This window comes from Microcoleus vaginatus HSN003, from assembly GCF_022701255.1.
In the GTDB taxonomy this organism is placed as follows: Bacteria; Cyanobacteriota; Cyanobacteriia; order Cyanobacteriales; family Microcoleaceae; genus Microcoleus; species Microcoleus vaginatus_B.
The window spans coordinates 57672-173014 of sequence record NZ_CP031705.1; the positions used below are offsets into that span (position 1 = coordinate 57672).

111 protein-coding genes and 3 pseudogenes (2 of these 114 cut by a window edge) are annotated in these 115343 nt (G+C 45.9%); 52 read left to right on the top strand and 62 right to left on the bottom strand.

Features of this window, described 5'->3' with window-relative positions; all coding sequences use genetic code 11:
* The 4 genes from D0A37_RS00240 to D0A37_RS00255 form a co-directional block, all read left to right on the top strand.
* Positions 1–267, top strand: the 3' portion of a protein-coding gene (locus D0A37_RS00240; protein WP_242719918.1) for a type II toxin-antitoxin system HigB family toxin. 51 nt of this gene lie to the left of the window's left edge; 267 of the gene's 318 nt are visible here — the last part of the coding sequence; its start codon lies off the left edge, out of view; it ends in the stop codon at positions 265–267.
* A gap of 152 nt (positions 268–419) precedes the next feature.
* A complete protein-coding gene (locus D0A37_RS00245; RefSeq protein ID WP_242719920.1) occupies positions 420–818 on the top strand; it encodes a helix-turn-helix domain-containing protein in 399 nt (132 codons plus the stop codon).
* 210 nt (positions 819–1028) lie between these two features.
* Entirely contained in the window at positions 1029–3077 is a 2049-nt protein-coding gene (locus D0A37_RS00250) for a S8 family serine peptidase (RefSeq protein ID WP_242719922.1), read from the top strand.
* Positions 3032–3355 carry an S-layer homology domain-containing protein gene (locus tag D0A37_RS00255; RefSeq protein WP_242719924.1) on the top strand — a complete coding sequence of 108 codons (324 nt, stop codon included), beginning with the start codon at positions 3032–3034 and terminating at the stop codon, positions 3353–3355. Before D0A37_RS00250 ends, D0A37_RS00255 begins: the two co-directional genes overlap by 46 nt.
* A gap of 434 nt (positions 3356–3789) precedes the next feature.
* On the opposite strand, the gene D0A37_RS00260 is transcribed toward D0A37_RS00255, so the two are convergent.
* Both D0A37_RS00260 and D0A37_RS00265 read right to left on the bottom strand, forming a co-directional pair.
* Entirely contained in the window at positions 3790–4521 is a 732-nt protein-coding gene (locus D0A37_RS00260) for a WecB/TagA/CpsF family glycosyltransferase (RefSeq protein WP_242719926.1), read from the bottom strand.
* A 201-nt stretch (positions 4522–4722) separates the two neighbouring features.
* On the bottom strand, positions 4723–4860 hold the full coding sequence (locus D0A37_RS00265; RefSeq protein ID WP_242719928.1) for a hypothetical protein: 138 nt from the start codon (positions 4858–4860) through the stop codon (positions 4723–4725).
* A gap of 111 nt (positions 4861–4971) precedes the next feature.
* On the opposite strand from D0A37_RS00265, the gene D0A37_RS00270 reads away from it, so the two are divergent.
* The 4 genes from D0A37_RS00270 to D0A37_RS00285 all read left to right on the top strand — a co-directional run bounded on the left by D0A37_RS00270 (position 4972) and on the right by D0A37_RS00285 (position 11388).
* Positions 4972–8181, top strand: coding sequence for a glycoside hydrolase family 15 protein (locus D0A37_RS00270; RefSeq protein ID WP_242719930.1), 3210 nt, complete (start codon positions 4972–4974; stop codon positions 8179–8181).
* 157 nt (positions 8182–8338) lie between these two features.
* Positions 8339–9178, top strand: a complete 840-nt coding sequence (locus D0A37_RS00275) for a TdeIII family type II restriction endonuclease (RefSeq protein WP_242719932.1) — start codon at positions 8339–8341, stop codon at positions 9176–9178.
* A 49-nt stretch (positions 9179–9227) separates the two neighbouring features.
* Positions 9228–10403, top strand: coding sequence for a DNA cytosine methyltransferase (locus D0A37_RS00280; RefSeq protein ID WP_242719934.1), 1176 nt, complete (start codon positions 9228–9230; stop codon positions 10401–10403).
* 34 nt (positions 10404–10437) lie between these two features.
* Positions 10438–11388, top strand: a complete 951-nt coding sequence (locus D0A37_RS00285; protein WP_242719936.1) for a PmeII family type II restriction endonuclease — start codon at positions 10438–10440, stop codon at positions 11386–11388.
* A gap of 45 nt (positions 11389–11433) precedes the next feature.
* Here D0A37_RS00285 and hisB read toward each other — a convergent pair whose 3' ends face one another.
* Together hisB and fabI are read right to left on the bottom strand one after the other, a co-directional pair.
* On the bottom strand, positions 11434–12072 hold the full coding sequence (hisB, locus tag D0A37_RS00290) for an imidazoleglycerol-phosphate dehydratase HisB (protein WP_242725824.1): 639 nt from the start codon (positions 12070–12072) through the stop codon (positions 11434–11436).
* Positions 12073–12381: 309 nt separating this feature from the next.
* Positions 12382–13158, bottom strand: a complete 777-nt coding sequence (gene fabI / locus D0A37_RS00295; RefSeq protein WP_006634022.1) for an enoyl-ACP reductase FabI — start codon at positions 13156–13158, stop codon at positions 12382–12384.
* Between the two features lie 319 nt (positions 13159–13477).
* On the opposite strand from fabI, the gene ntcA reads away from it, so the two are divergent.
* The 3 genes from ntcA to D0A37_RS00310 all read left to right on the top strand — a co-directional run bounded on the left by ntcA (position 13478) and on the right by D0A37_RS00310 (position 16334).
* Positions 13478–14143: a global nitrogen regulator NtcA gene (ntcA, locus tag D0A37_RS00300; protein ID WP_006634020.1), complete on the top strand. Its 666-nt coding sequence runs from the start codon at positions 13478–13480 to the stop codon at positions 14141–14143.
* An 84-nt stretch (positions 14144–14227) separates the two neighbouring features.
* A complete protein-coding gene (locus D0A37_RS00305; RefSeq protein ID WP_242719938.1) occupies positions 14228–15922 on the top strand; it encodes a DUF3084 family protein in 1695 nt (564 codons plus the stop codon).
* Positions 15923–15938: 16 nt separating this feature from the next.
* On the top strand, positions 15939–16334 hold the full coding sequence (locus tag D0A37_RS00310) for a pre-16S rRNA-processing nuclease YqgF (protein ID WP_242719940.1): 396 nt from the start codon (positions 15939–15941) through the stop codon (positions 16332–16334).
* 234 nt (positions 16335–16568) lie between these two features.
* On the opposite strand, the gene D0A37_RS00315 is transcribed toward D0A37_RS00310, so the two are convergent.
* Together D0A37_RS00315 and D0A37_RS00320 are read right to left on the bottom strand one after the other, a co-directional pair.
* The gene (locus tag D0A37_RS00315; RefSeq protein ID WP_242719942.1) at positions 16569–17039 is read right to left on the bottom strand and encodes a hypothetical protein; all 471 of its coding nucleotides are present in this window, start codon (positions 17037–17039) and stop codon (positions 16569–16571) included.
* A 459-nt stretch (positions 17040–17498) separates the two neighbouring features.
* Positions 17499–19079 carry a photosystem II high light acclimation radical SAM protein gene (locus tag D0A37_RS00320; protein ID WP_242719944.1) on the bottom strand — a complete coding sequence of 527 codons (1581 nt, stop codon included), beginning with the start codon at positions 19077–19079 and terminating at the stop codon, positions 17499–17501.
* Between the two features lie 375 nt (positions 19080–19454).
* Between D0A37_RS00320 and D0A37_RS00325 the strand changes: the two genes are divergently transcribed.
* Positions 19455–19844 (top strand): DUF1830 domain-containing protein, encoded by a 390-nt coding sequence (locus tag D0A37_RS00325; RefSeq protein WP_242719945.1) that lies wholly within the window; start codon positions 19455–19457, stop codon positions 19842–19844.
* Positions 19845–20070: 226 nt separating this feature from the next.
* On the top strand, positions 20071–20661 hold the full coding sequence (locus tag D0A37_RS00330) for a hypothetical protein (RefSeq protein ID WP_242719948.1): 591 nt from the start codon (positions 20071–20073) through the stop codon (positions 20659–20661).
* A gap of 409 nt (positions 20662–21070) precedes the next feature.
* On the opposite strand, the gene D0A37_RS00335 is transcribed toward D0A37_RS00330, so the two are convergent.
* The 9 genes from D0A37_RS00335 to purL all read right to left on the bottom strand — a co-directional run bounded on the left by D0A37_RS00335 (position 21071) and on the right by purL (position 31083).
* On the bottom strand, positions 21071–22156 hold the full coding sequence (locus D0A37_RS00335) for a DUF3474 domain-containing protein (RefSeq protein ID WP_242719950.1): 1086 nt from the start codon (positions 22154–22156) through the stop codon (positions 21071–21073).
* Between the two features lie 230 nt (positions 22157–22386).
* Positions 22387–22665 (bottom strand): hypothetical protein, encoded by a 279-nt coding sequence (locus tag D0A37_RS00340; RefSeq protein ID WP_242719952.1) that lies wholly within the window; start codon positions 22663–22665, stop codon positions 22387–22389.
* Between the two features lie 222 nt (positions 22666–22887).
* Positions 22888–24354, bottom strand: coding sequence for an amidophosphoribosyltransferase (gene purF / locus D0A37_RS00345; protein WP_242719954.1), 1467 nt, complete (start codon positions 24352–24354; stop codon positions 22888–22890).
* A gap of 512 nt (positions 24355–24866) precedes the next feature.
* Complete coding sequence (locus D0A37_RS00350) at positions 24867–25193, bottom strand: type II toxin-antitoxin system RelE/ParE family toxin (RefSeq protein ID WP_242719956.1); 327 nt, start codon at positions 25191–25193, stop codon at positions 24867–24869.
* The gene (locus tag D0A37_RS00355; protein WP_242719958.1) at positions 25190–25438 is read right to left on the bottom strand and encodes a ribbon-helix-helix domain-containing protein; all 249 of its coding nucleotides are present in this window, start codon (positions 25436–25438) and stop codon (positions 25190–25192) included. Before D0A37_RS00355 ends, D0A37_RS00350 begins: the two co-directional genes overlap by 4 nt.
* A 109-nt stretch (positions 25439–25547) precedes the next feature.
* Positions 25548–25856 (bottom strand): DUF5615 family PIN-like protein, encoded by a 309-nt coding sequence (locus D0A37_RS00360; protein WP_242719960.1) that lies wholly within the window; start codon positions 25854–25856, stop codon positions 25548–25550.
* 4 nt (positions 25857–25860) lie between these two features.
* The gene (locus tag D0A37_RS00365) at positions 25861–26220 is read right to left on the bottom strand and encodes a DUF433 domain-containing protein (protein ID WP_242719962.1); all 360 of its coding nucleotides are present in this window, start codon (positions 26218–26220) and stop codon (positions 25861–25863) included.
* A gap of 328 nt (positions 26221–26548) precedes the next feature.
* Entirely contained in the window at positions 26549–28303 is a 1755-nt protein-coding gene (locus D0A37_RS00370) for a bifunctional serine/threonine-protein kinase/formylglycine-generating enzyme family protein (RefSeq protein ID WP_242719964.1), read from the bottom strand.
* A 218-nt stretch (positions 28304–28521) separates the two neighbouring features.
* Positions 28522–31083, bottom strand: a complete 2562-nt coding sequence (gene purL / locus D0A37_RS00375; RefSeq protein ID WP_242719966.1) for a phosphoribosylformylglycinamidine synthase subunit PurL — start codon at positions 31081–31083, stop codon at positions 28522–28524.
* A gap of 135 nt (positions 31084–31218) precedes the next feature.
* Here purL and D0A37_RS00380 point away from each other — a divergent pair, with 135 nt between their 5' ends.
* Positions 31219–31824 (top strand): pentapeptide repeat-containing protein, encoded by a 606-nt coding sequence (locus D0A37_RS00380; RefSeq protein WP_242719968.1) that lies wholly within the window; start codon positions 31219–31221, stop codon positions 31822–31824.
* A 20-nt stretch (positions 31825–31844) separates the two neighbouring features.
* On the opposite strand, the gene D0A37_RS00385 is transcribed toward D0A37_RS00380, so the two are convergent.
* Together D0A37_RS00385 and D0A37_RS00390 are read right to left on the bottom strand one after the other, a co-directional pair.
* A complete protein-coding gene (locus D0A37_RS00385) occupies positions 31845–32012 on the bottom strand; it encodes a hypothetical protein (protein ID WP_242719970.1) in 168 nt (55 codons plus the stop codon).
* 73 nt (positions 32013–32085) lie between these two features.
* Positions 32086–32277: a hypothetical protein gene (locus D0A37_RS00390; RefSeq protein ID WP_242719972.1), complete on the bottom strand. Its 192-nt coding sequence runs from the start codon at positions 32275–32277 to the stop codon at positions 32086–32088.
* 136 nt (positions 32278–32413) lie between these two features.
* Here D0A37_RS00390 and D0A37_RS00395 point away from each other — a divergent pair, with 136 nt between their 5' ends.
* Positions 32414–34147 (top strand): DUF3352 domain-containing protein, encoded by a 1734-nt coding sequence (locus tag D0A37_RS00395; protein WP_242719974.1) that lies wholly within the window; start codon positions 32414–32416, stop codon positions 34145–34147.
* Between the two features lie 139 nt (positions 34148–34286).
* On the opposite strand, the gene mrdA is transcribed toward D0A37_RS00395, so the two are convergent.
* Together mrdA and D0A37_RS00405 are read right to left on the bottom strand one after the other, a co-directional pair.
* Positions 34287–36113 (bottom strand): penicillin-binding protein 2, encoded by a 1827-nt coding sequence (gene mrdA, locus D0A37_RS00400; protein ID WP_242719976.1) that lies wholly within the window; start codon positions 36111–36113, stop codon positions 34287–34289.
* Between the two features lie 212 nt (positions 36114–36325).
* A complete protein-coding gene (locus D0A37_RS00405; protein WP_242719977.1) occupies positions 36326–36547 on the bottom strand; it encodes a hypothetical protein in 222 nt (73 codons plus the stop codon).
* Positions 36548–36661: 114 nt separating this feature from the next.
* Between D0A37_RS00405 and D0A37_RS00410 the strand changes: the two genes are divergently transcribed.
* Both D0A37_RS00410 and cysE read left to right on the top strand, forming a co-directional pair.
* Positions 36662–37144, top strand: a complete 483-nt coding sequence (locus D0A37_RS00410; protein ID WP_242719979.1) for a hypothetical protein — start codon at positions 36662–36664, stop codon at positions 37142–37144.
* A 147-nt stretch (positions 37145–37291) separates the two neighbouring features.
* Positions 37292–38089: a serine O-acetyltransferase gene (gene cysE / locus D0A37_RS00415; protein ID WP_242719981.1), complete on the top strand. Its 798-nt coding sequence runs from the start codon at positions 37292–37294 to the stop codon at positions 38087–38089.
* 62 nt (positions 38090–38151) lie between these two features.
* On the opposite strand, the gene D0A37_RS00420 is transcribed toward cysE, so the two are convergent.
* Positions 38152–38733: an Npun_F5749 family FMN-dependent PPOX-type flavoprotein gene (locus D0A37_RS00420; protein ID WP_242719983.1), complete on the bottom strand. Its 582-nt coding sequence runs from the start codon at positions 38731–38733 to the stop codon at positions 38152–38154.
* Between the two features lie 177 nt (positions 38734–38910).
* On the opposite strand from D0A37_RS00420, the gene D0A37_RS00425 reads away from it, so the two are divergent.
* Both D0A37_RS00425 and D0A37_RS00430 read left to right on the top strand, forming a co-directional pair.
* Positions 38911–40029 (top strand): tocopherol cyclase family protein, encoded by a 1119-nt coding sequence (locus D0A37_RS00425; protein WP_242719985.1) that lies wholly within the window; start codon positions 38911–38913, stop codon positions 40027–40029.
* A gap of 130 nt (positions 40030–40159) precedes the next feature.
* Positions 40160–40591 (top strand): cupredoxin domain-containing protein, encoded by a 432-nt coding sequence (locus D0A37_RS00430; protein WP_445242459.1) that lies wholly within the window; start codon positions 40160–40162, stop codon positions 40589–40591.
* A 92-nt stretch (positions 40592–40683) separates the two neighbouring features.
* Here D0A37_RS00430 and clpS read toward each other — a convergent pair whose 3' ends face one another.
* Together clpS and D0A37_RS00440 are read right to left on the bottom strand one after the other, a co-directional pair.
* A complete protein-coding gene (clpS, locus tag D0A37_RS00435) occupies positions 40684–40977 on the bottom strand; it encodes an ATP-dependent Clp protease adapter ClpS (protein WP_006633998.1) in 294 nt (97 codons plus the stop codon).
* 253 nt (positions 40978–41230) lie between these two features.
* The gene (locus D0A37_RS00440) at positions 41231–41833 is read right to left on the bottom strand and encodes a superoxide dismutase (RefSeq protein ID WP_242719987.1); all 603 of its coding nucleotides are present in this window, start codon (positions 41831–41833) and stop codon (positions 41231–41233) included.
* 375 nt (positions 41834–42208) lie between these two features.
* Here D0A37_RS00440 and D0A37_RS00445 point away from each other — a divergent pair, with 375 nt between their 5' ends.
* The gene (locus tag D0A37_RS00445; RefSeq protein ID WP_242719989.1) at positions 42209–42754 is read left to right on the top strand and encodes a phosphate-starvation-inducible PsiE family protein; all 546 of its coding nucleotides are present in this window, start codon (positions 42209–42211) and stop codon (positions 42752–42754) included.
* 333 nt (positions 42755–43087) lie between these two features.
* Here D0A37_RS00445 and D0A37_RS00450 read toward each other — a convergent pair whose 3' ends face one another.
* Complete coding sequence (locus D0A37_RS00450; protein WP_445242569.1) at positions 43088–43636, bottom strand: peroxiredoxin; 549 nt, start codon at positions 43634–43636, stop codon at positions 43088–43090.
* 122 nt (positions 43637–43758) lie between these two features.
* Between D0A37_RS00450 and D0A37_RS00455 the strand changes: the two genes are divergently transcribed.
* Positions 43759–45096, top strand: coding sequence for a peptidylprolyl isomerase (locus tag D0A37_RS00455; protein ID WP_242719993.1), 1338 nt, complete (start codon positions 43759–43761; stop codon positions 45094–45096).
* A 102-nt stretch (positions 45097–45198) separates the two neighbouring features.
* On the opposite strand, the gene D0A37_RS00460 is transcribed toward D0A37_RS00455, so the two are convergent.
* Positions 45199–45909 carry a tetratricopeptide repeat protein gene (locus tag D0A37_RS00460; RefSeq protein ID WP_242719995.1) on the bottom strand — a complete coding sequence of 237 codons (711 nt, stop codon included), beginning with the start codon at positions 45907–45909 and terminating at the stop codon, positions 45199–45201.
* A gap of 593 nt (positions 45910–46502) precedes the next feature.
* Between D0A37_RS00460 and D0A37_RS00465 the strand changes: the two genes are divergently transcribed.
* The 3 genes from D0A37_RS00465 to D0A37_RS00475 all read left to right on the top strand — a co-directional run bounded on the left by D0A37_RS00465 (position 46503) and on the right by D0A37_RS00475 (position 50355).
* On the top strand, positions 46503–47219 hold the full coding sequence (locus D0A37_RS00465) for a pentapeptide repeat-containing protein (protein ID WP_242719997.1): 717 nt from the start codon (positions 46503–46505) through the stop codon (positions 47217–47219).
* A gap of 674 nt (positions 47220–47893) precedes the next feature.
* Positions 47894–48625, top strand: coding sequence for a cytochrome c biogenesis protein CcdA (locus tag D0A37_RS00470; protein WP_445242460.1), 732 nt, complete (start codon positions 47894–47896; stop codon positions 48623–48625).
* Between the two features lie 317 nt (positions 48626–48942).
* Entirely contained in the window at positions 48943–50355 is a 1413-nt protein-coding gene (locus tag D0A37_RS00475) for a cytochrome c biogenesis protein (RefSeq protein WP_242719999.1), read from the top strand.
* A gap of 449 nt (positions 50356–50804) precedes the next feature.
* On the opposite strand, the gene queF is transcribed toward D0A37_RS00475, so the two are convergent.
* A complete protein-coding gene (gene queF, locus D0A37_RS00480; protein ID WP_242720001.1) occupies positions 50805–51224 on the bottom strand; it encodes a preQ(1) synthase in 420 nt (139 codons plus the stop codon).
* Positions 51225–51369: 145 nt separating this feature from the next.
* Here queF and D0A37_RS00485 point away from each other — a divergent pair, with 145 nt between their 5' ends.
* Complete coding sequence (locus D0A37_RS00485) at positions 51370–51966, top strand: hypothetical protein (RefSeq protein WP_242720003.1); 597 nt, start codon at positions 51370–51372, stop codon at positions 51964–51966.
* A gap of 84 nt (positions 51967–52050) precedes the next feature.
* On the opposite strand, the gene speD is transcribed toward D0A37_RS00485, so the two are convergent.
* The 5 genes from speD to D0A37_RS00510 form a co-directional block, all read right to left on the bottom strand.
* Positions 52051–52473 carry an adenosylmethionine decarboxylase gene (gene speD / locus D0A37_RS00490; RefSeq protein WP_006633984.1) on the bottom strand — a complete coding sequence of 141 codons (423 nt, stop codon included), beginning with the start codon at positions 52471–52473 and terminating at the stop codon, positions 52051–52053.
* A 385-nt stretch (positions 52474–52858) separates the two neighbouring features.
* Positions 52859–53920: a pentapeptide repeat-containing protein gene (locus tag D0A37_RS00495; protein ID WP_242720004.1), complete on the bottom strand. Its 1062-nt coding sequence runs from the start codon at positions 53918–53920 to the stop codon at positions 52859–52861.
* A gap of 1480 nt (positions 53921–55400) precedes the next feature.
* Positions 55401–56612, bottom strand: coding sequence for a general stress protein (locus D0A37_RS00500; protein WP_242720006.1), 1212 nt, complete (start codon positions 56610–56612; stop codon positions 55401–55403).
* Between the two features lie 391 nt (positions 56613–57003).
* Complete coding sequence (locus D0A37_RS00505) at positions 57004–57486, bottom strand: BON domain-containing protein (RefSeq protein WP_242720008.1); 483 nt, start codon at positions 57484–57486, stop codon at positions 57004–57006.
* 580 nt (positions 57487–58066) lie between these two features.
* Positions 58067–58621, bottom strand: a complete 555-nt coding sequence (locus D0A37_RS00510) for a hypothetical protein (protein WP_242720010.1) — start codon at positions 58619–58621, stop codon at positions 58067–58069.
* Between the two features lie 69 nt (positions 58622–58690).
* Here D0A37_RS00510 and D0A37_RS00515 point away from each other — a divergent pair, with 69 nt between their 5' ends.
* From D0A37_RS00515 to D0A37_RS00530, 4 genes are all read left to right on the top strand, one after another.
* The gene (locus tag D0A37_RS00515) at positions 58691–60091 is read left to right on the top strand and encodes an S-layer homology domain-containing protein (protein WP_242720012.1); all 1401 of its coding nucleotides are present in this window, start codon (positions 58691–58693) and stop codon (positions 60089–60091) included.
* A 539-nt stretch (positions 60092–60630) separates the two neighbouring features.
* Positions 60631–61542, top strand: coding sequence for a histidine kinase (locus tag D0A37_RS00520; RefSeq protein ID WP_242720014.1), 912 nt, complete (start codon positions 60631–60633; stop codon positions 61540–61542).
* Between the two features lie 158 nt (positions 61543–61700).
* The gene (locus tag D0A37_RS00525; RefSeq protein WP_445242461.1) at positions 61701–61958 is read left to right on the top strand and encodes a DnaJ C-terminal domain-containing protein; all 258 of its coding nucleotides are present in this window, start codon (positions 61701–61703) and stop codon (positions 61956–61958) included.
* A gap of 74 nt (positions 61959–62032) precedes the next feature.
* Positions 62033–62317 (top strand): chaperone modulator CbpM, encoded by a 285-nt coding sequence (locus tag D0A37_RS00530; RefSeq protein WP_242720016.1) that lies wholly within the window; start codon positions 62033–62035, stop codon positions 62315–62317.
* A gap of 217 nt (positions 62318–62534) precedes the next feature.
* Here the strand turns inward: D0A37_RS00530 and D0A37_RS00535 are convergent, their stop codons facing one another.
* Positions 62535–62786, bottom strand: coding sequence for a hypothetical protein (locus D0A37_RS00535; RefSeq protein ID WP_242720018.1), 252 nt, complete (start codon positions 62784–62786; stop codon positions 62535–62537).
* 14 nt (positions 62787–62800) lie between these two features.
* The gene (locus D0A37_RS00540) at positions 62801–63337 is read right to left on the bottom strand and encodes an HAD-IIIA family hydrolase (protein WP_242720020.1); all 537 of its coding nucleotides are present in this window, start codon (positions 63335–63337) and stop codon (positions 62801–62803) included.
* A gap of 834 nt (positions 63338–64171) precedes the next feature.
* Here D0A37_RS00540 and D0A37_RS00545 point away from each other — a divergent pair.
* Together D0A37_RS00545 and D0A37_RS00550 are read left to right on the top strand one after the other, a co-directional pair.
* Positions 64172–65704: an MFS transporter gene (locus D0A37_RS00545; RefSeq protein ID WP_242720022.1), complete on the top strand. Its 1533-nt coding sequence runs from the start codon at positions 64172–64174 to the stop codon at positions 65702–65704.
* A gap of 254 nt (positions 65705–65958) precedes the next feature.
* The gene (locus D0A37_RS00550) at positions 65959–67443 is read left to right on the top strand and encodes an MFS transporter (protein WP_242720024.1); all 1485 of its coding nucleotides are present in this window, start codon (positions 65959–65961) and stop codon (positions 67441–67443) included.
* Positions 67444–67589: 146 nt separating this feature from the next.
* On the opposite strand, the gene D0A37_RS00555 is transcribed toward D0A37_RS00550, so the two are convergent.
* The 9 genes and pseudogenes from D0A37_RS00555 to D0A37_RS00595 all read right to left on the bottom strand — a co-directional run.
* Positions 67590–69761, bottom strand: a complete 2172-nt coding sequence (locus D0A37_RS00555) for a KAP family NTPase (RefSeq protein WP_242720026.1) — start codon at positions 69759–69761, stop codon at positions 67590–67592.
* 311 nt (positions 69762–70072) lie between these two features.
* Positions 70073–71125: a class III poly(R)-hydroxyalkanoic acid synthase subunit PhaC gene (gene phaC, locus D0A37_RS00560; RefSeq protein WP_242720028.1), complete on the bottom strand. Its 1053-nt coding sequence runs from the start codon at positions 71123–71125 to the stop codon at positions 70073–70075.
* 28 nt (positions 71126–71153) lie between these two features.
* On the bottom strand, positions 71154–71546 hold the full coding sequence (locus D0A37_RS00565; RefSeq protein WP_242720030.1) for a hypothetical protein: 393 nt from the start codon (positions 71544–71546) through the stop codon (positions 71154–71156).
* Positions 71547–71556: 10 nt separating this feature from the next.
* The gene (locus D0A37_RS00570) at positions 71557–72324 is read right to left on the bottom strand and encodes a poly(R)-hydroxyalkanoic acid synthase subunit PhaE (protein ID WP_242720032.1); all 768 of its coding nucleotides are present in this window, start codon (positions 72322–72324) and stop codon (positions 71557–71559) included.
* Between the two features lie 159 nt (positions 72325–72483).
* Positions 72484–72696, bottom strand: coding sequence for a zinc ribbon domain-containing protein (locus D0A37_RS00575; protein WP_242720034.1), 213 nt, complete (start codon positions 72694–72696; stop codon positions 72484–72486).
* A gap of 206 nt (positions 72697–72902) precedes the next feature.
* Positions 72903–73913, bottom strand: a complete 1011-nt coding sequence (locus tag D0A37_RS00580) for an SDR family oxidoreductase (protein WP_242720036.1) — start codon at positions 73911–73913, stop codon at positions 72903–72905.
* An 84-nt stretch (positions 73914–73997) separates the two neighbouring features.
* On the bottom strand, positions 73998–74318 hold the full coding sequence (locus tag D0A37_RS00585; protein ID WP_242720038.1) for a hypothetical protein: 321 nt from the start codon (positions 74316–74318) through the stop codon (positions 73998–74000).
* 185 nt (positions 74319–74503) lie between these two features.
* Positions 74504–75517 carry an SDR family oxidoreductase gene (locus D0A37_RS00590; RefSeq protein WP_242720040.1) on the bottom strand — a complete coding sequence of 338 codons (1014 nt, stop codon included), beginning with the start codon at positions 75515–75517 and terminating at the stop codon, positions 74504–74506.
* A 671-nt stretch (positions 75518–76188) separates the two neighbouring features.
* A pseudogene (locus D0A37_RS00595) lies at positions 76189–76479 on the bottom strand (transposase); the annotation flags it as partial.
* A gap of 137 nt (positions 76480–76616) precedes the next feature.
* Between D0A37_RS00595 and D0A37_RS00600 the strand changes: the two are divergent.
* A complete protein-coding gene (locus tag D0A37_RS00600; RefSeq protein ID WP_242720042.1) occupies positions 76617–76844 on the top strand; it encodes a hypothetical protein in 228 nt (75 codons plus the stop codon).
* 808 nt (positions 76845–77652) lie between these two features.
* On the opposite strand, the gene D0A37_RS00605 is transcribed toward D0A37_RS00600, so the two are convergent.
* The 7 genes from D0A37_RS00605 to phaA all read right to left on the bottom strand — a co-directional run bounded on the left by D0A37_RS00605 (position 77653) and on the right by phaA (position 84136).
* Positions 77653–77805, bottom strand: coding sequence for a hypothetical protein (locus tag D0A37_RS00605; RefSeq protein ID WP_242720044.1), 153 nt, complete (start codon positions 77803–77805; stop codon positions 77653–77655).
* Positions 77806–78080: 275 nt separating this feature from the next.
* On the bottom strand, positions 78081–78476 hold the full coding sequence (locus D0A37_RS00610) for a hypothetical protein (RefSeq protein WP_006634073.1): 396 nt from the start codon (positions 78474–78476) through the stop codon (positions 78081–78083).
* Positions 78477–78581: 105 nt separating this feature from the next.
* Entirely contained in the window at positions 78582–79625 is a 1044-nt protein-coding gene (locus D0A37_RS00615; protein ID WP_242720047.1) for a hemerythrin domain-containing protein, read from the bottom strand.
* A 290-nt stretch (positions 79626–79915) separates the two neighbouring features.
* Complete coding sequence (locus tag D0A37_RS00620; protein WP_242720049.1) at positions 79916–80770, bottom strand: alpha/beta fold hydrolase; 855 nt, start codon at positions 80768–80770, stop codon at positions 79916–79918.
* A 29-nt stretch (positions 80771–80799) separates the two neighbouring features.
* A complete protein-coding gene (locus D0A37_RS00625) occupies positions 80800–81819 on the bottom strand; it encodes an RRXRR domain-containing protein (RefSeq protein WP_242720051.1) in 1020 nt (339 codons plus the stop codon).
* Between the two features lie 300 nt (positions 81820–82119).
* Positions 82120–82989 carry an acetoacetyl-CoA reductase PhaB gene (gene phaB / locus D0A37_RS00630; RefSeq protein ID WP_242720053.1) on the bottom strand — a complete coding sequence of 290 codons (870 nt, stop codon included), beginning with the start codon at positions 82987–82989 and terminating at the stop codon, positions 82120–82122.
* Positions 82946–84136, bottom strand: coding sequence for an acetyl-CoA acetyltransferase PhaA (gene phaA / locus D0A37_RS00635; RefSeq protein WP_242720055.1), 1191 nt, complete (start codon positions 84134–84136; stop codon positions 82946–82948). The genes phaB and phaA overlap by 44 nt, the downstream gene beginning before the upstream one ends.
* A 561-nt stretch (positions 84137–84697) precedes the next feature.
* Between phaA and D0A37_RS00640 the strand changes: the two genes are divergently transcribed.
* The 8 genes from D0A37_RS00640 (at position 84698) to D0A37_RS00675 (ending at position 92562) form a co-directional block, all read left to right on the top strand.
* On the top strand, positions 84698–84964 hold the full coding sequence (locus tag D0A37_RS00640) for a hypothetical protein (RefSeq protein ID WP_242720057.1): 267 nt from the start codon (positions 84698–84700) through the stop codon (positions 84962–84964).
* A 553-nt stretch (positions 84965–85517) separates the two neighbouring features.
* A complete protein-coding gene (locus D0A37_RS00645) occupies positions 85518–86057 on the top strand; it encodes a vitamin K epoxide reductase family protein (protein WP_006634080.1) in 540 nt (179 codons plus the stop codon).
* A 217-nt stretch (positions 86058–86274) separates the two neighbouring features.
* On the top strand, positions 86275–86514 hold the full coding sequence (locus tag D0A37_RS00650) for a hypothetical protein (RefSeq protein ID WP_242720060.1): 240 nt from the start codon (positions 86275–86277) through the stop codon (positions 86512–86514).
* A 183-nt stretch (positions 86515–86697) separates the two neighbouring features.
* Positions 86698–87735, top strand: coding sequence for a hemerythrin domain-containing protein (locus D0A37_RS00655; RefSeq protein WP_242720062.1), 1038 nt, complete (start codon positions 86698–86700; stop codon positions 87733–87735).
* A gap of 567 nt (positions 87736–88302) precedes the next feature.
* Entirely contained in the window at positions 88303–89418 is a 1116-nt protein-coding gene (locus D0A37_RS00660; RefSeq protein WP_242720064.1) for an SDR family NAD(P)-dependent oxidoreductase, read from the top strand.
* Positions 89327–90481 carry an aldo/keto reductase gene (locus D0A37_RS00665; protein WP_242720065.1) on the top strand — a complete coding sequence of 385 codons (1155 nt, stop codon included), beginning with the start codon at positions 89327–89329 and terminating at the stop codon, positions 90479–90481. The genes D0A37_RS00660 and D0A37_RS00665 overlap by 92 nt, the downstream gene beginning before the upstream one ends.
* A gap of 30 nt (positions 90482–90511) precedes the next feature.
* Positions 90512–90700 (top strand): hypothetical protein, encoded by a 189-nt coding sequence (locus D0A37_RS00670; RefSeq protein ID WP_242720067.1) that lies wholly within the window; start codon positions 90512–90514, stop codon positions 90698–90700.
* A 119-nt stretch (positions 90701–90819) separates the two neighbouring features.
* Positions 90820–92562 (top strand): DUF262 domain-containing protein, encoded by a 1743-nt coding sequence (locus tag D0A37_RS00675; RefSeq protein WP_242720069.1) that lies wholly within the window; start codon positions 90820–90822, stop codon positions 92560–92562.
* Positions 92563–92796: 234 nt separating this feature from the next.
* Here D0A37_RS00675 and D0A37_RS00680 read toward each other — a convergent pair whose 3' ends face one another.
* From D0A37_RS00680 to D0A37_RS29260, 3 genes are all read right to left on the bottom strand, one after another.
* Entirely contained in the window at positions 92797–93477 is a 681-nt protein-coding gene (locus tag D0A37_RS00680; RefSeq protein WP_242720071.1) for a haloacid dehalogenase type II, read from the bottom strand.
* A 38-nt stretch (positions 93478–93515) separates the two neighbouring features.
* On the bottom strand, positions 93516–94214 hold the full coding sequence (locus D0A37_RS00685) for an alpha/beta hydrolase (protein WP_242720073.1): 699 nt from the start codon (positions 94212–94214) through the stop codon (positions 93516–93518).
* Between the two features lie 377 nt (positions 94215–94591).
* Positions 94592–94801 (bottom strand): PIN-like domain-containing protein, encoded by a 210-nt coding sequence (locus tag D0A37_RS29260; RefSeq protein ID WP_445242462.1) that lies wholly within the window; start codon positions 94799–94801, stop codon positions 94592–94594.
* A gap of 488 nt (positions 94802–95289) precedes the next feature.
* On the opposite strand from D0A37_RS29260, the gene D0A37_RS00690 reads away from it, so the two are divergent.
* The 3 genes from D0A37_RS00690 (at position 95290) to D0A37_RS00700 (ending at position 96647) form a co-directional block, all read left to right on the top strand.
* Complete coding sequence (locus D0A37_RS00690; protein WP_242720075.1) at positions 95290–95439, top strand: hypothetical protein; 150 nt, start codon at positions 95290–95292, stop codon at positions 95437–95439.
* Positions 95440–95874: 435 nt separating this feature from the next.
* Positions 95875–96093 (top strand): chlorophyll a/b-binding protein, encoded by a 219-nt coding sequence (locus D0A37_RS00695; RefSeq protein ID WP_006634090.1) that lies wholly within the window; start codon positions 95875–95877, stop codon positions 96091–96093.
* A gap of 98 nt (positions 96094–96191) precedes the next feature.
* Entirely contained in the window at positions 96192–96647 is a 456-nt protein-coding gene (locus tag D0A37_RS00700; protein ID WP_242720077.1) for a DUF4383 domain-containing protein, read from the top strand.
* A gap of 232 nt (positions 96648–96879) precedes the next feature.
* Here the strand turns inward: D0A37_RS00700 and D0A37_RS00705 are convergent, their stop codons facing one another.
* Complete coding sequence (locus D0A37_RS00705; RefSeq protein WP_242720079.1) at positions 96880–97017, bottom strand: hypothetical protein; 138 nt, start codon at positions 97015–97017, stop codon at positions 96880–96882.
* A gap of 62 nt (positions 97018–97079) precedes the next feature.
* On the opposite strand from D0A37_RS00705, the pseudogene D0A37_RS00710 reads away from it, so the two are divergent.
* The 3 genes and pseudogenes from D0A37_RS00710 to D0A37_RS00720 all read left to right on the top strand — a co-directional run bounded on the left by D0A37_RS00710 (position 97080) and on the right by D0A37_RS00720 (position 100166).
* Positions 97080–97819 (top strand): annotated as a pseudogene (locus tag D0A37_RS00710) (IS1 family transposase).
* Positions 97820–97997: 178 nt separating this feature from the next.
* Positions 97998–98953: pseudogene (locus D0A37_RS00715) on the top strand (IS630 family transposase).
* A 338-nt stretch (positions 98954–99291) separates the two neighbouring features.
* Positions 99292–100166, top strand: a protein-coding gene (locus D0A37_RS00720; protein WP_242717584.1) for an IS630 family transposase whose coding sequence is annotated in 2 segments (ribosomal slippage) — positions 99292–99621 and positions 99624–100166 — 873 coding nt in all. Because the reading frame shifts where the segments join, the coding sequence is not laid out codon by codon here.
* A 158-nt stretch (positions 100167–100324) separates the two neighbouring features.
* Here D0A37_RS00720 and D0A37_RS00725 read toward each other — a convergent pair.
* Both D0A37_RS00725 and holA read right to left on the bottom strand, forming a co-directional pair.
* Positions 100325–101314 (bottom strand): hypothetical protein, encoded by a 990-nt coding sequence (locus D0A37_RS00725; protein ID WP_242720081.1) that lies wholly within the window; start codon positions 101312–101314, stop codon positions 100325–100327.
* A gap of 230 nt (positions 101315–101544) precedes the next feature.
* The gene (gene holA, locus D0A37_RS00730; RefSeq protein WP_242720083.1) at positions 101545–102525 is read right to left on the bottom strand and encodes a DNA polymerase III subunit delta; all 981 of its coding nucleotides are present in this window, start codon (positions 102523–102525) and stop codon (positions 101545–101547) included.
* Between the two features lie 176 nt (positions 102526–102701).
* Here holA and D0A37_RS00735 point away from each other — a divergent pair, with 176 nt between their 5' ends.
* The 3 genes from D0A37_RS00735 to cbiE all read left to right on the top strand — a co-directional run bounded on the left by D0A37_RS00735 (position 102702) and on the right by cbiE (position 105019).
* On the top strand, positions 102702–103442 hold the full coding sequence (locus tag D0A37_RS00735; RefSeq protein WP_242725829.1) for a DUF1868 domain-containing protein: 741 nt from the start codon (positions 102702–102704) through the stop codon (positions 103440–103442).
* A complete protein-coding gene (locus tag D0A37_RS00740) occupies positions 103432–103590 on the top strand; it encodes a hypothetical protein (protein ID WP_242720085.1) in 159 nt (52 codons plus the stop codon). The genes D0A37_RS00735 and D0A37_RS00740 overlap by 11 nt, the downstream gene beginning before the upstream one ends.
* 124 nt (positions 103591–103714) lie before the next feature.
* Positions 103715–105019, top strand: a complete 1305-nt coding sequence (cbiE, locus tag D0A37_RS00745) for a precorrin-6y C5,15-methyltransferase (decarboxylating) subunit CbiE (protein ID WP_242720087.1) — start codon at positions 103715–103717, stop codon at positions 105017–105019.
* Positions 105020–105202: 183 nt separating this feature from the next.
* Here the strand turns inward: cbiE and D0A37_RS00750 are convergent, their stop codons facing one another.
* From D0A37_RS00750 to D0A37_RS00765, 4 genes are all read right to left on the bottom strand, one after another.
* Complete coding sequence (locus D0A37_RS00750) at positions 105203–106072, bottom strand: CPBP family glutamic-type intramembrane protease (protein ID WP_242720089.1); 870 nt, start codon at positions 106070–106072, stop codon at positions 105203–105205.
* Positions 106073–106164: 92 nt separating this feature from the next.
* Positions 106165–107205, bottom strand: coding sequence for a UDP-3-O-(3-hydroxymyristoyl)glucosamine N-acyltransferase (gene lpxD, locus D0A37_RS00755; RefSeq protein WP_242720091.1), 1041 nt, complete (start codon positions 107203–107205; stop codon positions 106165–106167).
* Between the two features lie 143 nt (positions 107206–107348).
* Positions 107349–107666 carry a YkvA family protein gene (locus D0A37_RS00760; protein ID WP_242720093.1) on the bottom strand — a complete coding sequence of 106 codons (318 nt, stop codon included), beginning with the start codon at positions 107664–107666 and terminating at the stop codon, positions 107349–107351.
* Positions 107667–108080: 414 nt separating this feature from the next.
* A complete protein-coding gene (locus D0A37_RS00765) occupies positions 108081–109196 on the bottom strand; it encodes an SPFH domain-containing protein (RefSeq protein WP_242720095.1) in 1116 nt (371 codons plus the stop codon).
* A 319-nt stretch (positions 109197–109515) separates the two neighbouring features.
* Here D0A37_RS00765 and D0A37_RS00770 point away from each other — a divergent pair, with 319 nt between their 5' ends.
* From D0A37_RS00770 to D0A37_RS29265, 3 genes are read left to right on the top strand one after another with little or no spacing between them, the layout of a single operon-like run.
* Positions 109516–110004 (top strand): hypothetical protein, encoded by a 489-nt coding sequence (locus tag D0A37_RS00770; RefSeq protein ID WP_242720097.1) that lies wholly within the window; start codon positions 109516–109518, stop codon positions 110002–110004.
* Between the two features lie 31 nt (positions 110005–110035).
* A complete protein-coding gene (locus D0A37_RS00775) occupies positions 110036–110248 on the top strand; it encodes a DUF7689 domain-containing protein (protein WP_242720100.1) in 213 nt (70 codons plus the stop codon).
* Positions 110249–110271: 23 nt separating this feature from the next.
* Positions 110272–110439 (top strand): DUF7689 domain-containing protein, encoded by a 168-nt coding sequence (locus D0A37_RS29265; RefSeq protein WP_445242570.1) that lies wholly within the window; start codon positions 110272–110274, stop codon positions 110437–110439.
* 76 nt (positions 110440–110515) lie between these two features.
* Here the strand turns inward: D0A37_RS29265 and D0A37_RS00780 are convergent, their stop codons facing one another.
* The 4 genes from D0A37_RS00780 to D0A37_RS00795 form a co-directional block, all read right to left on the bottom strand.
* Entirely contained in the window at positions 110516–112912 is a 2397-nt protein-coding gene (locus tag D0A37_RS00780) for a hypothetical protein (RefSeq protein ID WP_242720102.1), read from the bottom strand.
* A protein-coding gene (locus D0A37_RS00785; RefSeq protein WP_242715677.1) for an IS630 family transposase occupies positions 112873–113828 on the bottom strand; the annotation gives its coding sequence in 2 pieces (ribosomal slippage) (positions 112873–113495 and positions 113495–113828; 957 coding nt in all). The genes D0A37_RS00780 and D0A37_RS00785 overlap by 40 nt, the downstream gene beginning before the upstream one ends.
* A 181-nt stretch (positions 113829–114009) precedes the next feature.
* Positions 114010–115242, bottom strand: a complete 1233-nt coding sequence (locus D0A37_RS00790; protein ID WP_242720104.1) for an nSTAND3 domain-containing NTPase — start codon at positions 115240–115242, stop codon at positions 114010–114012.
* A 30-nt stretch (positions 115243–115272) separates the two neighbouring features.
* A protein-coding gene (locus tag D0A37_RS00795) for a hypothetical protein (RefSeq protein ID WP_242720107.1) crosses the window boundary here: on the bottom strand, positions 115273–115343 show its 3' portion. It continues 325 nt past the right edge of the window; the window shows 71 of its 396 coding nt (coding positions 326–396); the start codon falls outside the window, past its right edge — the gene reads right to left on this strand; it ends in the stop codon at positions 115273–115275.

The window sequence follows — 115343 nt, forward strand, 5'->3', positions numbered from 1 at the left end:
GATGCCCAGAGTGCGATCGAATCCTGGTACCAGCTAATCCAAGACAACGATTGGCAATCCCTAGAAGATGTGCGAAACGGATATTCGCGATCGGTCGATCAAGTCTGTGGATATACAATCTTTAATATTAAAGGCAATCAGTATCGATTAATTGTACAAGTTAAATACAAAAGCAAAATTATATATTTTAAGCAGTTCTTAACTCATGCCGAATATAGCAAAATCAACTGGGACAATGAAGATGAAGTCAAAATGAAAATAAGTTAAATTCTACATAAGCATATCGGGAATCAATACAGATTACCGGATTGATTTAACAAATCAAAAACATTTACACCAATCGTCAAAAGCAGGAGATCGAGAAACAAACACCCACCTTCTAGTTTAGAACCATGTCTAATTAAACAATGGAATGAACCATGAATATAACAATTGAGAAAACAGCTTACGGTCAACTACTGGCGAAATCGCAGCCTAAGCCCATCCTGAACGAAGAAGATTACGATATTGCCCTCGCAGAAGTAGAAGCTCTGATGTCTCAGGAAGAATTAACATTAGAAGAAGAAACTTTACTGAGCCTCTGGGCTCTGTTGATCGAAGAATACGAAGCCAAGTATTACCCAATTCCAGAAGCGACTCCCCAGGATGTTCTATTGCATCTCATGGAAGTTCGCGAACTCAAACAAGCCGATTTAGTGGGCGTGATTGGTTCCAAAGGAGTAGTTTCTGAGGTGGTTAATGGGAAACGGGCGATTAGCAAGGCGCAAGCTAAGGCGCTGGGAGAATTTTTTAATGTTAATCCTAGCGTGTTTATTTGAGCGTGTTTATCTGAAAAACTCGCTGATATCGAAAAAGACTCGGCGGTTGAAACCGCTAGCAACGCGATCGCACAAACTAAGTCCGACGCGGACTGATGGAAAAACTACCGCTGTTAGTTACAGTTTCAAACCCCTCATGGTAAAAACATCCCTGACGGCTTATAAATATGTTTGATAAATAGACATCAAAGTCACACAGGAACATTTCTGATGGTACAACCAAGCAAACCGACCTCCGAGACTCTCCAAAATTATCAAGGAATTGGAGTCCCCGATGAAAGTCTGGCAGTAATTTTACAACGCGGCGGCGATGAATTGCTGCTGTCAAAAGCTGACGATCGCTTTACAGTCCGCCCCTCATCAACAGCATCAGCCTCAAACGATTGGGCTGCCACAACTGGGGCAAAACTCAACCGTAGCGTCGGCCAAAGCAATCTCGATGAATATCTCGTTGCGCCCTCTAGCCTAGAAGCAGCAATGCAAGCAGCCCGCGCCAGCGATGCCGTAGCTTTTGCCAGCCACGTCTATTGCCCCGCGAACAATCCGAGTACATTCTTTTATTTAACCGACCAAATTACGATTCAATTTGGCGAACAAGTAGACGAACAATCGCGAAAGGCGATCGCCAATGCAGCAGCTTTAAAAATAGTCCGGCCAGTAGAAGGAATCCCCAACACTTTCGTCTGCGAAGTCACAAAACAAGCAACAGAAAACCCTGTCAAAATTGCCAACCGCTTGACAAGATATCCAGAAGTTCTCGTAGCGGAACCCAACATTTTAGTAGAGACGCAGCAGCATTACACGCCCCGCGATCCGCTTTATCCCAAACAGTGGTATCTCAATAACAAAGGCGGCAACCAACTTGTCGGCGGTGCTCAAATTTATGCCGAACCAGCTTGGGACATGACTCGTGGAGTTCGATCGATCGTAATTGCAATCGCCGACGATTCAGTTGATCTCACCCACCCAGATTTTCAAGGCCAAGGCAAAATTGTCTCACCCATCGATTTCAAAGAGGGCGATACCTCCCCGATGCCAGTCGCCGACTCAGACAACCACGGCACAAGTTGTGCCGGCGTCGCCATTGCTGAAGAAAACGGCAAAGGCATTGTCGGCGTCGCCCCCGGATGCGCCCTGATGCCGATCCGCGCCAGTGGTTTTCTTGATGACAATTCTGTCGAAAAAATATTTAATTGGGCGATAGAAAAAGGTGCCGCCGTCATTTCTTGCAGTTGGGGGCCTGCTGCAGTTTACTATCCCCTTTCCCTGCGGCAGAGTGCCGTTATCACCAAAGCAGCAACCCAAGGGCGGGGCGGCAGAGGCTGCGTTATTCTGTTCGCTGCGGGGAATGCCAACCGCCCAGTCAACGGTACTGTTAACGAGAAAGGCTGGCCCAACAACGTCGTGGAGGGTCAAACTAGATGGCTAAACGGATTTGCCGTTCACCCCGACGTAATTGCCGTCAGCGCTTCCACTTCCCTCAACAAAAAAGCAGCCTACAGCAATTGGGGCAGCAGCATCTCGGTTTGCGCCCCCAGCAACAACGCACCGCCGGGAACTTGGTTGCCCGAAACCGGATTTATCAGCACGCCGCCGGAGGTGACGCAGTATTTGCCCGGTTTGGGGGTGTTTACTGCCGATCGAGTGGGCGATCGGGGCTACGACTGGGGGGACTATACTGATACTTTTGGCGGTACTTCCAGCGCCACTCCAGTAGTCGCTGGGGTTGCAGGGTTGGTACTTTCGGCTAACCCCCGTTTGACGGCGCGGGAAGTGCGGGGAATTCTCGAACAAACTGCTGAGAAAATTGTCGATCTCGATCCCGATCCCCAGTTGGGCAATCGCCTGGGAAATTACGATCCTAACAACGGCCGCAGCGATTGGTTTGGTTACGGGAAAGTGAATGCTTTGAAAGCTGTGCAAGCTGCGGTAAGAAAGGGCGGCGGCAATCCGAATATCGGGGGTGCGGTGTTCAGCGATATTTCTGGACATTGGGCACAGAAATTTATTGAAGCTTTGGCTGCGGCGAATATAGTTAGCGGTTTTCCTGACGGTTCTTTTAGGCCTGATGAGAGTTTAAATCGTGCTCAATATGCGGCGCTGTTGGTGAGTGCGTTTAGTCCGATTCCGAGGGTGCCGGCTACAAATTTTATTGATGTTTCTGCTACTTTTTGGGCGAGAAGTGCGATCGAACGGGCAAATCGGGGGGGTTTTTGGCGGGGTTTCCGGGGTTTAAGTTCGGCCCGAATCAGAATTTGACTAAGGCTGACGCGATCGTGTCTTTGGTTAACGGTTTGCAACTGAAGGGTGGCAATCCTGATTCTTTGAAAGTTTACAACGATCGTTCTCAAATTCCTAATTATGCTTTAAGTGCGATCGCCACAGCAACTGCTTTGAAGATTGTGGTTAATTATCCTTCCCGCGATTGGCTTTCGCCGCAGCGGGATATTACCCGCGCTGAGATTTCGGCTTTGATTTACCAGACTTTGGTGGCGATTAATCGGGCAAAGGCGATCGATTCTCCTTACATTGTGTAGCTAGGGTCGAAAAAAGTTCGGCTGAGATATTGCACCATTCTGGATTAACCTGTAGGGGGGGTTCACCAATAATATCTAACAAGTACCAACCATTTGAATAAACCCGCCCCCACCCAACTCTGCCCTAAAAAAGAAAGGATTACTTATTGACTTTGGTGGATTTTTTGTGGTATATTTTAGATAATGGGAGTGGTGGCAAAAATATTATTTTTACCACCACTCCCATTATTAAATAATACATAATTGACTGCTCAAAGTCAAGCATTTAATCCGAAAAAAAAGGGCGATTTTTTTATTACAATCAATTTTTTTTGTACAATGCCTAATATAAATAAATAAATGGTAAGATTAAATGAACCGCGAAGGCGCTAAGCACGCGAAGGAGGAGAAAGAAGAAGATGCAGTTCTTCCTTCGCGCTTTGAAAATAATTAATTTAAGCTCGAAAATCCCCCAAAGCTTTCAAGGCAAATTGTGGCAAAGCTAACATCCTCCGCCACCGCCAAGGTTCTTGATAAAGCCGATACAGCCATTCTAAATGATTGTCGCAAAACCAAGCCGGCGCGCGGGTTTTTGTTCCCGCCCAAATATCGAAACTGCCGCCTACTCCCACCCAAATTGACTGAGGGCAAAGGTGTCGGTGTTCGGCAATCCAAAATTCTTGGCGTGGCACTCCCAAGCCTACAAAAATCAGTTTGGGCTGCATTTTTTTGAGGCTTTCACGGAAGTCTTTCTCTTCATCTGCGGAAAGATAACCGTGTTGAGAAGCAATCGACAATCCGTTAACCTTTTGCTGCCAAGTTTGGGCCGCAGCAGCGGCTACTCCGGGGGAACCTCCATAGAAAAATAGTGGTTCCGAATCCGGCAATTTTCCGGCTTGTTGCAGCAGTGATTCTGCTAATTCAATCCCCGGATAGCGCTGCGCCGGTTTGCCACGCATCCGCAAGTACAGCACCACTCCCGAACCGTCGGGTATCACCAGTTCCGCTTTGCGGATTACATCTGCTAAAGCCTGATTTTGCTCGGCTTGCATCGCCATTTCAGCATTCAGCGTCACGACGTGACTTCCTAACCCTTGATGCAGGCGCTGCATCAGCCAACCTGCATAATCATCTAATATGTGAACTGGTAGTCCCAGCACTGAAAATTGCGGCTGCGATCGATCCATATTTTTTTCTTTGAGATTCCTACACACCTAGTTATTTAAATTAGCTTAGATTGGCGATCGATGCTAGACCACTTTTGGACGCAAAAAACCCGGTTGGTGCCACAAAGATTCTGTTAAGTCATCATTCCGTGACCCAGAAACCGGGTTTTTGTACGCGACGCGCCAGTCCATTAGAGTTAAGCTGCAAAGTGCGATCGAGCATTAGTGTTCGATTTTTTTGACAGAACCGTCTGCGTACCATTCCATCGGTACCAGGTCAATTTTACCATTAATTTTGACTGTAGAGTAGACAATTTTTACGAAAGGAACGCTGTTGTTATTGTTGTTACGGGTAGACATGGCAATTACCTTTTTGTGTTTGGATAACTTGAGAAATAATCTAAACTCTGATATATTTAAAAGTCTATTCACCGCAATTCGGCTCCCATCAGGAAAAACAAGGAAAACGAAATGGCGATCGCAACAACTCAGCGGCAAACCCGGTTAGATTATTACTACCAGCAAATCAAAACCGTCATCCTCAAGCGCCAGAACCCAATTACCGGTTTGCTGCCGGCGAGTACCGCCGTTAACGCCCACGGCGACTACACTGATGCCTGGGTGCGCGACAACGTGTACAGCATTCTCGCAGTTTGGGGTTTGGGTTTAGCTTACCGCAAAATTGATGGCGATCAGGGCAGGACATTTGAACTCGAACACAGCACAGTCAAACTGATGCGCGGATTGCTGTTTGCGATGATGCAGCAATCGAGCAAAGTAGAACATTTTAAAAATACTCAGTCGCCCCTAGATGCCCTGCACGCTAAATACAATACTCAAACTGGAAGTATTGTTGTCGGTGATGACGAGTGGGGCCATTTACAGTTAGACGCTACATCTATATTCTTATTAATTCTTGCTCAAATGACGGCTTCCGGGCTGCACGTAATTTTTACAATTGATGAAGTCAATTTCGTGCAAAATTTAGTTTACTACATCGGTAGAGCCTACCGCACGCCGGATTACGGAATTTGGGAAAGAGGTCATAAAATCAATCGCGGCAATGCAGAATTGAACGCCAGTTCAGTTGGCATGGCAAAAGCAGCGCTGGAAGCAATAAATGGGTTGGATTTGTTCGGGATTAAAGGCTCTCAAGCATCGGTGATTCACGTTTTGCCAGACGAAATTGCCAGAAGTCGCGTAACTTTGGAATCGCTTTTGCCTCGCGAATCTAGTTCAAAAGAAGTAGATGCCGCTTTATTGAGCGTGATTAGTTTTCCGGCTTTTGCTGTTGAAGACCGAGAATTAATAGAACGGACTCGGAATAAGATTATTGACAAATTGCAAGGAAATTACGGCTGCAAGCGGTTTCTGCGGGACGGACACCAAACAGTTTTGGAAGATGCCGATCGCCTGCACTACGAACCCACAGAATTAAGGCAGTTCGAGCACATTGAATGCGAGTGGCCGCTATTTTTCACTTATTTATTCTTGGACGGCATATTTCAGGGAAATCAAGCCCAAGTGCAAGAGTACCAACAGCGTTTGGAATTTCTAGCAGTCGATCGATCGGGTTTGCCGCTGCTACCCGAATTGTATTACGTACCCGCCGAAAATATAGAAGCAGAAAAGCTAAATCCCAGCAGCCAGCAGCGCTTACCGAATGAAAATATTCCCCTAGTTTGGGCGCAAAGTTTGTATTTTCTCGGTCAATTGCTAAATGAAGGATTAATCGCAGTTGGCGACATCGACCCGCTGGGAAGGCACCTGTCAGTCGGCCAGCACAGAGAACCCTTAGTGCAAATTGCACTGTTAGCTGAAGACGAAGATTTGCAAGCAGAATTAGCCGCTAACGGCATTGCCGCGCAAACCCCAAAACAGGTCGAACCTATTCAAGTCCGCAAGACTAAAGAATTATCAGCTATTTACACCCAAATTGGACGCAACGACCCATTAGGTTTAACCGGCCGCCCCGTGCGCCGTCTGCGGAGTTTAACAACTTCTCGGGTGTTTAAAATTCGCGAAGAGGCGATCGTATTTCTCCCCTCCTTTTTGAACAGACAAGAGTTTTACTTAACTTTAGATTACCATTTTTTAGTAGCTCAAATCAAGAGCGAAATAGCTCACATTCACCGCCACTGGTATCAGTTGGGACGCCCTACGGTAACGCTGATGCTGACTCACACGATGCTGGAAACCGGTCGGGAAGCATTGTTAGAATTAATGAAGGAATTCCGAGATGGACACTGTAACAACACGCCCGTTAAGCTCGGAAATCTTAAGCAGTTAATGCTGACTGCTGGGACGGAGAGAATTGATTTGATGCACGATTTTGAATTTACCGAATCTCCGGTGACAGGTGCAGTAGAAACGCGCAGCTATCTGGCTTACAATCCTGAAAAAACTTGGTCTTTGGGTCACACGCAAGAATTTAAATTAGAGCTGGAAACTAATAGTCATTTATTGCTGACCAGCCTGCGCGATTCCGAAAATTTGTACGAACAAATTGAGTTGCTACACACGCTAGTTCGCCTCAAAGGACTAAATTTTGATACAGGATTTGGGGGTGCAGAAGCCACTGTACAAGTTGTGGATTTGCTCAACGAAGTTTATACAAAAGCTGGAGAAAGTTCGCAATCAAAAATCCAATGGGCAGTCATCCGCCATGCCGCCGGTTTGCTGGACAAGGTTGATATTAGCTTGTCAGATGCGGTGACAGACATTTTGGTGCGACAAAAGCAGATTGCTGTGGGGAAAGCCTACAGCGAAGATTCGGTGATTTCGCGCCCCGGTTCCTACACCGAAGTGATGGACAAAATTCGCCAATTCTGCGGAGAAGACGTTCGCGATCGAGTTCTCACCCAAGAAATTCTCATTTATCTCAGCGTCCTAATTAAAGCAGAACCGCAGTTATTTAAAGGCTTACTGACACTGAGAGTAAGCTATTTTATTCTGCTGCTGACTAGCGAATTAGCCCATGAATTGGGAGTGACGCAGAATGAAGCTTACGAACAGTTAATGCAGCTAAGTCCCTTTGAAATCAAAAATCGCCTGCGCCAAGTTTTGACAGAATACGAGGAAATGAATCAAATCCTCAAACAGCAAGAATCCTTGCGCGTCAAACAGGCGGAAAAAGATATTGAATGGGTAGTAGCGCCAGTTTCCGAAGAACCAACAATGCCTGCGGGAGGATGGCGCCGGAAGCGGCAGATGGAAGGGGGAGTTAATCGCGTACCGAAGGATTTTTATCCGAATGTTTGGGGACTGCTGCGGCACTGCAAAGGCTTGATAATTGGCGACAAATTAGAGCGCAGAAATCGGTTAGATAGCCATATCATTTTATCGGAAATGACGCCCGGGGAAAAGAATTTCGCGCTACAAATTGAGCATTTACTGAATAAAATTGTGGCGCCCGAATACCGACAAGTCAATATTGAGGCGCTGATGGAGTTGGCTGCGATCGCCCAGCGCAACCCAGAATTGCAAGTAGAAGAATACATCGTTTTAGATGTATTAGTCGGTCACGCAGTGCGGCTGAATTGGCAAGGAAAATACCCGAAAAGATCCGATAAATACGACGAAGATAAAGCGGCGGCTTGGCAAGCATTTTACAATACTTCCCCTTACGTTTGCGCGAGTCACGTACTCGATGCTTTCCGATTCTTGACGAAGTTTGGATAGATTGCGGGTGGCTGTTTAGTAAAAGTCTTGATTAACTTGTTTGTAGTAAGGACTCCAGTCCTTTCTTTGCCAAGTCATCACTAAGGACTAAAGTCCTTACTACAAACCTATTCCACTTTTGTCACAAGTCTAGTCAACAAAATTTTTGCCGTAAATAATGTCAGCCATTAGCTCAACTACCCGCGTCATAATCAAAGCATACTTAGAAGTTTTCATCGAAAATCTTGTCAATGAATACAGAGGACGGCTAATACCCAAACTTGATATTCCAGCAACACATTTATCTTCCCCATCCTCTACAGAACAATCGGAACTATTACAAACTGCGATCGTCCCGTCAGAGTTGATCCGAATTAACGAGTTTGAAAGAGGTTTCAGCAACCGCTTGGGTACAACCTATGAAGAATGTGCGAAGCTTATTGCCTTGGAACATCACCAAGAAGCACGCAGAAGCTATGAAATTGCTGGCGAAGTTAGCGTGGAGGCTATCAATGAAATTGAGCGTCAGATAGCGCTATTTGAGCAGTCAGCAGACAAGAATGCAAATAAACCTGATTTTGAAGAAATGATCCAAGCTGTTCTTGAGGCTCAAAAAACCAACCATTTAGTTAGGCGATCGGTCAAAGCAGATTTGTACGTGCTATCCCATGACGGGAGGAAATTTTTCTTTGAAATTAAAGGAGCGAAACCCAACAAAGGGCAATGTTTGGAGGTAATTCAACGCCTGCTAAGATATCATTTACTGTGCGGCCAGTCTCGCCCTGCGGCTCAATCTTATTATGCTATGGCTTACAATCCTTACGGGCCAAATCGTTCAGACTATAAATGGTCAGTGGCAAGGAAGTATACGCCTTTTGAACAAGCTGTAATTATGGGACATGAGTTTTGGAATATTATAGGGGGAGAGACTGCCTACGAAGAACTTTTGGATATATATCAAGAAATTGGGCGGGAGAAGCGTAATTATATGCTGGATGCTCTTGCATTTGGATTTTAGTAAAGTACAATTTTCATTCCAGCAATATCTAGTCTTGAGGCAAAAACCTGTGATTAACAACAAACCGATAACTATTAGCCTCTTTGCTGGAGCATACGGTTTAGATTTGGGTCTAGAAAAAGCAGGAATTCAGACAGTAAGTTTAGTAGAAATAGAACCTGATGCTACCAAAACTATCTGTCTAAATCGTCCTCATTTATCTCCATGTGCTGTACCGAGAGATATTTGCGAAGTCAGCGCCAAAACTCTATTAGAAGAAGGCGGACAAATCTTAGGTTTAGATAGACCTTTGCGTGCTGATCAAGTAGATTTAGTGACTGGTGGCCCGCCGTGCCAATCCTTCAGCACAGCCGGAAAACGCGGGTCTGTAGGCGATCCGCGCGGCAGCTTATTTATGGATTTCATACGCATTGTTGACGAAATCAAACCGCGCTTTTTTATCATGGAAAATGTTAAGGGGTTGCTGTCAGCTCCGATTCGACACCGACCTCACGCTCGCAGAGGTTTAGGTTTCCCACAATTAGAACCTGATGAAATGCCAGGTGCAGCTTTACAAGTGATTTTGGCAGAGATGAAACGCATTGGTTATGAAGTTGTTTATGATTTGCTCAATACTGCGGATTACGGCGTTCCTCAAGTTAGAGAAAGAGTAATTTTTATTGGTTATAAAGGTGATGATTCAGTTACTTTGCCGCTGCCAAATCATAACCAGAAAGGTACTGGAAAACAACCAAAATGGCTGACCCTTAGAGAGGGATTAAAGGATTTAGTAGATTCTCAGCCAGAATTTGTCCCTTATTCAGAAAATCGCCTCAAGTATCTGCGTTTGTTAACAGCAGGTCAAAACTGGAGGCATTTACCCAGCGAATTACAGCAAGAAGCAATGGGAGGAGCTTATAAATCTGAAGGCGGTAAAGTTGGTTTTTATCGGCGCTTGGCATGGGATAAACCGTCGCCTACTGTCACAACGAGTCCCCATCAAAAGGCTACAGATATGTGTCATCCCGATGAATTGCGGCCTTTGAGTGTAAGGGAGTGCGCGCGAATTCAGACGTTTCCAGACGACTGGGTTTTTTATGGATCAACTGCTTCTAAATATCGGCAAATTGGGAATGCCGTTCCCGTATTATTAGGAGAGGCGATAGGTAAGTACCTTTGCCAAAAAATTAAAGGCAATCGAGTCCAAGGGCTAGAAATGATTCAACAGCTTTCTCTTTTTAGTTAACTAATATTTTCAACCTAGTTTAGGAGAAATAAAAGTGTCAGAGCAACTTCATGAATTATTAGCCTTTGTTTTAGAAAAAGAAGTAGGACTCCCTGCGAGCAAGTCTCGATCTTTCGCCAGTCACTTTGCGGAGTTAGAAGAATTTTTTAACTTACAAGCCGCAACACTCAGAAACGGCATCAGCAGCATATCGGGCAAAAGAGCGCTCAGATTTACTCCCGATGAGATTGAACGGATTTTAGGATTTATATCTTCAGGCAAGCTGTCGCTGCAACTTACTATCGCTGAAAATTTTTTAGCCAGTATTTGTCGAGATTTTACTGGGCGACAGCTAGTTATGGTTGAAAATCTGACTTTAGGGAAAATTCATCCCAACCCATTTTTAATTAGGGCGTTAAATCTGGACACTCCTGAAGAAGTTGTCAGGCTTAATGTTTATATGAGTGCTACTAGGTCTATTGTCACTTCCATGGGATTTTTTATCCAAAAACTATTGATATCTTGCTCTGAAAGTGCAGAAAGCCCACCGGGCAAGTCAGGATGGGACGCAATTAAAACTACCAGTGATGGCGAGAAATGCTGGATACAGGTAAAAAGCGGCCCGAATGATATGGATAAAGACCAGATAGTATATTGGGCTGCCAAAATTGAGGAAAAAATTCAGGAGGGCGATCGCGCTTATATTGGTATAGCTTACGGCAAAAGAACTAATAAAACTGTAACACTTGGTTTGCTGAAGCAAATTTTGCTGAATTCGGAAATGATCACTTTAATCGGTCGAGAACTGTGGGATTTTGTCAGTGAAGATACTCGCTATACTGTGAATCTGTTTGAAGTTTTGCGTCAGTCGGCTCGTCAAGTTTTAGCACAAAGTTCTATTGATGAAGCTATAGAAAGGTGTAGCGATCGACTAATCGCTGAATTTATCGGAAAGTACGGCGAGGGAAGTCAAGGTGTTTTTAACTATATAGCAGATATATTTTGATTTACAGGTTCGTAGTAGCGCCCAAACGCTACTACAAACCCCCTACTACAAAACTCCTTTAGAACTCGGAATCCGACTGGCGCGCCGGGGGTCGATTTCTACGGCCATCCGCAGAGCTCGCGCAAATGCCTTAAACGCCGCTTCCACAATGTGATGAGAATTTCCGCCCTGCAACTGTCGAATGTGCAGTGTCATTTGAGTGTGGTTGACCACAGCCGAAAAAAACTCTCTCACTAATTCAGTATCGTAAGTGCCGATCCGCTGGTTGGGAATTTCCAAGCTGTAACTTAAGTGAGGCCGTCCCGAAAAATCTAGCACTACTTCAATTAAAGCTTCATCCAAAGGTGCGATGAAATGTCCGAAGCGAGAAATGCCCGATCGATCCCCGACAGCTTTTGCTAGGGCTTGGCCCAAGGTAATTCCCACATCTTCGTTCGTGTGGTGGTCGTCAATCTCCAAATCACCGATCGCCTGCACGTCCAAATCGATCAATCCGTGAGAAGCAATCTGGTGCAACATATGGTCTAAAAACGGAATTCCCGTAGACGCCTTGCAAGTTCCCACACCGTCGAGATTGAGGCTGGCCGTGACATCCGTTTCCAGTGTCGTGCGTTTCACCAAGGCCGCCCTAGCTGGTTGAACTGAACTTGCAGGAGGAACAGAAGGGCGATCGATTATCTCCATAATTCGCAATTGGTCATTCATTAGTTATTGATAATTAGTAATTGAAGATTACAGCTTGATCGGCGCTGATTCTCAAGTATTTAGTTAAGAGAATTATGCAAAACTCAAAACTCTCCAAAGGGGCGGCTTTTACATAAAACTTACTTGTTAAAGTTAAAGTTTATTGTCTCAACCCGCCCCTACATAAGCTGTTGCGCCATTTAAATTGTATGTCAAAAAACAATCAAACTTTTGTGGGGTGGGCGTCCCGCCCGCCTCTAACATATAATTTAAATGCGCGACAGCTTAACTCAAAATTTTCGACAACTGTTACATTCCCATGATTTCGTAACCGGCATCGACATACAAAACTTGACCCGTAATCCCGCTAGCGAGATTGCTGCACAGAAAAGCCGCAGCATTTCCCACTTCCTGCTGAGTCACCGTCCGCCGCAGTGGCGCCACTTCCTCAACGTGGTGGATCATGTCCAGAATACCGCCAACTGCTGACGAAGCCAGAGTCCGAATCGGGCCAGAAGAAATCGCATTTACCCGAATATTTAACGGGCCCAGTTCAGCAGCCAGATAGCGAACATTCATTTCCAAAGCCGCCTTAGCAATTCCCATCACATTATAGTTAGGAACTACCCGGACGCCGCCCAAATAAGTCAGGGTCACAATACTGCCGCCCTCGGCCATCAGCGGTTTAGCAGCAGCACAAAGCCGCACCAGCGAGTAAGCGCTAATATCCAAAGCATTGGAGAAACCTTGGCGCGAAGTGTTGGTGAAATCTCCCGACAACTCGTCCTTGCCGGCAAAAGCCAGACAGTGGATCAGGACATCTAACTTGCCCCACTTGTCGGCGATCGTTTGAAAAGTAGACTCAATTTCGCTCTCGTCTTGGACATTGCAGGGCAAATACAGACTGGGATTGAGCGGTTCCACCAGTTCAGCGACTTTGCGCTCGTGCTTGCCTTTCTCGTCCTTCAAATAAGTTATGCCGAGGTTGGCCCCAGCTTTGTGGAGCTGCTGAGCGATGCCCCAGGCGATCGAGCGATTGTTGGCAATGCCCGTAACAAGAGCATTTTTTCCGGTCAAATCTATCATCTGTATTTTTTTTAGAAGCAACTAGCACCGTTCTCATTGGCTCTCTGCGACAACCCCGGCAGTTTAGACACAACTGATTCAGCTTTAACTGATTGAGACACAATTGAGACACAATTGATATTAATTTTGCTGTGGAGCTACATGGGGGCGGAATTGAAAAAGTTAAGAGAAGGGCTAGATTTAATCATACAGTGCGTGTTTACCTTAACATTAGATGGAAGTAACCGAATCCTTGGATATTGGAGGTTGGGCACTATATTTTACTCAATAAGGTTAATCGGCAAGTTATAAAGTATTGATTAGTACAAAGGATCTAGTCGTGACGCATGATAGACCGCTAGCAGCCGTGTTCCGCCAAATCAGCGGCGGGGCGTTTCCACCCATTGTGGAAACCTTTGAACGGGGCAAGACAATTTTTTTCCCTGGAGACCCGGCTGAGCGCGTCTACGTTCTCATTAGAGGTGCTGTGAAGCTCTCCAGGGTGTACGAAGCAGGAGAAGAAATTACAGTCGCCCTCCTGCGCGAAAATAGCGTATTTGGGGTGCTGTCTCTGATTACGGGACACCGATCGGACAGGTTTTACCACGCGGTGGCCTTTACGCCGGTAGAGTTGATCTCGCTGCCGATCGAACAAGTCGAGAAAGCCCTCAAGGAAGACCCGGAACTATCTATGGTGATGCTGCGGGGACTGTCGTCTCGGATTTTGCAAACCGAGATGATGATCGAAACGTTGGCCCACCGAGATATGGGTTCGAGACTCGTCAGCTTTTTGCTGATTCTGTGCCGGGATTTTGGCGTGCCCGGTACAGAGGGGATTACGATAGATTTGAAGCTGTCCCACCAGGCGATCGCCGAAGCGATCGGCTCGACACGGGTAACTGTGACTCGTTTACTCGGGGATCTCAGACAAGAAACCATGATCTCGATCCACAAGAAAAAGATCACAGTCCACAACCCGGTGGCTTTAAGCCAGCAATTCACTTGATGCCGAGAAAGTATAGGATTTTGGATTTTGGATTTTGGATTGAATCTAAAATCCAAAATCCAAAATCCAAAATCTAAAATCGGAATGACTGCTGGATACATCCTGGTATTTGTAATTTTAGTGTTGGGGGGTGTGATCGCCACTGTCAGCGATCGCCTTGGGACGAAAGTCGGCAAGGCAAGGTTGAGCTTATTCAAACTTCGCCCCCGCGATACTGCTGTTGTTGTGACAGTGATGGCTGGCAGCATCTTGTCAGCACTGACTCTGGGCATTTTGTTTGCGACTAGCAAGCCACTGCGAACGGGGGTTTTTAGAATAGACGAGATTCAAAAAAGGCTCAACAACGCCCGTCGAGAAATCAACCAGGCCACTCAAGAAAAAAATCGAGTTGAAACTGAATTAAGTCAAGCCAGAGCCGCTCAAGCGCAAGCTAGAGCCAATTTAGAGCAAATTAATCAATCCCTCCAAGCCGCTAATGCCGAGCAAGCTCGGACGCAAACAAAATTAAACTCGCTGCGGGCCCAGCTCAACAGCGTGCAAGCAGCCAAGTCTAAAACTGAACAGCAGTTAACTCAGGTAGAAGCGGCTAAATCTAAGACAGAAGCACAGCTCAGCAGTGTGGAAGCGGCTAAATCCCGCACCGAAGAACAATTGAAACTGGTTCAAACCGCTCGCTCGAATACACAAGCTCAGCTCGATCGCACCGAGAACCAATTGAAAACAGTTTCTGCTCAAAAAACGACTTTAGGAGCGGAAATCGCCCAACTGCAAGAGGAACGCCAAGAGTTAATCGAGCAGGTAAAAACTCAAATTGCCAAGCGAGACGCAGAAATTGCCAAGCGAGACGCAGAAATTGCCCAGCGGGACAAGGAAATTGTCGATCGCAACGAGCTAATTGCCCAGCGAGACAAAGAAATTGCCCAGCGGATGCAAAATCTCGCCGAGCGCGATCAAACTATTGTCGAGCGCGACAAAGTAATTGCCGAGAGGGAAGCACTCTTAGAAACCTTGGCACAGCAACAATCTCAACTCGAACAGCAACAAACTTTATTGCAGCAGCAAGTGCAAGTTTTGGAACGCGATTTTCAGGCAATCCGCGAGGGTACAGTTGCCATCAGGCGCGGTCAAATTTTAGCTGCTGGCGTGGTTCGCATTGTCGAACCCGGTATGGCAAGTCGCGCGATCGATCGACTCTTGCAAGAAGCAAATAAAACCACCGTCGGACTGATGCAGCCGGAAAATAGGAAGGTTAGAGACCAGGTTATTCAAATTACTAAAGCCGAAATCGATCAACTAATTAGTCAGGTTAAAGACGGTCAAGATTACGTGGTGCGGATTGTCGCCGGCGCTAATTACCTGCGGGAAGAAAAGGTAATTAAGGTATTTGCAGAAGCAGAAATCAATCGAGTGGTTTTCCGCGCTGGAGATGTGATTGCAGGGGTTGCTGTCGATCCGGTGACTTTGACCGACGAACAGGTGCGACAGCAGTTGCTGCAATTGATAGAAGCTTGTCAATTTCGCGCTCGCCTGATCGGTGTTGTCGGCGGTAGAGTCCAAGTGGCCGACAATCGGGTTGAAACTTTAGCTGGTTTTATCGAGCGGTTGCAGCAGTACGAGAAACCCCTGGACGTTCAGGCGATCGCAGCAGATGTCACTTACATCGCCGGCCCGCTTAAAATAGATTTAGTGGCGCTTGAAAACGGAGCCGTTGTTTTCCGCACCGGACAACAAAAACAAGGCCCAGGAAATTTGAAAATCAAAAATAAATTTGGTAATTAATAATGGGTAACTGGCTATGATTTTAGGTTTCGATCCAGGTAAAGACAAATGTGGCATAGCTGTAATGGGTACAGATAAGAAAGTCTGCTACCATCAAGTTGTGCTGTCGGAAGCAGCGATATCTACTATTCAATCTTTGTGCGAACAGTTTCCCATTGAGTTATTGGTGCTCGGAGATCAAACGACTTCTAAGAGTTGGAAACAAAAACTGACGCAGAGTTTGTCGCCTGCGCTCAAAATTGTTCAGGTGGACGAGAGGTACAGCAGTTTAGAAGCGAAGGAACGCTACTGGCAAATGTACCCTCCGACGGGACTCGACCGCTTGATTCCGAAGGGAATGCGGACGCCGCCGAGACCAGTGGACGATATTGTGGCGATCGTCCTCATTCAGAGGTATTTAAACAAAAGTTAGTCTATTTTATAAGCGTTAAGCTGTTGTGCATTTAAATTGTATTTTGAGGGCGGGCAGGATGCCCACCCCACAAGAGTGAAAATTTATTTGACCATGCAATTTAAAGGCGGATTAGCTTACCACTGATTCTCTTTGATTATTAAGGAATCAATATGTTTTGGCGACTCTTGAATTTTTAACTTAAATAAAATACACCCTAAATTTAGTGAATTTATCATTAAATAACAGTTAGTGTTACTTGATGACAGCTTCGGTCAAGATTACCTTACCATTTTGCCGGACTTGTAGGCGTTCCGGGTTAATCGAATAGATAATATTGCCGTTAGTCGCTTCATAAGTTCCGTCGTCACCTGTCGTTACTTGCATGACATTGATTTGGCTGCCATTTATTTTGCTGAGGCCGCGGTAAAAAATATCGCCTTCCTGGGTTTTGCAAATGTATATAGAAAAGTTGGGCGTTGCGAAAAATTGCACCATTTCGGCCTTGGGACATCCCTCAACTTGAGCAATTTGCAGCGGTTGATTATTGCCCAAAGTGTTGGGTGCGATCGCCCGAACTTTACCAATCGGTTGATTTAGTGGAGTTGCTTTTGCTGAGGCTGTCAAAAAGCCGTGAAGCGAAGCTATCCCGAAGGGAATCGCACTAATGCCTGCTATAACTAGACCTACTCCTTTAATGCCCTTAGCTCTATCTTTATAAAACATCTTGTCACTCCTGGTTTTAACTATATAATTACATCTTAAGCGATCTTTGCTGGATATTAATAATATTTAATAGCAGAGGTGAAAGGTGCAGGAACAGGGTACACCGTCACTTTAAGTAAGGTGCGAACTGTGCAGCCTACACCAGTGAAAATACATAAGTATGTCAACGCGATCGAAGGAAAGCAATCTCTTGCATTTAGGACATTTTTAAGGTTTTATGACTTGTTCACGCTGATCTGAGAAACCGAGTTTCTTCATATATTTCTCGTTACTAAACCTTTGATTTTCCTAGAAACCGGGTTTCTCGCCTCAAATGCGATCGCCCACTGGCTCAGTTACACGGTAATGTTTATTTGCGCTTAGCTATTTATTTAATAATAAAAAGGGAAACAGAAGATACATTTTTTCTCCCATTTCCCATTTTTAAAATAACCGTCCTCCTGACTGCGAACCTGGTAATTAATTAACTGCTGCCAACTGTTTGTCTTTGATTTCCACAGGCGCGGTTAATGCCTCTTCCAAATCCGCACAGCCGAGTTTTTCCTCCAAAATAGCCATCACTTCGCGGCCGAAATCATTGGAATTCCGCTGCCAAGCTTCTAAACAAATCTGTCCGAAAAACGAACCCAAAGGTTCGGGATTCCACAGCAATTTGCGCGCTGTCCAAGGCATCAAACTCATGGGATCGTAACCAGGTTGCAGAATCTCCTGTTTAAAGGCGTATTCTTCCAAAATTGTGTGCGGCTGCAACCCGATAAAGAAAATAGCGGGTTCTACTTTATCCGCTCCGAAAATTCGCTCTAATTCTCGGTGATAAGCAATAGTTTGCCGGATAGTTTCAAAGGTTTCGTCAATGACGTTAAACGAGTAATTAACGGAAACCACATCGTTGTAACCGGCGGCTTTTAAATCGCGGCAATTCTCTAAAACTACTCGCAAGTTGTAGCCCATCCGCATTTTGCGAACCAGTTCCTGGGAACCGCTGGTGATGCCGATTTCAAAGTAATTCATCCCCGTTTTTACCATCAAATCGCACAATTCTGGTGTGAGATTGTCCGCACGGATGTAAGCGGCCCAGTGTATGTCGTCCATGCCGGCGGCGATGATTTTTTGCAATAATTCAACTGCATCGTCGATGAATTTGCGTGCTGGGATAAATTGAGCGTCGGTAAACCAGAAATTGCGGATACCTCGATCGTACAATTGCCGCATTTCCGCCACCACCTCTTCCGCCGGATTGATCCGCACTTGTTTCCCTTCAATCACCGTATAAATGCAGTAACAGCAATTATGAGGACAGCCGCGCTTGGTTTGGACTCCGACGTAGAAGTCCATATCCTGTAGATAATAGGAAAATTCCGGCCAAATGGTTTCGATGTAGTTATAATCGCAGGCAGTTTTCTCGATGTTGGCTGGTTTTTCGTGAATTAGCTTCGCGCGCGGCACAGTTTCGCCTACCACATAACACCTTTCCTCGGCTAAATCTTCGCCCTTAATCAACTTCTCCAGCAAAGCTTCGCCTTCCCCCACCGAAACCACAGTTCCCGTCGGCAAACTGCGACCCAACTGCTCGTAAAACACGCTCACAGCACCGCCTCCGACCACTGCACGAGCTTCGGGGCGGTATTTCCGGGCCCGCTTCAATCCGCGCTTAATCAGTCCCAAATTGCGCCAGAGTTCGGTGTAGTAAGACGCGGCTAAACGCAGTCCTCCGAGGGCTCCCCGGAACTTGATCAGGAGATTTTTGGCGTAGTAAAACTCGAAGGCATTTTGCAACGGATTGCCGCCCCGGCCGCCCACGGGCGCGTAAATTTGAATGTCCCGCCAAGAGAAAACCAGCAGAGTCGGCTTAAACTCGTCTATGCTGGCATCTAAAGCTTTAGCGAAATCCAGGGGTGGTACGGCACCTAAATCGAAAATGCGCTGTTCGACATCTGGAAACAGCTTGTGTACGTGATCCGAAAGATACACAACTCCGATCGGGAAAATCGGATTGCAAGGGAGGCGAACGTACAGGACTCGGTTTTCTCGGTTTTCCATGATTGTCATATCCTAAAGTGGAACTTTTTCAGCTATGTTAATATTCTTTTAATATAACTTTACAATCTATCTAATTTTCGCAATTTGACATTAAATATTCTTAAATTTTTCTATTGGGATTAAGGCCGAGCTTGTTGGTGTGGATCGGCGACAGCAGTAGAAAAAAGCTAATTTTTAAGTCAATACAGCGTATTTTGACAGAAAATCCCAGCGGGGAGTTAAAAACCAGATATTTATCCGGCTAAATTTAAATTTAGGTACGATCGGTCTCTCATCTATTAGGGAGTTGGTAGTCGGCTTTACAGTAGGCTGGGATCGCCTAGTGTTAGCCTGAGAAGATAACTAAAACTTTTAGGCAAGGCTCCCTCAGCATCTATGGCTCAAATTCTTGACCCCGTACCCTCAGACGCCGACAGCAAAATTCTGTGCTGCTACGTCAACGCCACCAGTCAGATTCAGATTGCTCGCATTGCCAACATTCCTAACTGGTACTTTGAACGAGTGGTGTTTCCCGGACAGCGCTTAGTGTTTGAAGCGATGCCGGCGGCAGCATTGGAAATTCACACCGGGATGATGGCGAGTGCAATTTTGTCGGATAAAATTCCTTGCGATCGCTTGCAGATTAACGAAGGCCCCTATTCAAACGTCAATCCTAGCAGATCGCCAGAGGAAGTTCCGGGCGATCGAGCAGTAATGGCCGGCCGCCCCAAATCCCGAGAAATCTCAGAACCTTTGACTGTACCGGCCCTCACAGCCGTTGATTAATCGGAGTTGTGAGTTTTGAGTTATAAATTGTCAACTCGGCGCTCAAAATTCCAACTTCAGCAAAGTGGTAAAAACTCAACACTTAAGAATCAAAGTTTGTGAAATGAATTTTAGATCAAAACTCCCGATAGCAAAGATTGTCCGGTTTTTCCTATTTCCCTGAGTTTTGTTGGCGGGTTCGACAACTGTGCAAAAATATCCTTAAACAGCTTCTCGAATTTCAGCCATGTCCGCACAACCGATCGCCCTTTCCCCATCTTCTGCCCCAGTATTTGAGCCGGCGATATTCCGGCTTTCTCCCCTGATTAGAATCACGCTGTTGAGCTTGTACACAGCCCTGACAATTCCATTGCCGTTTTTGTCGGAAGTAACGACAGCACCGGTTCCCCCGGCGGCACTCTGGGCGGCAATTGTTGTCGGCGCTGTGGGCCTCTACGGCGTGCTCAGTGAAAGGGTAATTTTGAGCGAGGAAGGGATTGAAGTCACATATCCCAAATGGTTTCCGCGTTTTTTTCGCAGGGGTTGGTCACTACCTTGGACTGAGGTAAAAGCTCTCAAACCTCGATCGACCGGTCAAGGAGGTTTAGTTTACTATTTTTTGAGTCATTCGGGTGAAGGCTATTTGTTGCCAATGCGAGTGGCTGGGTTTGGTAAATTAGTCGGTTTGGTGGAAGCAAAAACAGGTATTGATACTAGAGATGTCCGCCCTTTGTCGCAGCCTTGGATGTATCTTATTTTGCTGGGATGTACGCTGCTGCTGCTGTTGGTAGATGCGTGGACGATTGTCACGGCGATCGGGCTTAAAGGTAATCTGTAATATTATGTCCGGTACAATAACCGTTATAAAGTTGGTAGTGAGGACTTCAGTCCTCATAAAACTTGCTCGGACTGAAGTCCTAACTAAGCTTTACTACATTTAGTTTTTATCTTTGGGGCGGGCTAGAAGCAACGGCCCACAACAGTTGCCATCAAAATAAGTATATAGTTAAACGTGTGACAACTTACAAACCTCTTTGATTGTGTTCTTTTCAGCGGATACACTCAGCTAAAAAACATTTAGTTAGTTTGCATTTTTAAAACTCTTAAATTTCTTGTGGGGTGGGCATCTTGCCCGCCCCCAGTATGCAGATTAAATGTGGAACATCTTATTATCAAACACGCGCCAAAAAGAAAAACCCGGTTTCTTTAAGAATCCGGGTTTTTACGTATTCTCTTGTTTATTTAAGCTACTTAACTTCAGCCGATCGCCGACTGTTAGGTGATTCGTAGTAAACTCCAGAACCTGTATCCGAGACAAAATGACAATCCCAGTAAGAGCGAATAAAGCTCTTCCAAATTGGATCGGTTGACTTGCGGTAATAATCGCCCAACACTGGCTTGATGGCTTCCGTTGCTTCCTTCAAGTGATAGTGCGGCATTGTCGAGAAAATGTGGTGGGCTACGTGGGTGCCGATATCGTGATGGATGGAATTGATGATTCCGTAGTCGCGATCGATCGTAGACAATGCACCTTTCAAGAAAGACCAATCTTTACCGCGATACCAAGGAATGTCGGCTTCTGTGTGGTGCAGGAATGTTACCAAATCCAGCCACATCACGAACACTACATAGGGAACCAAGTAGAACTTGAGTAAAAACAGCCAACCAAACTGATAGGTTAGCGCGCCTAAAAAGCCTACCATCAGTACCAAGGATGCGGAACTCGTCAACACATCCCATTTTTCGGAGGGACGGAAAATCGGGCTACCGGGCATGAAGTGAGAACCTGCCCGATCGGGCGATCGCCGAAATAGATAAATTGGGTAGGCAAATAACATCAAATAAAAGCGTCCTAGCTTTTCGTACCAAGGCATTTGATTGTATTTGCTCTCCGATACCGGATACCAGCTTTCATCGTTATCTAAGCTGCCTGTATTGGCGTGGTGGGTTCGGTGGCTGATCCGCCAACCGTGGAAGGGCACCAGAATTGGAGCGTGGGAGAGGTGTCCTATCAGGTTGTTGAGCCATTTGCTCTTAGAAAATGAACCGTGTCCGCAGTCATGGCCCACTACAAACAATGCCCAGAACATTGTTCCCTGCATAAACCAAAAGATTGGGTAAAACAGCCAGGAATCGACGGTGTAGGCGATCGCATACAAACCGGCGATGATGCCAATATCTAAAAAGAAATAAGCCAGAGATTTCCATGCCGAGGGCTCAAAACAGTGGGCTGGAATGGCTGCCTTGATATCTTGAAGAGTAAAAGGTAACTCTGTTGTACGAGAGGACGAGTCTTGATTGCTCGGGGGATTGAGAACAGTATTTGATTGCACGAAGTTTCCGATTTAAGCTGACTTGAGAAACCGCATTCCGCCTTGTAACAGTCAATCGATTTTAGATTTTAGATTTTAGATTTTAGATTGACTCCACAGATGAATCTGGGGGCTTAACTAAGATCTAAATTTTTTGGCTCTCCCCGACATGAGTCAGGGGCTTGTATCCCTATGCAGGTGAGCTCACTTTCAACCCGCAAGGAGCCATATTTTGTAGTCTGCAAGGGTTCCTAAAGTTCTTTAGTTCGCATGAACAGCCCGTCCGCGATTCTCAAGCAAGTTGGCTTGTGGAATACTTGTGTGGGAAAAATTAGTGCGATCGACCCTGTTATCTGAAAAAATCTCATGTGCCCGTTGTTGGTGCGAAATGCGACTTCAATCTGAGAGTGGAAATCTGGAGGAACTACCTCCAGCCCCTTGGTAGCATACAGCGCTTCGAGCAAAAATTGTGAACGAGTGTTTAGGGAAAAGCCCATCGATTTTAGATTGGCGATTTTAGATTCAAGCACAAATCTCAAATCTGCAATCTCCCATATAAAATCCGAGTGTTGGGTTTCACCAAAGTTCTACCCAACCCACTGTTCACTACTGTTCACAAATTCTGCAATTATTGCTACAGCTAAGCTAATGTAACATTTCTACACACATTCTGGCAATGACTTACCAGAAAAAATAGAAAACCCATAAATTGCGGAAAATGACGGGCGCTCGCTTTCTCGCTTTGTGATTTTCTAGGTTGCAGCCTTTTCTAATATGAGCTTAGACCGTTTTACCACTTCTGGAACGTCGATCGGATAATCGCCGGTGAAACACGCCGAACAAAAACTCATCGGGTCTTCGTTAGTCGCCCTCAGCATTCCATCCCAACTCAAGAAAGCCAAAGAATCTACCCCAATTTGGGCGCCGATTTCTGCGACTGACTTAGTAGCAGCAATCAACTGATCTTGATTGTCGGTGTCGATCCCGTAGAAACAAGGATGAGTCACTGGCGGTGAGGAAATTCTCATGTGAACTGCGGTTGCGCCCGCATCGCGCAAGGCTTTGACGATTTTGCGGCTGGTTGTGCCACGCACGATCGAATCGTCGATAATAATTACCCGCTTTCCTTCCAACACATCTTTGAGAGGGTTGAGTTTCATGCGGATTCCTGACTCGCGCATTGTCTGAGTGGGTTGAATAAAAGTGCGCCCGACGTAGCGATTTTTAATCAATCCTTCGGCGTAAGGAATGCCGGAAGCTTGAGAAAAGCCGATCGCCGCCGGGATTCCAGAATCGGGAACGCCGATGACTATATCCGCATCAGCCGGAGATTCTGCTGCTAACAAACGCCCGATCCGCAGTCGGTAGCTGTACAAACTTTCACCTTCCATTTGGCTGTCGGGTCGAGCAAAATAGATCATTTCAAAGATGCAAAGTTTGCGCTTTTGTTGCTGACTCCAGTGGAAGGAAGCCATACCTTCCTCTGTAATCCACACTAATTCTCCCGGTTCTACGTCCCGCAAAAATTCAGCACCGATTATATCCAAGCCGCAAGTTTCCGATGCTAAAACGTATCGTACCGGAGTTGTGGGGAGAGTGCCAATTACCAACGGGCGGACGCCGTGCGGGTCCCGAACTCCCATCACGCCTTTGGGGGTGGCGATCGTCAAACTAAAGGCTCCTTGGCACATACCAAAGGCACTGATCGCTCCTTCCAGCCAGTCTTTGCCCTTGTCTACTTCGGAACCGATCGCCACGGCGATCGCCTCTGAATCCGTCGTGCTCACAAAGTCGCAGTTGCGAGACATCAACTCTTCCCGCAATTCTTTTGTATTGACAAGATTCCCGTTATGTGCTAACGCGAGACTTCCCAAACGGGTTTGGACGACAACAGGTTGAGCGTTGACAACCCGCGACGAGCCGGTAGTAGAGTAGCGAGTGTGGCCTACGGCTAAGTTACCGGGCAAGTGACCTAAACTCGATTCGTTAAAGACTTGGGAAACCAGTCCCATATCTTTGTGAAGGTGGACTTTTTCACCTTCAAAGGTGGCAATTCCTGCTGATTCCTGACCGCGGTGCTGCAAAGCATACAAACCGAAGTAGGTCAACTTGGCGACATCTTCACCCGGTGCGTAGATACCGAAAACGCCACAAGCTTCCTCTGGCTTGTCGGGTTTGCTAGAATGCTCGTCAGCCGCGAAGGAATGGTTGGGAATCATAGATGGGTGAGTTCCTAATGGGGAAGGTGGGTTAGGGGGACAGTTTCAGCGGGAAATCTTGTTTGCGAAAGCGTCGCATAACTTAACATTCCCTTAATCTTGGCACGGATCTGTCATTATTTCCAAGTCGTGTAGCATTTCCGACAGAAGCGATGCGGCGTTTAATGGCATTGTAGTATCGATCGCCCCCCAATCCTATACTAACCTTGATTAAGCGCGGGGGAGGGATTTGTCGAGGGATTCGGCGAAGTCGGCGCAACGCGAGACTGAAGAGCTCGGCGATCCTGCAATGGAAAATAAATTAGAAGCTTGTTTGATGGGCTTTTTCAAATATTAGAATTTAAGGGCGATCGATCTTGACTTTTTCAGGGGATTGACATACTATATTATCATGGAAATCTGTGCGGCCATGTAAAGTCATTTTGGGCGCGATCGAGTATTAAGTAATATTGACAGGAGTGAAAAGTGGGAGGGAGATTGTGCAGCCTGAAAACTTTTCCTACTCTAAAAAGTCAATCAGCTTCATCACCTGACAAAACTTCCTCTAAATCTCTCGCTGCGTGCAGAATTCTCACTACCTCAATATAGTTATCAAAAGACAGATAGAAAATCAGATAATTCTCAAAACCCCTAACTGATAATCTTCGCAAACCCTCCAACCGTGGATTTTGAACCGGATACAGGCGACCCATTCCCGACATTTGAGCCAATCTCGCAAATGTCTGACGTGCTGCATCAAAAAAACGCAATGCAGCATCAAGATTATTTTGAGCAATATAAGCAAAATTTTCGTCTAAATCTTGACTTGCTTTTGGTGTAATGACAATCCGTTTAGTCATTGCTGCTGTCGGTCAAGTTTCTGCACCAACTGAGCGCGTTTTTGCTCCCACCAATCATCGGTAATCTCTATAGAATTGCCACTATCCAAACCAGCCAACAATAACGACTCAACCCGCGCGGCTCTTGCTTGTTCTTGGCGAATTAGGTGCAAGATGTATTCCGCTGCATTACTGTAGCCTCCGATTGCCACTTGTTCGTTAATAAAATTTTGAATTGAATCGGGAAGAGGAAGATTGAGGGTCATATTTTTTATCCTTCCTGATGTGTGACCTTGGCATATTTTAACTATTATAAACCAGATTTGACCGATTTCAATTAAGATATGGACGGCGGCCCAGAACGATAGACACGAATCACTTTTCCGTCAGTATCTCAGCAGTAGATATCGCATCATTAATATTCGCACTCAGTCTAGGCATATTGTCATCTCGCGTGCAGGCAATAATACCGCAATGGTCAGGTTTCAGCTTGTGCAGTTGAAAGAAATCGCGCCGATTGACGGTCAAAACAGCCCGATTTTCACTGGTCGCAAATACTAATACATCCTCATCAGGTAGTCCCGCATTTCCTGCTTCTTGAACAGTCTGGACATCATGCCCCAAAGACCGCAGATTTTGCACAACTTGTCGGGGAAATTGTTCGTCTGCATAGAGACGTGCCATAGGTTTATTGGATATTTTCCGGTGTATCTAAGATTTCGTCAGCATCATCTTGCTGTCGAATTGCTGACTCAATTTCGTCAGGATAAGCTTCAGTATAAGCCCAAACATTTACCAAATCAGCAGCACTGAGATGGGGGTAGCAGTCTAGGATAAAAGCATCGGTAGCGCCGTCATTGCGATAGCTGGCGAGCAACCAAACGGGAATGCGAGTTTTGTCAATACAAGCATCACCGCCCATCACGCCGGGAGTTTTGGTTATCGGGCGGCCGCTGTTTTTCAGGCTTTGAGTTAAGATGCCGATCGCCTCCGCTTTTTCGATCGCCGTTAAGGCCAGGAGTTGTACTTCTAATTCTTCGATTGTCATATAAATTTAGGGATTTATGAATTGTGTAGCTATTTGATATTCTAAGGCGATATCTCTATCAGTTATCAAGCTCGGTAGGCTTAATTCTGCGCTAGGGGCGGGTTTTACCAACCATCTATGCCGGAACCCACAACATAATAAACCCGCCCCGGCCTAATCTCCGAATCCTCTTCACAAGCCCCCGGATTCATCTTTGGGGTCGCTCTTGGAATTCTAAAATCTAAAATCTAAAATCAATTGACTGACTCTCGCGGTGTGTCGCTGCGAGATTGTCGATTTGATTTGTAGATTGTTCAATGCGACGTACCCTACCACTACTACGCGGAAACTAGGACGAGGAAGAAACCGAAGCTACCGCCACGCGAAAACCGAGGTGCCTGCTGCGATGGACCGCCCCCGCCCAATGCCTGCCACGATAGGCACTACGGCAATAGACCGTATTGCAGTTCCAGCCACCACCACGCAGCACTCGGTTATTATCTGTTCCAGTTTCCCAAGAACTTCCCTCAGTCGGTGCGCCGTTATAATTACCATGCCATTTATCGCTGCACCATTCCCAAACATTCCCGTGCATATCATACAAACCAAACGGATTCGGCGCAAAACTCCCCACATCCGTTGTTTGTTTGCGGTAAAGTCCCTTCGGCGCAGAACCGTAGGGATGATTGCCATCATAATTAACTAAATCCGGGGTAATTGTCTCGCCAAAATAGAAAGGCGTTGTAGTTCCGGCGCGACAAGCATATTCCCATTCGGCTTCCGAAGGTAAGCGATAAATCTTGCCGGTTTTTTGAGAAATTTTCTGGCAGAATTCCAGAGCATTATTCCAGCTTACTTGTTCTACAGGACGTTTCAAACCTTTGATATGAGAAGGGTTATTCCCCATCACTACTTCCCACTGTTCTTGAGTAATGGGATATTTACCCATAAAAAAAGGAGAGATATTAACAGTACGCTGCGGCCCTTCATTGTTACTTCGCCTTGCTTCCGTATTGGGAGAACCCATCACGAAACGGCCACCAGGAATTGCTACCATGTCTAAGGTTGCACCGCTACCTAAATTTTCACTAATAAATTGTGCTTGACGGCGTTGACGGCTAGTTATATTACCCCGCACATCAACTGTCACCACTTCAAAGTCAAACCTTTGTAAAGTCGGCGCGGGAGTTGGTGTCGGTGCGGGAGTTTGTCTTGACTGACGTTGAAAATCTATTAAAACTTCCTCTGCTGATTGATAGCGCTGCTGAATATCTTTTGCCAACAACTTAGATAAAATCACTTCCAATCCCTTTTCTATGGGGCTTTTCAAATGTTGCGGCCAATTGGCCGTCCAACTATAACCTTGATCCACCCACAAATCAAAAGGATATAGCCCTGTCAGTAGATGAAAAGCAGTCGCCCCCAAGCTAAACAAATCGCTGGCTGGATAAGCTTCACCCCCTTTCATTTGTTCAAGCGGTGTATAACCAGGCGTACCAATTTGTGTTCCCAGTCTCGACATCACTGTTCCCGACAACTGTTTGGAAACTCCGAAATCAATCAGCATTAATACACCGTCGCTACGACGGCGCATAATATTGTCAGGCTTGATATCTCGGTGAATGATTTTTTGTTCGTGAATAAACTTGAGAACAGGTAGAAGTTCGAGTAATAGTTGCTTAACTTGGTTTTCTTGCCAACTTCCCTGATTTTGGAAAAGGTTTAACAAATTGTCCCCATCGACAAACTGCTGTACGAGATACAAATATTTGTCTTGTTCAAAATAGGCATCTAGTGATGGGATTTGGGGATGTTGTCCTAGCTGTTGCAGTTGTCGGGCTTCTTGCTGAAATAATTCTACCGCTTTGTTAATCGCCCAAGTTCCCTGGACATCTGGTGCTAATTGTTTAACGACACAGGGTTGATTTAGTTTATCAATATCTTCTGCTAAATAAGTTCTGCCGAAGCCACCTTTACCGAGGAATTTGATCATGCGGAAACGATTTCGCAGGATGGGTACGAGTTTGACGCCACAACTGATGCAATATGTTTGCCCGTCGGGGTTTTCGGGATTGGGACAGTCGGGATTGATACAGCAAATCATTTGTTTTAGGAATGATATTGTTTATATTGTATAGTGTCTAAGAAGCCCGATTTATGTAATATGTTTTTGCAAGAATCGTGAATTTTGTAAGAAGTCGGGGCTCTAGGGTGTTTTTTAAACCCGGATATCCCCCCTAGCCCCCCTTAAGAAGGGGGGGACAAGAGTATTCAAAGTTCCCCTTTTTAAGGGGGATTTAGGGGGATCGAAACTTCACGTTTTCAGACCGATGCAATCCGACGCTCGATCGCATTATAGAACCGATCGCCCATATCACCCATCGCCACCTCAATTAACGCTTGATTGTCACCACTCACAACTCGCAAAGGTGATTCAGCACAGCAAACTAAACCAATCTTTTGCCACATTTTGGTCAAATGTTCTTGCAGGTAAGCTTCCCAAATTTCTTGATTTTTCGGTGCGACTGAAACTACAATGCAGTTGCCCATTTCACCAAACAAAATTTCATCCCACCGGCCGACCTTTTCCGAATTGAAACTGAGGTGAATTTCCGCACCCATTTTAGCAGAGATACAGCATTCCGCGAGGGCGATCGCAATTCCACCTTCCGCACAATCATGGGCAGAACCTACCCAACCTTGCCGAATTCCATCACGACAAACCGATTGCACTTTTCTTTCTAACTCAAAATCTATCCTTGGCGGTTTCCCAGCGACAATCCCGTGAATTGCCGCTAAATATTCCGAACCTCCCAAAGTAGGAGAAGTTTCGATTTTTGAGCTTTCAGATGAAAGTTCTGAGTTTTGGGATGATTCCCCCATTCCCAGCACATAAATTAAATCACCTTTCTTTAGCCAAGCTTGGCCGCAAATCTTCTTCAAATCGGGAATTAACCCCACCATTCCAATTACCGGAGTCGGATAAATTGGTTGAGGCTTTCCCTCAGCATCAACCGTTTCATTGTAAAGAGAAACATTGCCGCCAGTCACAGGCGTTCCCAACTCCCGACAAGCCTCAGCAATTCCGCGACAAGCTGAGGCTAACTGCCAATATCCGATAGGCTTTTCAGGACTGCCAAAATTCAAATTATCAGTAACTGCCAGAGGTTCAGCACCCACACAACTTAAATTTCTCGCTGCTTCCGCTACGACTGCTTTTGCACCTTCATAAGGATCGAGATAAACATAACGAGAATTGCAATCAACTGTTGCAGCAACTCCGGGAATAATTCCCAGGGGCGCTTCCTTCTTGCTAAGGGGGGGAGAAAGTTTTGGAGTTTCCCTACCTTGTGCCTTTGTAAATAGAGGAATTACCTCTTCTTCCTGTTTACTTTCGGAAGCTAGAGAAATAGCATTTTCTCTCTGTAGATCTCCCTTAGCAAGAGGGTGTACTTCTAGCCCGTTACCAAGGGAAGATTGCCAGGGCTCTAGCGGACGCAATCTGACAACCGCAGCATCAGCGCCTCCCGGTAAAACAACAGTATTGTTTTGCACTTGATGATCGTATTGGCGATAAACCCAGCGTTTAGAAGCGATGGTGGGAGTATCTAAAAGCGTCAGCAAAATCTGATTCCAGGTTTGGAAATTGCCGTTAATTTCGATACCTGTAACTGTGGATTGTGGCAGGGAATCCGCCGTCCATTCCCATGCTTTTTTAGCATATTCTGGCGGTTCTGTCAATAGTTCTCGGTGATAAATTGGCGTGTTATCTGCCAAAGCAGTGGCGGTAATTTCGGCAGCGATTTCGCCTTTAAATAGAATTCGGACGATCGGCTCTTCGATAACTGTGCCCGCTACTACCGCGTGCAATTCCCAGCGGTGGAAAATATCGATTAATTCCTGTTCGCGTCCTTTTTGGGCAACAAATAACATCCGTTCTTGGGATTCCGAAAGCAGGTATTCGTAGGGAATCATGCCGCTTTCTCGAACGGGAACTTTGTCTAAATCGAATTCAATGCCGACGCCGCCTTTGGCTGCCATTTCTGATGTCGAACAGGTGATTCCGGCTGCACCCATATCTTGGGCTGCGACGACTGCACCGGTTTTGAATGCTTCTAAACAAGCTTCAATTAAGGATTTTTCTAAAAATGGATCTCCTACTTGGACTGCGGGGCGATCGTCCATTGATTTGTCTGTCAACTCTGCACTGGCAAAACTTGCTCCTCCCATGCCATCTCGCCCGGTAGTTGAACCGACGTAAAGCACGGGATTTCCGATGCCGGATGCGCCGGATTTGACGATTTCTTGAGTTTCCATTAAACCCAAGGCCATGACGTTAACTAGCGGGTTGCCAGAATAAGCAGGATCGAAGTAAACTTCGCCGCCAACTGTGGGTACTCCGATGCAATTTCCATAATGAGAAATTCCTGATACTACGCCTTTGAACAATCTCTGAGTTTTAGCATCGTCTAAGTTGCCGAAACGCAGGGAATTCAAAAGTGCGATCGGGCGTGCACCCATTGTGAAGATATCGCGGAGAATCCCGCCGACACCGGTTGCTGCACCTTGGAAAGGTTCGACTGCAGACGGGTGGTTGTGGGATTCAATTTTGAAGGCGAGTTGCAAGCCGTCTCCCAAGTCTACGACGCCGGCATTTTCTCCGGGCCCGACGAGAATTCGATCGCCCTCTGTGGGAAACTGTTTTAATAGTGGCCGCGAATTTTTGTAACAGCAGTGTTCGCTCCACATGACGCCGAACATTCCCAATTCAGCTTTATTAGGATGGCGACCTAGACGCTGAACGATTTCTTCATATTCTTCAGGTGTGAGTCTTTCACGGGCAATTTGTGCGGGGGAAAATGGAGATTCGGAGATGGGAGACATGGAAAGTCGTTATAAACCACAGGCTTTATTCTAAATGCCCTGTGGTTGGTTAATCTAAAATCTATAATCTAAAATCTACAATCCTAGGTCTTTGGGTTGTGAATCTAAAATCTAAAATCTAAAATCTAAAATCGAATGACTCAACCTCGAAATCTCAATTTTGCTAACCAAAACTTGCGGAACCGTTCTTTTAAAGGGCTTGACTTGTCAGGGGCGAATTTCAGCGGTTGCGACATTCGAGGCTGCAATTTCACCGGGGCGATTTTGAGGGGGGCAAATTTTCAGGGTGTCAGAACCGGACAAAGCCGCAGGCGGGTGAGAAATTTGATTGCTAGGGCTGGGGTGACAGCGGTGACAGTGACGGCGGCTGGGGCTTTGACTGGACTGATTGGCGGGGCGGATGCGGGGGCTGTGGCGGTGGCTGGAACGGCTGCTACGGCGATTGCTGCGACTCGGGGCGAGGCGGGAATTGTCGCGGGGGCTGTGGCTGGGGCTGCTGCGGCGATCGGGGCTAGCGGTATTGTGACATTTTTGGGCGGAGATACTCTCAGGGGAATTGTCTTATTTTTGGTTTCTGGGGTAATTCTTGGGTTAACTGCGATCGGCTTTTTTATCGCTGTTGAACAAATAGAAAAATTATCGATAACGTCGTTTAGAAAAGCTGATTTAACTGATGCTGTATTCGATCCGGGGGCGGTTCTAGATGCAGATTTTTCCGATGCGCGAGGAGTGCGGTGGTAGACTGCACAATTACTGATTTTTTACCCATTCCCGGAATTCTCGCACTGCTGCGGTTGCGCCTGTAGTTTGACAGGAATAGATAAATTCGTCAACTTTTGCAGTCGGTAGCATCTGACATCTTGCACCATTCTCCAGAACAGGCAAGATGCCTGTTCCACAACAAGTGCATTTTCTTGTGGGGTGGGCATCCTGCCCGCCCATAGAAGGCTTATCGAGAATGGTGCAAGATGTGAGTAGCATCGGGAAAGCCAGGGAAATTTTTCACTCGGCATATTCGCCATTTTGTAATTGATAAAACTTGATGCTTCGTCCGTCGTACCGCCAAGTTTCTGCTACGCCTAAATCTACATATAAATTTAATTGATTTAAGGAACTGCTGATAATATCAATTAACTGCCAACTGATATTTGGCAGTGAAACTCGCTGTTCGGCGGGCGTTGATATTGTTAGCATTTTACTTGGGTTTTAAAGCTTGAGTATATTTTAGTTTATCTTTTTGTTTTGCGAACTGAACAAAAAGTATCTGCCGACAGCTACGGTCATGCGCTACTCTAGTTAATAATAGACTGTGGTCATTAGTCCTTGTTGTATGAAGCTGCGATCGTTCTTTTCTTTCCTCATTGCTGGCGTCTTGGCACTCTTAGGCTTGAGTGCCGGTGGTTTTTACTGGCTGACAACTCAAACTCCCCTGAATTTACTCGCCGGCGGGCCGACAACTACTCCGGCTGCGGCTGTGTTTGTCTCGAAAGAAGCACCTTTGTTAGCATCAATGCTGGTAAATCCCGATCGCCTCGAAGCATTGCGACAAGTTTTTGCCACTCCCGAAGAAAGAAGTCGATCGCACGCAGAATTTGAGCAAATCAAAAAAAGTTTCCTCGCCAATACAGGCCTCGATTACAGTCGAGATATCCAACCTTGGATAGGTGACGAAATTACTCTCGCAGTCACAACGGCCGATTTGGATGGCGACAGCAGCAACGGCAAAGAAACTGGGTTTTTGCTGGCGGTTTCCTCCCAAAAGGTCGATCGCAGCCAACAATTTCTCGACTCATACTGGCGCAAACAATCTCGTGCCGATAAAACAGTTCATTCGGAACTATATAAAAACGTTAAAATTAATTATAAACAACCAGCAATAGCCCAGAAAAAATCTGCTTCTCTTTGGCTTTTCAACCCGTTTTCTCTGCCGAATTCAACTTTGCCACCCAGCTTCGCAACAGCAGCAATCGGCGGTCGTTCAAATTCTGGAAATAACCCCAGTTTTGTTTTATTTGCCAATAGCCCCAAGGTGATTCGAGAGGCAATTAATAACGTTGAATCAGCCAACCTCAATCTTAATAATACCCCGGAATATCAAAAAGCTTTGCAGCAGCTAACTCAAGGCAGAATTGCTTTAGCATTTGTCAATCTCCCGCAGTCAGCAACCGAGCCAAATCCCCAAGTTTCTCTTAATTCTCTCGCAGTTGCTGTCGGAGTCAACCGACGGGGATTGCTGGCTCAAACTGCTTTAGTGACATCGCGAGAAAACACAGCTTCTCCAACGCTCTCAGAACCTGTGCAAGCCTTGCAGTATATTCCGTCAGCCAGTCCTTTTGCGCTCGCCAGCACCGATTTAAGGAATTTTGGGGTTGATTTGTCATCGGCGGTTTCCACTAATGCAGAAGTCTCAAATTTAGTCGATCGCACTCTCGCAGATATTCAGCAAGTTTGGGGCGTCAACTTGCAGCAGGATATATTTGACTGGGTACAAGGAGAATACGCTTTAGCAGTGCTTCCGAATTCGTCAAATAGTGCTGACTGGATTTTTGTCGCCGAAAACTCTGCTGATTCCCAAAAGGCGATCGACAAACTCGATGAAATGGCCCGCAGCAAAGAATACAGCATCGGCAGCTTCACTCTCAGAAACCAGAAGATTACCGCTTGGACGCAGTTGACAACGAACCCAAATTATGCAATAGAAAATAATAGAAAAAGTGCGATCGAAACCGAGGCAAAAGGAGTTCGAGCCACCGTCGGCAAATACGAAATTTTCACCACTTCAGTAGAAGCAATGGACGCAGCACTAGAAGCCGCTGAAACAGGCTCTTTATTTGCCAATGAAGATTTTCAAACCAGCATTGAACCTCTGCCACTATCTAACAACGGCTATTTTTATTTAGACTGGCCCTCCAGCAGGGGAATTTGGGAAAAACAAATCCCGCTGTTGAGGTTAATTGAACTTTCGGCAAGACCATTGTTCGACCACTTGCGATCGCTCACTGTCACAAGTACGGGAGAAATAACAGGAATTCGCAAAGCTACAATATTTATGCGGCTGAATTAGTCAGTAGTCATTAGTCATTAGTCATTAGTCAGTAGTCATTAGTCAGTAGTTCAGAAGGAAAAAGGAAGAAGGAAAAACAAGAAACTATGCCGAATTCCCAATAACTCAGGACTAAGGACTAAGGACTAAGGACTACTGACTAAGGACTAATCACTACTGACTCATTCACCTTTTTAGGTTTCCCAAAATAAGCTTGAAACACCTCTTTGGCGATCGGGGCCGCGGCAACAGAACCATAACCGCCATTTTCCACAACCACGGCGATCGCAATTTCCGGCTTCTCAGCGGGCCCGAAGGCCACATACAAAGAGTGATCCTCCTGTCCGATGACCTCCGAAGTCCCTGTTTTGCCCGCCGTCAGCGGAATCGTACCGTCATTCAGCCCCTGTCCCGTACCCTTGGCCACCACCGCGATCAGTCCTTCCTTAACCACCTGAATTGTTGAAGGTTTCATCCCCGTATGTACCCGTTGAGTCTCCGCTGTGCCGGTCATAGAAGTCAAAAGATGAGGCTTCACCCGATAGCCGCCGTTAGCGATCGAACTCACCATCACCGCCGCCTCCAAAGGAGTCACCAACACCAACCCCTGGCCGATCGACATCGTTACCGTATCACCCGCATACCAAGGTTCTTTATAAATTTTCTCCTTCTCCTCCGGCGTCGGCATTTGACCGTGAGTGCCGCCGCCTAGCCCCAAAAGATTCAAATCCGTATCCTTGCCAATTCCCAAGCGTTTTCCCCACTTAGAAATTTGCTCCGGCCCCGTACTAATCCCCACTTGATAAAAAAACGTATTGCTGCTGAAAGCCAAAGCATCCCGAAAGCCGATGTCGCCGAAACCGCCGCTGTGTTCGTTAAAATCAATTCCCCCCACAGTAATGTAAGACGAAGTACCGAGAATTGAGTCCGGCGAAAATTTGCCCGACTCCAAACCCGCGACGGCAGTCACAATTTTAAACGTGCTACCGGGGGGATAGCCTTGCATCGCACGATTCAAAAATGAATTTTCCGGGTCTTGAAGAGTTGCCCAGTCATCCTTAGTCATTTTTCGAGTAAACAGATTGGGGTCAAAAGTCGGGTGGCTGGCCAGAACTAATACCCCGCCAGTTTTGACATCCAGGGCCACTACTGCCCCCCGGCGGTTCCCCAGGGCTTTTTCGGCTGCTTTTTGCATTTCCAAGTCTATGGTTAGCTGCACCGCCTCGCCCGGTTTGGGCGGTGTCTCTCCCATCAGCCGCAATTCTTGATTGTTGGCATTTACCTCGATCAGCCGATCGCCCCAAACTCCCGCAATCTTCTTGTTAGAACTCGCTTCTATGCCCATCTGACCGACAATCATCCCCATCGGATATTCCGGGTGAGCTGCCAAGTCTGCTGCGGTAGCTTCGCCAATATATCCGAGAACATGAGCCGCCAAACTGCCTTCGGGATAATAGCGCTTCGCTTCTGGCCGCACTTCCACTCCGCGTATTTGTCCCACCTCTTCTGCTAGGGGCACAAATACCTCTGGCGGCATCGCTTGCTTGAGCGGCACCGATCTGTAGGATAGAGGATCGACCTCTTTTAATTTTTGTAAAATTTCTTCGACCGGGATTTTAACCAGCGGACTCAACTTCTCTGCTGTCGCTTTCCACTCTTCCGCTGTTTGTTCTTTCGGCCACAAATATACCGATCGAGCTAAATTGTTGGCCGCTAGCAGCTTGCCTTTGCGATCGAAAATGTGTCCGCGATTCGCTGCCATTGGGACTAGGCGAACGCGATTGTTTTCGGCTCGTTCCCGGTTTTGCTTCCCTTGTATCAGTTGCAATTCCACCAACCGACTAGCGTGCAGGCCTAGCAAACCTGTTGCCACCAGCATTAACACGATCGCCCGGTGTATCGGACGCTCCTGTTTCTTAGGAGTTTCCGCCAGGGTTTTGTCACGAGAGTGAAATGCTGAGATCGAATAAACTTGTCGTTGCATCATTCTATAGGTAGATGTCAAATCCTAGATTTTAGATTGCTGATTGTCAATTGTGAAGTATACATCATCAAACCGGGGACAATCGGGCCTTGACTCTTGGGGGAAGCGGAATGATTGATCATTAACTTTTGACTAATCATTAATAACTCATGACTGCTAACTAATCCCCCAAGCACCAAGAAATAGCCAGAAAAATCAAGGCCAGGCTCAGCCAATTAGGGAGGTGGAGCCAGCCAGATAGGCCTATAGGTAACAATACCAAGGCCTGTGTCAATAGGGAACCGATCGCCAACAGCAAGGCTAGGAGTATCAAATTTATCATCTTGACACCGTACAATTTCGGATATGAGTCGATCGCCTGTGGCAGAAATCCGAGTGGCACAAGCGAGCGCGATCGTACAGGGATTGTCCTGATAGACATAAGGAAGAGAAGCCACGAGGTTTTCAACTAATTTAAAAAAAATTATTCTTCCTCCACAGTTTGTATTCTAGGGGCTGCGATGGGTAAATTCTGAGTTGTGATTGTTAAGTTGTGACCGAGGAGTATTGCCATGTTGTTTAATCAGCGAGCCAATTTCAAAAACGGTGCGCTCTTGGCTGCGATCGCCGGGATCGTCGCCCTACCAGTTTTAGCAGAAACAGCCAATTTCGGCACTTTAACTTTATCGCGAGGTTTTGCAGCCCCAACAGCAGTTTTGAGAGGTTCCACAGGCGGATCGTACTCTCTATCGGTCATAGCCAACGCCGATCGCCACAAAAACAAATGTTTGGGTTTTGCCACCCCAACTCCCGACCACATCATAGTCTTACAGGAAAAATTTTCAAAACTCACGCTCCAAGTCAACAGCGGAGGCAAGGACACGACCTTACTCGTACAAGGCCCCGGCAATGCGGTGCGCTGCGGAGACGATATAGGTCAGAATAAAGATGCTGCCATACTTGATTCAGACTGGCAAGCAGGCTCTTACAGGCTTTGGGTAGGTACTGTCGAACCCGGAGTCAAGTCTAACTATACAATCTCAGTAGAGGAATAGAACGCAGCGGCGCTGTTGCATAGCGGCAATAAAATGTCGTCAAATTCTACCCCACTCTCCCGCCGCCCGATCGACCGCTCACTTCCCCCATCCAGTAAAATGTAAAATCGAAAGTGGCGTGTTTAACCAAAATAGGTAACTCCGAAAGTGCTAAAGACTCTTAGAGCTGACTTCAGTATAATTTTCGATCGCGACCCTGCCGCTCGCAACTGGCTGGAAGTTTTGTTTTGCTACCCCGGTCTTCAGGCCCTAGTGTTGCACCGCCTCGCACACTGGCTTTATGTGTTGGGACTTCCCTTCATCCCCCGCTTGATTTCCCACATTGCTCGCTTTTTGACCGGAATTGAAATCCACCCAGGGGCAACCATCGGCAAAAGCGTATTCATCGACCACGGTATGGGGGTTGTGATCGGCGAAACAGCGATTATCGGCGATTTTGCCCTAATTTACCAAGGTGTCACCCTTGGCGGTACTGGCAAACAAAGCGGCAAGCGTCACCCTACCGTCGGCGAAAACGTAGTTGTAGGTGCCGGCGCCAAGGTACTCGGCAATCTGCAAATTGGCAATAACGTCCGCATCGGCGCCGGTTCCGTCGTGCTCCGCGACGTACCATCTGACTGTACAGTGGTAGGGATTCCCGGCCGCATCGTCTATCGATCGGGAGTGCGCGTCAATCCCCTAGAACACGGCAGTTTGCCGGATTCGGAAGCTGTGGTAATTCGCTCTTTGCTCGATCGTATCGAATCCCTCGAACAGCAAGTAAAAAGTTTGCTTCCTCAAGCATCTGTCTCCTTAAATTCTGTTCCCAATTCGCCTTCAGGGTTCCCAACTTTAAATCAAACCAGCAATGTAGCTGTAGCTGAAAAAACCCAATTAGCTGTTGCCACCACTTGTCAGTTAAAAGATAAAGCAATTCAAGAGTTTTTTGACGGCACCGGCATCTGAGGAGTGAAAAATTAAAAGTTAAAAATCCCAATCTCTGTTTTTAATTTTTAATTTTTAATTTTTCACGGATTAACCGATCGCACCGACCAATTTCCCTCCCCGTCGCGCTGATAAAGCGACCGATTTTGCGGTTCCCCCCGCAACTCCAAAAAATCCACCGTTTCCGGTTCCAACAACAGCAAGCAAAAATTAGGCAGCGGCTCGATCGCATTTGGGGAAGCAGAATCAAAAGCACTAGCCTCGGCTTTGTCCTCCCCCGGCTGCGGCCAAGCAAACTGTGATCTAGCCGCCTCAGAAAGCTCCTGCCAAGTTGTGCACCGCGATGAGTACAACTCTGCCTCTGGATAATCTGCCCCTACCAAAACTAGCTTTCCAGCAATCCGAAATTGTTCGCGAGTGTTAGGGAAATACCAGCAAATTTCCCCCCAAGGATAGAGGTTAATTTCCTCGGCTTTTTGGCTGCGAATATCTATAATAAACTTCAACTGATTAGTATCTGCTAAAAAGCCTCGAAACACCACAGTGCGGTTGGCCGGACGCCCGGTGGCCCGAACAGTTGCTAGTTGCAAGTAACGGGCAAAAGCAAGACTGCGGTTGCGGTGGAGCGCGCGAGCTAAGGGCGATCGCCAAAGTGCTAAAGACATAATTAATAACCTATCATATTAGTCATTAGGAATTGGGCATTGGGCATTGGGCATTGGGCATCGGGCATTGGGCATTGGGCATTGTTAACTGTTGACTGTTGACTGTTGGCTGTTAACTGTTGACTAATGACTACTGACTACTGACTACTGACTCTTCTTTCTGCTATTGGTAATTTTATGTCAAATTCACTTTCAAAACTCAAAACTATTGAAACTCCCCACAGCGGCTACCACTGGGACGGTAGTTCACGCCGCTTTTTTGAAGGCTGGTACTACCGAATAACATTACCGATTCACGGACAATCTTTTGCATTCATGTATTCCATCGAAGACCCCAGAGGCGGTCAACCTTACAGCGGCGGTGCAGCTCAAATTCTCGGCCCGAAAGATAGCTATTTGTGTCGCACCTTTCCCAATGTAAATAAGTTTTGGGCGGATCGAGAAAGCTTAGGTTTCGGACATTGGGGAAAAACCGATTTACAAATTAAACCCCAATATTTAGATCCGCAAGTATTCGACAGCCGCGTCGAAGAAGGCTATCAAGCTACTGCTACTTTAAATCAAGGTTATCTGCACGATCCGGGAAGTGGCAGCCGCTGTTTTTGGCAGTACGAAATTCAACCTATTTACGGCTGGGGCAACTCTCAGGAACTCCAGAAATCTACGGCGGGAATGCTATCTTTTCTGCCCGTATTTGAGCCGGGCTGGCAAATTTTAATGGCTCACGGTTTAGCCACGGGCTGGATTGATTGGAACGGCCAACGCTACGAATTTAAAGATGCTCCCGCTTACAGCGAAAAAAACTGGGGCGGTGCTTTTCCGCAAAAGTGGTTTTGGATTAATTGCAATTGTTTTCAAGGCGAAAGCGATTTAGCTTTAACTGCTGGCGGCGGCAAGCGGGGCGTGCTGTGGTGGATGGAATCGGTAGCCATGATTTGTCTGCATTACCGAGGCAAGTTTTACGAATTTGTGCCTTGGAATTCGCAAGTTAGCTGGACTATTGAACCTTGGGGAAGCTGGAAAATGCAGGCTAGAAACAGTCAGTTTGAAGTTGAGTTAATTGGCACTACAAACAGTTCTGGTACTTATGTGCGAACTCCGACCGAAAAAGGTATGGCTTTTTGCTGCCGGGATACGACGCACGGCGAATTGCGCTTGCAACTGCGAGAGTTGTTGGGGGGGAAATTTGAAAACAATGGCAAGCAGCGTTCTCGAATTATCTTAGAGGCTCACAGTTCTTTATCCGGTTTGGAAGTTGGGGGCGGGCCTTGGGATGAAGTTTGGCGATCGAATTAAGTCAGTAGTCATTAGTCATTAGTCATTAGTCATTAGTCAGTAGTCAGTAGTCATAACAGCCCTGATCAATTTACTCGGTTGGCAATTAGGCAAATTCTACCGCAGCCAGCGGTTACAACAAACTTTCAAGGTGATTTTGGGACTAATTTTATGTTTGGGGACAATCTTGATGCCGGCGGCAATTGCTAGTGCTGCCGATTATTTGTCTCGGCAACCTGTCACCGAAATTACTGTTAGTTTGGGTGACGAAGCTGGGGAACTCAAATTTTTTCCCAATCTGCTAGAATTTGAATCGGGCAAGCGCTATAAATTAGTGCTAAAAAACCCCAGTTCGCAGAAACATTATTTTACTGCTAAAAACTTTGCTGATGCGAGTTGGACTCAAACAGTTGAAGCTGGTAATGTGGAAATTAAAGGAGCGATTTACGAATTGGAACTTAAACCGGGCGCTAGGGCAGAATGGATGTTTGTACCGATGAAATCGGGAACCTACAACCTTCGAGGTACGGTAGCTGGACATACGGAAGCGGGAATGATGGGCAAAATTACGATCGCCTCTTAACCCCAATCTTCGTCGCCTTACCGGACATCCTATCAATTTCCGATTAATTAGCGACAAACAATCGATCGAACTTTCGCCCCTCTAGACACTTTTCAAGTAGACTCTAGCGGAGCCATTGTCAGTCCTGCGCGGCTCAATTGCATATGATAAAGTTCTGCTTGCTCTTGCGGGCCAACCCAGACGGTGGCCTGGCCTTCGTGGTGGATTTGGTTGGCGAGTTTCCAAGCTTGATCGCTCGTCATCCCTGGAATGTATTTGGTCAAACATTCCACAACGTGCTGGAATGTGTTGAAATCGTCGTTGAGGACTATTACCCGATAGTTGGGATAAGGTTTGCGGGTAACTTGACTCGATCGAACGGGTGCTATGGTTGGTGAAGAGGTCATCGCGCGAACAGCCACTGAAACTACAAAATTCGTAAAAGAGTTACCGATTACAGTATAACCCAATTTATGAAATTTTTAACCGCTATTTGGCAGTTCGATCGGCTTCGAGGTTTATTTTCACCGCTGCACCCTGCGTTGCACCGCGCCCGTCAAACTCAAGTTAATTAATACTCATCTCAACAAAGACTAAAGTCCTCACTACGAACCTATGAAGTTGTGTAGTAAGGACTTTAGTCCTCAAACTCAGATGCTACTAAGCCGCAGCCAAATTTGCTGCTGCGAAATCCCAGTTAGCCAAATTATCCAAGAAATTAGTAATGTAGTCGGGACGGCGGTTTTGGAAATCCAAATAATAAGCGTGTTCCCACACATCCAAAGTCAGCAACGGAGTTTGGCCGTGTACTACCGGGGTGTCAGCGTTGGCAGTTTTGGTAACTTTCAAAGTACCGTTGTCCACAACCAGCCAAGCCCAGCCGCTACCGAACTGAGTTGTCGCAGCAGTCTTGAATTCTTCTTTGAATTTGTCAAAGCTGCCGAAGTCGGCGTTGATTTTGTCAGCTAAAGCTCCTGTAGGAGTGCCGCCGCCACCCGGTTTGAGGGAATTCCAGAAAAAATTGTGGTTCCAAACTTGACCTGCATTGTTAAAAATGCCTGCTTTGGATGGGTCTTTAGCAGATTCCTTGACAATTTCTTCAAGGGATTTGCTCGCCATTTCAGTCCCTTCAATCAGTTTATTCAGATTGGTGACGTAAGCAGCGTGGTGCTTGTCGTGGTGGAACGAAAACGTGTTGGCCGACATATGAGCTGGTTCTAAGGCGTCAGCGGCGAAGGGTAATGGTGCGAGTTCAAATGCCATGGTGTTCAATCCTCTCTGGATTACTTTGGGTTTTTCGGTTGACTTGGTGGCTTTTGTATGATTAAAGCCGAGAGTCACTAACTTGAGTTTATCAAGCTGTGGTAAATAATTCTTTACAATTTTCCTATTTTATAGCAGTTGCAGCATTTCAGCATTCAGACTTCTATTTTTTAGATATCCAAGCTACTTATTGCAGGCCTCAGATAGCATAAACTCTCGCTAAATGTCAAGCCACCATGGATGCAAATAAAAGTGTGTGTGAAATTGTCAACCCCTCGAAATTTTATGAGATTGATAAATAGATTAAACCTGTAAATTTTCAAAGATTAGCCTAAGTTCAATTAAGCTGTAAGAAAGTCAAACCAGTTGCAGGATATGTCACTCGAAAAGCGTTTAAACAACTCGTCCAGTCACGCCCCTCAATGGTTGAATTTGCAATTAATTGTCACCGCTCTGGAAACAGTCCAAGACTTAATTGTAATTTCTCTATGTATTGGTTTGTTTTGTTTCATGGTACTCGAACTGCGAGAAATGTTTTTCTCGCTGCTGCCTCCTTTGAATTTTCAGGAAGTGACGGCAGACATTCTATTTTTATTGGTTTTAGTGGAATTATTTCGGCTGCTAATTATTTATTTACAAGAGCAGCGGGTTTCGATAGGTGTGGCTGTGGAAGTTTGTATAGTATCTGTTTTGCGAGAAGTTATCGTGCGGGGAGTGCTGGAAACTCCCTGGGTTCAAATATTATCAACAGGCGCTTTTTTGCTAGTTTTGGGAGTGTTGTTGGTAGTCCGAGTTTGGTTGCCACCAACCTTCGAGGGAATTGACCCGGAACGCCGCCTTGCTAGCAGAAATAGAAAATTTTCCGAGCCTGAATATTCTTCCGATTCTGTTGCCATCAATAGGCAGTTTAATTCTCATTGAGTATGGCGGGACAGGCGATTTTAGATTTTAGATTTACTCTGATATTGCTTGTCACGTTACCAGCCATCATTTCCTGTAAAACTGAGATGTTGCACCATTGTCAAGAACGGGCAAGATGCCCGTTCCACAAAGAGTAGATTTTCTTGTGGGGTGGGCATCCTGCCCTCCCAAAAAAGGATTATTGAGAATGGTGCAAGATGTGAGGTCAAATCAACCTGATAACGTTTGTAGTGAGGACTAAAATCCTCTGAAAATACCGAGGACTTTAGTCCTCACTACAAATACAATTCATCAGTAATTCCCACTTATTAAAATCTAAAATCTAAAATGGTATTACCCGTTTGCCTGCAATTCCTCCAAGCGAGCCAACACTTCTTTTGAGTGAATCGCCGGATTGATCTTCACAAAAGTTTCCCGCAAAATACCTTCAGGGTCAATAATAAAACTGTGGCGCGCCGAGATAAAACTCATCCAAGAACCGTAAGCTTTACTCACTTTACCGTCGGTATCAGCTAACAGCGGAAATTTCAAACCTTCGGAATCGCAAAATTCCGCATGAGAATCGACATCATCAGCACTAATGCCGATAATTTGAGTATTCTTTGCTAAGTATTTCGGCAAGTCTTGCTGAAATCGACGCGCTTCGATGGTACAACCGGATGTAAAGTCTTTCGGATAGAAATAGACTACCAGCCACTTACCGCGATAATCGGAGAGGGAGACTTGTCCGTCGCCGCTGTTTGTTGGCAAAGAAAACTCCGGCGCTGGTTGATTTACCGGAGGAAGCTTGCCGCCGAGGGCAAATGCAGGTGTGGCAAAATTGAAACTTAGAAAAACTAGACAAATTGCCAATAAAGTGGTAAAAAAGTTGCGACGAGACATCATAAATTTAGAAGTAGAACTGTACTTAACACAAGTTTACAGTTTTCTGATTAAATGGGTAGGGGCAATTCGCGGATTGCTTCTAAAACCCCAATATCACTCACTCAAATAGCAATTTACCCATGAGCGCTGCACTCCCGTTAACAGGCAAAGTTATAGTAGTCCAGGTAATTAACGGTCAACCCGTTGTGATCGAAGTAGACGGCACTAATGCCCCGATTACTGGAGGAAATTTTGTTGACTTAGTTGAACGCGGCATTTACGACGGGGTGATGTTTCACCGAGTTGTGCGCCAGCCAGAGCCTTTTGTGGTGCAAGGAGGCGATCCGCGCAGCAGAGATACTACAATTCCAGCCAGTCAATTGGGAACGGGTAGTTTTATTGACCCGGATACCAATCAGCCGCGTTTTATTCCTTTGGAAATTAAGTCGCAAGGGGCCGGGCAACCTGTTTACAACCAAGTTGTAACCCAGACGCCGCAGTTGCAGCACACTCGCGGGGCCGTGGCAATGGCTCGTTCTAATCCTTTGGATTCGGCTTCTTCGCAGTTTTATTTTGCTTTGGATGATTTGCCATTTTTGGATGGTAATTATGCTGTTTTTGGCAACGTTATTGGAGGTTTTGAAACGGTGAATGCGGTGCAGCAGGGCGATCGCATTTCAACCGCAAAAGTCATTCAAGGAATCGTCCCCAGTCGGGTTTCTAGCATCATTACCGATGTTGATTTCCTCAACGATTCCATTAACTTTACCAATTTTGTAAATCTGCCTTTGCGAGCCCTCAGATTGGCCAACACCTCGAACAACTATCAAGTCACTTCCCAAGACTATGAGCAAAATCCCGGCGGTGTAGTGGGAGGTAGCGCAAACGATCGCATCGTCGGTTCACCCACTGATGATGCAATTAATGGCAGCCAAGGCAACGATACCCTCACCGGCGAAGCAGGCGACGAGTTTTTGCGAGGCGGCAAAGGTAACGACTCCATTAGCGGTGGTGTTGACAACGATATTATCAACGGAAATCTCGGCGACGATAATCTCAATGGGGATGCTGGTAACGACTTTTTGCGAGGTGGCAGAGGAAACGATGTTTTAATCGGCGGCGATGGTAACGATATTTTAATCGGCGATATTGGCAGCGATACTCTCACCGGCGGTGGCGGTACTGATACGTTTGTTCTGGTTACGGGTGAAAATCTGGAGTTGGATGCGGCGAGCGATATAATTCTTGATTTTAGGCCCGAAGATGGCGATCGTATTGGCTTAACCAGCGGTTTATCCAACACCTCATTCACCCAATCTGGCAGCAACACACTCATTCAATTTGGAGGAGCTACTTTGGCTGTCGTTCAAAATGCCGCCCCCGCAGCAGTTCAAAATGCTGCTTTTGGAATTAACTTTTCTACTGCTTTCCTTGCCGATAACTTGCCTTCCAGAGACGCCGCCTTGAGTATTGGCTAACTTTAACAAGACTGACGCAATAATTATAGGTGTAGGGTGCTCTTCGGTGCACCTTACCTGATTATCAATTGGCAATCGCCAATTGCCAATTGCCAAATTGAACTAATACCATAGTTTGGGAATTTTAGAAACTGCCTCTTGATAAGAATCAATTCTCCCCTGCTGCTTAAAAAGCCCTGCCGCTTTCTGAAAATCCTCAAATGCTCCCTGAACCTCTCTCAATTTATATCTAGTCACTCCTCGGTTGAAGTAAGCTTTAGCAAAATCGCGATCGAGGCGAATTGCTGACTCAAAATCAGCTAGTGCTGCCAGGGAATTTTGCATTTGCAGGCGGATAGCACCTCGGTTAAAGTAAGCTTGGGTTAAATTGGGGTTGAGCAGGAGTGCCGAGGTGTAATCTGCGATCGCCGCAGTATAATCTTTTAAACGAGTCAGCATAAACCCCCGATTGCTGTAATACTTGGCTCGGTAAGGATTGAGTTCGATGGCTGTAGTTAAATCTGCGATCGCAGATTGTTTGTAGCCTAATTTGTAGCGGGCCACACCGCGATCATTGTAAGCGGGCGCGAATTGCGGATTAATGTTAATTGTGGCAGTAAAATTTTTAATAGCGCCGTGCAAGTCTTGTTGTTCGAGATTTTTTAAACCCTGAGTGTAAAACTTTTTGGTACTAACTTTTATATTTGCCTCTTGTCGGGATTCAGCTTGCTCCCCCGAAAATACGCCTGCAATATTAGTAAATCCCAAAGATTCGATCGAATTGACAATAGTTGTAACAACTAATTGGGTGGGGAGAAGGGGAATAGTAGGCATGGGAGAAGTGTTTTTCAACTGTATGCTGTTATTTTCCTCCATACTTGAGCTATGGGCAGTGATATCCATACTCTCAGGAACGTGATAAGTTTGATGCGATTGGGTGATGCTGAGGCTGGAATTGTGTGATGAAAGTTGGGCTTAGTTAGTGATGCCGATCGCAATTAACAACAATTGCGTCTAGAACCCTTTAAATATAAGGCTTGTAGGCTAGAGTATCGGTTTCTTGATTCCCATGTTGAGCAGTTTATACCAGGATTGTTTGCAGGTATGCCCCTGGGGAAGCGATCGCAACTGCCTGCTGCAAGTATTACTTTGTAGCGATATTGCACTGGTAAATCTTGATCGAACTTGCGGTTATCTTATACCAGGTTTATAGGAAAAATATTAGTTTGGCAGCGAGGCATCTGTGAAGCAACCGGGTTTCTAGCTCAAAGCGCGTCTAAGACGGGCTGAGTTAAGTTTGTACCTGCGACCACCCTGATTAACCTTTCACTACACTAATATTTTTGAGTAATCTTGCTGAGGGAAGTTGCCGATTATTTGCTATGCTTTGATTAGACATCAATAATTTATGGCGCAAATTAGTGGCAATGAAAAAAGTTATGAGGTTGAAAACTTTCTTCGCTGCGGTGTGGGCGATCGTCCTGTTCACTCTCTACTTAACTCCTCCTGTGATGGCCGCGAATGCGGAGGATTTGAGTCAGCTATTAAAGGAGAATTGGTGCGTCAGTTTTTTGTGGAAACAGTGCGATTTGAGCGCAGTCGATTTGCGGGGAGCCAATCTCCAAGAAGCCCATTTGAGCGGCGCTAATTTGTCCGGCGCTAATTTGTCCGGTGCTAACTTAAAAAATGCTGACCTTTCTGACGCAAACCTCAGCGGCGCTAATTTAGCAAATGCTGATATTTTAGGCACGGATCTCAGTCGAGCCAATTTGAGAGAAGCTAATTTCAACTACACCAAATTGTGGGATGCTAATCTGACTTTGGCAAATCTGAGCGGCGCCAATTTAGAGGATGCTAATGTCATAGATTCTAGACTTTGGGGAAGCAATCTTACCCAAGCTAATTTAACGGATGCGACGCTGCACGGTGCTGACTTGCAATATGCTAATTTGGCAGACACTAATTTAACAGGTGCTGACTTGCACAGCTTCTTTTTCCGAGGTTCCAAACAAGTCACAAATTTGAGCAATGCTAATTTAGAAGGCGCTATTTTAACGGGAGCAAATCTCAGAGGTGCGGTGCTGGCAGGGGCAATAATGCCAGACGGCTCTATTAATGAAGAAAGTGGCTTTAATTTAAAGTAGAGTTAAATTCAAGTCTGCTTGGAGAATTTCAACAACAGGCTTTCGGGCCGATTTCGCAGTCAATGAATTATCTGGTGCAATAGACTGCGCCCGTTGCCAACAGCTTGTTGAGGATGCTGTCAAGATATTAATTTAAATCAGGGTGCGATCGACCTTTTGACTCCCAAGCTGCGCCCGTTGCCAACAGCTTGTTGAGAATGCTTTCAACATATTAATTTAAACCAGGGTGCGATCGACCTTTTAACTGCCAACCAGTAAATATCGCTAAAATCTTAAATTTCAAACCGAACCTGCGCGCATCTGTTACAATTTTCAACAAACCCAGAACAGCCCCGCACCTGAAGTCGCCTGCCTAGGGATACAAGCCCCCGACAGGAGTCGTGAAGAGCAAAAAAATTAGATATTTAGTTTAAACTCCCAGATTCATCTGTAGAGTTAATCTAAAATCTAAAATCTAAAATCGCTCGACTGTCGAGTCAATCTAAAATCTAAAATCTAAAATCTAAAATCTAAAATCTAAAATCGCTCGACTGTGGAAAGCAAAAAAATTAGATATTTAGTTTAAACTCCCAGATTCATCTGTAGAGTCAATCTAAAATCTAAAATCTAAAATCTAAAATCGATCGACTGTGGAGTCAATCTAAAATCTAAAATCTAAAATCTAAAATCGACTGATGGAAACCCTGCAAACCCAACTTTACGAAATCGCACAATTTGCTAATAATTTAGTAAATACTCAACTGACAAACCTCAGTTTAGTCAGCGTCGGAGTCATCTTTCTGGCAGGGTTGCTAACGAGCTTAACGCCCTGTATGCTTTCAATGTTGCCGATCACGATCGGCTACATCGGCGGATACGAAGCAAAAAGTCGCCTGCAAGCTGCAGCCCAGTCTGCGTGGTTTTCCCTGGGATTGGCCACTACCCTTGCGGGTTTAGGCATTGTAGCATCATTCGCGGGACAAGTTTACGGCAAAATTGGCCTGGGTTTGCCGATTCTTGTCAGCATTATTGCTATTCTAATGGGGCTAAATTTACTCGAAGCTTTACCCTTGCAAATGCCGTCTTTCGATGCTGTGGGGTGGGTGCCGAAAGATTTGCCGGCGGGGGTGCGATCGTACTTATTGGGCTTAACTTTTGGTTTGGTAGCGTCTCCCTGCAGCACTCCTGTTTTAGCTACACTCTTAGCTTGGGTTTCCAAAACGGGAGATACAGTTTTAGGTGGTGTGTTGCTGCTGTTTTATGCTGCTGGCTACGTCGCTCCGCTGATTATAGCAGGTACTTTCACTGCTAGCATTAAAAAGTTGTTAGAATTACGTCGGTGGTCGAGTTGGATTACTCCTGTTAGCGGTGTTTTGCTAGTAGGATTTGGCGTTTTCTCTCTGCTTTCCCGCCTCCTTCCCGCTTAAGTTTAGTAGTAAGGACTTGAGTCTTTATTTAAAGATATAACAATCTCTACTGAATGGGTGAATTAAGTTTTTTTTTACGAACCGCGAAGACGCGAAGAACACGAAGGAAGAAAGAAAGAAAAGAGAAAGAATTCATAATTGATTGAAACTTGCTCGATAAAAACAATAATATTTTATTCATTTTTTGTTTTTCCCTCCTCTTTCTTCCTTCTCCCTTCTTCCATCCGTTACATCCGTTACACAATCCGTTGCCGAACTTCCTTCCATCCGTTACATCCGTTACACAATCCGTTGCCGAACTTTCTTCATAATTACCAATGACATCAAAAGAAGTATTTCTATCCAAGCTCTCAAACTGGGCGACTGCCCCTCAAAGGTTTTTCAAGCGAGAAATCTTGCCGGTGCTAGCAGATTTGCGACTGGCAATTATCTTGCTGCTGGCGATCGCATTTTTTAGCATTTCCGGCACTGTCATTGAACAAGGCCAATCAGTACCCTTTTACCAATCTAACTATCCAGAACACCCGGCTTTGTTCGGCTTCCTAACTTGGAAAGTTGTGCTAATTGCAGGACTAGACCACGTATACCGCACTTGGTGGTTTTTGTCAATCCTAATTTTGTTCGGCAGCAGCTTAACAGCTTGTACTTTTACACGACAATTTCCCGCATTAAAAGCCGCACGCCGCTGGAAATTTTATGAAGAACCAAAGCAGTTTGAAAAGTTAGCTCTCAGTGCGGAATTAGAAACAGTTGGTTTAAGTTCGTTAGAACAACTTTTGCAGCAAAAAAACTACCGCATATTTCGAGAAGGCGAAAAAGTTTATGCTCGCAAGGGAATAATTGGTAAAATCGGCCCGATTATTGTTCACGCCAGTATGCTAATTATTTTAGCTGGGTCGATGTGGGGCGCGATGACGGGATTTCTCGGTCAAGAAATGGTTCCCAGCGGCGAAACTTTTCAGGTGCAGAATATCCTGGATGCGGGGCCTTGGGCGGGGCCGCAAATACCGAAGGATTGGTCGATGCGAGTTAATCGGTTCTGGATAGATTATACTCCCGAGGGCGGCATCGACCAATTTTACTCAGACCTGTCAGTTTTGGACAAAACAGGCCAAGAAGTCGATCGCAAAACCATTCACGTTAACGAGCCCCTCAGATACCGGGGAGTCACATTTTATCAAGCAGATTGGGCAATAGCCGCCCTGCGAGTTCGCCTCAACAAAAGCCCTGTTTTACAATTGCCAATGGCTCAGTTAGACACCCAAGGTAAAGGCAGAATTTGGGGTGCTTGGATTCCGACAAAACCAGATTTGAGTGCGGGAGTTTCTCTGCTAGCAAAAGACTTGCAAGGAACGATGTTAGTGTACGGTACGGATGGCAAATTGTTAACTACTGTTCGCGCCGGCACAGCGGTGGAAGTTAACGGAGTGATGCTGACAATTGACGAAGTTGTAGGCAGTACGGGATTGCAAATTAAAGCTGATCCGGGAATTCCAATAGTTTATACTGGCTTCGGGTTGCTAATGCTCAGCGTGCTGATGAGCTATCTGTCTCACTCCCAGATTTGGGCTTTGGAAAAGGACGGCAAACTATACGTCGGCGGGCGCACTAATCGCGCTCAGGTGACTTTTGAAAGAGAAGTTGTGGAGATTTTGGACAAGTTAGCCGAATCGAAAACAGCAGAGGAAAAAAGTGCGCTCGCGCCGACTTCTGTTGCAAGTCAAAGCTAACCGTAGGGTGCGCCTAGCGCACCTTACACCAACGATAAATATCAAAAAGATTAGTTGAGTTTGTAGGGTGCGCCTTGCCAGATTTGTCCAGGTGGTTAATGTCAACTGCAGAAAAAGCAGACCACCTCTATTTCACCTTCCGGTTTTTCAAATTTCAAATAATGAAAATTACTCTAGGGAGTTTGGGTTTCAAAATCAAAACCCTGAAACGCCGGTCAACCGATACTCTCCGGTGGGTGACAAACTCTACTGATGGGGAGTGTACACCCTAAAAACTAGGAGATTTTAAGCTTTTGAGGGGCTTTTTGACCATCTTGAGAGGGCGGCCCTGACGCACCCTACAATTACTTACTAATTTTAACAATTCTATTTCTTAAAACTCTTGTGGGCCGTTGCTCCGACGCCGCCCCACAATTAAATCTCAATGCCACAACAGCTTAATACCCGCCCTACTTCTGGTGCGACACCTCAATCACAGTGTGTACGTTCCCGCGCGGCGAAAAATCGCCCTTAATCGTCGCTTCCAGCGGCGCGCAAGCTGCCACAAAATCGTCTAAAATTTGATTGATCGATTCTTCGTGAGAAATGTAGCGATCGCGATAACTGTTAATATACAGTTTCAGCGCCTTTAACTCTACCACCCGCTCGTCTGGCACATAAGTAACGTGAATAGTCGCAAAATCTGGATAGCCAGAAAATGGGCACTTGCAAGTAAACTCCGGCAAAGTAATGTTAATCGAGTAGCGCCGCCCGACTCGCGGATTCGGGAAAGTAATTAACTCGCCTTCCAAAATCTGGCGTTCGCCGTATTTCATTTCCTCGGTGCTTGACTTTTGCGACATACTTTGTTCGGCTGCGTAGTTGTTCATAGCGATTGACTAAAAACTTGTAAGATTAAATTAAATTTACCTTCAATATCTGTAACAAATATCTTGACGAATTGTGTTGCGATCGATCTAATTGCAAATACTCTCAGGCTAAACTAAAACAAGTTCACCCTCGCCATCTACAATTATGCAAAATACTACCTTATCTGACAATACTTCCCCTGAAAACTCCAATAGTTACTCTCCATCGGTACCGATTTCCCTCTATCGAGAAGTCACGGCAGAGCTGCAAGCAGCCCAAGCGATGCTCGACTCCCTCAAAACCCACAATCAGCAATTAGTCCAACAAAATCAACAACTGCGGCGAGAAGTAGAAACAGTAGTTCAAGTATCCCAACAGTTACAGCAAGTAGTCAACTCGGCTCAGAGTGTCACCCAGACAGGGATGCCTCAAATGCCGTCAGTCAAATTCAATTTCAGCATTGAACCTCCGCCCCCAGCACCTACAACCTCGCGGACTAACTCTACGGTACCTCAACCACCTCAAACAGTGGCTTTTCCCTTCCCTCTGCCGGAAGCGGAGCCAACAGGTTCCCCGATGCCGGAAAAACTTCCAGACAAATTATTTACAGAGGTGCCGGAAACTCCTTACCGTGTGATCTCTAAACCCAAAAAAACCTCAGACTTAAGCGGATTGTGGTTGGCGATCGCGATTTTTCTGATTGTGATTGCAGCTTTCGGCGCAGGTTATTTAGTTGTCCGCCCTTTATTAATGAAAAAGTAAATTCCAACAAGAATCCCACGACTCCAGCCGTGGGATTTTAAACAAAACCTAGCATAAAATGTTCAAAGTTACGCTAATTGGCCATCATCCTCTGGCGGCACTCGTTTCAACTGAACGAGGGGCATACTGCTCTTCACAAGCAGAACCTACGATACCCACCCCTGGCTCGAAACCGCGCGTGAACTCAGTGAGTTTTACCTGTTTAGCTTCCAAAGCTGTCTGTAGCACCTTCATGGCTCGGTGAGGGTCGCCGGCCCCGCAGAAAAATAAGTCTGCAGCAAAATAACCGTGTTCAGGCCAAGTATGGATTGCTATATGAGACTCTGCCAAAGTAGCAGTAGCTGTCACTCCGTGAGGACTAAACTGGTGTACGCACAAATCGATGAGAGTAGCTCCTCCGGCTTCGATCGCATCGAGTATAGCGCGGCGGATACGTTCAGGATCGTTGAGCAGGTCTCCAGGAGACTGCCAAGCATCAGCGACCAGATGGGTTCCCAATTGTTTCATTCTGCGGGGTTTTACCTCTATTGATTTTAAGTCTCCAACCTTTTAACGTTAGCACGGTGTCCATAAATTTTCAACTAAATTCCCCAAATATTTCCCAAATAGCGAGGAGCACGAGGATACCGGATTTTTTGGGGCGCTTTGGCCCTGACCGAGTGCAGGTTGAGTTCGATCGGGGCGATCGATGTTTCCTGCATTTCCTGCCAAAATCGGCTTTCCGTAAAATGGGGTTAAAGCCCAACCGCCTTAATCAGCTAATCAGCTCCGGGGCATGGAGAGGCTAGAAACCAGGAAGGGCGGGCACTCTTGGCACCGCCCTTCATAAACCGGCTTTCTCGGTGTTCGGTTTTGTTGAGATTGACCTACTTAATTATGGTTAATCAACTCATCAATCCCGGCTGTGAGTAGCTCCATTCGGCAAAATGGCCCCGCTCAAAGCAGCTTCATTCAAATTCGCAACATTCAAGCTCGCCCCAATCAAATTAGCCTCCGACAAATTAGTTCCTGTCAAATTCGCCCCTGTCAGAGAACTCAGCAGTAAACCCGCTCCCGACAAATTGGCGTGACTCAAGTTCGCTCCCCGCAAATCCGCTTCCAGCAAGCTAGCACCTGACAAATTCGCCCCGCTCAAATTAGCTCCTCGCAAAGAAGCTTTGTTCAAATTCGCAGCCCTCAAATCAGCATTGTGGAGAATCAAACCATTTAAATTAGCTTTACTCAAATTAGCTCCCTGCAAGTCGGCACCGCTCAAATTAGAGCCATTTAGATTGGCCGATTGCAAGTCAGCACCGCTCAAGTCAGCACCGCTCAAATTAGCAGCGCAAATAGAAGCCTCCCGCAGACTTGCTTCGCTCAAAGAAGCCCCAACCAAATTGACACCGCTGAGATTTCCGCGATTGAGATAAGCCCGAGTTAGATTTGCTCCGCTCAGGTTCGCCCCGTTCAGATCTACCTCGCTGAGAATTGCTCTAGTCAGATTTGCTCTGCTTAAATCAACCCCGCTCATAATTGCTCGGCTCAGCGTCGCCCCGCTCAAATTAGCCTCAGTTAGTTTCGAGCCGCTTAGCAAACAAGCTCCTACTAAACTCGCTCCAGTCATAACTGCTTTGCTCAAGTCAGCCTGAGACAGTATTGCTCCGCTGAGATTGGCCCCGCTAAAATCTGCTGCGATCGCCACAGTTCCAGTTAAACTAGAACTTCCGAGGTTAGCTTCAATTAATTTCGCCTTAGACAAATTAGCCCCGCTCAAGTCGGCACCGTTTAAATTAGCTCCAATCAGTTTGGTTTTAATTAAGTTGGCGCCTTTCAAATTAGCGCTGCTCAAATTTGTTCGACTGAGATTAGCTTCACTCAAATGAGCTTCAATGAGGTTAGCCCCTCGAAAATCTCGTTCTCCGTTTCTATGTCTAGTTAAAAGTTCATCGGCACTTAAAAGCTCTGTGAAATTCATAAAAAGATTGAGTGAGTTTCCTTAATTTCTCGATGTTCTATGCTGTCTGAAAATTTGTACTATCGTGTTGGGCCGTAAGTTGGTTCAACCAATTATGCCACATTAACCATCGTCAAAACTGGTTGATTCCTAGCCTCACCCTGCTCACCTAGTTATAACTTACGAAAAACCCGCTTTCTAGTAAAAAAATTGGGTCTTTTCATCACGGGAGTCATGAATAAACCGATTTGCTCGCCGTGTGTAAATCCTGTAACTCTTATTTTCCTAGTAGTTAGTTGGCGGTTAATGTTAGTGGTTAATTGTTAGTTGTATTTATACTAACTATTAACTGCTAAGTATTAACTGCTAACCATTTACCAAAATACGGAGAAGTTATCGATCGATATTGTCAAGGTCGATCGAATATTTGGGGTATTGCTGACGGCATCCGCGCCGCATTCTGACCAGAAAAATTGCTAGTAAAGGCGATCGAATTTATTAGTGCAATCAATAAACAAGATATCGGAGCTTCAACCCCTAATGCCTTCTAAATAAGTGCCTTCTACCTTCGATAGCCCTTGAAAGCAGAGTCCGGTCAGCTCAGCTAGTGTCACCTCCCCCCACTGTGCTCGATGCCAGTGAAAACCAACAGGAAGGCTGTTTCCGTCGGAGTGCTGAAGTCGCAGGCGAAGTAGGCAATACGCTGCTATTAGCCTGAGATTTCGCGAAAAAACGTGCCGCGAGCGATTGTGCTCCCGCGCTGCTGTGCTTGTTGTCAATCTTTACTAGATCCATGAGCGCTTGCGGTTCTAATTAACAGAACGCCCGACACCAGACGCGCTCCCGGACATAAAAGCTTTTCCTGGGCTTCTCAAATGCTTCCCTGAGGCATTCCCAGAAAAACTGTATTCCTTTAGCAGGTCTTGCCAACAGCAATTGGGTTGCTACACCCAAGCAATGACCAGCCTAAGTCATGCCCGAAGGCTCCGACAATATTATTCTAATAGTTGCCGACCACCCCAGGCCGTACTCGGCGCGCGGGACTGCCTATTTCACCTGTATAAGTTGCTGAAATTAGCAGCCCCATAATTAAAGATAGTCGCTCTTTGACTACCGGGCAATATCTGCTGTAATTTATGTCATCAAATTTGATAATACTGCCGGGTTTGCAATCGAGCAGTAGTGAGTGTTACAGACTTAAAAACCCCTGCGGATTTAGGATGTAAAAATTAAGGGAGCCGATCGATCCTCCGGCGCAAAGGCCAGCTCGCGGACTGGGCCCCCAATCAAAATTAAACTTTTGAGAGGTGAATTTTTTAAGTTTCCACAACAAAACACAAGCCGGCTTTCAGAGAAAAAGCCGACTTGTGAGATTATTTTACCGACGAAGTGTAAAACTCCTAGCTCGCCGATATTGGTTGGATCACTTTCCACAATCCGAGTGCGCGAGTGCGACTACTCTGGAGGAAGTAGAAACAATACCCAAACAAACTCTGAAATATTAAATCAGAGGGCGGCCGGTATTGCCACGAGTGGGATCGTAAACACCAGCGGTAGTATCAACCCCTGGAGTGCCAGGTGCGCCGTAATCAGCCCGAGCGCTATCGACGCTGGGATTATAGTCGTAGGTGTTCCAATGCTGAATGCCTCCGCGGCTGAGAATGGTTTCAGCTTTAGCGACTTCTGCTTCGCTGCCGTCAACGAGTACCAAGTAATCTCCCCGGGCCACGCGATCGTTGTATGCTCTAGCTTCCTCTTCGGGAATTCCCATACCAACTAAAGCTCCGATCAAGCTGCCTGCAGCCGCACCCAAAGCCGTACCGGCGAGTGTAGTGGCGATCGCCGTAGCTGAGGCTCCTGCCAGCATAATCGGCCCGATGCCCGGAATTGCGACTAGACCCAGACCTACCAACAAGCCTGTCAAACCGCCCAAAGTGCCACCTGTGAGGGCGCCCTTTGTGGCTCCTTCATCGGCCTTGTTGTCCGTGCTGTCGTGCACGTCAATGCCTGCGATGTCCCCTTTAGAGTCAGCATCCTTAGCGATGACCGAAACCCGATTCATGTCGAAACCGGCAGTTCTCAGTTCTCCCAGTGCGTGTTCCGTCTCGCGGCGGGTTGAAAATACTCCCACGGCGCGCTTGTGCCGGCCCGAAGCTCTGCGGCCGGTGTCTGCCGGCACATCGTAAATGCCCCAATCTTGAATGCCCCGGACGCTCATAATTCCTTCGGCGGTGGCAAGTTCGGCATCGGTTCCTTCTACGAATACCAAATATTCACCACGCGAGACGCGATCGCTATAAACTTTAGCTTTATCTTCGGGAACTCCCAAACCGACCAAACCGCCTACCAAACCGCCGGCTGCCGCCCCAATCGCGCCTCCAATCACAGTATCTGCTAGCAGAGTGGCGATCGCGCCCCCCGCCATCACCGGGCCAACTCCCGGAATCGCTAGTGCCCCAATACTTCCGAGCAACCCAATCAAACCGCCCGTCACGACTCCCGCTGTCGCCCCTGCTTTTGCGCCACCGCCAACTTTGTCGTCGGTACTCTTACCAGCGTTAGCGCCAGCAATTTCGTTGCTATCGAGCTTTTCCCCAACTACCGAAACTTTATTCATCGGAAACCCGGTACTTTGCAGCTCCATCAGGGCTAGTTCCGTATCTCGGTAATTAGAAAAGGCTCCTACAGCTCGCTTGTGTTGACCTAAAGCCATTTTTTTTCTCCTGAAAAATATACTACTTTTACACAACCACAGAATTTATGCTCTGCCATCAATCACATTTAGTCGTTTTTTCCCAACTATTTTCATCGGTCGGTGGGAATAACTTCCAGCTCTATCTTCAGGTTGCTTTCCCACTAATTATCCGGGCTGAAAAATCAGAAATAGGGAAGGGGAAGTTGCAGGTATTGCGCGAGTTTTGAGTCCGTGAATTTTAAATTCAATTTACACCCTATTAACTTAAAACCCCGCTCTCCCTAGAGAGCCACCTAAGCGTTGCGATCAGCTCCCAAAGCAATCTTACAATGCCCCACTTTCCCTCTTCCCTCAGACTTCTCTCCTAGATCACTACATCCTTCTTTTCCTCGGATTTCTTGCTTCTAATTTATTGATTGCTGCTAGGCGATGCGGGTGCAGCGGGGGCGACAACAGCGGTAACATTCACCTGTTTGACACCCTTAATCTCTTTAGCTAGTGGCTCAATTTTAGCTAAATCAGTTTGATTGGGAACTGTGCCACCTACGATGACAAGCCCATCTTTGGCCTCAACAGTTAGCTGACCTTTAGTGATGTTTACTTCTAACTTGGACCGCACTTCACTTTGCAGGTCGCCATCAGCTCTGATTGCATCGCCTCCCGTCACATTGTTGCGCTGTTCTCTGGCCCTGATATCAGAATTTGCTTGGTTTTGGCGAATCTGGCTAGTGGCGTCACCCTGAGTGTCTTGAACTGTACCGGCTGGGGGCGGGCTATTGGTATTTTCTGTGGTAGAACTAGGAGCATCAGCGCTAGTTTTAGCCACGTCGCTGCAAGCAGCACCTCCAAATAATAGGATGCCACTGAGGAGAATTGGTGTTAGTTTGTTCATAATAGGTTTATACCCTCCGGGTAAGCTTTCGATGATGCTGACTTGGTTGAGCCAGATGGGAGCCAGATGGAGCAAGACAGCATCTTTGTTTGTGCTTTCTGATTTCTGCTTTTTGCGCTTTAAAAATCCTTATATCAAATATATAAACTTGAGCAAGTATTTACATCGCTCCACGGGTGTAAAATTAATCTATGTCGTTGGATAGAGTACAAAACATACAATAAGCTCTTAATTCAAATTTAGCTTAATGTAGTTTTGACCACATTAAGCTGCTACGCATCTAAATTGAATACAGAGACGGGCAGGATGCCCGTTCCACAATAATTGTAGAAAAATTGACTGTCTAATTAGATGCACAGCAGCTTATGAGTCAAAAACTCGGTTGATGGCGACCTTTTTTGTTACCAAAGCCAATATTTTCCTAGACACCAACGGGAAAAGCGTAACTTTGTATTAATAAATTCGATCGCCATTCCCAACTAATTTTTCTCTCTTCCCTGCAACCTGTGACTTATTCCCTCAACATCTATCCGTTAAATCTGTTAAATCTCCTACACTACTCATTGTAAAACTTCCTGCTTCAAAACAAACGAAAAGAGTCCAGAAATTTTTGAGCATTTTCTGGTTCTGGGGTAGTGGCAACCAGCCCGTAAACGCGCGTTTCTACCAAAAAAACTTGACCTACACCTATAGGTTCAGTGGGGGAAAGTGGCTGAAACTCAAATTCTTTTCCCGGATAGCCTCCGAGGGAAATATCCCGCACTTGCAAGACTTTAGCATTCGCGGCCACGACAAAGAAATCAACGGCATTATTTAAAGTAATTCTGATATTATTGATATTATTGTCCCTCAAGCGAAAATCTAGGTCAAAGTATTGAAGCAAATAAGTTTCTTTGTTTTTTAAGTTCGATCGGTATGTATGAGCAATAAGTTGATTTGAAAAAATTTCTGAATTAATTTTAGGAGTTCCCGGCATATCGATCGCAAACTGACCCATCGCCGAGCAAAATGGCTGCCACTCTGGGGCCTGAATTTCTGCGCGCAGCGGGGCTGGTTGAGATGCAGCGGGACGGGCAAACTTGACAGAGTATAAAAGTAATGTAGGAGTAACTAGAAGTAAATACAGAAATTTCATTTGGGTAAAAATTATATATGCCCGATCGATCTGCGCTAGCCTAGAAATATATCCGCAAAGGGGGGATTTATGCTGAATATTATATTTACTCAACGGCGAGGCAACTCTCCCGGACAATCTAAAACCAATAAAACCAATAAAACCAATATACTCGCTGCTGTAAATACTTGGCTGGCTGTGTGTCTGCTGGCTGCTGTCACAGCTTGTGCAAACAGCCCCAACAGCAAGGCACTCGAAGAATCTTTAGCCGCGGACCCCAAATTAAAACAAAATCCACTGGTTTTCTCTTCTCCGCCACCAGCGACAGCAATTGAGACAAACTCTATCGCCAAACTTCCTCCCGATTTCCCGACAGAGATTCCACTCTATCCTAATGCTGAGTTAATCGAAGTTGGTGGGCAAACCGATCCGTCGCAAAAAAATGTGCGGCTGCGCTGGGAAAGCACTGATCCGGTTAATTCGGTTCAGAACTTTTACTCCACAGAGTTTGGGCGTCGCAACTGGGAAATAGTCAGCCGCCCCACCGCCGAGGGACAAGGTTCTTTGGTAGCAACGCGAGATAATTTGCGGGTAACAGTGTCGCTTTCTCCTACTCAGAAAGTAGGGGGTTTTACAGAATTTGCGATCGACTACAGTAAAGAAAGCCCCGAAATTGCCGCCAGTCCCCAACCTAATAATTCCGAGTCTAGCCCATCTCCAACCGCTTCACCAACTCCATCTAATTCAGAGGGAACTACTCCAACGCCATCTGCCTCGCCAAAATCCGCACAAGTTAGCCAACTAGACACCCAAATTCCTCAACAGTTACGGCAGTATGTGGCTGATTTAAGTCAGTTGGAAGTGCTGAAAGTGCGAGCGACAGAAAGTGCTAATTTAGAAACTGCAAGCATTTTGCCCAAACCCAACAACATTGTCACTCGTCGCGAATACGCCCGCTGGTTAGTAGCAGCTAACAATCAGATTTATGCTAGCCGTCAAGCCAAACAAATTAGATTAGCAGTAGACTCTAGCGAACCGACTTTTTCTGACGTATCCAAAACAGACCCAGATTTTTCAGCAATTCAAGGTTTAGCAGAAGCCGGTGTAATTCCCAGTTCGCTTTCGGGAGAAACTAAAGATGTGAAATTTCGCCCAGACGCACCTTTAACTCGTGAAACAATGATTCTCTGGAAAGTGCCTTTAGATAGTCGTCAAGTTTTACCGACAGCTAACATTGAGGGAGTGAAAGAAAAGTGGGGTTTTCAAGATGCTTCTAAGATTGATTCCCAGGCGTCGCGGGCAGTTTTAGCGGATTTTAACAATGGAGATTTGGCGAATATTCGCCGCGTTTTTGGTTTTACTACTCTGTTTCAGCCGAAGAAATCCGTGACTCGCGCCGAAGCTGCTGCTAGTTTGTGGTATTTTGGCGTTCAAGATCAGGGATTGTCTGCTAAAGATGCCCTGGAAGCAAAGTCTCAACCTGTTGAGTAGAGTTTTTTGGGGTGGTTAAAAGTTTGGAACACACCATCTACTTAGCCAAAACAAAGAAATCGGGTTTTTTTCTATCACCAAACCCGGTTTCTGCGTTCAGGACTGACGAAATTGTACCAATTTTTGATTAATCGGCGTGCGATCGTCCGCCACAAAAATTGCAGCTTAAGTTTCTAGGATTTCGGGGAATATGGCTTACCCAGAAACCGACTTTTATCTACGAAAATGCCCTGTAAAACGCGAGACCTATCCGGTAAAAAACCCGGTTTCTTTAATTCTTCTGGGGGAGTTATAGTAAAAAATCCTTTCAATAATTACACATTGGCTTTTCTGTCCTTCTGACCTACCCTAGGGAATAGATTTTTTTTACTTTAATCTGAATTTCTGTATCCTGCCATACAACCGCTGCATTTGGCGGGCAAATTTTATACATATTTTAACTAACAGTTTGTGCAAAACTCTCAGTAGGATTCCGGATAGCTTAGCGGCCTTAACGATAAATGAAAAAGAGTGTTTGAGCTCTGGGAGAGCATTTTTTAATGTACGATATTACCCTATTTACCCCGCAAGACATGGCTAAATGCAGCTTAGTCCTGCGCCACTTAGGTAGAAATACTGGTAGTATGGAAGCCAGCAGCCAGAAGATTGTTAACTATATTTACCGACATTTTTGCGATTCGCAAACAGGAGAAAATACCTGTGCCTTAGTGCGTTTGTTCAAAACTCATCCCTACGGGGAATTAGAAGACTCATTGCAACAATCCGCCCGCCGCTTGATGAAGGGCAATTCCCCCGCCGCAGACATGAAATGTTGGACTCTGCTAGCAGCCGCCGGCGCAGAACCGCAGTGGAATTCTCGGCACACAGCAGCAGAAAATACAGCTATTCCATTAGTTAGCACAAAATTAGTGGCTCAAATGCCGGCGATTTCGGAAATAATCCGGCAGTTTGGTTTAGATATTCCTACATTCCTCGGAATTGAGCGAGAAAGGTTCCTGCAATTAGAGCCCGCAGTATTAAATATTTTTCATGTATCAGAAGCAAAAGGCAGCCCCTTTATTCCTGAGCAAAATTCCTTAATTATCCCCTACCAAGTCAAGTCTGTCTTGGGATTTGGGGGACTTCTGCCCTCAGGAAGTGTCTTTGCGGTAGTGATGTTCCTGAAAGTTAAAATTCCCCAAAGCAGGGCTGAAATGTTTAAAGATTTGGCACTTAGTGTAAAAACAGCATTGTCCATCCCCGACAAACAAAGTGTTTTTGAGTCTTCAGAAAATCCTAATTTTTTTTTTACTAATAACGATTTTGCGGAAACCCAATTACTGGAATATCAAGTTGCCAATTTAATTCAAATGCTGGATGTATCAGAACAAGAAATGCTCAGACAAGCCGCTCGCTTTCAACAGACTATTGACAATTTACAGCGCGAACTGGCAGAGTACAAAAATAAATAACAAGCTTTGAAAGTAAGCCAAAATTCGTTCACAGGCATCCTCCCTATTTCCAAAGATGCTATTGCTAGCCTAGAGGAAAATCAAGGAATTCAGCGTTTTAATCAAGGGGAAGAACAGATTTAAACAGTGAAATTCCGATTAGACCTGATGAAGCTGTATTGGGTTCTCAAATAAAAGTACCAACGCCTGACGGCCGTGTCACAATGAGCATTCCTGCTGGTGCTCGTTCTGGCCAATCTTTGCGACTACGCGGCAAAGGATGGCCCAAACCTAAGGATGGGCGCAGCGATCAAATTGTCAAGTTACAGATTGTATCTCCTCATGATGTAAGCCAGATTGAGCGTGACTGCTATGAAAAAATTCCTGCTAATAGCAGTTGTAATCCGCGTGCCAATTTAGAGAAGGTAAGGCTATGAACGAGGTTAGTCTTTCATGGGTAGTTGTTTCCCAATAGGGCGATCGCCTTTATTCATTTGAGTATGCAGCTAGAGTGACAGAAACCTCTGTCACTCTAGTGGAAGGCTTTGTTGAAATGGGATTAATTGAAGCCAGGGGTTCGATGCTGCGATCGCGCGACATCGGTCGCATCAGCCAAATTCAGTGCTTACGTCGGGATTTGGGGCTGAATTTAGTGGGAGCGACAATGGTTTTAGACATGGCTTGCGGAAATTGCACAGTTGAAGGCACACCAGTCACAGCATTTATAGGAAAGCTCCAGAGGGAGGAGAAATCAGTATGCAGAGTTCATCGAGTGCTCAAGCTAGCGTGTAACTAGAATACTTTCGCCAAGTAGAGAAAGGGCTCTCATGCTTACGGCTGGAAATTATTTTATCGGCGCTCCTTGGCACTTATTCTAGGATGCAAAAATAGTCTTACAATGACTAATTTTTTTGCGCCCACATAGAACGAATTTTGCGGAGTGTGTTTGTCTCGGACATTGCTAGTTGCAGCATACCCGATCGCGGTTTACGGTATTGTCCAGACCACTTGGTTTATGTCTGGTCATACCCCCTGCTGTGCTTCAATTTCGTTGAGCAACATCTCGTCAGAGTACGACGTTTCCCATTCGCCCTCAAGCTTGAGCCGCACCGACTTTGCGCCACCACTGTACAGACTACCCAGTAGGTATCCTCCTCCCCTTTAACCTGAGCCGCATCTTGGTTTTCTGCATTGTGGGAAATCCCAGAATAGGCTTGAATACATACCCAGGTAATGCCGTCGCTATCTGTAATCTCTCGTTCCATGACTATCCTGTGAATTACTGTACTTCTGTAAGGTTGGGGACGATCGCCTCTTGATGTTGCTCGATCCAGTCCCATGCCCATTGAAAGGGTATACCTGCTCGTTGCGCCGCTTGTTCATCTTCGGGGCGATCGCCCACATACAGCGAATTTTGCGGGGTGTGTTTGTGTCTGACCATTGCTAGTTGCAACATACCCGATCGCGGTTTGCGGTACTGTCCAGACCACTTAGTTTGGCTGTGGTTATGAACATTGTGGCCAGTGACGCGGAAACACTTTTTACCCTCAAAGTCGGGGCAGAAGTAGATCTCTCTCAACTCTGGGAATAACTCAAGCGTGTATTGCTGTTCCTGGATGCACTCTTGCATAGACTTATGACCGGCGGCAACTCCACCTTGGTTGGTGATGCCGACAATTATCCAATCCTCTTTGTAGGCGCCAATGGCAATCTGGGCACCTTCAATAATGCGTTGATCTTTGGGATGTTGGAAGTATTGTTGTCCGCTGAGTGGTTCACGGAGCGTACCATCCATATCTATTAGTAATAAGCTCATCGTTCCCTAGAAAATTCCCTGTTTTATTAAACATCCTAAGCTGCGATCCATTTCCTTTCCTCTAGCTAATGGAATGTACTGCTAGGGCGATCGACCTATCTTGAAACGAAAGGGGTTGCCTCACCGCCAGACATACAAATCTCGCCCACCAAGGAATTTAGCCCCACCTTAGTGCCAGCAGAGACAACCTCTTCCTTTTGCCGCTCCCTCATGAAACAAACTGGAGGGTTACCTGAAGTCCGATGCCCCTCGAAGCCCCAACAATGGCAACCACCTGCTAATCTATTGGCTTCAGTTGCATCGAGCCTACTCCTTAAAATCCTCATTAAAAATTCTTCCGCTTGAAGATGAAGTCACTCTAGGAAAGTTCAGTCGAGTTGAAATCTACGAGCTCAACTTCTAACTCCAAGTACCTTAGAGCTAGCAGATCTGCACGATCCTCAGAGTTAACAAAGAAATCAATCTTGAGAAATAGTCTCTAAGGATTAACTGTAAAATAATTTAAGCAAATCTTGCAACAGAAAGCTTAAGGTGTGTTTACAAAAGGCAATAATTATCTCTAAAGATTTTTGTCAAATTATTAAAGTTATTCTATACTAGAATACAGAGTATTTTTATATAAATTCTGTATAAAAAAACCTGGCTGTTTGGGGACAGGTTGTGGTTATATTTCTGAAATACTTTAGGGCGTTTACTAATTAACGCTCAGCAGGTAAGAAGTGACCATTACAGGATTTAAATCAAGCATTTTTTAGGACCTTTGTCTTGAGAAGTGTACTCAAAGCAAAGCAGTAATGTAGTTCCGATTAACTGTTTAAATATTCCCTCGATAATATGTTGCATCCACAAGAAGATAACATTTTAGTAGAAACGAGTCCTCTGGCCCCTATGGTCATTGAGGAAACCCCAGACCATAAGGCATTATCAGAGCCGCTATTTACTGCAAACCCGCATCTTAAAATTCCCAAGCGAGATATTCGGCAAAGCCTCAAGGCATTAACTACCGAAGGTGCCTTTGCTACGGTCTTTTACAGTATTATTGGCGGCGCCTTGCTTAGTAATTTCTTGCTGGATCTCGGTGCCAGTACAGTGGAAATTGGTCTGCTCGCCTCAATCCCTCAGCTAACCAATTTGCTGCAACCGCTGGGAGCCTATCTGGGAGACCGCATCAAGAGCCGGCACTGGTATTCGCTGGTGATTTTCGGCTCGTCCCGCCTGCCGTGGTTGCTGATTGTGCCAGGGATCTGGTTGGTCAGCTCATCTCGTATGCAGCCACGCCAGTTGCTGCTGTTGACATTGGCAATTATCTGCCTGAGTAATTTCATGGAAGCTTTGGGTCGTGCTTCCTTTCTTAGCTGGATGGCTGTGTTAGTACCAGACCGATTGCGGGGGCGGTATTTTGGCTTCCGCAATAGTGTGGTGACCTTCACCAATCTCGTCGGCGTGCCGGTGCTGGGTCTAGCGGTATCGAAGTGGCCGGGTGGTTCGCTCTCGGGCTTCGGTGTGGTTCTGGTTGTGGGAGTTGTGTTCGCAACACTCAGTCTGATCTTTCAGTTCTGGATAACCGATGTCAACCCGCAGCTAGTACACGCCGCCGATTCGGATACAGACCACAAGTCGCCCTGGGGGAAAGTTTTTAGCTTCCTCAAGGATGGCAATTTTTTGAGGTTTTTGTTTTACTCATCCTTGTGGAGCTTTGCGGTTAACATCAGCGCTCCCTTCTTTAACCTCTACTTGCTGGGGGACCTCAACCTAGATGTCAGCGTCGTAACGCTCTATAACAGCTTGGGAGCTGGTGCTAACTTGGTGATGCTGATGTTCTGGGGCAGACTGGCTGACCGGATTGGCAATCGCCCACTGATGATAACTGTGGGAATCTTGGTGGCTCTGACGCCTCTACTGTGGCTAGAATCTGGAACTTCTCCCATTTTCCTTTGGGCTTGGTTCCCCTTGTTGCACATACTCGGCGGTGCGACTTGGGCAGCGATTGACCTGTGCAGTGGCAATCTGATGATGTCGGTGACGCCGCTACGCAATCAGTCGATTTATTTTGCTGTTGCTGCGGCGGTTCCTGGAATCACTGGGGCGATCGGAATCACTGTTGGTGGTTATGTCGCGAGTGTGACGGATTTTGGTGGCTTGCCAACGGTGTTTGCTCTCTCAGCCGTCCTGCGCGTCGTTGCCCTCCTGCCCTTGGTGTTTGTTCACGAGCAGCGAGCTGTGCCTGTGAGTGAGCTAATGCGAGTCCTGATCCCAACACTCAAACGTCAAGCAGGGGCTATTCAAGCAGGACGCACCAGTTTGAAACCATTACCATTAATAGAAGAACTTGAGGATGAAGGTCCACCTGCAAGCTCATCCACTTAGTCTTGAGATGGCGAATTGACGAACCCTCCCCCTGAACGGGGAGGGATTTTTATTCATAGTTCATTGCAATGAGCTACTGCAGGGACAAGAGCCGCCTTGTGCCATTTCCGAAAATTCAAGTATAATTAAGTATAATTGCTTATTACAAAAGCTGTTCGACAGATCTATCCTAGTGGGGATGTGGCAAAAAACGAAATGAGCATTGGTTTTCTGCTTATCATATGTTAATGTAGCGGATATTACAAAGAACGCTCATGAATCCTCTACTGACAGGATTACTAAACTTGCAAGGAGTAATAGTTGAAGATTTTCAACACACCGAGAAAGATTTAGTATTAAAAGTCGAATCAGAGAATAGGGCATTATCAGAGACGGTATTTCCTCCAACAAAGCCGCCTCAAAAAATTTCCAAGCGAGAAATTCGGACAAGCCTCAAGGCATTAACTACCGAAGCAGGCTTCGCTACAGTCTTTTCCAGTATCATTGGCGGCGCCTTGCTTAGTAATTTCTTGCTGGATCTCGGTGCCAGTACAGTAGAAATTGGTTTGCTCGCCTCAATTCCTCAACTGACAAATTTGCTGCAACCGCTGGGAGCCTATCTGGGAGACCGCATGAACAGCCGCAATTGGTATTCCCTGGTGATTTTTGGGTCGTCGCGGCTGCTGTGGTTGCTGGTTGTGCCAGGGATTTGGTTGGTCAGCTCATCTCGTATGGCTGGAGATCAGTTGGTGCTGTTGACACTGGCAATTATCTGGGTGACTAATATCATGGAAGCTTTGGGCCGTGCTTCCTTTTTTAGCTGGATGGCTGTGTTAGTACCAGACCGATTGCGGGGGCGGTATTTTGGCTTTCGCAATAGTGTTGTGACCTTAACCAATCTCATCGCTGTGCCGCTTCTGGGTCTAGCAGTATCGAAGTGGCCCGGTGGCTCGCTCTGTGGCTTCGGTGCGGTGTTGGTTCTGGGAATCGTGCTGGGGATAATCAGTCTGGGCTTTCACTTCTGGATGACTGATGTGAATCCAAAGCTTTTACAGGTCACCGATTCGGATACAGACCACCTGTCACCTTGGGAGACAGTTTTTGGCTTCTTCAAGGATGCCAATTTTTTGAGGTTTCTTCTTTACGCAGGCTTCTGGAGCTTTGCGGTTAACATCAGCGCTCCCTTCTTTAACCTCTACTTGCTGGGGGATCTCCACCTAGATGTCAGTGTGGTAACGCTCTATAACAGCTTGGGAGCTGGTGCCAACTTACTGATGCTGATGTTCTGGGGCAGACTGGCTGACCGGATTGGCAATCGCCCCGTGATGATAACTGTGGGAGTCTTGGTGGCTCTGACGCCTCTAATGTGGCTAGAAGCTGGAACTACTCCCTTTTTCCTTTGGGTCTGGTTCCCCTTGTTGCATATAGTGGCCGGGGGGACTTGGGCAGCGATTGACCTGTGCAGTGGCAATCTGATGATGTCGGTGACACCGCTACGCAATCAGTCGATTTATTTTGCTATTGCGGCGGCGGTTCCTGGAATCACTGGGGCGATGGGAATCACGGTTGGTGGCTTTGTCGCGAGTCTGACTGGTTTTGGTGGTTTGCCAATGGCGTTTGCTCTCTCAGCCATCTTGCGGCTGTTTGCTCTCCTGCCCTTGGTGTTTGTTCACGAGCAGCGCTCTGTGGGTGTGAGTCAGCTAATACGCGCCCTCTTCCCAGTCAGGCAGCCAACAAAGCTGATTGAAGCAAAGGAATAGCAATAAATTTATGGCCTCGCCCTGGTTGCTTCCCTGAACGATGAGTTTCTAACGTTCGTCGCCCGTCAGTTGCGTTATACCCTCCACCTCATTTTGATTACCGGATCGAGGCTCTAGCACTGCTATTCGACCGCCTAAATCCTTGCCTAATCCGAGCCTTGTCCCTGCTGGTGCATCTCATATTCTTGGATAAATTGGGCGATCGCATTTTTCCGATCTTCTGTTAACTCGCTCTTTTCACCGAGACTCCTCATTCGCTCAACGATAGCGGATGGTTCGAGATAGGGTTCGAGCCAGTTAAGGTCAAGTTTGTAGCCTGTTTTTTGAGTTTCGTTCGACCCATCCTCACTAAAATCTTTTGGCAGCAACTTCTCCAAGAAATTAACTAGCCCTTCGTCATCGTCAATAATCTTTTCAAGCCATTGCTTGACTTCCTCTTCTCCTGCCCAACTTTGCCAATAGTGTAAATTTTCAGATAGCTTTGGGGATTGCAGTAGGGAGTTTTGTTGGGCAGCATCTCGCAGTCGCTTCAAGGCTATTCCTTCAAGTTCTTTAAGGTGTTCTACACTCTGGAGCCATTCCTCTGCGGGCATAAATTCCTCTGCTCCATACTTACCTTGTTCCTGACCCAAGGCTGCTACTTCGCGCACAATTATGGATAAGGCATTACCGTTTGATATTGCCTCTTTCAAGGTTTCAAACCGTGCTTGTTCGTCAATCCGATGCAACAGTTGTGAGATCAGGCGTTCAATTCTAATTTCATTACCAAAATCAAACATTCCATGCGGTTCGTCTTCCGGAGGCAAAAGCTGGTCGCCGACATCAAACAAAGCTTTCACAATTGAAGGAATGCAATCGGTAGGAATTTCTTTTTCAGGGTAATCCTCCAGCCGTTCAAGAAATGCCCGAACTTGCGTCGTGCCATCAGAGCGTTTTTGATGAGCAAGTTCTACAAGATTTTTACCAAATGCCTTTGCATCTTTTGCCAAGGCAAAAATTGTTTTTATCTCAGCATCCGAGAATTCATCTTGTGTTAAGACTAAACGGAAGTAGTTGGGAAATATATCTAAGCTGCAAATACGTAATTGCTTGGCCCATATTGACTCGTCCTGGGCAGGGGGATAGGTATTATACCAAACACCTTCTAATTTAGGAAAAAGGTGCAATAGCAGGCGTTTGATTGGTTCTTTATCTTCATCTTCAAACTGAGCCAGCCACGAATAATGAAAATCTTTCATTTCGTCCAATGTCGGAATTAGAGAACCTTCCGCATCCACATTTCCCGCAAAGAATTTAGGATTTTTGCGGATTATGTCATAGATCACTGGGCGAAAGGCTCGCAGGGACTCAATAGCAATAAAATCAACAGGGTTCACTTCACCTTTCACCGCTGGGTATGTCACGGTTAAGAGGTTGGTCAGACGAGTAATGTCACGAGGGTTGGTAATAAAGTGGTCTATCCCTTGTAAATAAACATTGCCCCAGCGATTTTGATTGAGTAGTGGCTTTGGTGCGTCAGCCAGTATGCCATTGAGTTTTTCAAAAAGTAGCTTGCGGAGTGAGGTTTTATCTGGGAGAGGTAACTCAAAAGAAGCTTGAACAATCTGATTGAGGTAGGTGTCTCCGGGTAAAGGTTGTTTATCTGCGAGGATGTTGATGACAACTTCTTGATCGAAAACAAGCAAATAGACAACGTTAGTAAAGTTGGGAATTGATTTAATAAGATAAAATAATTGACTAATTTCTTCAGCGGAGAGCCTGTCAATATCGTCAATGGTTACTACGATTCGCGGATGCTGCTTTTCTAGTGTATCTTCGACTTCTTCTTTTAAGTCGGAAGTCTCCTTTTCTTTATCGTCAAATAATTTTACAAGTGCCTTACTAGCTTGAGCGTAAGGAATAGGAATTTCAGAAACTGCTTTAGCCAGATTGGTTATTCGACCTAGGATGCCTTTGGAGACCGCTTTAAATTGGCTCAAAACAGCCTGTAATTGACCAATAAAGCGCCTTGTGATGTCTTCGCCCCCAGAAAATAACCAGGGATTAAAAGGGACAATAATAGGTCGCTCGCTCTCTGGCTTTTGCTCGATATAGTACGTTAAAAAGTTCAATAGTGTGGATTTGCCAAAACCTGATGAACCGTAAATTGCAATAACGAACCCTTCAGGAAAGTTCATTTGGCAAATACTGTCTGCAAGATGTTTGGCGAAGGGTGCATATCCTAATCGGTCTTGTTTCGGCTCGATTAAGGCGTTATCCGCGGATGGGTCACTAAAATCCTCCGGCAAGATTTCTGAATCGTTCTTTGTTTGAGCCATACAGCCTCTCTACTTGTTAGCTAAGGTGTTCTTGCCGTTCAACGTTCGTTTTAATTAACACCCCCCTAGCGTGCTGAGTTTGGGGTGTTGAATTACATTTTAATTATGCGATTGCTTATCTTTATAGATGCTCATAGAGTACCATCCAGGAAGCTCTTTTCTTGTCTACTGTTAGATGGATATTAACGTTAAGCTAGGTTGTGTAGAAGGGACAGGGTTGCCAAAATGAAGCACCCGTTTACACGCGCCTAAGTGGGCGATCGCAGCCAACGAAGGCATCGTGGTGAGGCCGAACACCAGCCTCCATTTTTCTACGCTCGCACCTTAAGCCAATCGACAATAGTTGGAGGAAGGTTTCGCTGCACTTTACTGCTGACGTACATCCCGATGTGCCCAACTGGGAAGGAGCGCAAGGTGTAGTCTTCGCTAGAAATGTATGTCTTAAGAGCTAAGGAAGATGCTGGAGGAACTAGATGATCTTGCTCGGCGTAAATGTTTAAAATCGGGATGCGGATGTTTCCCAGATCAACTCGCTTGTTGCCAATCTCGACCTGACCTTGAATCAGTTTGTTTCCCTGATAGAAATCTTTCATGAACTGTCGGTAAGCCTCTCCAGCTTGGTCGGGACTATCAAAAATCCACTTTTCCATCCGGAGAAAATTGATTAGTTTGCTTTCACAATCGATGTTCTCCAGAAGGTCAATATACTTCTGAACTCCTAACTGAAAAGGCTTCAGCATCAAGAACTCCCAATTCAAGAAGTCGCCGGGAATGTTGCCCAGAGTATCCACCATTAAATCTACATCTACAGCCTTTGACCCCAGAGTGCATCCACCCCAAACATTGAGGAGTCCCTCATTGATGTGAAAATCGACAGGGGTGACCATAGTAATCAGGTTTTTTACCTTCTCTGGGTAAAGGGAACTGTAGCAGAGGCTGAAGGTTCCTCCCTGACAAATGCCTAACAGGTTGATTTGTTCTAAGTTGTGACGATCGCGTACCACATCCACACAGTTGTTGATATAGCCATTAATGTAGTCGTCAAGAGTTAACCAGCGATCGCCGCGACTCGGATAGCCCCAGTCAATCAGGTAAACATCCAAACCAAGCTCTAGCAAATTCGCAACGAGCGATCGCCCCTCCTGTAAATCGACAATGTAGGGACGATTAACCAGGGCGTAAACGATGAGGATGGGAATATTCAGCGAATGCTCAACTTTCGGCGAGAAGTGGTACAGCAGTACCTTATCTTCCCGGTAAACCTCTTCCTTGGGAGTCACCCCGACCTGAATATCTTCCTCCCGCAGGCGGGTGAAAATCTCGACGCCCTTGACCAGTTTTTGGGTTAGCTCTGTCGTTGCCATATTGATATTCTGAATTCCTTGCGAATAGTCACTCCAGAGCTGGCTTAGCCTCATTGTAGGAGTAGAGAAACAGACCGAAGAGAATCGAAAACACAAGGTCGATCGCACCCGGAACTAAATAGAGTGGGTGAAGATTGCCGATCGCCGTGTGATAAGCCAGCACGGGGAAAACCGAGGATTGGGCGCAGATTCCAAGTTTCACGATATCCTGGCGGGAAAGGTCGTTACCCACCCACCAATAGCCAATCCCGAAAATGAATATCAACACAATAAACATATGTAAATACTCGGGATTGACCAGAGGTTTCAGATTAAGCAACTGGCGAATCCATTGGTCGCCAAACAGTAACCCGACAGCTTCAGCCCAATTTATTACAGCCTTGCTCAAAAATACGTACTTCCACGTCATCGAATTTTTCATGGTTTATACTTCAACCTTTTAGCTGAGGTTCTGCCACAGCTTTTTTAAGGCTTTTAATTTCCTTACGCAGCTCGTAAATGCTGTGGTGAATCTCGTCTACTTCGCCCCTAGTTGGCAGGTCATACATCTTCAGAACCACTTCCATGAGCTGTTGCTGGTAAAGCCTGTAGATCATGGCTGAGTTCAAAAAATTTCCCCGAACTTCAAGAGCATCTTCTGCACGAAACCTTTGTAGAAATACCCCGTCAAATACGCTACTCCAAACTTGGAGTAACTGCTGCCAGTTCTGAACCGTTTCGCCCTTTTCTTCAGAAGAGGCTAACTCTCGCATCAGCCCTTCAGAAGCTTTCAGCCAGACATCAAGTAGCAATATCTGATAGTCAAAGTTTGCCTTAGAAAAGTTGATCCCGGCATCAAAACTTTTAAGCAGTTTGTTGTTGAACTCACGAGCGTACCCCAAGTTTGGGCTTTGCAGAACGCTACCAAATGTCTTTTCATACATATTCCAGTAGAGGTTGCTGAGTTCAATCAATGCTTCAGCGTAACCCCCTACTCCTCCGGTTCCGCTCTCTAGTGACTGCTGTAGTGATTCTGCCCAAAGCTGAGTCAACTTTTGCAGCCCCTTCAGGTAAATCTGCCACAACTCGGCTTGATTTTGAGTAGCCTTGACCGCAGCAGGTGTTGCGGGAGTTGTTGCAGACTTGATGAAATCGAACCAGCTTTCCCACATATTTACGTCTGCTACATAATATTGATATGAAAGGGACAAGATCGACATCTTGTACACTTAAAAATTACTTCTTGCTTCAGGGTAGGGAGTCGGCTCCTTCTACTGGGAAGGCGTCTATTCAGAACGACGCATCCTTACTTTTTCTAGTGAGACTAAAGCTAAATTAATAGCTCTGTTCAAAACTCTATTACAACTCTCGCCACACTGCTAAGAAACAAATATTGGCGCTTGAAGTGGCATTAGTTGAACGTGACCGTAGTTTGAACAAGTTTTAGATGAGGGATACCATCGATCTACCACTTCTACAACAGTGCCGTAGATGGCAGATTTATAAGTTAGTTCCCTCCTCCATTCATAAAACCCTGAGTAGAAAACGGATAAAGCTAATTTGTGATTAGCTACGCTCCCAGAAACTTTCAAATCTACCTAACTATTTGATGAGGCAACAGTTTTTAAGTAGGTAGGCGCTATAAAACGCAATTATGTAAAGGATTGTAAAGTATTCTTAGCCCTAAGTGTGGCTAAGTCAGCCCTCTTTACATACTGTTACATTGATCAGTTTAATCCCGCCTACCTACTTAACTCACATTTGTTGATGTACGGGCGTTGCTGATTTCAGCCTAAAATTACTTTTCGTTGTTGAAGGCTTGTGTTGCCAGCAAACCTAAAGCCATCACACCAGCGATCGCACCCCACTGGAGAGCGGGATTCTTAGCCAGCCAGTCAGTAACGCTCGGTATCACCAAATTGCCATAGTCTCCATCAACTCTGGTATCGTTTGGGACAGGCTCGTAAAGGTTGTTCCGATCGTCTGGAGACTTCGGCTCGTTGCTCCGTTGAGCCTGGAAGCCGATGAGCAGCAACAAGGCATCTGCCACTTCGGGTGAAAGCCGCTGTAACGCAGCTAGAGCTCTAGCCGAATCCCCAACCAAGAAGTCACGAGTTGGATGTTCAGCAACGTAGAGGATGGCGTCAGCTACCAACCTAGGGTCGTAGTAGGGCGGTATCCCTCCTGGCTTTACGCCTAGCTTGGTGAGGCCATTGTTCCAGAAGGGTGTATTAATGACCGCTGGTTTCACGCTCGTCACGCTGACAGGTATGTTCTCATGTTGCAACTCCAGGCGCATAGCTTCGATGAATCCCTCAATGCCGTGCTTGGCGGCGGAGTATGCACTTTGGTAAGGGAGACTTCGCACACCTTCCATTGAAGAGATGTGGATCAGGGCCCCCCGTCCCTCACGCTTGAGATGGGGTAGCGCCGCCATTGCACCGTATACCTGCCCCATCAAGGTCACATCAATAACGCGCTTAAACTCTTCGGGTGTGGTGTTGTCGAATGTGGCAAAAATGCCGACAGCAGGGACGTGCACCCACGTATCGAGTCGCCCATACACTTCGACGGTACGGTCTGCGATCGCTTTGACCTGCTCGAACACCGACACATCGGCAACTACAGCCGTTACCTCACCACCGAAGCCCCGAATCTCATCCACTAGGGAGGCTAGCTTCGACTCACTGCGAGCGGAGACAACTAACTGGGCCCCTCGCTTGGCAAACTGAAGAGCGGTGTCGCGTCCGATGCCGCTGGAAGCTCCAACGACGGCAACAACTTGCTGATTGATTGGCTTCAATTGCATTATTTTTCATCCTCTAAATCAGTTTTATTTATCAGTGATCCGATTCTTGGTGATTCTTTTAACCGGACATCCTGATAGTTTGGTTTAAACCGGGTTCACCGGGCGTGGGGTCAATTTTGTTGAAGAATTCTGAAGGGTAACAGGGTTAATTGGGCTATCAAGAGCACCAACCGCATCCTTTTGAAAGACTTCATTCCCAAAGGTTTCCGAGTAAAACGCCTTACGCCCCAGTTTTAGCAAGTCCTCGGTAACGGCAACCGCCCGATTTTCAGGCGATAGCTGTTTTTGTCCCTCATCGGTTTGGAGAAGGGGTGTTGCCCGATCTTTATTAATGGCATTAATCCCGTAGCCTACACTCAGCCGATCGAGAGAGTTATGCCAAACAGGATAAGAAGTGGTCGCCATCTCGTCCAAGCTGGCGCGGCGGCAACCCCGGGATCGCTTGTTCGGGATTGAGTTTGTGTCATGAATGAGTCTTTTCCTATCAATAAAGATTAGACCTCTTGCAAATCTTTGGTATAGGCACTTCTGTTTCCTGTTCCCTGTTAAGAAGTTCCCACTTCTGCAATAAGTCTATTCAACTTGAAGGCTTACACAGCCAGCAGGGCTAACCCGAAGGTTCCCAGCGCTGTAACGGCGATCGCACCCCACTTTGCCGTGGGATGGGTTTCCAGCCAGGTGGAATAGCTATTCGCGCGTGATTGCTTGCTAAAATCTCCCTCAACGCGATCGAAGCCGGAGATCGGCTCAAATAAATTATCTGGAGCATCTTCCGACTTCGGTTCGCTGGTTTTCTGCAGCTTAAAGCCCGCTCCGAATTGCAGCAGCAAGGTATCCATTAATTGGGGTGAGAGCCGCTGGATTAGAGCCATCGCCCGCCCTGCCCCTCCAGCGATAATGTCACGGGTTGGGTGACAAGCCGCGTAGAGGATAGTGTCAACTACGATATCGGGCTGGTAAAACGGTGGCAGTCCTTGGGGTTTTACGCCTATCTTGGTGCGGGATTTGTTAAACAGAGGCGTGTTCATTGAGGCTGGCATGACATTGGTTACATTGATGCTGGACAAACCCTCGTGCATCAACTCAAGCCGCATGGCTTCCAAAAAGCCATCAATCCCATGCTTGGATGCCCCGTAGGCGCTGTGGTATGGGAACGAACGTTTGCCTTCCACTGAGGAGACATGGATCAGCGATCCTCGTCCCTCGCGCTTGAGATGGGGCAGTGCCGCCATCGCCCCGTATACCTGTCCCATGAGGTTCACATCGATGACGCGCTTAAACTCCTCTGGTGTTGTCTGGTCAAAAATCGCGTAGAGATTGATGGCGGCTAAATGCACCCAGGTATCAAGCCGCCCGTATTGCTGGATGGCTTTGTCTGCGATCGCTTTTACCTGTTCAAAATCTGCTACGTCTGCAGGCACAGCGATCGCCTCGCCCCCTATCTGCCTTATTTCATCCACTAGAGAATCCAATCCTGGTTCGCTACGAGCGGAAACGACCAACTTCGCCCCCCGCGCCGCGAATTGAATAGCGGTTTCTCTTCCGATCCCGCTGGAAGCTCCTACAACGGCGACAACTTGTTGGTCTATTGGTTTAAGCTGCATTGCTGGTACTCCTTACTAACCCTTATTAGAAGCTACCTTTAATAGCTGTGAGGGCGCATCGTACCGAAGGTGATAGTTGCCAGCACATTTCATTCTCAAGCAGCCTTTAGTATGTTGAAATTAAAACCAGCTCAACCTTGAGCTTGAGCCATATTTTGAAGGCTCTGAGCGCGATACAAATTGAAGGCAAAATTGCGTGTGCTTGCCAACATTGAACAACCCCAGCCCTGTGAATGCGAGCAGCATATTCGCCGTGGCTGGCATCACGGACATAACAGACATATCCGGAAAAGCTGAATAGCCTACTAGGATTGAATGGCAACTTTTGCAATTATGCTATGCCAATCGCCTAGCGGTCAATCGCCTAGCGCGGAGGTCGTGTTCTCCACTCGTTGGAGAAACTAATTGAATGGAAACCCAACCCAACTACAACGTACTTGAAACATTCGCAACTATAGCAACCGCCAAGGCGGTTATGGCGTAAACTGAAAGTAGCCTCTCATCCTGCTGTGCGATCGCTCCTGGCCCAAACCCTACATTTACCACATTCGTCAGAAGGTGATCGAAGCCATAAAACTCGATGGCTTGAAAATTAATGAAGCAAGTTATCTGTTCAATATTAGTCGAAATAAGTAGGTCGGCGGGGAAAATAACAACTATGTAACAAAACATTAAGTAGGGGAACGGGACTTAAATTTAATACGTTGTGTACTGTAGTTTCCTCTTTTGCCTCTAACTTCTACTCCATCAATTACGGCGTAGGCGAGTTCTAATTCATCGTCAAACATTTGCCCGGCTAATTCATCTTCTTTAATGTGTTGCCACTCTAATTCAATTGGGTTCATTTCGGAACAATATTTGGGCAAGAAAAAGATATATAAACCCTGCTCTTCCCACTTTGACCATAACTGTTTAACCTCCTGACATTTGTGTATTAACCCGTTGTATTGTACGATGATTCGCTCGCCGTTTCATCTCAGCAGCTTCTGCGGCTTCTTGCTCCATCATTTGTTCAGTAGATTTGGCAAACTGGTTGAGGGGGCAGAATGTGTATTTTTGCTTACGACTCAAACGGAATCATTGTATCGAAACCGAAAATATGATTTGGGTCAGGTTAGATCACTTAGGAATTAAGCCGGAAACCTCTCTGTACTTTCAAGGAATAAAAGTCAGAAAGACCAAACCGCTCGCGGGCTTTGATGTCGCCTGCAAATGGAAACGTAACTACCAAGGGCGGACAGTTGATGAAGCTTGGTTTATCCTAACTAATCTAGGCGATTTACCGCAGGCGATCGCCGCCTACAAACAACGGATGGGAATTGAATAAATGTTCCGTGATTGTAAAAGTGGGGGCTATAATTTAGAAGGAACAGGGTTAACAGGAGACCGACTAATTAAGATAATTTTATTGATGACAATTTCCTACAGTTATGACATTATTGAAGGCAGTATCATCATCATAAAAAATGTATAAAAATATGTTTCTCGTCGCAAGAAAGCCGAAAAAACTTATCGCCGACGTAGTACATTCGGGGTGGGAAATGATAGCCAACCGTGGATTAATTATCTCGAAAAATATGCTGAGTCTGTAGAAGAGTTAATGAAGTTAACTCGTAATAAACGTCACTTTTATTGACATGGAATTAAGGCTGTAACCTGGTTCGGGCAAGGTTACTAGCTATGTTTGTCACCCCCCAGCCATCCAAGCGTATAAAAGAAGAATGGGGATTGAAGAAATGTTCCGAGACTGTAAAAGTGGGGGCTATAATCTAGAAGGCACTGGATTAAGAGGAAACCGATTGAACTCAATGATTTTGGTGATGTCTCTAGCTTATTTAAAGTCAACCCTGCAAGGGGATGAAATTAACAGACATCAGGGACAAAAATATGTCTGTCGTCCCAAAGAAGCCGGGAGAATCTATCGAAGACGCAGTACATTTGGGGTGGGCTTAGGTGGAGAAAACTGGGTAAAAAACTTGGAACAATATCACCAATGCACCGCAGAATTAACCAGTAAATCCCCCCATAAAAGCCGCTTTTATCAGCGAGTTATAAGGGCGGAACCCTTATCCGCTCTACTTCCTAGCTCTCTTCTTACCCCTTCAGCCGAAAACCATTGCCGTTGACATACATTATCAAGCATTGCTCTTTAATTGAGGTTCGATATCATTTAGTAGAATAGAATTAAATAAATTGTTTACCACAGTCACGCCAAAAGTAGTTGTGTTTGCCGCGCCGATCGCCATTTTGGCGGCGCGTTGTTGGATAGAAGCGTGAATAGAGTTCATCCGTCTATTATGCAACGCCAGTTTTTCAGGAATACAGCCTCGGAGGACACAAGTACCGCCTTACTGAATCCTGTTCTGCGATCGCCACACGAACACCATAACTAGCAGCCGGTTAGGAAGTGGGAAGTCCTCCAGACCCGGCACCAATTACAAAAAGGTTCTAACCGAATTTCAAAACTTAATAGGCTTATACCGAACGAAGCTAAAGGTTTGTCTCTAACATTCAATCCTCTCTAAGCCCCAATACAAAGTTTCTTGTTAACGGTTCTATATGGTCACTCAAAAGTCGGTTTAGTCCGAGCATAGGAGTAGAGAAACAGGCCGAAAAGAATTGCAAAGATAAGGTCAATGACACCCGGGATTAGATAAAATGGGTGAACATTGCCTACCAAAGTTTGATAAGCTAGCACAACGAAGACGGAACATTGCGCGTAAATTCCAAGTTTTACAATTTCGCGATTGCGGGAGATGTCCTGACTGACCCACCAATAGCCAATTCCGATAACAAATACCAACACGACAAACAGTTGTAAATACTCAGGATTGGTGAGGGGTTTCTCACCAAGAAACTCGCGAATCCATCTGTCGGCAAACAGCAAAGCCAGCGATTCGATCCAATTAATCGCAGCCTTGAGTTGAAATATGTACTTCCACGTCATTGGATTGTTCATAATTACACAAAGTCCCAGAATTATTTTTGATGAAAACGTTTCACTTGAGGGTTAGGAATATCAAACCTTAGCTAAGTTTTGCTTAGCTATTCACTTCATCTTTGATTAGTTGGCTGTTACGCTATTGGCATCAGCCATTTGCTCTTGTAGTTGGCTTTTAACGGTTTTGAACTCGGTAGCCATTTGCTTCTGCTGATCGTGGCTGAAGTTGTCTCGGATTATGGTGAATATATCTTTTTCTTCTTGATTTATGTGATTTCGCGTCGCAGTTCTTAACTGCTCAATTTTTGCTTTGAACTCAGATGAAGCTGGCTCTAAAGGCTTAATTTCATCTAACATCTCCATCACTTCATCGGTTTGCTCGTATATTTCCTGGGTGTGTTCGTAATACGGACGAATAGCCGGGTAAAGAACTTGTTCTTCGGCTGTACCGTGAACTTTTATATCTTTGTAGAGTTGTCCAAAATACTCTGCAATTTTTTGGGGATCGTCAGCACCTAAAATTTCCGCGAATAAGGTATCGGCTTTAGTATGATCCATGCGGAGGAGGTCGCGGATACTCATCTCATCATCGGTGCGCGTTATCACACTACCCACCACGCCTGATAAAGCCGCGACAGCATCTTGAACCCGTCCCCACAATCCTTGGTATGGCTCTTGTCCTGTCAATTCGCGAACGCCTAGAACTTCCAGAATTCCTTTGAGTTGCTCTTGATGAGCGCGGTTTTCAAAGTTAACTGCATTCAAAGGAGCGATCGCAGCTTCAATATCAGCAGCAACAACTTGAGCAGCTTTGTGAATTAGCAGCCCAGTCATTGTCTGCTTGTGCTTGAGCAATTCTTGCTCAAATACTTTTTCAAACAAAGTTAGCTCAGAGCCTTCCATTAGTTTCTCAACTTGCTCTACAAGCTTCTGGGTTGTTTCCTTAAGCTCGCTCTGGACACCGTACTGAACGATCGCAGTATCGAGAACGCCAAGGTTTTTGCGATCGTCTTCGAGCATATCCTGTAGGCGCTTGCGAATCTCATCATCAGTACAATCCTGAATGAATTTCTCCTCGTTGCTAATCAGCAGATTTTGTAGCGCTTTCATATCTGCCAGTTTTGTGGCGATCGCAAGGCGCTTGGTGTCATCAATAGTCGATACCATTTTCATTGCTCCTTTACTGCTTTCCTGGATATTAAAGACAGACTTTGCCGTAGATTTGAGAAAATTTCCAACATCAGCTCATCTCTCTCGGAGTGGATGTTGCTGCTTTTGGAAAACACGATCGCAGTTGCGTCCCACCATCCCAAAAATTGTTTTTTCTGGATGAGTTCTCGCTCGGTTCAGAAATAGGCCATCAATTAAGGTTGTATAGTTGGCTACTTCCGACAAGGGGCGGAAGAATACCATCCGAAAGTGATGTCTTGAGTTCCCGCTCAAACATTGCGGGCTTGCTAAAACCCAACTCCAGCGAGAAACTTACTCAACTCCTCGGTAAAGAGTTCGGGACGCTCGACATGGGGTAGGTGACCGCAGTCAGGTATCAACGCGAGTTGTCCTTGCTGTAGGCGACTGACGGCATCTTGACCGTGGCTTTTTGGCAAAACCAGGTCATCAGTACCCCAAACGACAAGAGTGGGCATCTGCAACTGCGGTAGAGAGTCGAGCAATACCTGGTGCTGTCCAAATACATTAAGCTGGGCACGCAGCGAGGACACGGTGGCTTTAAGAAAACCAGGCATTTGCGACATTCGCTCCTGCTCCTCCAGCCACACATCGGGAACCTTTGAGGGGTGGGCAAAAAGCAGCGATGTCCGTAACAAAGACCGCTGCTTCGCGCCAAGAGGCGTTTGGCACCAGGCGATCGCAGCCTCCCCGTACAAAGGCACAGTTAACTGGGACAAAGCCGGAGTGACCGCGTAACCTAGGCCGGAACTGTCTACCAGTACCAAAGCCGCCACTTGGTCCGGATGGGACAGCGCAAAGCGCAGGGAAATAAGCCCCCCTAGTGAGTTGCCAACTAGCACCGCCCGCTCAATTCCAAGCGCGTCCAGAAAATCGCCCAGGAACTGCTTGAAAAACTCTAGTGAATACTCGCGGTTGGGTTTAGCACTCTCGCCAAAACCGGGAAAATCGGGCGCGTACACCTGATGCGTAGCTGCCAGTTTGGGAAGCACCCAAGACCAATCAAGAGCACTGGCACTATCTCCATGTAACAGCACTAACGGTAAGCCATCATTACCCGCCGAAAAGTAGCGGGTGGTTAAACCGCGGACATTGATTCGTCGCTCTTCAATCGCTGTTTTCATCAGAAAAATGGGTTTGAAACCCCGTCCTTTTAGGACGGCTTTACAGTTCGCCATGAGTTGTAAGCCAGAAACTTACAATCCGTGGGCTTTGCGTTTTGACACAGGCGTTTTCCTGTACCAAGACTGTGCAGGCTAATGCGAGATTTTTTAGCATCTTCGCCACCTACGTAACACTTTCCATACTTAGGATGCTTGACAATCCCCCCACGCTTCAATCCTTGCGACATGGAGCCACCGTAAGGACGGCGATATCCGTTTTTCCCAGGGTTAAAAACGTGCAATTGTCTGCGATAAATGCGGATGGGTTTACATTCCATCACCACCATATTTTCTGGTGATATATCGCCACCTACCAACAGGTAAGCTACCACCCAAGAATCGACACAATGGGCATCAAAAACATTGGATAACTTGACCTTAGATTTTTTTAGACCTAATCTTTGACGAGTTAAGTAGGTGTCGGTATAGCCATCAAATTGGGTGACAGGGGCAATTTTTTCCAACTCGGAATAACACCATTTTTTGCCAACTTCTAAAGGCGAAAATGACGTATTCCACTTGTGGCAACCTTTTTTTGTCAATGCTTTTACATCCTCAATTCCAATACCTGAGATGGGAAAGAGGGTATCAAAAACTTTGACTACTCGGATTTTGAATTGCCAGCGCGCAAGCGTGCTGGGAGGAATCCCGCCACGCTTCCGGTTTTGACGAGGTTGGCGACAAGGTGTTTTTCGATTACGTCTTGCACGTCTGGCATTTGTACTTGTCTCTTCAGCCTCTTTAACCCAATCAACAGCATGAAACTGCTGATTTAAGTAGGTGTGAGCTTTTGATTTGACTGTGTACCCCTCACGTTTAGAACCCGGATCGATTCCAACTGCTACGGGTTGAGTATGACGATTTGAAGGTTCAACGTTTAAGCGAACACAAAATATCCCTTTACGGAAAAATGGTGTTGCTTTTCCAGATTTAATCCAACGCTCTGCCCTTGCGGGTGTTGTTGGCATTAAAGGACGTTGCTCAAAGTCCACTACAGGAACGTATTGCATGGTGTTTGTTTGGCGATAAACCTAACTGTTTAATTTCCTTCGACTTTGACTAACGGAGTGGTTACGGGTTAGGAAGAGCGCCTGTAACGTCCAATGAAAGTGCCACCTTCAGTTAGTTCAAATTGGCTTCTGGGCCGTTGTCTAGTCCTACTTGCGCTTGTGTTCTACCTATGGCTTGGTTTCCCTACAAGCCCCATCCCTTTAGGGTGGGGTTAGTGACGCTTGGCTCCAATTTTATCTAAATGATGAACTGTAATTATTGCTGATGGATATTCCACCCTGTGCCGATCGCCCTTGCCCTCAAGTGTGATGAGCGCCGTTGACTCGGAGAACTTCGCCCGTGACATAGCTGCTGGCGATCGGTGAGAGCAGGAACGCAATTGCCCAAGCAACCTCTTCAGGCTTGCCGAAACGACGCAGCGGAATCTCAGACACAATACGCTCTTTTACTTTGTCTGGAACCGACTTAACCATATCAGTCTCAATAAATCCCGGTGACACAGCGTTGACCCGTACCCCGTACCGAGCTGCCTCTCTAGCTAGGGACTTGGTTAAACCAATTACAGCCGCCTTGGATGCGGCGTAGTTAGTTTGACCGAGGTTTCCCCGCTCACCCGAAATCGAGCTGATGCAGACAACAGAGCCTTCTCCCCGCTCGTACATCTTCGGAATAACGGGCATCAGTGTGTTGTAGACTCCCTTTAAGTTTGTGTCGATTACCGCGTCCCAGTCTTCTATCGCTAGTTTGGGAAAGAAGTTGTCTCGGGTAATCCCAGCATTCGCCACAATCCCGTAAATTGACCCTAGTTTTTGTTCAACCTGTTGTGCCACTGCCTCCATCGCTGCTTTGTCAGTCACATCGGCTTGGATTGCCAAAGCCCCATGCTGATCCTCACTACTGCTGCGGTAGGTGTAAGCTACCTGAGTTCCCAACTCCTGCAACAGACTGACGATCGCCGCCCCTATCCCTCGATTACCGCCCGTTACTAAAACGACTTTATCTTCCAGTCCCAAAGATGTCATAACCCACTCTTCCACTGTATGGAGGAAAAAGAAAAAGGTGAAAGGAGAAAGGCAAAAGGAACAAGAAAACAATTTTTCCCTCTTCCTTTCGCCTTTTTCCTTGTCAAAGCCGCTCAATTGCGATCGCAGTACCGCCACCAGTGCCATGACACACAGATGCCAGCCCTAGCTGCCCATTTCGCTCCTGCAAGGCGTTGAGCAGCGTGACGATGATTCGCGCCCCAGAAGCCCCGATGGGATGCCCCAAAGCGATCGCTCCCCCATAGACGTTGAGCTTCTCGTAAGGAACGCCCAGCGTCCGGTTGAACAGCACGCTGCTTAAAGCGAACGCCTCATTGTTCTCGAACACATCGAAATCGTAGATTCTCATCTTGAGCTTGTCTAAAAGCTTGTTGACTGCCAGGATGGGAACTTCGGGGAATCGCCAAGCTTCTCCACCTATCGACGCTCCTCCAATTACCCGTGCTATTGGCTTAAGTCCGTAGTGTTCCACGGCCGTTTTGCTTGCTAAGACTAGCGCTGCTGCTCCATCCGATATCTGACTGCTGTTGCCGGCAGTGAATACTCCATTTTCCCCAAAAGCAGGCTTGAGTTTGGCAAGGCTTTCTAACGTGGTTTCGGGGCGGATTCCCTCATCTTTATCCACGATTTGCGAACCTTTCTTCCCTTTGACCTCAATGGGTACGATCTCCCTCTTGAAGAAACCTTGCTCGGTTGCAATCGCTGCCCTAGCTTGTGAATAGAAGGCAACTTCGTCCAACTCAGGGCGCGTGATCTGGTAAGCTGCTGCCAGCCGTTCAGCTTGCTCTCCCATTGTTTCGGAGGTGGTGGCGTCGGTGAGTCCGTCGTGGAGCAAAATATCGGTGAGTTGCTCTGGCGAACCTAGCAGCAATTTGTACCCCCATCTGGCTCGGTGCGATAAGAAAAATCCAGTCTGAGACATAGCTTCCATGCCGCCAGCCAGTACGATTTCGGCTTCTTGAGCGCGGATAGCTGTGGCGGCGTTCATCACGCTCATCATTCCCGACGAACACACCATGTCTACGGCATACCCGTTCACTGTATCCGGTATTCCGGCTTTGAAAGCTGCCTGACGGGGCAATAACTGTCCGTGACCTGCCCTAAGTACGTTGCCAAAAATGTACAGGTCTAAAGCGTCACCCGATACTCCGGCTTGCTCCAAGGCGGCTCGCATGGCGTGTGCCCCTAAATCCACTGGGGAAAAGTCCGTAAAGACACCTCCAAACCGACCGAGCGGCGTGCGTAATGCTGAGACAATATAGGCTTCTTGCATACATCCTCACTATCTTTTAATTCTCGCGTTATTAAGCGCTACCAAGTTCAAGCGGGATGCTTGTGGAAGCGGATTCCGTCAGTAGTATCAGGAAGTTTTCGTCATTTCTCAAAGCTCAATCTAAAGCCAAACACTTTGGGATTTGGGATTTTAGATTTTGCATTGTTCCTCTGACTAAAGCTCCGGAGATGAAGCCGGGATCTTGCAGATTGTGGATTACTGATTGCAGGATTGGGGGAGTTTGGATTATCCCCACGCCTGAATGCGGAAGTATCTTCTCCTCCCAATCGAAAATCGGCACAGTCATAAGTAGTTAGACTTTCATGGAACTAACTCAACATTATTGCCCAGGTTGCATTGGCGTTGAAATGTATTTTTTGACAAGCTGTAAGGCTTTTTAGGTATTGATTACAGCTTGCTTATCATACAAATCTTATTTACAACTGCGCTTAAAAAACATGGTTATTATCCATTGCCGACTATACAGGCTATAATTGATTATCAACTTGATTGTTTGCAGACAAGACAATCAGTATTTAATACCCCAATCAAAGGAGAAACATGATGGATTGGAATAGTAACCTCCAACAGTACCTAAGACAGTTAAGCGAATTGCAGACAGGGATTTTCACTAGCTGGACATCCATGATGCCGAATATGCCAAGTTCCAATATGCCCAACGTCCGCGATAGTGTTGTTAACACCCTGAAATTTCAGGAACAGGTGGTCACGAGTTCTCTGGAATTTCAGGCTATGGTAGCTCGTCAGTCAATCGAAGCCCAGAAGCAATTTTGGGAAAGCTATTTCAAAATGCTTGGCAGGTCGTAAATTACAAAAGCCTACTGAGGATTAGAGTCGCATGACTTTACCTAGAGAGTGATTTCTGATCTTTTACCGGGTGTTGGGAAAGTAATTAGGAAACCATCGGCTTTACAAACCTGCTAGAAAAACTAACAAAGCTCTCTAAGATAACCTCTTGGGGAGCTTTTTAAAGATGAAACCGTTTTCACTCAGAAAAAATTTCTTATTCGTTTTCCCCATAAAAAGGTTTAATTCACTAAAAAGCCCTCTATTAAACTTTAATGCTATTACTTGGTCTGAGGGTCTACCTAAAGAAAGGACTTATTAATATTAACCGAGTTCAAGCTTTTGTATACAAGAGCTTGCAATACAGCGCTTTATTTAAAGTACCTCTTAGGTAAGTGGTACGCATCAAACTGAATCCATAAAATGATGGGAAATCTATACACTCTCAGCGCAGGACGATCGCGTCGTTGAATTGGGTTCCTAGTGCGTATCCTATTCATTTTGATTGAACCGCTTCGTGTATGGCTGATGTGATCGTTAACGCATACGTTATTATTATTGAGGATTGCGCTTTATGGACCCAAAACAACTGAGTGAGGAGCTGCGTCAAGGACAGAACCCTCACATGACCCGTCGGCGATGGATTATCGGCTTATCTATGCTTGGGGGTTCGATGGGACAAGCCGTCACACTCTACCAGACTGGGATCGTTAATCACCTACCAGATCCGCCTGGACAAAAGCTTTTCGATGCAGACCGCGTTGACGCTTCTAATTACGCTTATAACAAATTCAACTCACCCGACGGGCCAATAATGGTGGCTAATTATGCCCTCACTGCTTGGGTAGCTGCTGCTGGTGGTCTAGACCGCGCTAGGCGCAACCCTCTGTTACCAATTGCAATGGGTATCAAGCTCGTGTTGGACGGGGTGACCAATGTCGAGTTAGCTCGTGAGGAGTGGAGCGAGAACAAGGCGTTTTGTGAATACTGCCAAGTTGCGACGGTTTGCTCGATCGCGTCGATCGTACTCGCAGTGCCGGAGGTTCTTACCGCTGTGCGTACCCTGCTGGGACGCCGTGACCAGGACACCGAAGCACAGGGCAACACACGGTAATCGATACAAGGGGGAAAAGTACGGATTTTCTACAGCGGTGTTGGGCGTACAGCAAATGTTAAGCCCGATGGAGAAAGATTGCACATATTTTGTGCAATTTTTCTCGCTCAATATTCCCTATAGAATTAGTGGTAGAACGAGTCATGTCTGAGGATAGATCACCTACTTGAGACTGAATGATAGCCTTGTATAGTAAGGTGAAAAAGAGGTGCACATCATGACATCAAATAATCCTCAAGACAATCGCCAAGATGATGCAAAATATGAGCCTCAAGATAATCCTGGCACCCAAACAAGTATACCAACCACAGAAGAGGGTAACACTCCACTTGATGAGAGATCTCGCATGACGGGTCAAGAATCCGGCACTGACCTCCGTCCCGGTAGTGAGCCTGAAGCTCCTGGAGGTTCTGGCAACGTGGTTGGCAGTCCAAATCAAGGAACTGACTCTCGTTAAAAAGATTGTTGACAATGGCACCCATTTTTGATCGGGATGAACCGTTGGTCAATCAACAAATAAGCTTGGTCTAAATACGACCTTATTTGTAAATAAGGTGGGTCAAGCTAGCCTGGCAAAGCGAGGAGCTACAGGTATCAAACAGCTATCAATCAGATTATTCACCATCTAGGAAGATTAAACATGGTTACAACGTTAGACGATACAAAACGGCTTGCTATCGGCGAAAGATTGGCAGACTTGAAAGCCTTTCAAAGTTTAATTATCTCGAACGATCAAAAGCTAATAGATGCCTGCCCGGATGAAGATGTTCGCAAGCGTCTCCAGAATATGCTTGAAGATGACCAGAAAAACCTGGGCATTATAGAGACGGTGATCGTCCAATACGGCATTCAAGCTGAACCTAGTGCTGCGACCAATATATTTATTCCGCAGTTTGAGAAGATGATGTCAGGCGATGAGTTTACTTATTATCAGAAACTCATTCACCACGAACTGATCAAGCATGGTCAAGCCATGAGTGGAATCATTATTCACAAAGCCGCTCAGAAGGTGGGAGCTGATATTGAAGTGGCAATTGGCCCTTTGAATACCGTCAATTTTGAGGGTCGTGCTCACCAAGAACAACTCAAAGGAATGCTCGAAGTGGTGGGTGTCCGCGAAATGACTGGTAAAGACGCTGACCAGGGACTCTGGGCACGGGTGCAAGATGGGGTTGCTGCATTGTCGGGTGTAGTTGGCAGCATAGCCACCCAAAACACTGACAAACAAGATATGAACATCCAGACCATCATCCGGCTGGATCACAACAAGACGAATACCATTTTCACCGAAATCGGAGCTACTAAAGACCCTCAAAAGCTCCAAGAGTATTTCGGGCAACTCTACAAAGATTTGTTGGTACACGCTCAAGCGGAAGAAGAAGTCGTGTATCCGAAAGTTCGCTCGTTCTACGGTGATGACAACACTCAAGAGCTGTACGATGAGCAAGCGCAAATGAAGGGGATGCTCGATGAAATTAAGGCTATGGACCCCACTAATGCCGACGAGTTTAGATCGAGAATTAAAGACCTGATGGAGGCGGTTGGCGACCACATTCGTCAAGAAGAATCCACGATGTTTGCGGCGATCGACAAGAATTGCAGCGACGAGCAAAAAGAGCAAATGGCAACCGAATTCAAAGCTGCCAAGAGCAAGCTTCAGCAAGAAATGGCAGCCTAATTGCAATAACAGCCAACCCTCTCATTAAAAGACAAAGCATGGGCCGGTAAGTGGCTTGATGGCTCTTTATTGAGAGTGGAGCTGATTGTGCAATAAGAGAATAGCTTTTTAGCTCCCACTCTCTAGCCAACCGCGATCGCCATAACAGCAGTTTCTAAACAGAAGTTCCCCTGTGAGGGGAACTTCTGTTTAGAAGAAAAAAAGTGTGGCTAACAACTTAGAGCGAAGAGGTAGATAGGTATTGCTAATTTTAGCCGTAAATTTTTTACCCCACCCCAGCCCTCCCCTTACCAAGGGGAGGGAGTAAGAAATTCACAAAGGATTTAGGATTGCTATATTAGACACAGAATTAGCTCAAATATGACAACTTCTTAGTCAGAGGACAGCAGAAGTTTAAGGTTTTAGTATAGCAATCCTAAAGGAGTCATAAATTTTTTACCCCACCCCAACCCTCCCCTTACTAAGGGGAGGGAGTAAGAAATTCACAAATGATTTAGGATTGCTATATCAGGTTCAGGTAATAGGGTAGATTGCGCTTCACAATACATCAGCATTTGAGTTTTAACCATGAATTCCTATATAGATAATCAGAATCCTCTTATTCTTTTTGCAGTTGGCGTGGGCGCTTTGCTCGTCGTGCTTTGGGTGGTGCGATCGTGGCGCGAACGTCAATACGATCTCACAGGCAAGACGGTGCTGCTTACGGGTGGTTCTCGCGGACTCGGTTTGGTTATGGCACGCCAGTTGGTGCAGCAAGGAGCGCGTTTGGCCATTTGCGCCCGCGATCGCGCAGAGCTCGAAAGGGCGCGTGTCGAGCTGAACCAGTGCGGTGGAGAGGTGCTGACTGTTCCCTGTGATGTCACCGATCGCTCCCAGGTTGACGAGATGGTGCAGCAGGTGCGCGATCGCTTCGGTCAGATCGACATCCTCATTAACAACGCAGGCACCGACCTTGTGGGGCCAATGGACGTATTGACGATGGAGGACTACGACGACTTGATGAAGCTGCATTTCTGGGCACCGCTATACACTACTTATGCGGTTTTCCCGGAAATGCGTCAACGACAAGCTGGACGCATCGTTAATATCTCTTCCATCGGCGGCAAGGTAGTTTCCCCGCATATGTTGGCGTATTGCGCCAGCAAATTTGCCTTAACGGGTTTGTCGGAAGGGATGCGGACAGAACTGGCAAAGGACGGGATTGCTGTCACAACGGTATGTCCCGGTTTCATCCGCACAGGCGTGATAGACCACGCTATGTTCAAAGGTCAGCACCGCAAGGAGTTTACCTGGTTCAGCATTGCAGATTCGTTGCCCTTGATCTCGACGAGTGCCGAAAAGGTTGCTCGTGAGACCATTGCTGGATTTCGACGGGGTGATGCAGAGGTAATTGTGCCACTTTGGACTTGGTTTAGTGCCAGACTCTATGCTCTTTTTCCAGGGTTTTCTACCACTGCGATCGCTTGGTTTAATCGGTTGTTACCTGGAACAGGTGGGATTGGTACTGAACGCGCTTTTGGAAAAGACAGTCACTCATCTTTATCGCCTTCGCTGTTAACCTCTTTGAGTGACAAAGCGGCACTGCAAAACAATGAGATGGGGAGCCGAGAGCAACCGGATGGCGATCGAATCCCTGAGCGATCGAGCTACCAATCATCTTTGTCCGACGGTGAGGATGGGTGAGCCGAAAGTGCGCGGTCTTCTTTCACAAGACGTTAGGCGATCGGCGCGATCGTCCAATGCTGTTAATACAAAAGCAATAGCTGCAAAACAAGGAGAACAGATGTCAGAAAGTACGTCAAACTCAGAAATGGTATACCGAACTCTTGGCAGCACAGGAGAGAGGGTTTCTGCGATCGGATTGGGTGGTTGGCACATCGGATTGAAGTATGTTGATGAGCAACTGGGTATCCGGATTGTTCGCAGTGCGATCGACCGTGGCATCACTTTTATGGATAACAGTTGGGATTACAACGGTGGAACCAGCGAGATTCGCATGGGGAAAGCTCTCCGCGATGGCTACCGAGACAAAGTATTCCTGATGACGAAAATTGACGGTCGCTCCAAGAAAGAAGCCACAAGACAGCTAGACGAATCACTGCAACGCCTGCAAGTTGATTGCATCGATCTGGTCCAGCACCACGAAATCCTCCGGTTCGAGGACCCGCATCGAGTTTTCGATCCAGAAGGGGCAAATGCCGCCTTAATTGAGGCGCGGGAAGCTGGCAAACTCCGATATATTGGCTTCACTGGACACAAAGACCCCCAGATTCATCTGCATATGCTGGAAGTTGCAGCTAGTTATGGGTTTAAGTTTGATGCGGCTCAGTTGCCACTCAATGTGATGGATGCCCACTACCGAAGCTTTGGGAAGCTGGTTGTGCCAGAACTGGTTAAACAGGACATCGGCATTCTTGGCATGAAAAGCATGGCAAACGGGATTTTGTTACGGTCAAACACGGTAACGCCAATTGAGTGTCTGCACTATGCGCTGAATCTACCTACATCGGTTGTGGTTACGGGAATTGACAGCATGGAGATTCTCGATCAAGCGTTTGAGGCGGTGCGGACGTTCCAGCCAATGAATGACGAGCAGGTGCGATCGCTGTTAGCAAAAACGGCAGAAGCAGCATCACGCGGCGAGTTTGAGCCATTCAAAACTTCATCAATTTTCGACAGCACTGCCCAGAATCTAGATTGGCTGGGAGAGGAGCCACAGCGCATTCAGCAACTGATGCCAACGTGATCGAAGAACACTCTACGGTGAACCAGTCTAGTGCGGAGTCCGCGATCGCTAATCGGCATCAACACCATCGAAGAATGTGGCGAATGGGATGAAGTCTATGCGATCGCACAGGAAACGATGCAGCAAGGGAACAGTGCTGCACGGCAACGGGACCTGTACAAGCGCACTGGTTCATTAGAGGATGTGGTTGATTTTGTTGTTCAAGAGACTGCTAAATGAACGACGGTGTTTAGGAGTTAGAGTGGTAGAGCAGTGAGATTAAGGCGGTTCATGAGTTTAGACTGTCTAATCGCTATGGTACATTATACTAAGCATAGTGAATTTATATCGCCTACAGTATGATTCAGCCTGAATTCAAGCCTTTAATCGTAATATTGAGCGACAAACTCTTCAGAATTCCTGAATACCAACGTCACTATAGTTGGCAAACGAAACAAAGGAATGAACTGTTTGAAGACATCAAAAAGCTTCAGGCGGCAAGAGAAAAATATGACGAAAGAACACATTTTATGGCAACTATTGTTTGCCTAAAAACAAAAGATAAAGAGAAAGTTGGTTCTAACACTTTCTATGTTTATGACATTGTTGATGGGCAACAACGCCTCACAACTTTAGTCATTTTGCTAAAAGCTATTAGCCTTAAACTCAGAAATGATGAGCAACTTGATGAAGCAAAAGAATTAGATAAATTGTTAGTCAAAGATGATGGAAGACTTATCATTCTACAAAACAATCATGATAATCGACTTATTCTTAGAGATTATTTAAAGAATGGTAATGAACCACAAGCAGATTCTATACAAACTGTTGCTGACAAGAACATATTTCAAGCAATTAAGGATTGCGAGAAATTTATAAACTGTCATTCTAATGTAGTCGATCTACTTGCTCTTGTTAAAAACTATCTCTACTTTATTTTTCAATCACTAGAAGATAAAGGTGCAGTCTACACAATTTTTGAAGTTCTGAATAGCCGTGGTCTTGATGTTGATTGGCTTGATAAATGTAAAAGTCTATTGATGGGATTACTTTATGAATATGCAAGTAGTCCTGAGAATAATGATCTTTTTAGTCAACACTTAAATGAGCTTCACAGCTATTGGTCTGATATATACAGAGAAATTGGACTTCAAAATATTCCAGGTCACGAAATAATACGATTTGCTGCAACGTTAAAAGAGGAAAGCGGAGCCGGAAGACCCCTCAGTGCAGAAGATACTCTTGAGTTTTTCAAGAACGATTGTACAAAGGTATCAAGCAATGATTTAGTAATAAACAAGATTATTGAAAATACAGTTTGGCTTAAAAACATCACATCTTGCTTATCCAAGTTGTATGCTGACAAAAGAAGAAACGCTGTTACTGATATTACGCAAGCGAGATTACTCGCAGTAGCGATTATGCTAAGGAAGGACTTGAGGGAGGAAGATAGAAATAGCCTTCTTGAACAATGGGAGCGTACTTCCTTCAAAATCTATGGTCTTTTCAGAAAAGATTCACGTACAAAAGTTGGTGAATATGTACGTGCAGCCAAGCAAATCCGAAAAGATGCAAATGCAACTGTTAACGATTTGCTAAATACTATAGCAAGAATAGGTAGTGATTTTCCTATTGATACCGCTGTTGAAGAATTGAAAAAGCATGATTTCTATAGTGACTGGCAAAAGGAATTACAATATTTCTTTTTTAGGTATGAAGAATATTTAGCAAAAATAAATGGTACTCAGTTCGATCAAATCATGTGGAATGAGATATGGGAATCGAATCTAAATAACACTATAGAACACATCTTGCCCCAAGATAAAAGTAAACCTTGTTGGAACCATTTTACTGAAGATGAACACAGGGAGCTTGTACACTCTATGGGCAATCTGTGTTTGCTGGCACCAAGATTAAACTCGGAGGCAGGCAACAAAGGCTTTAGCGACAAAAAGGAAACGTACAAGAAAGCTAGTCTCATGTTATTGAATGAAATTGTTTCTGACAATGGTGTAGAGCGTAGTGTATGGGACAAAGACGCAATCAATTACAGGAGGGAGCAGTTAATTAAGTTTGCGATGGAGCAATGGAAAGACCTGTAGAAGTACATCAGCTTTGTTCGTAAGTGTTGTAAGTAGTTGCAGTGCGATCGCATATCCTGTAAATTGCGTTTCCTGCGTCAATCCAACATCTGCTTTTTGCCAACATTTATACCATGTCTGCGATCGCGCAGCCAACTTTGTAGGTTAGGTTGAGGGATGAAACTCAACTCAAGGTTTGTCTGTTGGGTTTGGCCACTTAAGTGCTTATACATTCGTGGCAAGAGCCAACCCTATTTACCTTAACGTGAGTGTCATTCCCTCCACAATCTGGTTCGCTGCTTCAACCAAATCACTAGCGATTATCTCTGGTTGCGGGTAAACACCGAGATAGTCCTTCTCCTCCTTATTAATGAAAGCAGTTCGCAAACCAGCACAGGCGGCACCTGCAATATCCCAGGCATGAGCAGCAATCATCCAGACATCGCCCTCGACATCTTGCTTCGCCAAGGCGTAGACATCCGGGTGTGGCTTCGTCTTCCCGATCGCATCACAGGAGAAAATGCTGGCGAAGTATTCAAGTGCATTGGCTCGTTCCAGCAGCTTGTGGGTGGAGTCCTCACTGCCGTTGGTGAGGGCGACTAGCTTCCAGCCTGCTGTTGTTAGAAGCCGAAAAGCTTCTAGAGCCTCTGGCTGCGGCTCCAGTTCGGAGAAGGCTTTTACTATATGCGATCGCTTCTGAACATCTGCCTCAATTCCCAGCACCTTGAGCGTCCGGGGCAGTTCTGCCTCTAGGACTTCCTTGAGCGTCCGGTAGCTGCCTGCATGGGAGAGGGCGAAGGCATCCCGTAAGGTTTGGGCAAACCAGAGTTCGAGAGCATGAGGGGGCGCACCCAGCTCTACCAATCTCTGGCGGGGCTTGTCCAAACTGAAGCAGGTGCCGATGATGTCGAATATTACAGCGCCTTTTGTGTTCATTGAGAATTGACAAATTTAGATTGTACGAGAATACCCTGCTACGCCGTGAACCAGTCCAGTGCGGACTCTATAATCGCAGGAGGAATTGTGTGGGGGCCGTCGAACTCCCGATAAACCACATCGTAGCCAGCACCCCGCACCTGTGGCACTATCTTACGGCTACAAGGATCGATCGGTAAAACAGAGTCTCGCGTGCCGTGCGAGATGAACAGACGCGGTTCGCCAACCTGTGAAGCTGGTGCCATAAACCCCGGCGAGAACGCTATGACATGGCTGAACAAGTCGCCGTTGGTGATGCCGACACTTAGGGCATAGGAAGCCCCGTCCGAGAAGCCCTCGATCGCAATGCGGGTAGGGTCTACAGCGTAGCGGCTGAACGTCTGCGCCAGCGCCTGGTCAATCAAGGCGATATCGGGGCCGTACCCACCGACCAACACATCCCACGTCTGGCGGCGCGAGGCAGGTGCCAGCAGGATGAGTCCAGTGGCATCGGCGAGGTTTTGGAACGGAGTCAGACCGCCGCGTGCGTCGCCACCTGCGCCGTGCAGCATCACCACCAGTGGTGCGGGTCGGGAAGGTTGGTAATTTTTAGGCACGTAGAGGAGTCCGTCGCGCTTGGTGGAAAGTCCCAATGGTTGCAGACCGCTTGGTGCCGTTCCCGTAGGCTGCGTTGGTCGTGCCAGCAGGCGTCCGTTTATAGATGCCTGATCCTGATTCTGTGGTTTCTCTGTTCTCATTGATGTAATTCTCTCCATAGAGTTAGTGGTACAGGCTGATCCAATCGCGCCAGTGATGCCTACCAAAAACATTCCAAGTAGGTGCCTTCGCCTTAATCGCGAACCGATGTCGGTTTTCTGCTTCAGCATGATGCCCTTGCTTCTCCTGTTGTGAAAAGTGAATTTTTCTCCCGGCACCAATGAGAGCAAATGACCTCTTGCACTACATAAGCAAAATGTTCTCGATTAGCCATAGTGAGCGTTCCTTGTAAGGTAAAAAAGGAAAATGCTTTCGGGGGTATGCCGGAAGGCAAGAAACTGCGATTGCAAGCTGATCTGAAAAGAGGAAAAGAAATAACTGTAGGTGGATAAGCTTTCAGGTAATCGGCGATTATAATCTAGAGGCGATTTTTTTGATATTCATAAGTCGCTTGATAGGGTATCCCAATTTGCTTCTTCAGGCGATTAAGAATTTCAAAAAATCTCTCTCGCGTGGCGGTAGCAAATCGCCCACAAACTGGAAGTCTCGATGCTCCCCAAACCAAGCCCGCCTGTGCGGACTCAATTGGGTCTGGGTCGGCCGACTTTGTTGAATAGAAGCGAAGCAACTTCTGCCCCCCTTCTTCATGTTGGCGAAGCCTGCGCGTTGGCGTAGCCGCGATTTCCTTTTCTCCTAGTATTTTGCAGTCCAGATAATGAGTCGGAAATGTTATTAAAAGTTAGATAACGATGGCTCTTGCCTCTACCAAATAAGATTAACAGCTAGTGCTTTTTACAACGTCCTTCTCAGGTAGGATCGTAAAGCAAAGGCGACTGTATTCGTTTTTTCAAAGTGGCTTCATAATAGCTTATCTCATCAGTAGCATGAGGTGACAATGGTAATCGAGATAGCGTTAAGAAGAAAAGAATTGCTCAGTAAGAGTTTAAGCTTGAGTACGTTGAATACAGGTTGAAGCAAAAGCCTTGAAACTCTGGCTTTCGATAAGTATTTTACCGCAGTTGTGGCTGATGGTGATAGGTTCTGAAGTCAGTGGAAGTGGAAGGGGAGAGATTGATACCGCAGTAATTGTTTAACACATTTACAGAGAAATTAGAAATGAGTAACGTATCCATGCCTAATCAAGCAAGTGGGCCAAATCAAGAAGTTAACGTATCTCAACAGGCTCAACTTTTTGCACCCCCCAATGCGGGTGGAAGTGCTGTTTTAGATGCCAACATTGCCGCAGGAACCAGCACAAACCCATAGGCAGAAGCGATCGCTCATCCCATCGCCTCCAATTTCTCATCCGCAACCGGAACAACAGGTGAGGCCAAAACTGCTGGATCTTCAACCATTGCAGGCTCTTATTCGGCAGATGGGGAGCAGACGGAAAAAGGTGTCGTTAATCTTCACAACAATCCACACGTACCCGCTAGCGATGCTCAAGGAATGCTACCCGATACTGACGCAATTAAACTTCCGATCGATTCTGAAGTCAATCATCAAGAGTAAGAGTTCGGGATTGCCTACCATATATTGTCTGTAAACAAGGATACTTTTTTTATGCCCATTATTAACAGTTGAGCCTTACCAATCCAATCTTTAGATATAGAGAGAATTTAAGTCTAATGGTAGACCATACCAGCAAATATACTCGATACCATGAAATCGAAACAGAATAATTGAAAACTACTCACTACTATGAAGACTTCAACGAAGAATTCAACAATCAATACTGATCCAGTCCCTACGATCACTCCGGCTTATAACGGTGCCGATCGCAATGCCTGGATTTTTGGTTGGAACCCACAGCAAGAGCTATGGAACGGTCGTCTAGCAATGCTTGGTTTTGTCGCATATCTTCTTTGGGATATGGCTGGTTATAGCGTTCTTCGGGATGTACTTCACCTCGCTCGCTAGGAGTTGAATGGTCAGTTACAAGCTGTTTGTGTTTCTCTAACAGCAGTAAAACACTTGTTTAGTCCACACCAAAAATTTTTGAAAATCAAAATACTGCCATGCAAACATCAACATCTTCAAATTCCTCAATTCGTTACAGTGCTCTGAGCCTAGGTATCCTTTTCTTGTTACTTGGCTTGGCTGGATTTGTGCCTGCTTTTTTCACTCCCTCTGAGAACTTTACCTCCGCACCAGGCTTTGGCTATATATTCGGGGTATTCCCCACCAACTATTTTCATAATGCAATTGGCATTTTAGTGGGTGTTTGGGGAATTGCGGCATTTACTAGCTTAAGCGGAGCCATTGTGTTCAATCGCATCTTCGCTATCCTTTATGCAGCAGGTGCAATTTTAGGATTGCTGCCATTTGCAAATACGTTGTTCGGGCTTACACCACTTTTTGGAAATAATATCTGGCTCAATGCCCTTACTGCTGCGGTCGCTTTTTACTACGGATTTGTGAAGTCAGCAGAAATCAGTATGCAGAGTTCATCGAGTGCTCAAGCTAGTGTGTAACTAGAGGAGTTTCTCGAAGTAGAGAAAGGGTTCTCATGCTTACCGGTGGAAATTATTTCATCTGCGCTCCTTGCCACTTATTCTAGGATGCAAAAGTAGTCTTACAAAGACTACTTTTTTTGCGCCTACATACAGCGAATTTTGCGGAGTGTCTTTGTGTCAGATCAGTGCTAGTTGCAACATACCCGATCGCGGTTTACGGTATTGTCCAGACCCCTTGGTTTGGGTCTGGTCATACCCTCTGCTGTCCTTCAATTTCGTTGAGCAACATCTCGTCAGAGTAGGACGTTTCCCCTTCCCCCTCAAGCTTGAGCCGCACCGACTTTGCGCCACCACTGTACAGACTACCCAGTCGGTATCCTCCTGCCATTGGTAGTGATGCACAGTAATGGCTTAATATATTAAATCCCCATAAATTTCAGAGGTAAAAGTATGGAATCTCCTTATTGCCAAAGCGATTTTTTTATTAAAAATGGAAACACTTATTACGGAAAACAGCGATTTAAATGTAAAAATTGTGGTCGTCAATTTATTGAAACTTGTAAATATAAGCAGATTTCACTCCTAGACTAAAGCCTTAATTTAGCGGCTGATTTTAGAAAAAATTTCTAGAGGCGGAATTGCTAGAGCTACGGGGGTATCCATTCGAGGGCTTCAGAATTATGTAAATAAAAAGTATGCCGAAATTTCTGGCGAAATTTCGGTGATGAAAAAACCGAAAGGTCAGTTGACTTTAGAGGTAGATGAAATCTGGTCATTTGTCAAAAACAAGCGAAACAAGCAATGAATCTGGATAGCTTTAGATCAAAATACCCGTAAAATTGTTGGGCTTTATATTGGACACCGCTCAAATAAATCTGCGTCCGAACTCTGGCAATCTTTACCTCCTGTCTATAGACAATGTGCTGTTTGTTATACGGATTTTTGGGAATCTTATTCAGAACTGCTACCTTTTAAAAGACATCAACCTGTAGGCAAACAATCGGTAAAAACCAGTCATATTGAAACACTTAATAATACTTTACGGCAGCGAATTTCTCGTTTGGTTCGTAAAACCTTGTCTTTCTAAAAAAAACTGCTTTCACCATATTGGGGCAATTTTTAACTTTGTACATCACTATAATTCTTGCATCAGAAAACGATATAGCCTTTCTCAGAAAGATGAGGTATGATGTTACTGACACTCACTCGTGAGGGTCAAACAGAGAAGATAAGATCAAATGAACTATAATTACATGGTTGAGTAAAGCCACGCGAAAGCGATACCACACATAATAGCATTTTTTTGAAAGCACACGATGCTTGACTCACAACACGTTTACTTGTACCAAACTTCATACATTGTTAAAAATGAAAGCTTATTCGATTGATTTTAGGCAAAAAATCCTTGATACTTATCATACTGAACCCATTTCACAAAAAGCAATAGCTAAGCGTTTTTCTGTAGCCCTGAGTTTTGTACAAAAATTGCTTAAACAATATCGTGAAACAAAAAACATTACTCCGAGAACTGACCGATGTGGAGTCAAAGGCAAACTGAATGCGGAGCAACTACTCATCTTGGCGGAATTGATTGAAGGAAATAATGATGCAACTCTTGAAGAACTCCGTTATTTACTTTATGGGAGAATTGGATTTTCTGTTAGTAGAGCAACAATAGGAAGAATGATAAAACTCTTAGACATTACTGTCAAAAAAAACTCTCTTCCCTTCAGGGAAAGGGACAGAGCGAGTTCAAATCCTGCGATGTGAGTTCTGGAAAACAATTAAAGAGATTAGTTTGAAAGACTTAATATTCATTGACGAATCGGGAGTTAATTTGGCAATGGTTAGGTTATATGCTAGGTATGCAAAAAGGTGAAAGAGCCAAGGGGTCAAAACCAACTAAACGTGGCAAAAATGTCTCAATAATTGGAGCAAGGTCAGTCAATGAGATTTTGACATCGGTTAATCTAATAGGCGGAACTGATGCAATTACATTTGAAGCTTTTATTATCAGAAAACTTGTGCCAAAACTCTGGAAAGGTGCTTGTGTAGTGATGGATAATTGTCCCATTCACTTGGGAGAAGAAGTGAAAAAAGCGATCGAAAAAACAGGGGCAAAATTAATATACTTATCACCTTATTCACCAGATTTTTCACCAATTGAAAATCTGTGGTCAAAACTTAAAATCATTCTCCGTTCTATCAAGACTACTAATTATCAAGAATTAGGAAAAGCCATAGATTTTGCGTTCGGACAAGTTACATCGTCAAATATTTTTAACTGGTTTACACACTGCTGTTATTGTACCTCATCTTTTTGAGAAAGGCTATATCATTACTGTGCATGACTACCCTTATCTTTTTAAAAGCGCAGATAAAGACAGATTAACGCAGATAAATTATATGAATTCCGCTTGCACCGTCGGTGATTGTTGACCCTTCGGCTTCGCTCAGGGCATCGCTGTTGACTGGAGGTGACGCCAGAAGATTCTACCGGATTTGATATCAAAATGAAACTAGAAGGGGATTAAAAACGATTGAATGAAAAAGAATTACAGCTTTTGGAGTTAAAGCAATAGGTATAGCAACCGCCAAGGCGGTTAAGCCCTATACTGGAAGTATTTCTTAATCTTGCTCCGGCTGTACCGGAGCGAAATCCATGCCCAAACCCTACAGTTACGACCTCCGTCAAAAAGTGATCCAAGCAATCAAGCTTGATGGCTTAAAGATTAGTGAAGCTTGCCTTATATTTAGCATTAGTCGTAACACTATTCGTTTATGGTTGAAGCGGGAAGGCGAGACTGGGGACTTTCAAGCCTTGCCTAATCAACCACCTGGTAATGGACACAAAATTACTGATTGGGAAAAATTTACCAAATTTGTCGAGGTTAATGGAGATAAAACTCAAGTAGAGATGGCCAAACTATGGACGGAAGAAATTAGTGATCGCACTATATCACGGGCATTAAAAAAGATTGGGTTTACGCGTAAAAAAAAACTTATGGTTATCAAGAAAGAGATGAAGTTAAACGACTTCTCTTTAAACAAGAGATAGGGCTGTATGTACCACAGGATATAGTGTATATAGATGAGTCTGGGATGGATAGTAGAGAAGATTATAGCTATGGTTGGAATGCTAAAGGGAGCCGCTTTTATGCTTTAAAAAGTGGCCGAAGACAAGGGCGAGTTAATATGATTGCTGCCTATTGTCATGGTGAGTTATTGGCTCCATTTACTGTTGAGGGTTCTTGTAATCGAACCGTGTTTGAAACCTGGCTAGAAACTTGTTTAATCCCAACGCTAAAACCGGGACAAATAGTCCTTGCAGATAATGCCACCTTTCATAAAGGTGGGCGGATTCTTCAATTAATTGAAGCTGCAGGTTGTCAGTTAAAATACTTGCCCCCCTATTCACCGGATCTTAACAAAATTGAGCGATGCTGGTCATGGTTAAAAAGTCGAATTCGTAAACAACTAATTAAATTCGACTGTCTCAGGGATGCCATGGAAGCCGTGCTTCGCACAGCGGCTTAACCGCCTTGGCGGTTGCTATACAGTTGAAATTTTAATAAAATTGAAAAAAGTCAAAAGTAAGAAAGCTTTCAGTAAAAACAAGTTTTTTTACTTTTGGCTTTTGACTTTTGACTTTTAGCACATCGAGTATTCAACTCAAAACTCAAAACTCAAAACTCTTAAGGCGCTGCTGCCGCCCTGCGGTTGGCAACAATCAGATTAGCCTGATACTCTGCCGCTTTTTGCTGAGCCTTTTGATAGTTCGGGCTGGTTGACGGTACGGCTCTCATGAGCTTAACTGCTTGCTGCCACTGGCTTGCTACTGCGATCCACTCATTTTGAGACTGAGCCGTCTGGGCCGAAACTGCTGCTTTCTGAGCTGTGTTAACGGCTTCCCTCCAAGAGTCAGGCTTAGGCGCGGCGGCTTTTGGTGCAGGAGAAGCTGGAGCTGGGCTTCCTGGCGCAGCAGCAGTGGGAGCGGGTTTTGGTGCAGGGGAGGCTGCCTGTGGGGTGCCTGGAGATGCGGCTGGAGAGGATGCAGCGGCTTTAGAAGGGGGAGAGGAGGTTTGGGGGGAGGTGGAAGCAGCTTCGGGGGCGATGGATTCTGGGTTAGAGTCGCCGAAGGGGAAAGTTTTAGTAAAGAAAAGCCCTGCGATCGCCGCCAGAGGTACTAAGATACCCACAGGTATTACCCATTTGGGAAATTGTTTTTTCGGAGGCGGGGCTTGATCTGGCTCTTCGTCTTCGTCTACCTCGTCGTCATCTTGATCGAATTCTCCTTCTTGATAATAGTCTTCGTCTGCGGGCTCGACATCATCTAAACCTACAGAGTCGTCAGGCATTCCACTATCTACGGGGTAAGGCATTGACTCCGCAGGCATCAGATCAATTTCATCTTCCCACGCAGGCGATCCCTCACCTGTTCGACGCCCGTAAACCTTTACAGTGTGAATTGATTCGAGTCCCAGCTTCGTCATGCCGGTGCGGATGAAATCGACCAATACCATTTGATCCGGTACTTTGTCTGCCTCCAGAATTATGTGGAGGCAGCCGTTGTCCCGCGTCACATCGGCGTTGATGCCTTTGGGGTTGAGTGTACGGTTGATGCTAGATGCGATCGCTTTTGGATCGCCGTGCTTGAGCAGTTCCCGCGGGTTCTGTTGTGTCATGGGTAGCGCTCTTTTTTTGGGGGGGGTGGAGAGCCGGCAAATAATATTAACCGATCGGCATTCGGCGGACAATATTTATTTACCACATTAACTTCTACTTTGGCATTCTGAGAGTATTTCTAGTATCTATTCACCTTTTAGCCCGCGATCGGGCATCAAGCACATAGCCGAAGAAAGAAATTTGTTGTAAAAATTTACAGTAAGGGGCCGATCCTGTGCTCTGTCGCGCATCAGCGAAACAAGCTAGAAAGTTCTATAACTTTGGTTTGCAGGGTGGAGATTTCTTCTCGCCCCCGTTTTAAAGAAGCTTCTAACTCTAGGAGCAAAGGCAAACTTTTTTGCAGTTTTTCTAAGCTGGCGTTCTTGACTTCTTGGCGAAAATAGTATACTCGTTTGGGATTGCCGAGGTCTAGAGCTTGAGCAATTTTATCATCGCGATCGCCCGCTTGGATCATCGCCTTTACCCACAGCCAAATCCGAAACTTACCAGTCAAGCCAGCCACAATCCTCAAACCAGGCTCGCTGCGGCCAGTTAAGCCTGCCAATAAATCCAAAGCGGCGGAGGTATTGCCCTCGCGAATCGCATCGGCTAGCTGGAAGGTATTTTGGGCGTGACAGTGCACCAGTGCGGCAACTTCTTCCGGGTTCAGAGGTTGGCTGCGGTTGCCCGCAAACAGTCGCAATTTTTCTAGTTCGCTGTATAGCCCGCGGGTATCGCTGCCAATGGATTCGGCCAAAAGTTCGATCGCTGTGGCTGTCAATTTTACGTTCATTTCGCCCGCGACTTGGCGCACCCGCTGAGCTAATTCTTTGTCATTCCAAGGCGGAATCGGTGAAAATTCCCGCACTTGGGCTGGGGGCTGGACAAGTAACTTGGTAGATTTGAGCCGGCTGTCGGGTTTTTTGAGGGATGTCAGCAGCAATACGGTGGTAGGGGGAATCACCGGCAGCGTCCGTTCAAATTGCGCTAACAGTTCTGGAGAACACTGCTGCGTTACAGTCGTATTTGCCAGCCAGACAAAACGGCTGCCGGTACCGAAGGGGGGCGTTAAAGCTCGATCGAGCCCTTCGACCACAGCGTCAGCTCGATCGGCAATAATCTTGTCATAGTTAAAACTAGCCCAGTTGGGGTCGAGGACTGTTTGGCGCAAACTTGTCACAGCCTGCGACATCGCAAACTCGTCTTCTCCCCAAAACAGGTAAATTTGCATGAAAAACGCTCACTAGCCAAAAAAATCACAGTTGCACGCGAGGCTTGTCCAACATATCCTGAATTGGGCTGTTGGAAGCCCGCGCCATAATATAAAATTTGGTGTGGGAGTATGTCACCGCGAGGAAATCAAGATTGGATGATACTTATCAAGCTTACGTAAATCGGGTGGCGCGAATGACGCTGCTGGACTCCTACAAGTCCCAGGTGGAACACATTCAGGAATCTCCAAAATTTAAGCCCGACGAAGCAGGCAGGAGAGATCCTGTACCTTTTCCAGGTTATTCGGTGATTACGCCCCCTGCGGGGGAAGATGCAGAAAATGCTGCATTTTATAGTAATTTGCACTCGAGCCAACAACGGCTATTGCAGGAAATAGCGGAGGGTGCGATCGTTGCACTGCCTCCTGATAGCTTCCATTTAACCGTAGCCGATTTAATTTGGAGCAGCGCTTTTCGAGATGCCTCTGATAAAAATCCAGAATTTGAGGAGCAACTGCGCTCGCGCATGGCCGATCGTTTTGCCGCCTGCAAACCCTTGGCGGGCGGCGCTCCCATTCGCTGGATAGTGCTGGGGTTGATGGTGATGACTAGAGCTGTGGGTGTTTGTTTAGCACCGACGGACGAAAACTCTTACAAGCAAATTCTGGAGTTTCGCCGATCGATCTATCAAAATCCCGATTTAATGGCTTTGGGAATTGAACAGCAATATCATTTTACGGCACACATTACTCTGGGTTATTTTGGAGACATCGGGCCGAACCTTGACCGCGCTCGCTTGTGCGCTTTGCTGTCAGAGTTAAACGAGCAATGGCTGGACACGCCGCAAGAACTGTCCGTAAACCGAGTGGAACTGCGGAAGTTTGACGACATGACCACCTACCTCCGGCAACCGGACTGGCCTGTGTTTGAGTTTTAACGAAGCAAGAGGGAAGAAGGAAGAGGGAAGAAGGAAGAAGGAAGAGGGAAGAAGGAAGAAGGAAGATTTTTTCCCATCTCCCACTCTCCCCATCTCCCACTCTCCCCATCTCCCACTCTCTCGCCCCCTCTCCCCCTCTCCCCTGTGACAAGAGTCCGGATATTGCCTATTAAATGCTTTAATTATTTTTGTTTGACAGTAAAGTCAAGGAAAAAATTTATGAAAAACCAGGAAAAATCAGTAATTCTGGTTTTTTACTTTTTGCTTAAAAAGTGACAGTACACGTTGTTGGTATAGGTTTAGATGGAGCTGCTGGGCTGAGCGAATCGGCGCGGCAGGTTGTAGAAATGGCCGCTCTGCTAATAGGGAGCGAGCGCCATTTGAGCTATTTTCCCCAGCACGACGGAGAGCGCTGGGCATTGGAAGATTTGACCGAAGCAATTCTGGAAATTCGGCACTGGTGGGCGACTGAACCCGAATTAGATCCCTCTGCGGGGACGGTGGAACCCCGTGATCAACCGATCGTAATTTTAGTGGCCGGCGACCCGCTGTTCTACGGCTGGGGAAAGTTGTTAATTGCCCAATTGCCGCCAGAAAAATTAACTTTTCACCCCCATGTCAGTTCTGTGCAGTTGGCTTTTAATCGCTTGAGAATCCCTTGGCAAGATGCTCATTGTGTAGGCTCTCAAGGACGCTATTTTGAGGAGCTGACGGCGAAGCTGAAGCTCGGTGTGGAGAAGATTGCGGTGCTGGCGGACGAAGCTCACACTCCGGGTGTACTGGCAAGTTTGGTGAAAGCTCTAGATTTGCCGACACGCTACGAGTTTTGGGTTTGCGAAAATTTGGGGGCGGCCCAGGAACGGGTAAGCCGCAAGTCTCTGGAAGCTTTGCTGAGAGAGTCTTTTGCACCGCTGAGCGTGGTTGTGATGCTGCGGGAACCCCCGCCAAGGGCAGAACCTTTGGATTTGGAAAAGTTGCCTTTGTTGGGAATACCGGATGCAGCTTTTATCGGTTGTGGCGACAAGCCTGGTTTGACGGTTGAACGGGAAGTGCGGGTGTTGGTGTTGGCACAATTGGCTTTGCAATCGGGACAAGTTGTCTGGGATGTGGGTGCTGGTAACGGTTCTGTGTCGATCGAAATTGCTCGTTTATTCCCGCAATCTGAGGTTTACGCGATCGAACAAACGGTTTCTGGTACTTCTGCGATCGAGTTCAACTACGGCCGTTTTGGGCTGCAAAATGTGTTCTCGATTTACGGAACCGCCCCGGAAATCTTGCACCGCTTGCGTCCTCCGCACCGGATTTTTATTGGCGGTAGTGGCGGAGGGTTGACTAAAATTTTGGGCGTTTGCGCGCTGCGGCTGCTTCCTGGAGGCTCGATCGTCCTGGCTTTGGATGCTTTTGAGGATATTGCTACTGTTTTGAGCTGGATCGGCGATCGGGTGCGCCGGGAACCGCACTGGAGTTACCGAATCGTGCAAGTGCAATTGTCGCGTTCTCTGGCTGGGGGAAATTCAACTCGTTTTGACGCGTTGCGGCCAGTTTCGATTGTGACGATCGATCGACACTTGAATTAATGTCTGAATTTTAACCGCCGATTAACGCAGATTAATGCCTGTGTTATCTGTGTTTTTTGTGGTTTTAGTTCTCGCTTGATTGAATCTAATCTTTTTTTACCGCAGAGGGCGCAGAGGGCGCAGAGGAAGAGAGGAAGAGAGGAAGAGAAGAGGTAATTTTAAAGGGGTTGGGGGTATTAGGTTTTAATTTTTAATTAAGAACAGTACGGCTGCTGTTGCTAGCAGTAGCAGAATTCCGGCGGCACCGGCTAGGGGTTTTGCTGCTATTCCTGTAATCCATTCTGGTACGGTAGAAGTAGGTTTAATTGCGCCTTCTGTATCGACGGTAGTTATACCCCAAATCCAAGCTGCGTGAATGCCGATCGCCAATCCCAAACTACCATTGCCGGCGATGCGGGCTAATGTTAAAACCATCCCCATCAGCCACAATCCGGGCAGTTGCGGTAGAGTTTCTTTGGTGGCCCAAATTAGGTGGGCGATCGCGAAAATGAAACTGGCGATCGCTGCTGCGATTAGCATTGAGTAATCTTGCTGGAGGATTGTTTGCAAGCAGCCGCGAAAGATTAACTCTTCTGTGGCGCTAATCCACATTCCTAATAACAGAGTCAGCAGACTAGCAGGGTTAAAAATTAAAGCCCAAGGATTAATTTTTTTTTCGCCTGTTTCGGTGGAAGTTTCGCTTTTGTGTAGTTCGATCCAGCCTGCGGTTAATTGCAATCCGAATAAAATTACTAAGCTGATTGTTCCTAATCCTAATCCCCGCAGTAATGACATCAAAACTGCGGGTTGCCAATCCCAACCCCAGTTAGCAAAAGATGTGTTTTCGATCCAACTTGTCGCCCATAAAATGAAGGGAACAATCACGTAGAGGGAAGCTAGTAAAGGTAGTTTTTTGTTTCCCAAGGGTTGGGGCGGATGCCATTTGAGGGCGATCGCCAGCACGATCGCTGCGGGAAGCCACACAACAATCCAAGTTGAAAAAAACAAGATTATTTTGACAATTGCTGGTATTGACGGCGACAGCAGTCGCAGGTTGTTTATGCTATTCCACATTTAAGGGGTTGCAACTATAATACTGTTGACTGTTGACTGTTGGCTGTTGACTGTTAATTGTTAACTAATGACTAATGACTAATAACTAATGACTACCGATCGAGCTTGCGCTGAATTTGCCTCAAAGACTGGTACATTTCCGGCAAGCGGTTGTAGACGGCTGTGGCTTTGAGAAATAGTTTGTGGGGAATTGCTGGAATGCCCGTCACGATCGCCCCTGCTGCAACATCGCTGTGAATTCCGGCTTTAGCAGTGGCGATCGCCCCATCTCCGATTTTGGCTTGATTAGCAATTCCCACTTGACCTGCCAAAATTACATTGTTGCCAATTTTTACCCCGCCGGCCATGCCAACGTGAGCGGCAAAAGCACAATTTTTCCCTACTTGACAGCCATGACCTACGTGTACTAAATTGTCGATTTTTGTATTCTGGCCGATGCGGGTTTCTCCGACAGCGGGCCTGTCGATCGTGCTGTTGCAGCCAACCTCAACGCCCTCTTCTAATACCGTGCAGCCCGACTGCTCCATTTTCACCCATCCTGTGGCTGTCGGCACGAACCCAAAACCTTCGGAACCAATAGCCGCACCACTGTGAATCACGCAATTTGCCCCGATGCGAGTACGTTCGTGAATGACACAATTAGCGTGTAAAACAGTGCCTGCGCCTATTTCCGCATCGGGGTAAATTACGACATTTGGATGAATGCAAACGTTGCTGCCAATTTTGACTTTTGCTTGGATAACGACGTTGGGGCCGATATAGACATTTTCACTAATTTCTGCGGAGGGGTGAACCGTGGCTGAGGGATGAATTTCGGATGCTGGGCGAAACGGTTGATAGAAAAGGGCGATCGTTTGAGCAAACAGCAATCGCGGATCGGGTGCGGCAATCCAAGCAATATTGCGATCGTCACATTGAGCTTGGAGACTTTCATCTAAGGGTAAAATTAAAGCCGAAGCATTTGTAGTGGCTGTATGAGCAGCAAATTTAGCACCTTCTATGTAACTGATAGTACCGGGTGCAGCTTCATCAACAGGAGCCACGCCTGTAATATCTGGATCGGTAGCAACCGACGCTGTGAGGGTGCGACTGGTGGCTAAGTTAAGTTTTTGTACTATTTCGCTAAACTTCATCTATAAAAATTTGTTGTTAGCACAGATGGATCATAGTTAAAATTACCAGCTTTGGAGCACGATCTGAGCAGTTGCCATTTAAAAAACAAAAACCCCGATTTCTTGAAGAAGTCGGGGTTGTAGCGCTCGATTATTTTTGGCAATTATTTTACAGAAACTGCATCTACGTCAACGGTGCTGCCTTTGGCTTCAGAATAATGGGCACCGGTGGCTTCGGATGCTGAAGCTGTCTCTGTTTGGCGGGATTTAAAGTAGTCGATCGCCATTTGCGAAACTTCGGAAATTAGCAGCATTGCGATCGCCACATCGTCAATTTGTCCGACGACGGGGAGAAAGTCTGGGGCAATGTCGATCGGGCTTATGAGATATGCCAGGGTTCCGAGAATAATCCACCAGCGGTACTTGGGGTTGCGGAGGGTTTCGCGATACCAGTTGTAAACAGATTGTATAGAAAAGTTCATGGGGTTGTCCTCTACTTATATTTTCAATCTTGACAAATTGTCGCTCGAAATGCTTGTGGAGATATCCCCCCTAGGGTTGGCAAGAGACTTCTACCTGGGAGTATAGGGAATTGGGGAGGGAAAAGTTGTCAAGCTGTGTCGGAAGGGCGGGGACTCTTGACAACGCCCCTACAGAAACCTGACAGATGAAAGCCGATAGAATTAATCTGTGTTTATCTGCGTTTATCTGCGGTTTAAAAAAACATTCATATTGTTGATGGTAGATTCGGAATCTCTTACTTGTATATCGTGATTAAAGCAAGTTACTTAGATTGGGATTTTTTAACCGCAGATGTCAGCAGATAAACACAGATGAACTCCGATGGGATTTATCTGTGTTTATCTGCTGTTTAAACAAATCTTCATCTCTCTCACTCACGAATTTTGAAAGATCCATTTTTGGTCGCCGATCGCAATTTCGCAGCCATTTGGCAGCCAAAAAGGCTCGTTAGCTGCCAGCCTCTGCCCCCCTACAAAAGTGCCGTTGGAACTGCCGCTATCGACAAGCTGATACCGCTGTTTGCCAATTTCGTCAGTGGCCCGGCGGATTTGAGCGTGGTAGCGCGAACTTTGCGGATCTTGTAATACTAAAGTGTTGGTTGGTTCGCGTCCAATTGTAAAGGGATTGGCTGTTAGGGCGATCGCCTCTCCAGAAAATTTGTAGATTAAATATGCGGTTGTTTTGCGATCGCTGCTTGCGAGTACGGTTGGTGCAAGTTGGGGAGGATTTCTCCCCGGTGGGAGGCTGTTTTGAGCAAGTTGTTGTGTCAGTTGTTGTAAATCTCGATCGAACCCTGCTGCTGTGTCTGAAGCTGGAAGACTCGCAGGAGAATTACCTGAAATTAAGTTTAACTGCTGTACGGGAGATTGAGGAACAATCGGACGGCCTGCTTCGGCAATTCTCATTTGCAGGGCGGCGGCATTTTCTGCTTCCTGTCGGGCACTCATTCCCTCAACTTGGCGAATAACTCCGTTGGTTTCGGGAAAGCTGACATCGCCAATTCGCACGTCTTCTAAGTTAAAACCTAGAGTATAAAAATCTTGGATGCGATCGAGCAAATTTTGGCGCAGCAACAGCCGTCCTTGACTGATAAGCTGTTGTAGGGGTATTTGCCCGATCGCTAATCCCATACAATCCTTAACTGCACTTGCTAAAACAGCTATAGGATCGGACAATTCCAAGGCTACTCGTTTCGGATCTATAACTTGATAAATAACAGTCAGAGTAGCATCAATTAAAAACCGATCCTTAGACAAAAAATCTCCGTGCGACTGTACATCCAAATTGCGGAGTTTGGTGTCTACGAGGACAATTTGAGACTGTTCCAGCAGGGGAAGGGCAAAGCTGAAATGTCGCCCGGATTTTAGGGTACGCACGACGCGGCCGTTTTTGACCAACAGACCCGTGTAACCCGCCCCTATAAAGTCCATACTAAACCCGGCCCAGCGTTCTGGAGTTATCGTTTGAATCAGGGGAGAAGCGTTGTTCATGGGAGGGAGTTGAGGGAGGGGAGATTCTATTTTTAGGGTAACAAATTGCTGGGGGCGAGCGATCGGGCGGTGTGCCGGTTCCGCAACCTCTATTCTATACTTCTGGACACCCCGCGATTCAGGCCGGACTGGATCTAGCTTGCATCTAGTTGATGGTGGGGGCGATCGAAATATTGTCCGTAGGGTGCGTCCGATCCTTCAAACCAGTTGAAATCGAAAGAATTAATGTCTAACGCACCCTACAATTTGGTTTAACGGTGACTAAAGGTGAGTAATTTATTGGCTATACTTAAGGCATCATGCTAGGAGCGTAAGTCAGATGAACACGATCGCGATCGCCCTTTCTGATGAGCGACTCCTGAAGTTACAAAAACTCGCCAACGACTTGAATGTATCGATAGAAGAGTTAGTTTTAATAGGCATCGAAAACTTACTCGCACAGCCAGAAAGTCTTTCACCGAATACTGCTCAAAATATTTTCAACAGAAATGCTAAAATTCCCCCTGATATAGTTGACAAATTTTATGCACTAGCCTCGGATTGGGAGAAAGATGTTGCTGGACTTTCTTCTACTGCCCAAATGTCTCAGCATCCTGCCTATCAGGAAATTATTAGTATGGGAACACAAATCGTGCCGCTGTTGCTATCGGAACTCAAAAGAAATCCCCTTTACTGGTTATCGGCGTTGAGTGCAATTACGGGTGAAAATCCCATTCAATCCGAACAAAGGGGAAAAGTAAAACAGATGGCATCAGCTTGGAGAGATTGGGGGAGAAATCAAGGCTACGCGATTGAAGAGAATGTATAGAAGAGCAGAATTTGAATTTAAGTAGTCCAATTTGTCTCGCAGGGATTATCAAGTTACCAGCCCTAAATCTCAAGAATATAACTGCTTTGCATGGGCTGCTGAGGAAGACGATCGTTGGTGGCAACCGATACCGGGAGAGCAATTTTATTGGCCTGACGGTGTGCCGCAAGAGGAGACTCTAGAAGCGTATATTCAGGCTTATCAAACGCTGGGATATATGAAATTTGTAATGGCGATGGATTAGAAGTTGGATATCAGAAAATAGCGATATATGTTGACTCAATCGGTATTCCAACTCATGCAGCTAGACAATTAGCTAATGGTAAGTGGACGAGTAAGCTGGGCTGGTTGGAAGATATTGAACACGAACTCGATGGATTGGTTGGCGACAGGTACGGAGTTGTCGGTCAAATTCTCAAACGTGCAGTAAATTAGTGAAGAGCGAGATCCTTTTTTGTTATTTTGGAAAAAAGAGCACACTTTCGGAAAATAAGGGCGATCGCTCTTTTGGTTATTTGGAGAAAGGGACGATGCTTAGAATATCAGAGGCCCAAAACAAATACGCGAAAAAAGCATACTGTTTCCCTGTTTCTAGTCGATTAGCCCATTCAACCATTCCTTCTAAATCCATTGACACCTGACCCTGAAAATCTGAAGTGGGTAAAACCCGCTCGTGTAAAGCCTTTAAAGCTTTGATTGCCTCCACAAAATTTGGATGTTTTTCATAATCGGAAGGTGATAATTCAATGAAACAATTTCCTATTTCTACCTCTGTATCTAGCACTAACTGTAAAGCTTCATTCATAGGAGAAACTAGACGCTGAATATACTGTTGAAGTTCTTTTTTTCCTTGCTCATCTAAATCGGGAAGTTTTGCAAAATCTCGAATATGGGCTGCAAACAACGATAACTGGGACACTGACGCTACTAACTTATTCGCCACTTCTAAACGCGGCTGTGCCCAAATCATCAACCCTAATTCATTCAAAGCATCTGGAGGAATAGGATGGGAAACTAAATTCCACCACTTTAATTCAAGCTGTTCGTCATTTGATAACAAAACAGTTAGGGAAATGCGCCATGCCGTAGCATTCAAAGACTTGCCTTTGACTAAGGGTATAATGACAACAAAAGGCCAATTTAAGTCAATCACATGGTGTCGCAAATCTTTGTTCTTAAGTTCCAAAAATACCTGATGAATTGCCGTCAGTAGGCTTTCCAATGAGTTATACACATCTATTGGATTTTCCCCATCAATTTTTATCCACAGTCCCCGTTCGTCTCCCCAAAGCGTGTCTTCAGATACAATCTGAAACCGTAGGCTTTCAGAGGAAATACTTCGTAACTCTTTTTTGAGATTGTTTCTAATTCTTTTTTTAGTATGCTCAAATCGATTGGCAGACTCCTGTACGGCATTCTGTAAGCGTAAATCAGGCTGAGATGTAAACAAATACCAGAGATTCCATACACGCCTATAGACTACCTGTTCTTGACCATCCAAAGACTCCAATTCATTGTCATTGATAAATTGAGCGAGCAACTGTCTAAAGTTCTTGTGGAGCTTGGGCAAAACTTGGATTGTATTAGCTAGGTTGAAATTGGATATACGAATCACATGAGGTTGAATCCCTTTTTGTTTGGCGATTTCAATTATTTGGTTTTTGGTGGCCTCATTGTTCTGTTCAGGCTTCAATCCTTTTCCCAAGACTGGATTTAATGCCATTGCATGAATGGCTTGGTCAAAAAAGTTATAAAGAGTGTTGGTGTAAGTTCCCCAATCAGTTAAAAAAGGCTTGTATAATTTGAGGAACAAACTTCGCTTGCTGACAACGGATAACTTTTCCTTACCCTTTTGACTAGGTGAATCTGAGCCTAGTTCATCAACAAAACCCCACTCATCAACAGCGCAATGCGGAAGTAGGGGTTTGTTGCGTAAAATATGCTGACAATAATCCCATCTTTCTGAGTCAATTAATTTGCCAATTAACTGAACGTTCTTTGAGTGACGGAAGTAGACTTCTAAACCCTGTTCTAGTTGTTTGAGCGCCTGGAGTAGAGCCTGTCTGAGATTGAAAATTAAATGAGTATATTCCTGCCAAGTTTTAGGTCTAAAAGGTTGTACCGCCAATCCTCTAAATGTTGAATTGACTGAGAGCAGCCACGAGATTGGAAGATAAGACTTGGGAATACCTGTTTTTTGAGTTTCATCGAATGGGATTTCACCTGACCAAACCCTGTGACCGTAACCTTGACAAGCATACAGTTCTCGATCGGGCAGCAGTCTTCTTAATATTCCGCATCGCTGCACGGCTTCTTCATGCAAGCGATTTTTAGTAGTTTCGGCTTCTTGTTCGTCTTCAGATTGAGAGCCATTTTGTTGCTGGATATCAACAATAAAATGAGCCGTAAGTTTTTCTCCATCATCTTCCAATGCTACTGTTTGTGTTTCTTGCCGAAAGCGATTCATAAGTCTAGAGCGATTCGTCTCCAGCCAAGAACTAAAGCCGTCTTGATATCCGCAAGACATTCCTAGCATTAAATCAGCTAATATCTCGATGGGGAGCGCATCAATTGCTCGGTCAATCTCATAATTAGAAAGCCATTCTGCTAAAGGCCAGGATACTCCAAAATGTCCTATCCAAAATATTGTTTCCGCCATACCAGACCAATCCACATCAGATGAGGGTGCTGTAGGTTTTTGAGTCCGACTTGACAACCATGTTTCAGCACGTACAAACACCCGCTTCTTATCAGTCTGACGAGATTGAAAAGCTTCTATTCGCCGTCGTCCTTCTGGAGGAAGTGTATGTCCCAACTCGCTTAACCACAATCTCCCCCATCCAGGAGTAGCATCTGCTATAGCATTTCTTACAAAGGTGAGGTACAATAACAGCAGTGAGTAAACCAATTCCAAATATTTGCTGATGTAACTTCACTAAATGCAAACTCTATGGCTTTTGCTAACTCTTTATAATTAGGTGTCTTGATAGAACGGAGAATATTTTTAAGTTTTGACCATAAATTTTCAATTGGGGAGAAATCCGGCGAATAGGGCGACAAGTATATTAATTTAGCCCCTTTTTTTTGGATGGCTTTTTCTACTTCTTCTCCGGTATGAATAGTACAATTATCCATGACTACACAAGCACCTTTCCATAACTTTGGCACTAATTTTCGGATAATAAAAGCCTCAAATGTAATTGCATCAGTTGTACCTATTAAATTAACTGATGTTAGGACTTCTTTGACCGATATAGCTCCAATTATTGAGACATTTCTTCCGCGTTTATTCGGTTTTGATCCCTTGGCTCTTGAACCTTTTAGAGATCGAGCATATAACCTAACCATTGCCAAGTTTACTCCACATTCATCAATGAATATTAAGTCTTTGAAACAAACTTCTCTAATTTTTTGCCAGAACTCGTATCGCAGGTTCTGAACCCTGTCAGTGCCTTTGTCTGACGGGAAAAGAGTTTTTTTTTCAAAGTCATGTTTAAGAGTTTTGCCATTCTTCCCATCGTTGCTACGCTGATGGTAAAACCAATTTTTTGGTACAGTAAATAACGGAGTTCTTCGAGAGTTGCATCATTGTTTGCTTCAATCAATTCCGCTAAAATTAGCAGTTGTTCTGCATTCAGTTTTAATTTGACTCCACATCGCTCAGTGCGAGGAGCAATGTTTTGGGTGTCACGATACTGTTTAACCAATTTTTGGACAAAACTTAGGGCTACACAAAAACGGTTAGCTATTGCTCTTTGTGACAGCGGTTCATTATGGTACACATCCATAATTTTTTGTCTAAAATCAATCGAATAAGTTTTCATTTTTACTAATGCGTGATCCTTGCTAAAATTTGAGATAGTTGTCATTCTAGTGACTGCTGCGGGTCGAGGGACTACTGCTCGAAGATCGCCCTATTTAATTAGAGCTGTATAACATTTTGAAGTTCTATATTTTTCACTCCGTTTAAGTCAGTTATATTATACCTCATCTTTCTAAGAAATGCTATATATCGCAATCTAATACAGACAGAAAACCAGTTCCTACATCTTGATATATTTCTGCAAGAAGTTGTTTATTAGCTTCAGCATATTCCTTAATGCCTAACCAAATTAAAGCCCGCGTGACTCCTGCTATTGCAGTCCACTGTTGTGGCTGATATGAGGTAAGAGAGTTTAGCAAAGGTTCAATTTCAAACCGATGACGGGAGAAGGCGTAAAGGAGAAAACTTTCAACATCCCGTTCAAAGATGAATGGCAAACAGATGCTAGCACTTTCCGACCAGGGTGAAAATGTTGAATCGCTTAGAAGGTCAGCAAGTATTGCTGAACGTATAGGATGTAAGCCCTGTATTAGGGAACCATCCTCACTAAGCCTAAGTAAATACTCTTTTTCAAATAGTTCAAAAGTTCTCTTTGGCGCAGTTAAAGCTAAATGTTGGACAAGGGGTCTAATCTGCAACCGAGATTCAAAGGCTGACGCTACAGAAGCCAATTTCAATAGTTCAATTGTTGCGTCACTTAGCTTTCCTGTTCTGGCTTCATCCTCAAGTCGTATTATCTGTTGTGAGAGTCTTTCTCGAAGAGAATTTCCCTGAGTCACCAGATAGACAAATTCCATGAGGGGGCCTTCACCGCCAAATTTGTTCCAGGCCTCCTCAAAAGTCAAGAACTCTGCTGGAAGTTTCTTGTTTGTAAGAGATTGATAGATTTCCTGCGCCTCAATTCGATTGAAGGTCAGTTCGACTCCAGAAAATTGAATTTCAGCACCAGAAATACTGGCTCGACGAAAATCTTCTTCGCGAACCGTGACCAGAACTCGAATGTTTCTATGAGTAGATAATTCCTTGACTAACTCAGTCCAACCAATATCGTTGGGGGAAACATCCAAGTAAACGGCTATCGGCATACCGATAGCATTAGCTTTATCGCCTATAGCTGTCGCAATACTAAGAGCGTGTTTTCTGCTATCAATTAGTTGAACTTTAAAGCGCGATTTGTCGGAAAAGAATTCGCGAAGATAGCGAAAGGCTAAAGTGGTCTTGCCTTGACCAGAAGCTCCGTGGATAATAACGACTCTGTTTTCTTCAAATTTTTTAGCTATTTCTTGTAAGTTTTTATGACGCAAGACATCAACATCAGCCAAAATATGCTCGTAACGAGCTGAAATTCCGCGATAAAATTCATCGGATAATTCATCTTTTACTTGGGCATCAATCTCTTGCTCTTCTAGAGGCACAATTACCCGTTCCCCTTCGGGCGAGTTCAGTCAGAAGTTTTGAGTAAGGTTTGGGTTAAAACCTCCTTGAATGTTTCCATAGATTTTCTCTGCCATGTTCG

Bases quoted from the DNA above. Each gene is read 5' to 3' on its own strand.
- D0A37_RS00245 (WP_242719920.1), top strand. From the start codon at position 420: ATGAATATAACAATTGAGAAAACAGCTTACGGTCAACTACTGGCGAAA.
- D0A37_RS00250 (WP_242719922.1), top strand. From the start codon at position 1,029: ATGGTACAACCAAGCAAACCGACCTCCGAGACTCTCCAAAATTATCAA.
- D0A37_RS00260 (WP_242719926.1), bottom strand. From the start codon at position 4,521: ATGGATCGATCGCAGCCGCAATTTTCAGTGCTGGGACTACCAGTTCAC.
- D0A37_RS00265 (WP_242719928.1), bottom strand. From the start codon at position 4,860: ATGTCTACCCGTAACAACAATAACAACAGCGTTCCTTTCGTAAAAATT.
- D0A37_RS00270 (WP_242719930.1), top strand. From the start codon at position 4,972: ATGGCGATCGCAACAACTCAGCGGCAAACCCGGTTAGATTATTACTAC.
- D0A37_RS00275 (WP_242719932.1), top strand. From the start codon at position 8,339: ATGTCAGCCATTAGCTCAACTACCCGCGTCATAATCAAAGCATACTTA.
- hisB (WP_242725824.1), bottom strand. From the start codon at position 12,072: ATGGAGATAATCGATCGCCCTTCTGTTCCTCCTGCAAGTTCAGTTCAA.
- fabI (WP_006634022.1), bottom strand. From the start codon at position 13,158: ATGATAGATTTGACCGGAAAAAATGCTCTTGTTACGGGCATTGCCAAC.
- D0A37_RS00305 (WP_242719938.1), top strand. From the start codon at position 14,228: ATGACTGCTGGATACATCCTGGTATTTGTAATTTTAGTGTTGGGGGGT.
- D0A37_RS00310 (WP_242719940.1), top strand. From the start codon at position 15,939: ATGATTTTAGGTTTCGATCCAGGTAAAGACAAATGTGGCATAGCTGTA.
- D0A37_RS00315 (WP_242719942.1), bottom strand. From the start codon at position 17,039: ATGTTTTATAAAGATAGAGCTAAGGGCATTAAAGGAGTAGGTCTAGTT.
- D0A37_RS00320 (WP_242719944.1), bottom strand. From the start codon at position 19,079: ATGGAAAACCGAGAAAACCGAGTCCTGTACGTTCGCCTCCCTTGCAAT.
- D0A37_RS00325 (WP_242719945.1), top strand. From the start codon at position 19,455: ATGGCTCAAATTCTTGACCCCGTACCCTCAGACGCCGACAGCAAAATT.
- D0A37_RS00330 (WP_242719948.1), top strand. From the start codon at position 20,071: ATGTCCGCACAACCGATCGCCCTTTCCCCATCTTCTGCCCCAGTATTT.
- purF (WP_242719954.1), bottom strand. From the start codon at position 24,354: ATGATTCCCAACCATTCCTTCGCGGCTGACGAGCATTCTAGCAAACCC.
- D0A37_RS00350 (WP_242719956.1), bottom strand. From the start codon at position 25,193: ATGACTAAACGGATTGTCATTACACCAAAAGCAAGTCAAGATTTAGAC.
- D0A37_RS00355 (WP_242719958.1), bottom strand. From the start codon at position 25,438: ATGACCCTCAATCTTCCTCTTCCCGATTCAATTCAAAATTTTATTAAC.
- D0A37_RS00360 (WP_242719960.1), bottom strand. From the start codon at position 25,856: ATGGCACGTCTCTATGCAGACGAACAATTTCCCCGACAAGTTGTGCAA.
- D0A37_RS00365 (WP_242719962.1), bottom strand. From the start codon at position 26,220: ATGACAATCGAAGAATTAGAAGTACAACTCCTGGCCTTAACGGCGATC.
- D0A37_RS00370 (WP_242719964.1), bottom strand. From the start codon at position 28,303: ATGATTTGCTGTATCAATCCCGACTGTCCCAATCCCGAAAACCCCGAC.
- purL (WP_242719966.1), bottom strand. From the start codon at position 31,083: ATGTCTCCCATCTCCGAATCTCCATTTTCCCCCGCACAAATTGCCCGT.
- D0A37_RS00380 (WP_242719968.1), top strand. From the start codon at position 31,219: ATGACTCAACCTCGAAATCTCAATTTTGCTAACCAAAACTTGCGGAAC.
- D0A37_RS00385 (WP_242719970.1), bottom strand. From the start codon at position 32,012: ATGCCCACCCCACAAGAAAATGCACTTGTTGTGGAACAGGCATCTTGC.
- D0A37_RS00390 (WP_242719972.1), bottom strand. From the start codon at position 32,277: ATGCTAACAATATCAACGCCCGCCGAACAGCGAGTTTCACTGCCAAAT.
- D0A37_RS00395 (WP_242719974.1), top strand. From the start codon at position 32,414: ATGAAGCTGCGATCGTTCTTTTCTTTCCTCATTGCTGGCGTCTTGGCA.
- mrdA (WP_242719976.1), bottom strand. From the start codon at position 36,113: ATGATGCAACGACAAGTTTATTCGATCTCAGCATTTCACTCTCGTGAC.
- D0A37_RS00410 (WP_242719979.1), top strand. From the start codon at position 36,662: ATGTTGTTTAATCAGCGAGCCAATTTCAAAAACGGTGCGCTCTTGGCT.
- D0A37_RS00420 (WP_242719983.1), bottom strand. From the start codon at position 38,733: ATGTCTTTAGCACTTTGGCGATCGCCCTTAGCTCGCGCGCTCCACCGC.
- D0A37_RS00425 (WP_242719985.1), top strand. From the start codon at position 38,911: ATGTCAAATTCACTTTCAAAACTCAAAACTATTGAAACTCCCCACAGC.
- clpS (WP_006633998.1), bottom strand. From the start codon at position 40,977: ATGACCTCTTCACCAACCATAGCACCCGTTCGATCGAGTCAAGTTACC.
- D0A37_RS00440 (WP_242719987.1), bottom strand. From the start codon at position 41,833: ATGGCATTTGAACTCGCACCATTACCCTTCGCCGCTGACGCCTTAGAA.
- D0A37_RS00445 (WP_242719989.1), top strand. From the start codon at position 42,209: ATGTCACTCGAAAAGCGTTTAAACAACTCGTCCAGTCACGCCCCTCAA.
- D0A37_RS00450 (WP_445242569.1), bottom strand. From the start codon at position 43,636: ATGTCTCGTCGCAACTTTTTTACCACTTTATTGGCAATTTGTCTAGTT.
- D0A37_RS00455 (WP_242719993.1), top strand. From the start codon at position 43,759: ATGAGCGCTGCACTCCCGTTAACAGGCAAAGTTATAGTAGTCCAGGTA.
- D0A37_RS00460 (WP_242719995.1), bottom strand. From the start codon at position 45,909: ATGCCTACTATTCCCCTTCTCCCCACCCAATTAGTTGTTACAACTATT.
- D0A37_RS00465 (WP_242719997.1), top strand. From the start codon at position 46,503: ATGAAAAAAGTTATGAGGTTGAAAACTTTCTTCGCTGCGGTGTGGGCG.
- D0A37_RS00470 (WP_445242460.1), top strand. From the start codon at position 47,894: ATGGAAACCCTGCAAACCCAACTTTACGAAATCGCACAATTTGCTAAT.
- D0A37_RS00475 (WP_242719999.1), top strand. From the start codon at position 48,943: ATGACATCAAAAGAAGTATTTCTATCCAAGCTCTCAAACTGGGCGACT.
- queF (WP_242720001.1), bottom strand. From the start codon at position 51,224: ATGAACAACTACGCAGCCGAACAAAGTATGTCGCAAAAGTCAAGCACC.
- D0A37_RS00485 (WP_242720003.1), top strand. From the start codon at position 51,370: ATGCAAAATACTACCTTATCTGACAATACTTCCCCTGAAAACTCCAAT.
- speD (WP_006633984.1), bottom strand. From the start codon at position 52,473: ATGAAACAATTGGGAACCCATCTGGTCGCTGATGCTTGGCAGTCTCCT.
- D0A37_RS00495 (WP_242720004.1), bottom strand. From the start codon at position 53,920: ATGAATTTCACAGAGCTTTTAAGTGCCGATGAACTTTTAACTAGACAT.
- D0A37_RS00500 (WP_242720006.1), bottom strand. From the start codon at position 56,612: ATGGCTTTAGGTCAACACAAGCGAGCTGTAGGAGCCTTTTCTAATTAC.
- D0A37_RS00505 (WP_242720008.1), bottom strand. From the start codon at position 57,486: ATGAACAAACTAACACCAATTCTCCTCAGTGGCATCCTATTATTTGGA.
- D0A37_RS00510 (WP_242720010.1), bottom strand. From the start codon at position 58,621: ATGAAATTTCTGTATTTACTTCTAGTTACTCCTACATTACTTTTATAC.
- D0A37_RS00515 (WP_242720012.1), top strand. From the start codon at position 58,691: ATGCTGAATATTATATTTACTCAACGGCGAGGCAACTCTCCCGGACAA.
- D0A37_RS00520 (WP_242720014.1), top strand. From the start codon at position 60,631: ATGTACGATATTACCCTATTTACCCCGCAAGACATGGCTAAATGCAGC.
- D0A37_RS00535 (WP_242720018.1), bottom strand. From the start codon at position 62,786: ATGGAACGAGAGATTACAGATAGCGACGGCATTACCTGGGTATGTATT.
- D0A37_RS00540 (WP_242720020.1), bottom strand. From the start codon at position 63,337: ATGAGCTTATTACTAATAGATATGGATGGTACGCTCCGTGAACCACTC.
- D0A37_RS00545 (WP_242720022.1), top strand. From the start codon at position 64,172: ATGTTGCATCCACAAGAAGATAACATTTTAGTAGAAACGAGTCCTCTG.
- D0A37_RS00550 (WP_242720024.1), top strand. From the start codon at position 65,959: ATGAATCCTCTACTGACAGGATTACTAAACTTGCAAGGAGTAATAGTT.
- D0A37_RS00555 (WP_242720026.1), bottom strand. From the start codon at position 69,761: ATGGCTCAAACAAAGAACGATTCAGAAATCTTGCCGGAGGATTTTAGT.
- phaC (WP_242720028.1), bottom strand. From the start codon at position 71,125: ATGGCAACGACAGAGCTAACCCAAAAACTGGTCAAGGGCGTCGAGATT.
- D0A37_RS00565 (WP_242720030.1), bottom strand. From the start codon at position 71,546: ATGAAAAATTCGATGACGTGGAAGTACGTATTTTTGAGCAAGGCTGTA.
- D0A37_RS00570 (WP_242720032.1), bottom strand. From the start codon at position 72,324: ATGTCGATCTTGTCCCTTTCATATCAATATTATGTAGCAGACGTAAAT.
- D0A37_RS00580 (WP_242720036.1), bottom strand. From the start codon at position 73,913: ATGCAATTGAAGCCAATCAATCAGCAAGTTGTTGCCGTCGTTGGAGCT.
- D0A37_RS00585 (WP_242720038.1), bottom strand. From the start codon at position 74,318: ATGGCGACCACTTCTTATCCTGTTTGGCATAACTCTCTCGATCGGCTG.
- D0A37_RS00590 (WP_242720040.1), bottom strand. From the start codon at position 75,517: ATGCAGCTTAAACCAATAGACCAACAAGTTGTCGCCGTTGTAGGAGCT.
- D0A37_RS00600 (WP_242720042.1), top strand. From the start codon at position 76,617: ATGATTTGGGTCAGGTTAGATCACTTAGGAATTAAGCCGGAAACCTCT.
- D0A37_RS00605 (WP_242720044.1), bottom strand. From the start codon at position 77,805: ATGAACTCTATTCACGCTTCTATCCAACAACGCGCCGCCAAAATGGCG.
- D0A37_RS00610 (WP_006634073.1), bottom strand. From the start codon at position 78,476: ATGAACAATCCAATGACGTGGAAGTACATATTTCAACTCAAGGCTGCG.
- D0A37_RS00615 (WP_242720047.1), bottom strand. From the start codon at position 79,625: ATGGTATCGACTATTGATGACACCAAGCGCCTTGCGATCGCCACAAAA.
- D0A37_RS00620 (WP_242720049.1), bottom strand. From the start codon at position 80,770: ATGAAAACAGCGATTGAAGAGCGACGAATCAATGTCCGCGGTTTAACC.
- D0A37_RS00625 (WP_242720051.1), bottom strand. From the start codon at position 81,819: ATGCAATACGTTCCTGTAGTGGACTTTGAGCAACGTCCTTTAATGCCA.
- phaB (WP_242720053.1), bottom strand. From the start codon at position 82,989: ATGGCACTGGTGGCGGTACTGCGATCGCAATTGAGCGGCTTTGACAAG.
- phaA (WP_242720055.1), bottom strand. From the start codon at position 84,136: ATGCAAGAAGCCTATATTGTCTCAGCATTACGCACGCCGCTCGGTCGG.
- D0A37_RS00640 (WP_242720057.1), top strand. From the start codon at position 84,698: ATGATGGATTGGAATAGTAACCTCCAACAGTACCTAAGACAGTTAAGC.
- D0A37_RS00645 (WP_006634080.1), top strand. From the start codon at position 85,518: ATGGACCCAAAACAACTGAGTGAGGAGCTGCGTCAAGGACAGAACCCT.
- D0A37_RS00650 (WP_242720060.1), top strand. From the start codon at position 86,275: ATGACATCAAATAATCCTCAAGACAATCGCCAAGATGATGCAAAATAT.
- D0A37_RS00655 (WP_242720062.1), top strand. From the start codon at position 86,698: ATGGTTACAACGTTAGACGATACAAAACGGCTTGCTATCGGCGAAAGA.
- D0A37_RS00660 (WP_242720064.1), top strand. From the start codon at position 88,303: ATGAATTCCTATATAGATAATCAGAATCCTCTTATTCTTTTTGCAGTT.
- D0A37_RS00665 (WP_242720065.1), top strand. From the start codon at position 89,327: ATGAGATGGGGAGCCGAGAGCAACCGGATGGCGATCGAATCCCTGAGC.
- D0A37_RS00675 (WP_242720069.1), top strand. From the start codon at position 90,820: ATGATTCAGCCTGAATTCAAGCCTTTAATCGTAATATTGAGCGACAAA.
- D0A37_RS00680 (WP_242720071.1), bottom strand. From the start codon at position 93,477: ATGAACACAAAAGGCGCTGTAATATTCGACATCATCGGCACCTGCTTC.
- D0A37_RS00685 (WP_242720073.1), bottom strand. From the start codon at position 94,214: ATGAGAACAGAGAAACCACAGAATCAGGATCAGGCATCTATAAACGGA.
- D0A37_RS00690 (WP_242720075.1), top strand. From the start codon at position 95,290: ATGAGTAACGTATCCATGCCTAATCAAGCAAGTGGGCCAAATCAAGAA.
- D0A37_RS00695 (WP_006634090.1), top strand. From the start codon at position 95,875: ATGAAGACTTCAACGAAGAATTCAACAATCAATACTGATCCAGTCCCT.
- D0A37_RS00700 (WP_242720077.1), top strand. From the start codon at position 96,192: ATGCAAACATCAACATCTTCAAATTCCTCAATTCGTTACAGTGCTCTG.
- D0A37_RS00705 (WP_242720079.1), bottom strand. From the start codon at position 97,017: ATGGCAGGAGGATACCGACTGGGTAGTCTGTACAGTGGTGGCGCAAAG.
- D0A37_RS00725 (WP_242720081.1), bottom strand. From the start codon at position 101,314: ATGACACAACAGAACCCGCGGGAACTGCTCAAGCACGGCGATCCAAAA.
- holA (WP_242720083.1), bottom strand. From the start codon at position 102,525: ATGCAAATTTACCTGTTTTGGGGAGAAGACGAGTTTGCGATGTCGCAG.
- D0A37_RS00735 (WP_242725829.1), top strand. From the start codon at position 102,702: ATGACGCTGCTGGACTCCTACAAGTCCCAGGTGGAACACATTCAGGAA.
- D0A37_RS00750 (WP_242720089.1), bottom strand. From the start codon at position 106,072: ATGTGGAATAGCATAAACAACCTGCGACTGCTGTCGCCGTCAATACCA.
- lpxD (WP_242720091.1), bottom strand. From the start codon at position 107,205: ATGAAGTTTAGCGAAATAGTACAAAAACTTAACTTAGCCACCAGTCGC.
- D0A37_RS00760 (WP_242720093.1), bottom strand. From the start codon at position 107,666: ATGAACTTTTCTATACAATCTGTTTACAACTGGTATCGCGAAACCCTC.
- D0A37_RS00765 (WP_242720095.1), bottom strand. From the start codon at position 109,196: ATGAACAACGCTTCTCCCCTGATTCAAACGATAACTCCAGAACGCTGG.
- D0A37_RS00770 (WP_242720097.1), top strand. From the start codon at position 109,516: ATGAACACGATCGCGATCGCCCTTTCTGATGAGCGACTCCTGAAGTTA.